Below are 112437 nucleotides of genomic sequence, written 5' to 3'. Positions count from 1 at the left end.
CCGTAGCGCGTGGGCGGGATCTTCGGGCGCGCATACAGCATGCCCTCGACCTGCGCATCGATGCCGTACACGGCCGTGCCATTGATTTTCGTGGGGATGTCCAGCGCTTGCACCTGCTGGCCGATCAGGCTGCGCTGCTGCGGTGTCTTCAGCACGATGGCCTGCAATTGCCCGGGCGTGTACTGGCGAGCCAGCTTGCCACGGCGCACGATTTCGCCATAGCTGATCGAACGCCCGCGGCCATGCACGACGCCGAGCCTGGCGTGGCAGGCGGACACGGGCACGCGCAGCAGACGCGCACCCTCTTCGACCAGCGCGAGGCGGCCGGCCGCGCCAGCGCGGCTGAGGGGGTCGAAATTCTGCCAGACGGACCAGCTGCCGCCCGTCACCATCAAGCCCCATTTCGGGTCCGTGTCCACGTAATGCAGGCGCACCTTGTTCCAGTCCGCTTCCAGTTCCTCGGCAACGATGCGCGCCAGGGCCGTGCCGATGTGCTGGCCCATTTCCGCCTTGGCGATGTTGACGGTGACGATGCCGTCGGGGCCAATCTGGAACCAGATGCCGGGATCGAACAAGGGCGCGCTGGCTTTGACCGGCGGCACGGGCGCCACCTTGCCGGCGGCCAATGAGCTGTCGGCGCGCAAGAAAGCCAGGGTAAAACCCGTGCCGGCGGCGGCGATCAGAAAACCGCGCCGTCCCAAAGAAGGGGGACGGGCAGCAGAATTTTCTTTCGGCAACTTAAACACCGGGCGCCTCCTGCATGCCGGCCGCCAGCTTGATCGCCTTGCGGATGCGCACATATGCCATGCAGCGGCACAGGTTGCCGCTCATCACGGCATCGATATTTGCATCCGTCGGCTGCGGATAGTCGCGCAGCAAGGTGGCCGCCTGCATGATCTGGCCCGACTGGCAATAGCCGCACTGGGGCGCCTGCGTGGCGACCCAGGCCCGCTGCAGGGGATGCGTGCCATCGGGCGAGAGGCCTTCGATGGTGGTGATGGCGCAACCGGTGACGGCGGCAATCGGCGTGATGCACGCGCGCATGGCGCGCCCATCCACATGCACGGTGCAGGCGCCGCACATGCCGATGCCGCAGCCAAACTTGGTGCCTTTCAGCTGGGCTTCGTCGCGCAGCACCCACAGCAGGGGTGTCTCGGCGTCGACCTCGGTGCCGAAGGGCTGGCCATTGACGATAATGTTATACATGAGTGTTATACATGAGTGTTATACATAAGCGTTACACATAAGAAACTTTCAAGAATTACTTGCCGGCACGCGTGCGCGCCACGGCCGCTTCCAGGTTCGTCCAGGCCGGCTGGTGACTGCGGCTACGACGCAGATAGGCGGCCAGCTGGGCCACGTCGTTGTCCGTCAGCGAGGCGGCAAAGCCGGGCATCAGCACGCCGGGCATGGCCTCATCCTTGGTCAAGCCGTGCAGTATCACCTGGATCAGGTTGGCGGGATCGGGCGCGCTGACGGCGCTGTTCAGGCTCAGCTCCGGACGCAGAGCCGCGGGCCGGCCATCGCTGTTCGAGTGGCACGACGCACAGGCGGCCACGTACAGGCTGGCGCCACGGTCGTTGTCGACCAGGCTGACGCGCTGCGAGCGCTGGATGCCGGCTTTCACCACGGTATCGGTATCGACCTGGCGTTGCTCGACTCCGGCCACGCCGGCAAAATACACGGACAGCGCGCGGATATCGCTATCGGGCGAAGCGCCCATGCCTTCGTGCACGACGGCTGACATGGGCCCGGCCGCCACGCCGTGCAAGGCCGTCGCCCCCGTGCGCAGGAAGGTATACAGTTCATCCTGCGTCCACGGCAGCGGTGCCGTGTTGGCGCTGGTCAGGGCCGGCGCGTACCAGTGATCGATGGCCGCGCCCAGATAGGATGAACCGGCAAGCTCGGCGCCCAGCGCATTGCGCGGCGTGTGGCAGGCCGCGCAATGCGCCAGTCCCTCGGCCAGGTAGCGGCCCCGGTTCCAGTCCAGGCCTTGCGCGGCATCCAGCTGAAAGCTTGCAGGCTTGAAAAACAGCATCTTCCAGCCCGCCTGCAAGGGGCGCAGGTTCAAGGGGAAAGGCACGCTATTGGCGGGCGCCGCCGCATACACGGCCGGGCGCGTCATGAAATACGCGTACAGGGCCGTCAGGTCGGCGTCCGAGACAAGGTTGAAATGGGTGTACGGAAAGACGGGATACAGGTGGGCGCCATCGCGGCCCACGCCTTCGCGCATGGCCCGCTGGAAGGCGGCCAGCGACCAGCGGCCAATGCCCGTTTGCCTGTCGGGCGTGATATTCGTCGCGTAGATCGTGCCGAACGGCGTGGCCAGGCCGTGGCCGCCCGCGTAATCGGCACCGCCCCTGGCCGTATGGCAGGCGGCGCAATTGCCCATGCCGGCCAGAATGCGGCCCTTTTCCACCACTTGCGGGGAAAACGCCGTGGCGGCAGGCGGATCGATGGGTGCCAGCGCGGGGCGCCAGTAATACAAGTAGGCGGCCAGCGCCGCGACGGCGAGCAATGCCAGCGACAGCAGCAGGCCGGTGAAGATTTTCTTGAGCAAAACAGGAACCAATGAAAAGTAAAGGCCAGGGTGAAAGCAAAGCAATAAAGCAAGGCGGCCAGCCGCCGGCCAACGGCGGCGGCGACAGGGCCACAGTGACAATCTTACCGCGATTGTGACTTGTTGTATGTACGCAATGGCACGCAGGCCGTGCCGCAGGCAGGCTGCGCCTTATAATCAGCGTTTCAGCACGCCGCCGCTCCCTTCATGCATACCGTTACCATCATCCTCATCCTCGTCCTGAGCGTCGTCCTGTGCGGCTTCATCGCCCGCTCGCGCTGGGTCAAGCTGCCGCTCCCCCTGATCCAGATCGCTGGCGGCACGGGATTGGCCCTGTTTGGCGTGCAAGTGCCGCTCGATCCCGATATTTTCTTCCTGCTCTTCATTCCGCCGCTGCTGTTTCTCGACGGCTGGCGCATACCCAAGGGCGCCTTCTTTTCCGATGCGCGCTCGATCCTAATGCTGGCCATCGGCCTGGTGCTGTTTACCGTGCTGGGCATGGGTTTCTTCATCGACTGGCTGATCCCCAGCGTGCCGCTGGCCGTGGCCTTCGCGCTGGGTGCCATCCTCTCGCCGACCGACCCCGTCGCCGTCTCGGCAATCGCGGCCGGCAATCCCATCCCGCCGCGCCTGATGCACATCCTCGAAGGCGAGTCCCTGCTGAACGACGCTTCAGGCCTGGTCTGCTTCACGTTTGCCGTGGGCGCCATGATGACGGGCGGCTTTTCCATCGGCGCCGCCTCGCTGAGTTTCCTGCAGGAAGCGGGCGGCGGCATCGTCATCGGACTGGCCATCTCCTGGGGCGTGGGCCTGGCAAATAAATGGCTGGTGAGCAAAGTCGGCGAAGAACCGGGCCTGCAAATCCTCATCAGCATCCTGATTCCGTTTGCCGCCTACCTGGGCGCCGAGCAAATCCACGGCTCGGGCATCCTGGCCGCCGCCACGGCGGGCGTGTCCATGCATTATGCCGACCTGATCGGCCGCCCGCTGGCCGCCACGCGCACCCAGCGCAAGGCCGTGTGGGATACCGTGCAACTGGTCTTGAATGGCGTGATCTTCGTCATGCTGGGCGCGCAGCTGCCCGCCACCGTTGCCGGCTTGCCCGCCGCGTCCATGGAAGTGGGCGCCGGCAGCGCCTGGAAGCTGCCCCTGTTCGTCATCGCGATCACGGTGGGACTGACCTTCATGCGCTTCATCTGGGTCTTCATTTCCATGAAACTGACCCTGTTCAAGCACCACAAGAAAATGCCGGGCGAATCGAAGGATGCGGCGCTGCTGGCGCGCCCCAGCCTGCGCCTGCTGCTGGTAGCGTCGTTTGCGGGCGTGCGCGGCGCGCTGACCCTGGCCGGCATCCTGACCCTGCCCTTGTTCTTGCCTGACGGCACGCGCTTTCCCGCGCGCGACCTGGTCATCTTCCTGGCCATGGGGGTGATTTTGCTATCGCTGCTGCTGGCCAGCGTCACCCTGCCCCTGCTGACCAAGGGCCTGGTGTTCGCGCCGCCCGCGCGCCGCTCGACGGAAGAGCGCAATGCCCGCGCCGCTGCCGCCGAAGCGGCCATCGCGCGGCTGGAAAAAGTCTGCGAAGGCATCGACAAGAATGACAAGCAGCAAGTCGTCACCGAGGCGGCCAACCGCCTGATCGAAGCCTACCGGCGCCGCCTCGCGTACGGCGAAAGCAGCAATGACGAGGCGACGCGCCTGCAGGAACTGGCCAAGGCCGAGCGCGCGCTGCGCCTGGAAGCGCTGAATGCGGAGCGCGATGAACTGTTCCGCCGCCGCATCTCGGGCGAACTCGACGACGCCATCCATTTGCGCCTGCTGCGCGAAATCGATTTGCTGGAAGCGACACTGGAAGAATAACAACACTCTGGCCCGCCGCGCCTGTGTCGATAAGCAATTCTCATGGCAAGGAATGCAAGTTTTCACATTCGTGTTTATAATGCAAGGTTGTATGGCGTAACGCCATGATTTACTTTCAGCATGGACTTCCGTAGAGTCTGTGCTGATGAGTAGCGATGTGAGTAGCCGTCCCGACCTGAATAAAGACACCTGACGCCGTGCCCTCTTCCCCATGCCACCGGCAGCGCACCGCGCTGCCCGCCCTGTTCGCCGCCGTGCTGCTGGCCTCGCTGTTCGCCTGCAGCGCGCTGGCGCCGTGCGCGGCGTGGGCGCAGACGGGCGCGGCGGCCGACGCCAGGCGGCCGGCCGAGGTGGCCCAGGTCCTGTTTGGCATCATCAGTTATGTGCGCTGGCCCGTGGCGCGCCCGGAAGTACGCGTCTGCATGCTCGGCGCGCCCCGCTATGGCGCGGCCATCGTCGACACCCCCGCCTCCAGCCTGGGACAGCGCATCCGCGTGAAAATCCCGGCGGCAGCAGCCGCGGCCGGCGAATGCGACGTCATTTACCTGGGCAGCCTGCCCGATGGCGAACGCGAGCATCTGCTGGCGCAGATCATTGGCAAACCGATTTTATCGGTCGCCGAACCTGGCACGTCCTGCATCGTGGGCACCATGTTCTGCCTGCGCCTCTCCGAGGCGCAGATCGGTTTTGACGTCAACCTCGACGCCATCGCCCGCAGCGGCCTGCGCGTGCATCCGAACGCCTTGCAAATTGCACGTCGCAAGGGACCGCCGCCATGAGGGCCAGCATGCCTCCCCAGTTGGCGCGCAAACCCCGCCCCACGCTCGACAGCGTGCTGCGGCGCGCCCACCTGAGCGTGTCGCTGATCGCCGTGCTGGCCGCCGGCCTGACCCTGACGGCCGTGGCGCTGCTGGCGCTGCGCGTGTATTCGGACCAGAACCTGCGCCTGGTGGCCCGTTCGATGAGCTACACGGTGGAGGGGGCCGTCGTCTTTGGCGACTCCATGGCCGCCAAAGAAGCGCTGGCCCTGATCGGCGTCAATGAAGATATCGATCAGGCGCAGGTGAGCAACATGGCCGGCAAGGTGCTGGCCCGCTGGGAACGGGGCGAACATGGCACGCGCTACTACATCGAACGCGCGCTGACGGGCTGGATGCTGCCCGATTCGCTGACCTTCCCCGTCACGCGCAATGAACAGGTTATCGGCAGCATCACGCTGGTGCCGCACAGCCGCAGCCTGCTACCCTTCCTGCTCAGCGGCCTCTCCTGCCTGCTGGCTTGCCTGGTGCTGAGCCTGGTCGTCGCCGTGCGCCTGTCGCGCCGCATGGAAACGGAGATCACGTCACCCCTGCGCCACCTGGCGGAAACGGCTCACCGCGTGCGGTGCGACCGTTCGTTCGAACTGCGCGTGCCGCCGGCCAATATTGCCGAACTAAACCAGATCAATGACGACTTCAACGCCCTGCTCGACGAACTGGAAGCGTGGCAAAGCCATCTACAGAAGGAAAACGCCTCGCTGTCGCACCGTGCCAACCACGACAGCCTGACGGGCCTGTCGAACCGCGCCTTCATGGAAGCGGAGCTGGAACGCGCCATCCTCGAAGCGCGGGTAGGCAATGGCAAGGTGGCCGTGCTGTTCCTCGACAGCGATCGTTTCAAATACATCAACGACACCTTCGGCCATGCCTCGGGCGACCGCGTGCTGGTGACGATCGCCGCGCGCATCAAGCAGCAATTGCGCGAAGGCGACCTGGTGGCGCGCCTGGGCGGCGACGAATTCGCCATCCTGCTCAAGCCGCTGCGCAACAGCAGCGATGCCATGCACATCGCCGACAACATCATCGCCGCCATGGCGCAAGCCATTGAACTGCCCACTGGCAACAGCATCGTCAGCTCGCTGACCATCGGCGTGGCCGTCTTCCCCGATCACGCCATCGATGCCGTCTCGCTGGTCGGCGCGGCGGACGAAGCCATGTACCGCGCCAAGCAGGTACAGCGCGGCACGCGCCAGGTAGCGCGCTTGCCGCAACCCCATACCCACCCCTGAATCAAGGAGCAACACCATGCAATTCATCTACAAGCAATTACGCCGCGGCTTCCTCGGTCTGTTCATGCTGGGCATGCTGGCCGCCTGCCAGAGCACGCCAGAGACAAAACCGCTGTTCAACGCCGAACAAGTCGCCACCTTGAAGGAGCAAGGCTTTAACCAGACCGACGAAGGCTGGGAACTGAGCTTTACCGACAAGCTGCTGTTCGACTTTGGCGCCTCCAGCCTGACGGCGCCGAGCCGGGCCGCCATCCAGAAAATCAGCGCCGCCCTGCTGAAAGTGGGCATCACGCACATGCGCGTGGAAGGCCATACGGACAATGAAGGCGCCGAAGTACTGAACAACAAGCTGTCGCTGGCGCGCGCCAACGTGGTGGCCGATGCGATGGGCGTGGCGGGCATTCCGCGCGGCAATATCGTCGTCAAGGGCCTGGGCATGAGCAAGCCCGTGGCCTCGAACGCCAGCAAGGCGGGCCAGGCGGAAAACCGCCGCGTCACCGTCATCGTCTCGGCGCCTTGAGCATGGGCGCGCCCGCCCTGCGCTGGGTCGTGATGGGCGTGTCCGGCTGCGGCAAGAGCGCCGTCGGCAGCCTGCTGGCCAGCGCGCTGGGCGTGCCGTATGTGGAAGGCGACGACGTGCATCCGCCGGAAAACGTGGCCAAGATGGCGGCCGGCGTGCCGCTCGACGATGCCGACCGGGCCGGCTGGCTGGCCGCACTGCGCGAGCGCATCGCCACGGCCCGCGCGCAAGCCAGCGGCCTTGTCGTCTCCTGCTCGGCCCTGAAACGCGCCTACCGCGACGTGCTGCGCGCAGGCGACCCGGCCCTGCGCTTTGTCCACCTGGACGGCCCGCGCGCCGTGCTGGAGCGCCGCATGCAACGCCCCGGCCATTTCATGCCGTCCAGCCTGCTCGACAGCCAGCTGGCCACCCTGCAGCCCCTGCAAGCGGACGAGGCCGGCATCGTACTCGATATCCGCCCGCCGCTGGCCGTGCTGGTCGAACAGATCCTGCAAGCGCCTTGACCGGCGCGCGGCTGGACAGCCTGCGGCCCCCTGTGTAGACTGGCGCGCACTTTCATGAGGGATTTTTATGACCACACCAACCACCAAACCAGCACCGGGCCCGGAATTCTGGGAACGCGCCGACCAGGTCATCGCCCTGGCCAATGAACAATGCATGCACAGCGGCGGCAATGAAGTGGCCACCTCGCTGCTGTACGCGGCTGCCCGCTTCAACGCCTTCCTCGTCGCCAGCAAGAGCAACGACGTGGCCAAGATGCAGGAAGAGAAGGAGGGCGCCGTGGCCTTCTTCACGGAACAGTACAAGCGCATGCTGACCGACAACTTCAACGACTACATCACCAACTTCGACAAGTACACGCAACCGTCGTCGGCCCCCAAGGCCTGATGACGGCGGTCAGCCTGGACAGCCACCGCGCCCGCGCCACGCACGCCGACAGCGTGCTTGACGGCGTAGTGCGCTATGCGCCAGTGCAATCGCTGTGGCTGGCAACCATGCTGGCTGGCGCCATTGTCGGCGCCCTGCTCGCCTTCAGCTGGACCGGCCTGCTGCTGTTTGTGACCGGCACGGCCATCGTCCTGCTGTGCGGCCATTCGCTGGGCAGCCACCGCAAACTGATCCACGACAGCTTTCATTGCCCGCAATGGCTGGAATACCTGCTGGTGTACCTGGGCGTGCTGGTGGGACTCAGCGGCCCGCTGGGCCTGCTGCGCCAGCACGAGCTGCGCGACTATGCCCAGCGCCTGCCTGGCTGTCACTCCTACCTGCGCCACGGCGCCAGTTTCTGGCGCGATGCTTGGTGGCAACTCCACTGCCGCTTGCAACTGGCCCACCCGCCGCACATCGCCATCGAGCCGCGCATCGCGCACGACCGCTTTTACCGTTTCCTGGAAGCAACGTGGATGCTGCAGCAACTGCCGTGGGCCCTGTTGTTCTTCGCCTGGGGCGGCTGGGGCCTGGTTTGCTGGGGCGTCTGCGCGCGTATCAGCGCCGGCGTGCTGGGTCACTGGCTGATCGGCTACTTCGCCCACAATCATGGGCAGATGCACTTTGAGGTCCATGGCGCCGCCGTGCAAGGGAGAAATATCCGCCTGGTCTCGCTGCTGACCATGGGCGAATGCTGGCACAACAACCATCACGCATATCCGGGTTCAGCCAAACTGGGCCTGCTGCCGGGCGAATGGGACCCGGGCTGGTGGGTACTGCTGCTCTTGCGGCGCATGGGCCTGGTGTCCGGCCTGCGCCTGCCGCAAGACCTGGCGCCGCGGCCGGAACTGCGCCGCCTTGATCGCGCTGGCGATCAGGCGTCGTCCCCACCGGCCAGGTAATTGTTCTTTACGCGCACATAGTGTTCAGCCGAATAGCGCAGGTAGGCGATCTCCGCTTCGGTTAACGGGCGCACCTTGGCGGCGGGCCGGCCCACGTACAGGTGGCCACTTTCCAGCACCTTGCCGGGCGATACCAGGCTGCCCGCGCCCAGCATCACGTGCTTTTCCACCACCACGTCATCCATGACGATGCTGCCCATGCCGATCAGGCATTCGTCGCCGATGGTGCAGCCGTGCAAGATCACGGAATGGCCGATGGTCACGTATTTGCCGATGGTCAAGGGTGAACCGTCGGGCTTGGCCGCATTCTTGTGCGACACATGGCCCATGGAAAAGTCCTGGATATTGCTGCCCTCGCCGATGACGATGCGGTTCACGTCACCGCGCAGCACGCTGTTGCACCAGATCGAGCAGTCGTCGCCGATCTGCACATCGCCGATCACTTGCGCCGTGTCATGCAGGTAGACGCGCTCGCCCAGGACGGGACGGGTATTCAGGTAGGAACTGACAGGCATCGTTTTCTCGCTTTTCATTAATAGTGAAAGTAAACAACAAGATTCACACCCAGCCGGCGGCCAGCGCAAAAATCGCCAGGCCATGCGCCAGGGACGCGCCCAGCAAGCCGGCACGGCAATATACCAGTCCCGCCACCACGCCTTCGATCACGGCAAATACGAGGATGGGCGCGCCCACCTGCGTGACGGTGGTGGCCAGGAAGGCGTGGCACAGGCCAAACAGCAAGCCCGATACCAGCGCCGCGTGCCAGGCTGGCAGCCAGGCGCGCGGTGCTGCTGCAGCAAGCCGCGGAACAGCAATTCCTCATAGCAGTTGGCCGCCAGTGCAAAGCCCAGCAGCAAGGGCAGCGCGGATGGGGAAACGGGCGCCAGGGACGGCAAGCCGGACAGGGCTTTCAAGCCCGTCGCCAGGGCGATGATCAGGGCGGCGCCCGCCACGCCCAGCAGCACGGACAGGGCCGGGTGCATGCCGAGCCAGCGGATCTGGCGGCGCGCCTCGCTTTCCAGCCAGCAGGTACTTGCTACCAGCCCCAGCGACACGGCCCCCAGCGCCAGCAAGACCAGCGGCGGCGCCGTGAAGCGCAAGCCGCCCGCCGCCACCTGCCAGTAGCCATGCGCCGTCATCGCATCGCGCGCCAGCACGAAAAACAGGATGTGCACGAGTACGCGCAGCAGCGGCACCGAGCGTGGCACGGTACGTGGCAACACCAGCAGCAAGACGGTGCAGACGAGGAAGGCAGGCGTGATCGCCAGCACATACTGCGCCAGGGAAGTGATCTCGGGCATCGTTCAGATCGTTCGATAACAGGGTGCCAATGGGCACGGGCGGCAGCAATTGTATGCGGCGGGCGGAAAAATGGGCAAGCTATCTGGCGATGCCGCTGTCAAGCCGCCTTGCGCCAGCCATGCATCAGCCCATGCGCCGCCAGTCCGGCAGCCAGCCCCCACAGGGCGCCGCCCACGCCCAGCAAGGTCACGTTCGCGGCCGTCGCCAGGAAGGTGATCAACGCCGTTTCACGCATGCGCACGTCCGCCATCGCCTGCGCCAGGCTGTTGCCGATGGCGCCCAGCAGGGCCAGGCCCGCCAGCGCCGTGATGAAGCTGCGCGGCAAGACCATGAACAGGCTGGCCAGGGTGACGCCGAAGACGCCCACCAGGATGTACAGCACGCCGCACGCCAGCCCCGCGACATAGCGCTTAGCCGGGTCCGTGTGCGCATCCTTGCCCGTGCAAATGGCGGCCGTGATGGCGGCCACATTGAAGGCGTGCGCGCCGAACGGCGCCATGAGCAGCGAACCGAGGCCCGTCACCGTCAAAATGGGATTGGCGCTGACGCCGTAACCGTCATTGCGCAGCACCAGCATGCCGGGCATGTATTGCCCCGTCAGCGTGATCAGGAACAGGGGCAGCGCCACGCCCAGCAGGGACGCTACGGAAAAGCGCGGCATCTCGAATACGGGCGCGGCCAGGGTCAGTTCGATGCCATGCGCATCGATGCGTCCCTGCGCCAGCAGCAGGGCCAGGCCGATCAGCATGATGCCCACCACGGCAAAGCGTGCCGTGAAACGGCGCAGCACGGCATACGACAACAGCAGCACCACCACCAGCACGGGATCGGCGCTGGCGCCGCCGAAGGCATTCACGCCAAACTGCAGCAAGATACCGGCCAGCAAGCCGGCGGCGATGCCGCCAGGAATCAGCCGCACCAGGCGCTCGAAGGCGCCCGACATGCCCAGCAGAATGAAGGCGAGCGCGGATACCATGTACGCGCCGATCACCTCCGCGTACGGCGTGTGCGGCATGACGGTGGCCAGGAAGGCCACACCGGGCGTCGACCAGGCCGTGATGATGGGCGCGCGGTAGCGGTAGCTGAGCCAGATGCCCGTCACGCCCACGCCGATGCTCAGCGACCAGACCCAGGACGCCGTCTGCGCGGCGCTGAGCTGGGCCAGCTGGGCCGCCTGGAACACCAGCACAAAGGTGCCGCCATAGTTGACGAGGACGGAAATGCAGGCCGCCATGGTGGGAGACGCCAGGTCGCGCCAGCGCGCTTGGCGCCTGTTGTCGATTACCGCCGAGGATGTGGAACTTGTCTGCATGCGTGTGCCCTTGCCTGAGGTTCAAAAAGGGCATCTTAGCGCTCACATGGACTGCTCAAGCAGGCCAATTTCCACACATTCAACAGACCACTTGAGCGTTCACCCTAGCGCGCGGGCCAGGCGGACGATGTCGCTGTCGATCTCGTGCGGCGTGAGCGCCGCAAAGCCCAGCAGCCAGCCACCGCGCGTCGGCGGCGTCGCATACAGCCGGCTCAGGCCCGGCAGCACGATGCCCGCCTGCGCCGCCAGCCGTACCGTTTCCAGCTCGTCCCTGCCCTCATGCAGCAAGCAAGGCATCTGCAAGCCGCCCGGCGGCAGCTGCGCCGTGACCACGTGCGGCAAGTGCCGCTGCACGGCCTGCGCCATCGCATCGCGGCGCACGGCGTAGACCTTGCGCATGGCGCGCACATGGGCCGCGAAATGGCCGTCGGCGATGAAACGGGCCAGTGTCAGCTGATCCAGTTGCGGCGTGTGACCATCGAGGATGCTGCGCGCATGCGTCATCGGTTTCACCAGCGCGGGCGGCAGCACCATGTAGCCGAGGCGCAGGCCCGGATACAGCGACTTGGCGAAGGTGCCCAGGTAAATCGTGCGCTGCTGCGTGTCTAGCCCCTGCACGCAAGCCGTTGGCAAGCCCGCATAGTGAAACTGGCTGTCGTAATCGTCCTCGATGATCCAACCCTGGCGCTCCGCAGCCCAGGCAGTCAGGGCCAGGCGACGCTCGAGCGCCAGGGTGGCGCCCATCGGGTATTGATGCGACGGCGTGACGTAAATCGTATTCGCCCCGCTGCGGTCCGCGCGCAAGTGCCCGATGCACAAGCCATCGGCATCGACGGGCACGGGCACAACCTGCAATTGCGCCATCTCGAAAGCCTTGCGGGCGCCAAAATAGCCGGGATCTTCCATCAAGATGGGGTCATGTGCGTCGGCCAGCACCTGCGCGCACAGGTACAGGGCCTGGCGCGTGCTGCTCAGCACCAGCACCCGGCCGGCCGTGGCCCGCGCGCCCCGCTCCAGGTTCACATAGTCGGCGATGGCTTGCCGCAAAGGCTCAGCCCCTTGCGGGTCGCCATGCAGCAGCACGCTGGCCCGGTGTTCGCCGGCCGCCTGGCGCCGCAAGCGCTCCCACACGTCGAGCGGAAAGGCGCGCGTTTCCGGCAAGCCCGTGGCAAACGCCTTCACGCTCTGCTGGTCGGCCACGCCGCCGCTGGCGAGGATGTGCGCGCCGCGCGCGCTGAGGGCCACCGGCTGCGCGGACAAGGGCGGCAGCGTGGTCGCAGGCTTGCCCAGCAAGCTCGCGCCGATCGACTCCGAAACAAAACTGCCCGATCCCGCCTGGCGTCGCAGATAGCCATCGAGACGCAGCTGCGCATACGCCATTTCCACCGTATCGCGCGACACGCCCAGCGATTGCGCCAGCGTGCGCGTGGCCGGCAGGCGCAGGCCGGGCGCCAGCACGCCATCGAGTATCAACTGGCGCAGCGCGCGCTGTACGCGCACGCGCAAGTCGAGCGCCGCCAGTTCAGGGGCTGCGATGCGGATTTTCAGGGTATCGAGTTCGAACTGCGGCGTCATGGCGCTTTCGGCGCGGCGCGAACGGCATCCACGGCAGCCATGCTGCTGGCCAGCGAAAAGCCGTGCTGCTGCAGCACCGCCACCAGCTGTTCGCCGGCGCAGCCGAGACGCAGGTTTTCCGCCACCCAGTCCTGCCAGGCGGCGCCGATCTCCGGCATGGCCTCGGGGGCCAAGGTGAGACCGAGTATGCATTTGGCCAGCAAGCCGTTGATGCGCTGCGTGTCGATCAGGTGCTGCACCACCGCATGGCCCGAATGGGGAAATGGGTGCAGGGTGCAGCGGCCGAACGCGGCCAGGCGCTGCGCGTGCATGGCGTCAAGGTTGACCGATTCGCTGGCGCTCGCACTGGCACTACTTCCCGCGCTGGCCACGTCCGGCCGCGTGCCGAACACCAGGTGCATCTGCGTATGTTCGGTCGCCCTGGTGCGGCACAGGGCCGCCAGGTCGTAATAGCCGGAGGGCGGCGGGTCTTGCGCAAGCGACTCCATCACGGGCAGCCAGCGCAGCTCATGGTACAAACGCGCCTGCTGCACGTCGAGGAAGGACAAGGGGCCAAAGGCGACGATCTTCTGCGCATCGAGCAGCAAGCCATACATGACGGCCGCGTACGCGCCCATGGACTGGCCGATGGTGGTGGTTTGACTGGGCGCCATGCTGCGCACCAGCTCGCGCAAGGCCTGCGCCGTTTCATCCACATGGCCACCCAGGCCCGCGATCTGGCGGTGATACCAGGCATTGCCGGAGTCGCGCACGAGGATTTTGTTCAGGTGCTGGCCGCTGGCCTGCTCCAGCTTTCTCAGGCGCCCGTAAAAATCGAAGGCGGGACGCGTGGTCCAGGAGACGAAGCCGAAGGCGATGACCAGCGGCGCACCGGGCACGATGCGGTCGACCAGCACGTCGTCGGCACTGGTGGCGACCAGTCGATTATCCAGCACTTGTGCTTGCAGCATCGGCCCGGCTCCCCGATAAAGGTTGATACAGCAGAAAGCATGAGTTTAATGCCAGGACTGGCAAAATGGAAACACTTGCCGCTGCGGTACGCCAGTACGCGAGGTAAAGCTGCTAGTCTGACGACTATTCACCCATGAACAGGAGCCTTCCATGCTGCATCGCCTGAAATACCTTCCTCTTGCCGCCGCCATCGCCATGGCCGGCGGCTGCGCTGCCACGTCCGACAGCGCCAAGCCAAACGCCAGCCTGGCGCCGCAGGCCAGCCTGACGAATACCTACTGGAAGCTGACGCAGCTCGATGGCGCCCCGGTGGTGATGGCGCCACAGCAGGAACGCGAAGTGCGCATCACCCTCACCGATGATGGCAAGGTCACCGGTTTTACGGGTTGCAACCGCGTCATGGGCGGCTACACGCTGGCAGGCACGGCCCTGCGCTTCACGCAGCTGGCCGGCACGCGCATGGCCTGCCCGCCGCCCCTGATGCAACTGGAAAGCGCCGTGCTGGCCAACTTGAACAGCGTGACGGGCTACCAGCTTGAGGGCGAGAAGCTGATCCTGCTCAAGGATGGCGCGCCCGTGGCCCGCTTTGAATCGGTCTACCTGTGAAATAAAAATCGACTGCCGTTACAATGGCTTCCAGCCTATCATCTGGAAGGAAGCCATGTCCGCACTGCCCTCGCCGCTGCAGCAGCCACCGTTATCGTCGACGCCGCCCCGGGCCGCAGGCCGCTACCGCGCCCTGCTGTTCGACATGGACGGCACCGTCATCAATTCCATTGCCGCCGCCGAACGCATCTGGGGCACCTGGGCGCAGCGCCAGGGCCTCGATGTAGCGGCCTTCCTGCCCACCATCCACGGCGCGCGCTCGGTCGACACCATCGCCAAACTTCGCTTGCCCGGCGTCGACGCGCAGCGCGAGTCGCAGGGCATCACGGATGCGGAAATCATCGATGTGGATGGGATTATTGAAATTGCGGGCGCGCTGCGCTTCCTGCAGTCGCTGCCGCCGGCGCAATGGGCCATCGTCACGTCGGCGCCGCGCGCGCTGGCCACGGCGCGCCTGAAGGCGGCCGGCATGCCCATTCCCGCCATCATGGTGACGGCGGAAGACGTCAAGGCGGGCAAGCCGAAACCCGATTGCTACCTGCTGGCGGCGGAAAAGCTGGGCGTGGCGCCTGCCGATTGCCTGGTCTTCGAAGATGCGTCGGTGGGCATCGAGGCGGGCGAAGCGGCTGGCGCGAAGATCATCGTCGTCACCGCCACGCATGCGCACCCGCTGGCCACGCGCCACCCCGCCATCGACAGCTACGAGAGCATCGTGGCGACGGTGGATAGCGACGGTTTCATCGTGCTGGCGCAGTCGGTTGCAGCACGCGCGACAAGATAGACTGTTCCAGCGCGGCGAAAGCCGCATGGCCGCGCTGACGGGGGCGCGGCAAATCCACCTGCACGTCCAGGGTAATCCGCCCATCCTCGATCAATAGCACGCGGTCGGCCAGGGCCACGGCTTCGGCCACGTCGTGCGTCACCAGCACGGCCGTGAAACCGCGCGCCAGCCACAACGACTCGATCAACTGCTGCATTTCGATGCGCGTCAGCGCGTCGAGCGCCCCCAAGGGCTCGTCAAGCAGCAGCAATTGCGGTTCGTGCACGAGGGCACGCGCCAGCGCCACGCGCTGCTTCTGGCCACCCGACAAGGCCGCCGGCCAGTCGTCCGCCCGCTCGGCCAGGCCCACCGTCCACAACGAGGCGGCCGCCGCGCCAACGGAGCGGGGCAAGCCCAGGGCCACGTTGTCGAGCACCGTCTTCCACGGCAGCAAACGCGATTCCTGGAACATGATGCGGATGTCGGGAGCGCCGATGCCGCTGCCGATGGCGACCTTGCCCTCGTCGACGCTTTCCAGGCCCGCGATGGAGCGCAGCAAGGTGCTTTTGCCGCAGCCGCTACGCCCCACGATGGCGACGAATTCGCCCGCTTCCAGCTGCAGGTCGACGTTTTTCAGCACGGGACGTTCGCCATAGGCCTTGCTCAATTGCGTCAATGCCAGCGGCACGCCACGGCGCGCCAAAGGGGCTTGCGGGGCGACCTTCGCCTGCGGCGGTGCGCCGGCCGGGTCGTACTGCACGAAGTGCGACAAAAAATCCGTTTCGATCTGGATGGGGGCGAGCAGCATGGTGTTCTTTCCTCATTTCGTCACTATCGGTAGACGGGATTCCAACGCAGGCAGTGGCGTTCCAGGCGGCGCGAGAACAGGTCGGCCAGCTTGCCCAGCAAGGCGTACAGCAAAATCCCCACCAGCACCACGTCCGTTTGCAGGAATTCGCGCGCATTCATGGTCATGTAGCCGATACCGGCCTGCGCCGAGATGGTTTCGGCGACGATCAACAGCACCCATACGAGTCCCAGCGAAAAGCGCACGCCCACCAGGATGGAGGGCATGGCGGCTGGCAGGATCACGTCGCGGTACAAAGGCCAGCCGGACAAGCCATAACTTTTCGCCATTTCGATCAGCCCCTGGTCAGCCGAACGGATGCCGTGGAAGGTGTTCAGGTAGACGGGAAAGAAGACGCCGACGGCCAGCAGAAACAGCTTGGCCGTCTCGTCGATGCCAAACCACAGGATCACCAGCGGGATCAGGGCCAGCGCGGGGATGTTGCGCACCATTTGCAGGGTCGTGTCGAGCAGGGTTTCCGCATGGCGGAAACTGCCCGTGAATAGCCCCAGCAGCAAACCCAGTCCCGCGCCAATGCCAAAACCGACCGTCGCGCGCCACAAACTCGTTTTCAGGTGCAGCCACAGCTCTCCCGACACGGCCAGGTGCCAGAAGGCTTTCGCCACGGCCCATGGCTCGGGCAGGATCCGGCTCGACAGCCAGCCCCACTGCGCCGCCAGCTGCCAGGCCAGCAGCAGCGCCACGGGCAGGGCCCAAGGCGCCAGCGCCTGACGCAGCGAAGGCCACGGCGCGGCGCTTGCCCGTTTTATGGAGCCGGCCGCCATCTCAGGCCGCCTTTTTCTGCGGCGCGGCCGGTACGATATTGCTGGCCATGACTTCGCCGAAGGGCCCCGTCAGTGACTGCTCACCCACGGCCTTGCCCTTGCCCAGCAGCGGGAACACCAGTTCGGCAAAGCGGTACGATTCTTCCAGATGCGGGTAGCCGGAGAAAATGAAGGTGTCGATGCCCAGGTCCGCGTATTCCTGCATGCGCGCTACCACGGTCGGGCCATCGCCGACCAGGGCCGTGCCCGCGCCGCCGCGCACCAGGCCCACGCCAGCCCAGAGGTTGGGCGACACTTCCAGCTTGTCGCGCCGCCCGCCATGCAGGGCCGCCATGCGCTGCTGGCCCACCGAATCCATCTTGCCGAAGGCCGCCTGCGCCTTGGCGATGATGTCGTCGTCCAGGTGGCTGATCAGTTCATCGGCCGCGCGCCAGGCAGCCTCATTCGTTTCGCGCACGATCACATGCAGGCGAATGCCGAAGCGCACCGTGCGGCCCCGCTTGGCGGCACGCGCGCGGATATCGGCGATCTTTTCCGCCACGGCGGCGGGCGGCTCGCCCCAGGTCAGGTACACGTCCATCTGCTCGGCCGCCAGTGCATGCGCAGGCTCCGACGAACCGCCGAAATACAGGGGCGGATACGGTTTCTGCACGGGCGGATACAGGGTTTTCGCGCCCTTCACCTGGATATGCTTGCCCTCGAAATCGTAGCCGGCCGCGCCGCCCTCGCCCGCCAGGGTGGCGCGCCACACCTTGATGAATTCATCGGAAATTTCATAGCGCTTGGCATGGTCGGCAAACAGGCCGTCCGCTTCCAGTTCGCCCTGGTCGCCGCCCGTGACGACGTTGATCAGCAGGCGCCCGTTCGACAGGCGGTCAAAGGTGGACGCCATGCGCACGGCCAGGCCAGGCGTGGACAGGCCGGGGCGCACGGCGACCAGGAATTTCAGCTTTTGCGTCACGCTGATCAGCGACGAGGCCACCACCCACGCGTCTTCGCAGGAGCGGCCCGTGGGCAGCAGCACGCCGTCATAGCCGAGCGTGTCGGCGGCCACGGCCACCTGGCGCAAATAATCGGCATCGACGGGGCGCGCGCCCTGCGACGTGCCCAGGTAGCGGCTGTCGCCGTGGGTAGGGATGAACCAGAAGACATTCAATGACATGATATTTGTTCCTTATTTTGCGCTGGTAGCCAGCTGGCGCGCCGGCAGCAGCGCATCCTTGACGACGATCGGTTTCGGAATCAGCTTCAGGCTGGAAAAGGCATCCGCCACCCTTTGCTGCGAAGCGATCACGTCGACGGAAACGGGCTTGACGCCATACGCATAGCGCGAGGCGGCCAGCGCCACCACATCCTTGCCCAGCCCAGTCTGCGCCGCCAGGATCGTCGCCACTTCGTCCGGGTTGTTGCGGCCCCAGTCATCAACCTTGGCCACTTCATCGAGCACGATGCGCAGGATCTCGGGATTTTTTTCCGCATACGTGCGCGAGGCCAGATAAAACTGGTAGTTCGCCACCAGGCCCTTGCCGTCGGCCAGCACGCGGGCGCCCAGTTGCTTCTCGGCGGCCGCCAGGAACGGGTCCCAGATGGCCCAGGCATCCACGCTGCCACGCTCGAAGGCGGCGCGCGCATCGGCCGGCGGCAGGAAGACGGGCTGGATGTCGGCATACGCGACACCGGCCTTTTCCAGCGCCTTCAATAACAGGTAATGCACGTTCGAGCCCTTGTTCAGGGCGACCTTCTTGCCCTTCAAGTCGGCCAGGGTGCGCAGGCCGGAACCCTTGGGCACGACGATGGCTTCGCTGGCCGGCGACGCCGGCTCATTGCCGACATACACCAGGTTCGCGCCGGCCGCCTGGGCGAAAATCGGCGGCGCCTCGCCCACGGTGCCGAAATCGATGCTGCCCACATTCAAGCCTTCCAGCAGCACGGGGCCTGCCGGGAACTCCGTCCATTTCACGCCCACACCCTGCTCGGCCAGGCGTTTTTCCAGCGTGCCGCGCCCTTTGAGCAGGGTCAGGGTGCCGTACTTCTGGTAGCCAATACGCACCTGCAGCTCCTCCTTGGCCTGCGCCTGCGCCGCAGCCGGCATGCCGGCCGCCATCACGCCAGCGGCGGCGGCAAACAGCAAGCCCAAAGTGGTACGGCGCGAGAGTCGTTGTGCTTGGCGGTGTGTCATGGCGGTTCCTTGGTCGGTAAATAATCAGGCGGCTTGATAGTGGGGAGCGTAAGGCTGGCCTTGCAACGAACGCACGGGTACGGAGATATCGCTTGACACGGGCGGGCGCTGTCCCTGCAGCACGAACAGGCCGGTAGACAGTTCCTCGATGCCGGCCTGCACGCGCGCGGCTATCGGCGCATCCAGGCTCAGGCCCCGTTCTTCGTGCCAGTCCAGCTGCTGCGCATTGGCGTAGATGCTGGTGAACACCTGCTTGGCGCCCAGCGCATGCAGCACGGGGCGCAGCGCATAGTCGAGCGCCAGGGTGTGGGCATGGCCGCCGCCCGTGGCCAGCGGCAGCACCAGCTTGCCGGCCAGGCCATCCTGCGGCAGCAAGTCGAGGAAGGCTTTCAGCAACCCTGTATACGAGGCCTTGTAGATGGGCGTGGCGATCACGATGGCGTCGGCGTCGGCCACGGCGCGCACGGCGCGGGCAATCGCCGCGTCGTCGTAGTCGGCCAGCAGCAGGGCGCGCGCCGGCAGGTCGCGCACATGCAGCTTGGCGTAGCTGTGGCCCTGCAGCGCCAGCTGCTCGCCGATGTGCAGCAGCAAACGGCTGGAACTCGATGGGAGTTGCGGGCTACCGCCCAATAACAAGATGCTCATGTGATTCCCGTCCCTGTACGTTGTCGGATTGGAGTTGCTCGGATGCTGGCAGCCTATCGCCATCAGCAGCCGTGTAAAACGAATGCTTTCGCGCTTCGATATGCGTTTTTTGACTATCCGGGCCTGACGCCCCGCAAGCGAAGGCGACGGTCCCCGCGCGGCTTTTTTTCGCATATCCATGCGCGGTTTTCTTCGTGTACGGCGCACGCCTGGCGGTGCAATATCGGCCTCATCGTCTTTCTGGAATGTCACTCATGTCTAGCGCTTTACTCCATGCCTCCCTTCCCCAGTCGCACGTGCCGGAACCCTTGCAGGACTCCATCCGCATCGCCACCTCGCTGGCCGCGCGCCTGGCCGAAACGGCGAATGCCCGCGACCGGGCCGGCGGCCACGCGGCCCGGGAACGCGAATGGCTGCGCGAATCGGGCTTGCTGACCTTGTCGATTCCCGTCGAATTCGGCGGCCAGGGCGCGTCCTGGCCCCTCGTGTACCAGGTGATCCGCATCCTGGCGCGCGCCGACAGCGCGCTGGCGCATGTCTTCGGCTTCCACCATTTGCAGCTGGCCGGCTTGCAGCTGTATGGCAGCGCGCAACAGCAGCGCCGCCTGCTCACCCTGACCGTCGACGAGGGCCTGTTCTGGGGCAATGCCTTGAATCCCCTCGACAAACGAGTCACGGCCATCGACAGCGATGACGGTTTCATCCTCGACGGCATCAAGAGCTTTTCTTCCGGCTCCGTCGGTTCCGACTGGCTGACCATCTCCGCCTGGCACGCGCCCACGCAGACGGCGCTGATCGCCGCCCTGCCCACGCGCCAGGATGGCATGACCGTGGAGGCGGACTGGGACGCCTTCGGCCAGCGCCAGACGGACAGCGGCAATGTGCATTTCCAGGCGGTAGCCCTGCCGCAGGACCTGGTGCTGCAGGCGCCCGCGCAGGCAGCCACGCCGCAAGCCACCGTGCGCTCGCAGATCGCGCAACTGATCATGGCGAATTTATATCTGGGCATCGCCGAAGGCGCGTTCGAGGCGGCGCGCCGCTACACGGACGAGCAGGCAAAAGCCTGGTTTGCCTCGGGCGTGGCCTATGCAACGGACGACCCTTTGCTCCAGCACCGCTACGGCCAGCTGTGGCTCTTGCTGCGCCCCGCGCAAGTGCTGGCCGACGCGGCGGCGCAGGACCTGGAAAAAGTGTTCCGCAAGGGCGCGCTGGTGACGGCGCGCGAACGGGGCTTGCTGGCCGTGGCCGTGGCCGAAGCCAAGTGCCTGGCGCACAAGGCGGGACTGGAAATCAGCAGCCAGATGTTCGAACTGACGGGTGCCCGCTCCACCTCGGCCCAATACGGCTTTGACCGCTACTGGCGCAACGTGCGCGTGCATACCCTGCACGACCCCATCGACTACAAGCTGCGCGACCTGGGGCGCTTTGCCTTGAATGGCACGCTGCCCGAGCCGACGGCTTACTCGTAATTCAACCACCAAGGAGCCAGCATGACCATCGCCCGCCGCAGCATCCTCCTCAGCGCCCTGAGCCTCGCCCTGGCCAGCAGCTTTGTCCACGCCAAGGACCCGAAAGACATCACCATCGGCACCAGCGCCGGACCGTACGCGGACCAGATCAAGCTGGGCATCAAGCCTATCCTGGAAAAGCAGGGCTACAAGGTCAAGCTGGTGGAATTCAATGACTACATCCAGCCAAACTTCGCGCTGGCCGAGGGTTCGCTGGATGCCAACGTGTTCCAGCACATCGTCTACCTGAAGAAATTCGCGCTGGAGCACAAACTGGCACTGACGGACCTGATCACGATACCCACGGCGCCGATCGCCATCTACAGCAAGAAGCACAAGACCCTGGACGACGTGAAGGAAGGCACGACGGTGGGCTTGCCAAACGATCCAACCAACCAGGCGCGCGCGCTGGTGCTGCTCGACCAGCTGGGCTGGATCAAGCTGCGCGCCAGCTTCGACCCCGTGCGCGCGTCGGAAAAGGATATCGCCGTCAACACGAAGAAGATCAAGCTGCTGCCGCTGGAAGCGGCGCAGCTGCCACGCTCCCTGGGCGACACCGACTACTCTTTCATCAACGGCAATTACGCGCTGGCGTCGGGGCTGAAACTGACGGACGCGCTGGTGGCCGAGAAAATCTCGCCCAACTACATCAATCTGGTGGCCGTGCGCACGGCGGACAAGGACAAGCAGTTCGCGAAAGACCTGGCGGCCGCCTACCGTTCGCGCGAATTCCTCGACATCACCAATAAACACTTTGCAGGCTATTCAAAACCCGATTACCAGCAAGCGTTGCAAACGGCCGCAAACTCGGTGACCAAATAAGCCATGGCAAAGACGATACGCTTCAACGCCTTCCAGATGAATACCGTTGGCCACCAGTCGCCGGGACTGTGGACGCATGCGCGCGACAGCAGCCACCGCTACACCGATCCTGCGCACTGGACGGAACTGGCGCGGCTGCTGGAAGCGGGCCTGTTCGACGCGGTATTCCTGGCCGACGTGCTGGGCGTGTATGACGTGTACCGGGGCAGCCTTGATGCGGCCCTGGAACACGGCGTGCAGGTGCCGCTGAACGACCCGCTGGCCCTCGTGCCCATCATGGCACAGGCGACCACGCACCTGGGTTTCGGCGTCACCTGCGCCCTCACCTACGAACACCCGTACACGTTCGCGCGGCGCATCTCCACCCTGGATCACTTGACGGGCGGGCGCATCGGCTGGAATATCGTCACCGGCTATCTCGATAGCGCGGCGCGCAACCTGGGCTTGAGCCAGCAACTGGGCCACGACGAGCGCTACGACCTGGCCGATGAATACCTCGACGTCGTCTACAAGCTGTGGGAAAAAAGCTGGGACGACGACGCCGTCGTCAACGACAAGGCGCGCGGCATCTACGCCGATCCGGCCCGCGTGCATCCGATCAACCATGCCGGGCGCCACTACCAGGTGCCCGGCATCCATTTGTGCGAACCATCGCCGCAGCGCACGCCCCTGCTTTACCAGGCGGGTACTTCGCCACGCGGCACGCGCTTTGCGGCACGCCACGCGGAAGCGACCTTTGTCAGTGGTCCCAGCAAGACAGTCGTCAAGCGCTACGCCGACGACTTGCGCGCCGCCGTGCGGCTGGCAGGACGCGATGGCGACGCGCTGCTGATCTACGCACAGGCGCTGGTCATCACGGGCGCCACGGAAGAAGAGGCGCGGGCCAAGCACGCCGACTACCTGCGCCACGTGAATATCGAGGCGGCGCTGGTGCTGCTGTCCGGCTGGACGGGTGTCGATTTCAGCCGCTATCCGCTCGACGCCACCATCGACTACATCGATTCCCCGGCCGGCCGCTCGGCGCTGGCCTCGTTCAGCCAGGCCGACCCGGACCGCCGCTGGACGGTGCGCGAGGCAGCCGAATACATCGGCCTGGGCGGACGCGGCCCCGTGCTGGTGGGCGATGCGCGCCAGGTGGCAGACCAGCTGGAAGCGTGGCTGGACGAGACGGGCATCGACGGTTTCAATCTGGCCTTCGCCGTGGCCCACGACAGCATGGCCGACGTGGTGGCCCACATCGTGCCGGAACTGCAGCGGCGCGGCCGCTACCGCACCCATTATGAGGAAGGCAGCTTGCGCCACAAGGTCTTCGGCCATGGCCCGCGCCTGCCCGCCGGTCACGCGGGGCGCCAGGTCAGCATCGCACCCGCGTCCATGCCCGGCGCTGAGTTGGCGGCCTGACGCGGCCAGTGACAAGCATTGCCATTCATGTTAGCTTGCCATGTTGAAAACAAACAGGCGGCTACGTGCATCTTCCTTTCCTTCCCGTTCTCGCCATCCTTGCCCTCAGCCACATCGCAGCTCACGCGGATACGCAGGCTGACACACCTGCCGACGCAGCGGTCGACACCAGCCAGTCCATCCACGTCAGCAGCATCCGCAACCCGGAACTCAAGTCCTACCGCGTGATGATCGCGGGCCTCGATGCCTTTGACGACCACCATGCACTGGCGCCCAGGGCACGCGAAGTGCGCTTCCAGCTGATTCCCGGCCCCGGCGCACCGGACAACGCCATGCAGGATCTGAGCTTGCGTATCGCCGGCAATGAAACCTCAATCGTCCTGTCCCTGGCCGCCGACGGCAGTTTTACGCTGCCGCGCAGCGCGCAAGCCGAGCGCGAAGACGCGGACCTGGTCACCAACAAGAAGAAGGACGCGTACCGCTGGCAAGCCAGCGTGCGCAGCGACGATGTACCGCCCGGCATGCGCCGCCTGGGCGACCTGCGCCTGCAATGCCAGGTCGGCATCGCCATTGCCAAGAAAGAGACGCCCTTCTGGCTACGTACCCTGGTCGCCACCAAGCTGCGCACCACCGACTGGTGCTCCGCCGTTGAACTCAAGATGAGCACGTACAGCGATCCGGCTATCGCCAGCGCCACCCTGCTCGATGGCGGGCGCCGCATCGCGCTGCAGGTGAAAAATGGCGGCACGTCCTTCCTGGCCCCCTTGGGCGATACCCGCTATGCGGACGATACCTTGATCGAACTGATCTACAAGGACACTGGCGCCGCGCCGCCCGCTTCCCTGTAACCGTTTGCGTCGCGCCCAGTTCCGTGTCAGCATACGCCACCTTGGCAACACGGATAAGGACTGCAATGCCCCTCACTCTGATACGCGCGCTGGCCCTGGCGCTGCTGCTGGCCAGCCCCGCCGCCCAGGCGCAGACACCGGGCTGCGACGTTTGCGCCACCTGGAATGCCGACCAGACGCCGTTCCGCATCTTCGGCAATGCCTATTATGTGGGCGTGAAAGGCCTCAGCTCCGTGCTGGTGACGTCGCCGCAGGGCCACGTGCTGATCGACGGCGGCTTGCCGGAATCGGCGCCAAAGATCATCGCCAATATTGGCGCCCTGGGCTTTCGCATCGAAGACGTGAAACTGATCCTCAATTCGCATGGCCATATCGACCATGCGGGCGGCCTGGCCGAGCTGCAGCGGCGCAGCAATGCGCTGGTGGCCGCCAGTCCGTCGGCCGCGCTGGACCTGGCGTCGGGCGAAGTGGGGCCGGACGACCCGCAATACCACGCGCTGCCCAAGTACCCGCCCGTCAAGGACATGCGCCTGGCGCGCGACGGCAGCCATTTCGACGTCGGTCCCATCAAGCTGACGGCGCATGCCACGCCGGGCCACACTCCCGGAGGCCTGAGCTGGACGTGGCTATCGTGCGACGGCCCCCGCTGCCTGAACATGGTGTACGCGGACAGCCTCAACGCCGTCTCGCGTCCCGGCTTCAAGTTCAGCGCCAGCAGCGAGTATCCGAACGCGCTGGCAGATTTGCGCCACAGCTTCGAGACCCTGGAAAAACTGCCTTGCGACGTGCTCATTTCGGCGCACCCGGAAGCATCGCAATTGTGGGAGCGGCTGGAAGCGGGCGTCACGGGCGGCAGCGAGGCCTTTGTCGATCCGCAGGCGTGCCGCGCCTACGTGGCGGCGGCGCGCACCTTGCTTGACGCGCGCCTGGAACAGGAAAAACAACCATGAACTTGTCAACCGTGCACGCTGGCTTGGCGCCAATCTGCTACGCTGGCGCCATTCATCTGAAGAAGGAAATGCCATGTTCAAACTCGCCAGACTGATTCCCCTCGCCGCCATCGTGGCCATCACCGCCGGCTGCGCGCAAACGCCCGTGCGCAGCGACGCTGCCGCCGCTGCGCCAGGCGCCACCTCGCCCGCCAAGCCGGCGCCCAAGCTGACACAGACGCAATGGAAGCTGAAGGAATTGAAGGGCAAGCAAGTGGTGCGCAAGGCGCCTGAGCAGCGCGAAGTGTCCCTGCTGCTGGCCGAAGGCCGCGCCAGTGGCCACAGCGGCTGCAACCAGATGATGGGCGGCTACACCAGCGATGGCGTCAGCACCCTGGCCTTCTCGCAGCTGGCCGGCACCATGATGATGTGCCAGCCGCAGGACATGGACCTGGAGCGCCTGCTTTTGACCACCCTGGGCGAAGTCAACGGCTACCGCTACGCCGACCAGGAATTGCTGCTGCTGAAGGATGGCGTACCTGTAGCCCGTTATGAAGCGCTGACGGTGAAGTAAAAGCCGCACTCCCGCGTTTCAAGAGTGCCTGAAAAACGTTCAAGGCAAGGCGCAGCGCCGCCATGGGCGTTTTCTCGGGCACTCTTAATCGTTGCGCATCTGCGCCTGCGATACATTGCTCTCTGGCGGCACGCTCTGCGTCAGCCACACATTCCCCCCGATGGTCGATCCCGCACCGATGGTGATGCGCCCCAGCACCGTTGCGCCCGCGTAAATCACCACGTCGTCCTCGACGATGGGGTGGCGTGGCGTGCCCTTGATCAGCGCGCCGGATGCATCGGCAGGAAAGCGCTTGGCGCCCAGGGTGACGGCCTGGTACAGGCGCACGCGCTGGCCGATGATGGCCGTCTCGCCGATCACCACGCCCGTGCCATGGTCGATGAAGAAGGACGCGCCGATGTGCGCGCCCGGATGAATGTCGATGCCCGTCAGGGTATGCGCGATGTCGGCGATCAGGCGCGCCAGGAACGGCGCGCCCAGCGCATGCAGGCGATGCGCCAGGCGGTGGTACAGGATGGCGATGGTGCCCGGATAGCACAGCATGATCTCGGCCACCGAGGTGGCGGCCGGGTCGCCCGCGTAGGCGGCCTGCACGTCCGACACCAGCAGCGCGCGGATGTCGGGCAGGCTGGCGGCAAAGGCGCGCGTGATGTCGCGCGCCTGCTGCGCCAACGCCGCATCGTCGCTGGCGGCATCTTGCTCCTCGCCGGCCGGTACGGAGAACAGCAAACCGCGCCGCACCTGCTCGCTGAGCCGGTTCAGGGTGGTGTTGAGCGTGTCGCCGACAAAATAGTCGATGCTTTCGTCCGTCAGGTTGGGCCGCCCGTAATGCGTGGGGAACAGGGCCGCCGACAGGCCGTTGACGATGGTGCTCAAGGCTGCACGCGACGGCAGTTCGCGCACCCTGCCGTTATGACGGATCTTGTGCTTGTCTTCGCGCGAGCTGCGCAAGGCCTGGATCACGGGCCCCAGGTTCCACTGGGCCGTGTCGTCGGCGGGCGCTGCGGGATCAATGCTGTGCATGGCGTATCACTTCCAAAAACGGCAAACAAGCCGGGTCGCCCTAGCTTAGCGGCCAGGCACCGCGATTCAAACGAAGAATTTCAAGGTTCCATATGCGAAAATCGCATATGGACGGCAAACAGCGCCGGCGCCAAACCCGATTCCAGGCACTAGCGTAAAATGAAGGACTAACAAAAACACTCTTCAACATGACTAAATTATTAACCTGGATTTTGGCGGGCCTGGCGATGGTCGGACCGCTTGCAATTGACACCTATCTGCCGTCTTTCCCCGCCATCGTGCACGATTTCAATGCCAGCCCCCTGCTGGTGCAGCAAACCCTGAGCTTTTTCCTGTTCACGTTCGCCTTCATGATGCTGTTTTACGGCACCCTGTCCGACTCGTTCGGCCGCCGTCCTGTGATTCTCGTCTCGCTGGTGCTGTATGTGATCGCCTCCGTGGGCGCCGCGCTGGCGCCGTCGCTGGGCTGGCTGCTGGCCTGGCGCGTGCTGCAGGGTCTGTCGGCCGGTGCCGGTTCCGTGATCGGCCGCGCCATCGTGCAAGACCGCTATTCGGGCGCCGCCGCGCAAAAAATCCTCTCGCACATCATGATGGTATTCGCGCTGGCGCCGGCCATCGCGCCCGTGCTGGGCGGCTGGCTACAGGTCGGCCTGGGCTGGCGGGCGATCTTCTGGTTCCTCACGGCCTTCGGCGTGCTGATGTTCATCGTCGTCTGGCGCGCGCTGCCCGAAAGCTTGCCGAAGGAGCAGCGTCACGCCTTCCACCTGGGCGACATCGCCGTCAATTACTGGAAAGTGCTGTGCCACCGCCAGTTCCTGCTGCTGTCGACGGCCATCGGCGCCGCCTTTGGCGGCTTCGCCCTGTACATCGGCTCGGCCGCCTACTTCATCATCAACATCCTGCATTTGCCGGAGACGGCATTCGCCTGGCTGTTCATCCCCTTAATTAGCGGCATGGTCTTCGGCTCGGCCCTGTCGGCGAAAATCGCCCACCGCTACAGCCAGCGCCAGATGATCTGGGCCGGCTTCATATTGATGCTCGTCGCCGCGCTGGCCAACATCGGCTACAACTATGTGTTTGCCGCCGAAGTGCCATGGGCCGTGCTGCCCTTGTTCTTTTACTCGTTCGCCCTGTCGATCGCCATGCCGCCGATGACCCTGATGGCCCTGAATCACTTCCCCAACAACAGCGGCCTGGCCTCGTCAATGCAATCGTTTATCCAAATGCTGCTGTTCGCGCTGGTGTCGGGCCTGGTGGCGCCGCTGCTGTTCGACAGCGCCTTGAATTTGGCGTATGGGGTGATGGCGGGATTACTGGTGAGTTTGCTGTGCTGGGTATTTGCGCAGGGTGGTTCAGCGGAAATCGCCGCGAAGTAAGGTCACGCATACCAAGCCAGCAAAACTCAGACCCGGCGGGTCCGACCCCAGCAGTCCTAATCCGACCTACGGCCAAGGTGCGGGGGTGACATCGACATATTGTGCCCCGCCCTGCTCCGGCTCTGCCACATCGCGCGCAGCTGGCTGGTTCAACGGCCCGGCCGGCGAACGCAAACTCAAAATCTCTTTGCGCGCCTCGACGAAGTCGGCGGAACTCAAGGGATGTTGCTGGTCCGGCCAGTGGCTGACAGCCCATTCCTGCAAGGATTCAAAGCGCCGCCACAGTTCGGCGATGAATTCGCGGCGCGCCTCTTCCTGTGCTTCCTCCTGCTGCGGCGCCTTCCCGGCGCCTTCCCCGATAGGTACTTGCATGGCTGCTCCCTGGCTGATCAATCATCATGCCAGACTACGCAGGGACCAGCCAGGCGTCTGTTCGCGAACGAACACAGGATTTATTCGGGCATCTTGCGGAAACCCACGGCCAGGCGGTTCCAGGTATTGATGGAGCCGATGGCCAGGGTGACGTTGACCATTTCCGCCGGCGTCAATTGCTCTGCCAGCGCCACATAGTCTTCGTCCGACGCATGATTTTGCGGCAGCAGGGTCAGCGCTTCCGTCCAGGCCAGCACGGCCCGCTCGCGCGGCGTGAAGAATGGCGTTTCGCGCCAGACGGACACGGCATGCAGGCGGCGTTCCGTTTCGCCCGCCTTGCGCGCGTCGCTCGTGTGCATGTCGACGCAAAAGGCGCAGCCATTGATTTGCGAGGCGCGCAGGCGGATCAGCTCGAGCAGCGAGTGTTCCACGCCCAGCTTGGCGATAGCCGCTTCCAGCGCATACATGGCCTTGACGGCGTCCGGCGAAGCTTGTGTAAAATCGAGTCGTTGCTGTGTCATGATGCATTCCTTGATGAAGTAGGGATGCAGCATTGTAGAAGCGCGACAACAGCGCGCGGCAGGCCAATCCTGCCGAAAAACGGCAGACCACCAACAGATACTCCATGGAATTACATATCCTGATCGATGGCACGCGCGACCTGGGCGGCCAGCTGTACCGCCAGCTCAGCGAAGCCATCCGCTCGGGCCGCCTGGCGGACGGCCAGCAATTGCCGCCCTCGCGCCTGCTGGCCAGCCAGTTGGGCCTGTCGCGCAAGACAGTCTCCGACGTGTATGAGAAGCTCGCTTATGAAAAGCTGCTGGTAGGAAAGGTCGGCGTGGGCAGCTTCGTGCAGACGCCGCATGCCTCGCCGCAGCGCCGCCACGCCAGCACGCCGCTGGCCAGCGCCGAGCGCATCGCCCGCTGGGAAGCGACTCCCACGCCCTTGCGCCGCGCCAGCCAGGAAACGCCCGCCCGCTACGCCTTCATCGGCGGGCGGGCCACGCCCGCGCACTTTCCGCAAGATGAATGGCGCGCCTGCATGCTGCACGCGCTGCGCCAGGGTGGCCAGGCGCGCGGCCGCTATGGCCCAGCGGAAGGCTTGCCCGCCTTGCGCGCGGCGATCGCCGGCCATGCCGCCTTCAGCCGCGGCATCCATTGCAGCGAGGAACAGGTGCTCGTCACCAGCGGCGCGCAGCAAGCCTTGCATCTGCTGGCGCTTACCCTGCTGGAGCCGGGCGACACGGTTGCCGTGGAAGAACCTGGCTACCCGGTAGCGCGCGCCGTATTCGCCAGCCAGGGTGCGCGCGTGGTGGGCGTCGACGTGGACGAGGATGGCCTCATCGTCGCGCAAATCCCCGACGGCACGCGCTTGATCTATGTCACGCCCGCGCATCAATTTCCGCTCGGCATGCCGATGAGCATGGCGCGCCGCCATGCCTTGCTGGAGCGGGCCCGGCAACTGGGGGCCATCATCATCGAGGATGATTACGACAGCGCCTTCCGCTACGAGGGGCGGCCAGAGGATGCGCTGCAAAGCATGGACCGCTACGGCGTCGTCGCGCACGTGGGCAGCTTTTCCAAGATCATGCTGCCGGAATTGCGGCTCGGCTATGTGGTGCTGCCAAAAACCATCGTGGCCGCCATGCAGACGGTGAAATACCTGAGCGATTGCCATACGGCCAGCCTGGGCCAGCATGCGCTGGCCAAGTTCATCGGCGATGGCCACTTGCTGCGCCATATCCGCCGCTGCCACGACATTTATGCGGGACGGCGCGAACGGCTGCAGCACTGGTTCAACGGTCCGTTGTCACCGTGGTTCCGTCTGGTGCCGGCGAGCGCCGGCTTCCACGTGGCGGCCCTGGCCCAGGCGCCGCTCGATATCGCTGACTTGCTGCGCCGGGCGCGCCTGGCCGACGTCAGCCTGTATGCGCTGGCCAGCTTTTACCATGGGCCCGCCCGCCATGAAGGCCTGTTCCTCGGCTATGGCGCCATCGACAGGCTCGATATCGATACGGCGCTGGCCCGTGTGCTGGCGATCCTGCAAGACATGGCTCTCCTGCCCTTCAGCGGGGCTGCCAGCCGGGTTGCCAACGATAGTGCCCCGTGATCGGATAACTGAATAAAATATTTTCCTCGCGCGCGCCCTCGCCGATGTTGTGGATGACGAGCGGCACGCCGCTCCACGACCGCTTGTCGCTGACGATGCCGATATGCGTGAGGTTGCGCGGCAGGCGCCAGGTGACGATGTCGCCCGCGCGATAAGCGTCCGCTTCCTTGGCTGGAGGCAGGCTGGTGCCGTGGCGGGCAAAAAACGTGCCCAGGTTCGGCACGCGGCGGTGGTCGATATTGCGGTCCGGCCCCTTCATCTGCCAGCGTCCCTGCTGCTGGTACACCTGCCACGCCTTGCGCATGTCTTCGTGCACCAGCACCTGCAAATCCTGCCCCAGCTGGCGGTAGGCGCGCACGACCACGTCCGTGCACACGCCCCGCTCGAGCGGCACATCGCCGCCCGGATAGGCCAGGCGTTCATAGCGCGGGTCGTACTGCAGGGTCACGCCCACCTGACTGCGGGCGGCGGCGACGAGGGCTTGCGGGGTGCCAGCAGCAGTTGCCGAGGCCAGCATGGGCGCCAGGACAAGCGCCAGGAGGGAGAGCAGTTTGATTGGCATCAACGTCGGTGGTCGGATGGAAATGCCAACTTTACCGCAGTGGCAGGGAAAACGTCGGACGCTAGGCGGCGGCCAGCTGCGCCAGGTGGGTGGGGAAATCCACGGCCGCGCCAGCCGCATTGATGGTCTCAAAGTAATCATGCCAGCCCGTGGCGGCGATACCGGCCAGCAAGGCGTCCAGTGCCGCCTCGTCCGGGAAGCGCCAGACGGCATAAAATTGCTGGACAGCTGCATGCAGCTTACCGCCATCGATGGCGCCCATGGCCAGCGCTTCGGCGCCGCTGCCCGACATGGCGGCCATGCCGGCACCCACCGTGTCGAAATACGCCTGGCGCGCAGCGCCATCGAGGGCCAGCCAGGCGGGTTTCGGGCTGTACAGTTCTAACAAGTAATGCATGCTTACTCCTTGGGTGAGGTATCGTCAGGCCAGCGAGCGCTGGGCCCGCTTGCAGATGCGTGCCGTGGCGGCATTGGGACTTTCCTGTAGCCATTGCGCGCACAGGCTGCGCACCCAGTCCGGCTGGCTCTTGGCCGCATCGTTGAGCCAGTTGGCCAGGGAATCTTGCACGTAGACGGCCGGGTCGGCGCGCAGGGGCTGCAGCAAGGGCAAGGCCAGTTGCGGCGTTTCTTTTAACTGGGCAATGTGCGCGCACCACACGCCGCGCGGGCGCAGCGCTTCGCAGGCAAAGCGGCGCAGGCGTTCCGACGCGTCCGCCGTCCACGGCGCCAGCAAGCTAATGGCCTCGTCAAGACTCGCCGCCAGATGGGGCCGCAGCGCCAGCCAGGCCCATTCGCGCACGCCGAAGTGCCCATCGTCGGCCAGCGGCCGCATGGCCGTAAGCTGTTGCGGCAAGGTCGCTCCCGTCTGGGCGGCGATGGCAAAGCAGGCCCAGCCCCGCACCGTGTCGGATACATGGCCTTGCAATTGCGCCAGGTCAACATTGGCCTCCAGCAGCAATTCTGCAGCCAGCGCCATGCGCCGGGTGATGCCGGTTGCGGCCTGCGCGCGCATCCGGTCCAGGCGGGCGGCGCCGATGTCGGGTACGGCCGCGGCCAGCAGCTGGGCGAAATCGATAGCCAGCCCTTCTGTCAGGGTGGCGCTGGCAACGCTGCCCCCGTTCAGCAGGGACAGGCGCGCCGGCGTCACGTCAGCGATGCCACCGCTCATGGCGCACCCCGGTCCGTCTTGCGCCAGGCTTTTTCCAGCAGCGCACTCAATAACTGCATCTCGTCCGCTGTGAAATCGGCAAACAGGCTGGCGATCCATTGCGCGTGCTCATCGACCAGGGTGGCGGCGGCAGCTTCTCCCTTGGCGCTCAGGCGCACCAGCAGCTTGCGCCGATCGAACTGATCCGCGTGGCGCGCCAGGAAACCGTCGCGTTCCAGGCCGTCGAGCAAGCCCGTGATGGTACCGCGCGTCACGCCGGCCCGCTCGGCCAGTGCGTGCGGCGAGAGCCCCTCGGGCACGTCGCGCAGCAGGGACAGCAAGACGAACTTGCCTTCCGACAAGCCATGCCGGCCCAGGCGTGTGGCGCAATCGCCATCGATGGCGGACGCCAGGCCCAGCACTTCAAAGCACAGGCGCAGGCGCCCGATGGATGTCGGCATGTCCCCGAGCGCGCGGCGCTGCACGTCACCCAGCAAGGCAGTGTATTTTTGTTCGAGTTTTATCATATGGCGCAATATAATATGGAGCCATACTAAATGTCAAATGAAAAAACTCAAGAGCTTTCCTGGGTGTCTAGAGTCGCGCCTTTTCCCTCGCCCACGCGACGATGGCATTGGCATCGATGGCGCCCGGCTGGCGCGCCACTTCCATGCCCTTGCGAAACAGGGCCAGGGTGGGAATGCTGCGGATATTGAAACGGCTGCCCAGGTCCGGAGACGCTTCCGTATTCACCTTGACGACGCGGAACGCCGGCTCCAGGGTCTTGGCGGCTTGCACATAGAATGGCGCCATGCTGCGGCACGGGCCACACCAGGGCGCCCAGAAGTCCACCAGCACGGGAATGTCGCTGCGTTCGATATGCTTGAGGAAACGGGCGCTGGCCAGGTCCACGGGCTGGCCCATGAATAAATCCTTCTGGCACTTGCCGCAGGTAGGCTGCTCGCTGAGGCGGGCGTGCGGCAGGCGGTTGACGGCGTCGCAATGGGGGCAAACGATGTGCAGGGAGTCTGGCGTGGTCGAGGTCATGGCATTCCTGGGAAACGTAGCGTAAAGTTATCGGACATTTTACGGTGTATCGTGCAGCCCCGTCGGCACGCCAGCGGCACTTTTGCACGTAGTCAACTATAGTGTGCTGGAGCGGCGCGCACATTGCCAAGCCGGCCGAGGAAAAAAAATGCCTGATGTCGCAGAAAACATGGATCTGAGCACCGCCCCCGTCCACGCAAAACTGGATGCCGCCCTGGCCTTGCAGCGGGCCGCCTATCTGGCCCACCCCGTTCCCTCGCTTGCCGAGCGCAGGCGCGACCTGCAAACCTTGCAGCGCTTTATCCGCGACCATAAAGTAGCGCTCTGCGAGGCGATCAGTGCCGACTATGGCAACCGCTCCCGGCACGAAACCTTGCTGGCGGAAATCTTTCCCGCCATCGACGGCATAAGCCATGTCTTGAAACAGTTGAAAAAATGGCTGCGGCCGCAGCGCCGTGGCGTGGACTGGCGTAATTTCCCGGGTGCCAGCAACCGCGTGATTCCCCAGCCGCTGGGTGTGGTGGGCGTCATCGTGCCGTGGAATTTCCCCGTCAACCTGAGCCTGGTGCCGTTGACTTACATCTTCGCCGCCGGCAACCGCGCCATGGTCAAAATGAGCGAAAATTCGCGCCACCTGGCGCGGCTGCTGATCGACACCATGCCCGCCTACTTTCCACCGGAAAAATTGCAGTTTTTTGAAGAGACAGGCGGCGTGGGCATAGCTTTTTCACAACTACCGTTCGACCACCTGCTGTTTACGGGTTCCGGCCAGACGGGCCGCGCCGTCATGGCGGCAGCTGCGCGCAATCTGTGTCCGGTGACCCTGGAGCTGGGCGGCAAGGCGCCGGCCATCGTCTGCGCCGATTTCGACGTGCGCACGGCAGCCGAGCGCATCCTGTTCGTCAAGTACCTGAACGCGGGGCAAATCTGCACCAGCGTCGACCACGCCTGGCTGCCCGAGGCCAGCATCGCCGCCTTCGTCGAACATGCGCGCCAGATCGTGCCCGCGCGCTACCCGCGGCTGGACACGCCCGATTACACCTCCATCATCGACGAGGCCGCCTTTGAGCGCCTGCTGCTGGCGCTCGACGAAGCACGGGAACGGGGCGCGCAAGTGATTTCGCTGTTGCCGGGACCGGCCTACGACCGCGCCACGCGCAAGATCGCGCCGCATATCGTGCTCGATGCGCCCGAGGACAGCCTGCTGCTGACGCGCGAAATCTTCGGCCCCATCCTGCCGCTGCGCGGCTATACGGACCTTGAAACCGTGATCGACAGCATCAACGCGGGACCGCGCCCGCTGGCCATCTATCCGTTCAGCAAGCAGAAAGACACTGTGCAGCTGCTGCTTGACCGCGTGATGTCGGGCGGCGTGTCTGTCAACGACGCCCTGTTCCATGTGGGCCAGCACGATTTGCCCTTCGGCGGCGTGGGCGAGTCCGGCATGGGCCACTACCACGGCGTGGAAGGTTTTCATACCTTCAGCAAGCTGCGGCCCGTGTTTTACCAGGCCCGTTTCAGCGCTCTGACACTGCTGCGGCCGCCGTATGGCAAGCTGGCCAGCCGCGTGCTGGCCTTCCTGACGCGTTGATGCCTTACAGGAACAGCGAGGCGGCGATGGCCCACATGACGAGGGCGATGATACCGTCAAGCACGCGCCAGGCCATGGGTTTGGCAAACACGGGCGCCAGGTAACGGGCGCCAAAGCCCAGCAGGAAGAACCACAGGGCCGAAGCCATGATGGCGCCGCCCGCAAAGTAGAAGCGTCCCGCGCCTTCATGCTGCCCGCCGATCGAGCCGAGCAGGATGACCGTGTCGAGGAAAGCGTGCGGGTTCAGCAGGCTGAACGCCAGCGCCGCGCCGATCACGGCCCAGTAACCTTCAGGTGCCTTGGCGGCCGACACCGTCAAGGCCGTTGGGCGCCAGGCCGACTTGGCCGCACGCAAGCCATACGCAATCAAGAAGGTGGCGCCGCCAGCCTTGGCCCACAGCAGGAAATCAGGATTGTCGGCAATAAACGTGCCCATGCCGGCCACGCCAGCCGTGATGAGGATGGCATCGCACAGCAGGCACACCAGAATGCAGGTGAGCACATAATGGCGCTTCAAACCCTGCTTGAGCAAGAATGCGTTTTGCGTGCCGATGGCCACGATCAGGCTCGCTCCGAGCCCCATGCCTTTCAAGAAAATTGCGCCGTCCATATTGCTTCCTTTCCATTGCTTTCCATCACGCGCACGGCCGCCCACGCTCTGCCGGCAACGGCAAAGTCATCAGTGGTAGGTGGAGGGTGTAGCGGAACCAGGAGGACCGCGCGGCAGAGTGGAGTTGTTACCCTATTTCAACAGTGTAAAGAAAAAGTAAATATAAGTATAATGAATGATTCTAACCATATATAAGAGAATCTTATGCGCGTCGTCGATTACCGTGGATTGGCCGCCCTCGACGCCGTGATCGGCCTGGGCAGCTTTGAAAAGGCCGCGCAAGCGCTGGCGATCAGCCAGCCGGCCGTGTCGCAGCGCATCCGCACCCTGGAAAACCTGGAAGGCACCTTGTTGATCATCCGCAGCCACCCGCCCCTGCCCACGGAAGCGGGCCAGCGCCTGATCGCCCACTACCGGCAAGTCAAGCTGCTGGAAGCGGCGCTCGACGCCCAGCCGGGACCCACCACGCAATTGCCGGAACTGGCCATTGCCGTCAACGCCGACAGCGCCGCCACCTGGATCCCGGAAGCGCTGGGGCCGCTACTATCGCCGCCGTCGTGTCTGCTCGATATCCGCCTCGACGACCAGGATCACACCCTGAGCCAGCTGCGCGAAGGGCGCGTGTTTGCCTGCGTCACCAGCGCCAACGACCTGGTGGCCGGCACCACGGCCACGCCGCTGGGCGGCATGCGCTACTTGTGCGTGGCCTCGCCCGCGTTCGCGCAGCAATGGTTTCCCCATGGTTTTACGGTGGAAGCCGTCAGCCAGGCACCGGCCATCACGTTTGGCAGCAAGGATGCCCTGCACGAGCGCTATCTGCAGCACCGCCTCGGTTACACGGGCCGCTATCCGCACCATGTGCTCGGTTCGGCGCGCGACTTCGTGCGCTTCATCGAAGCGGGCTATGCCTATGGCATGGTGCCCCTGCTGCAGGCGGAAACGGCGCTGGCCGCCGGCAGGCTGGTCGATGTGGCCGCCGGTCAGGCGCTCGACGTACCCCTGACCTGGCATGCCTGGGATATCCAGACCCCGCTCACGCGCACCTTGTCGGACGCCGTCATCGCCACGGCGCGCAAATGGCTGTTGCAGGATTGATTGACGCATGCAACATTTATCTATGCTAGACAGCAACTTTCCCATGTGCACCCTGCCCTGCCTGGCCTACACTGCAAGCATCAACCATCACCATCAGGAACCAGCATGACGATCCTGCGCACCACCATGCTCGGTTTGCTGGCAGCCATTCCGCTCGCTGCCGGCCTGGCCGCCTGCTCGCCCTTGATGGCCATCAATGCCTTGTCGTCCGGCAGCGCCTCGCAAGTGACGCGGGGCCTGGCCTACGGCCCCCTGCCACGGCAAAAACTTGATGTGTATGCCCCAAAATTCCGTACGGGGCCCGTGCCCGTGGTGGTGTTCTTTTATGGCGGCAACTGGACGACGGGCGAGCGCGCCGACTATGCCTTCGTTGGCCACGCGCTCGCTGCGCGCGGCTACCTGGCCGTGATCGTCGACTACCGGCTGTATCCGGATGTGCACTACCCAGAGATTTTGCAGGATGCGGCCCGCGCCGTAGCCTGGGCCGCGATGGAGTCCGGCCGCCATGGCGGCGACCCCGCCCGCTTGTTCGTGATGGGCCATAGCGCCGGCGCCTACAATGCGGCGATGGTGGCGCTCGACGCCAGCCTGCTGGCGCGCCACGGCATGCGCCCGCACGACTTGCGCGGCTGGATAGGCTTGGCCGGTCCGTATGATTTCCTGCCGATCGAAAATACCACCACCCGGCCCGTCTTCTTTTACCCGGACACGCCCGCGTCCTCGCAGCCTATCCATCACGTGACTGCCGAAGCCCCGCCCGCCCTGCTGATCGCCCCCCTGCCAGGACGGGACAAACTGGTCAATCCGCAACGCAACACGGGCGGCCTGGCCATGGCCTTGCGGGCACACCAACGGCCGGTGACGGAAACGTATTTCGACAAGGTCAGCCATACCACCTTGCTCGCCTCGCTGGCCAGCCCCTTGCGCATGCTGGCTCCCACGCTGGACGTCGTGAGCGCCTTTATCGACGCCAATAGCGGCACGGGCAATGCGAGCACGCCGCAAGGCACGCGCATGCAGGAAAGCCCGGCCACCCGGCAACGTCCTGCAACGGAGAAAAGTCCTGCAATGGCGCCGAGCGCCGCCACGCAAGCTGCCGCAGCACGCCCCGCCACCCACGACAATACGCCCGCCCCCTGAAGGACGGGCGCTCTGCCCGGACCACTACGCACGATGCTGCGCCAGCCAAGCGCATCGCAAGGCTCGGCCCTCGCGATGCGGATTCAGCTGCCATTCAGGCCCCAGCAGCGGCCTGCTTATTCTTTACGGCTGGCGCTGCTGCTTTTGCTTTGTGCGGAGCCCGCTTGCGATGCGCTGCCGCTGGCGGAGCTTTCGCTGCCGGCCGACTGCTGACTACCCTGCTGGCCGACGCTTTGCAGGCTTTGGCCGTCACGGCTTTGCGCACCGCGCTGCTGCTCGCGGTTGGCGCCGTTTTGATGGTTGGCCTGGAATGGTTCGGCGATGCGCTGCATGGCTTCCTGCTGCTTGCGCACGTTTTTCTGCGTTTCTTCCGAAGCCGTGCGGGCCACTTCTTCGGCCAGGGCCTTGGCAGTACGGCTCGTTTCATTCACATGCCGCTCTGCCACATTGGCCAGTTCGACCTGCGTATCGGCTGCCAGGCGCGATACCTGTTCCTGGTATTTGCGCAGTTGCTCGGCGGCTGGCTGGCCCGCTACGGCAGCCACCTGGAACACATCTTCAGCGCGCTCGAGCGTCAGCAGGTTCTGGCTGGTGACAGTGGTTTCTTCCAGCAAGCCTTGCGCCAGCTGCATGTTCAGGTCATTGAAGTGCTGCACCGACTGGAACAAGGACTTCGACAGACCATTGAAAAAAGCCAGTTGCGCTTCCAGGTGGTTTTTGACGGCAGGGGTAACACTACGGGAATATGGATACATGGAATTCCTCATTAAATAGCGGTTGGGTAGACACAAGGCGACACCACCGGCTGTCGAACGGTGAAGCAGACGACCGGGCTACGCCACGAAACGCGAAAAACATATCCGATTGGTGGAGAGATGCTTTGCAACGCGAGTCCCAAGGCTACGTGAGCACTGCAGGAGAGGGATGATCTGGATCAAAGGTATGCCAGGCAGCGCAGAAAGTTTTGGCTGGACGGCTTGCCCTTGGCAAGCGTCAGTGACGGGAAGGGAAATCTGTGCCAGGCACGTTCAACGAACAGCCCCCGTGCCCGGCATAACAGGCTTGTAACCATGGCTACGCAGCGAGGCTTCCAGCCAGCGGTTGCCATACCAGCCACGCGCCAGCAGGTAACTGAGCTCCGTGGCGGCCATCAGCAGCATCATCGGGCCGACGCGCAGTTCGGTGGCCAGATGGCTGCCAAACCACAGGCACGCATCCATTGCCAGCATGAGCAGCAACAGCCACCAGCGGCGCTTGGCCACGGCCCAGAACGAGCCCAAAAACAGGGCCGGCCAGGAAAAACCCGCTTTCACGTAGGCATAGCGGCCGGCATCGTCGGCAAACAGGGTGGCGCTACGCTTCATGCTGCTCTCTTCAGGTAAGGAACGGTGTCAAGGCTCGGGATGGTGGCAGACGGCTTCGACATTGTGACCGTCCGGGCCCAGCACGAAGGCGCCGTAGTAATTCGGGTGATACATGGCGCGGATGCCTGGGGCGCCGTTATCCTTGCCGCCCGCTTCCAGCGCGGCTTGGTAAAACGCGTCCACCTGGGCACGGTTATCTGCCCTGAAAGCGAGATGCATGCCGGCATGCGGCGTGCCGCCCACGCCGAACCAGAAATCGGGCTTGCCATCCTTGCCCAAGCCGACCCAGCCCTGCTCTTCCATCGCCACCGACACGCCCAGCGGCGCCAGGGCGGCCGAAAAGAAAGCCTTGCTGGCCTGTGCGTCGCTGACATTCAAACCGATGTGATCAAGAATCATGGTGGCGCCCCTTGGAAGGTATGAAAAATAAAAAAAGGAAGCGCAGTATGCTCCAACATTGCTTTTTTCGCAAGCAAAGCTACAGATCCGGCGCGTAGCGGGCGACCATCTTCTCCTGTGTTTCCTGCGGCCCGCTGCCGCCCGTCTGGTCCTGGATCATCTGGCCCATCGTCGGCAAGATGCAGCGTTCGACCTAGGCCGCGCTGTCCCACAGGCGCGAACGCATGAGGGCCTTGGCACAATGCAGATACGCCTCTGCCACGCGCAGACGCATGACCAGGCGCGGCGGGTTGCGCTCGCCGGCAAAGTGCGCCAGCAGCGCCGGATCGTCGCTGAGACTGGCCTCGCCATTCACACGCAGGGTTTCATCGACGCCGGGGATCATGAACAGCAGCCCCGCCCTGCCCGTCTCGGCAATATTGCTAAAACTGTCGAGGCGGTTATTGCCCCTGGCATCGGGCAGCAGCAAGGTATGGGCATCGAGCACCTGCACGAAACCGGGCGCGCCGCCGCGCGGTGAGGCGTCGAGCTGGCCGCCAGCCCCGCCCGTGGCCAACACGACGAACGGCGACAGGCCGATGAACGCCATGCAATGCGGGTCGAGACGGTCGAGCTGCTTGCTCAGCGCCCGCCCCTGCGCGGGCGGATAATGCGCGCGCAGTTGCTCTATGAAATCGATGCGCATGGGGCCGGCGCCTAGCGCAGGTTGCCCGTATGGCCCAGCGAATAGCGGCCCGGCTGCGGCCACACGGTGAGGCCATGCGGTTCCTGGCCGACTTTCACCTTGGACACGTCGCCGCTGTTCGTATCGATGCGGTACACCACATCGTCGAAGCGGCCGGACAGCCACAGGTACTTGCCATCGGCGGATACATTTCCCATGTCGGGGCTGCCGCCGCCGGGAATCGGCCACTGCGACACCACTTTTTCCGTGGCGAAATCGATCACGCTGACGCTGCCCTTGCCGTTGCGCTTGCCGTGAATGCGGTGCGTGCCGCGGTTGGCCACATACAATTTCTTGCCATCGCGACTCGGGTACAAGCCGTGCGCGCCCACGCCCGTCTGGATGAAGCCGATTTCCTTCAGGGTGGCGCCATCGACGATGTGCACGCCGTCGGCATCCATGTCGGCGATATAGAATTTCTTGCCATCCGGCGAGATGCGTATGTCTTGCGGCATGCCCTTCTTGACGCTGCAGATTTCATTCGCCGGACCGCCCACGGGAGCGGACTCGGCAAAGCGCTTGGCCGGCATCTGCAATTTCAGGTAGCCGTCGACCTTGCGCCCCACCAGGTCGATCTTGGCGATGGTGCCGTCAAACTCGCAGGTGAACACGGCGTAGCGGCCGTCATTGGAGAAATCCGCATGGTTGATGCCGCCGCACTGGGGCGTGTCGATCGAATACTGCACGGCCATGGTCTTAGGATCGCGGAAATCGAGGCGGTGGCGCGCTTCCGCCACGACGATGGCTGACTTGCCGTCCGGCGTGTAATACATATTGTAGGGATCATCGACGGGCACTTCCTTGCCCGGCTTGCCGCTCAAAGGGTCGATCGGCGTCAGACTGCCCTTGTCCGTGCGCTCGGCATTGTTCGCCACCCACAGGGTGCGCAAGTCCCACGACGGCACCACGTGCTGCGGCCCGCTGCCGACCTTGAACTTGTCGACCACTTTCAGGCTTTCCTGGTCGATCACATAGACATCGTTCGAGCGCAGGTTGGGTACATAGACGCGGCGCAAGTGATCCTTGACGACGGGGCTCATATTGCTGCTGGCGATGCTGCCGTACACGTTTTTCGGGTCCACCAGCGGCGGCATGCCCGGCAGCGGGGAATAGGCGGCGGCCGGCGCTGCGGCGGCAGGAGCTGGCGTGCTGGCGCCGATGACCTGGCTGGCCACGCCCAGGCCGGCCAGAGCGGCAGCCAGGGCAGACAAGGTGACGATGGTGCGTCGTTGAGATTTTTTCATGTGTTTTCGCGTCTTTTCGTTGCAAAAGCCGGAAGTTCAGCACTTCCAGCCGGATATCGAATCAGTCGTAGTATTTACTTGCGTTGCAGCAGTTGCTTGATGGCGGCCACCGAGGTGTCCACCTGCAGCTTGATACCCACCTGGCCCAGCTCAGCCGTGGCGCGCGTGGCGTCGCCGCGCACGCCGTCGGCCACGCCCGGCTTGGGTCCATGGGCCATGGCCTCGCTACGCACCAGCGACGGGTCCGTCGCCAACATCAGCGCCGCGTCTGCCAAGCCCGCGTGCAGGCCGATCTCGGCGCTGCTGTGGCCGCGCTTTTGCAGCTCGGCAATATAGGCCGTTTGCGTGATGTCATAGTAGTCGAGCAAGGCATAGGCACGCGCATCTTTAGCGGCGGAAGCTTTTCCCCAAGCTCGATTGAGCTTGTTGGCCACGTTCTGCTCGTTCTTCTGATAACCGCCATGGTCGCCGAGGAAAATGATGTCGCGGAAACCATGCTGGCGCAGGCTGGCGGCCGCCCCTTCCAGCACGGCTTCGAAGGCGGCAGGCGGAATCGAGATCGTGCCGGCAAAACGCATGTGGCCGGCCGGTGGCGAAATCGCGCCTTCCGGCACGTAGGGAACGACGGGCGCGACGATGGTATTGCCCAGCTTTTGCGCGATCTGGCGCGCCAGCAGGCCGGCGCGCACATTGTGCTTGCCCAACGCGATATACGGCCCGCTCTGCTCGACGCCGCCGATCGGCACCAGCACGGTGGTGGCGCCATGGTCGATACGGTTGCGCAGCTCCGTGCTGGTCAGCTCTTCCAGCATGACGCTGCTGCTGGCAGGCGTGGCCGCCAAGGCGGACGCCGCAGGAATCAGGCAGAACAGGGTCAGGGCAAACAGGGAGCCGAATGACTTGGACAGAATGGAGGGCGCGCGCGGCGCCAGAGGTACATTCGGCAGGGGGAACTGCAGAGTCATAAGCAAACATCTTTCCAAGGTCAAAGCGTGACGCCGTGCCCGGCCTTGCCAGGCAAGCTGGCTGCCACGCAGGAATTGTATTCCATCATGACGGGAACGGCACGTTAATTTGCTACGGTGCTTTGCAAGGAATTGACGAGGGGAAACTATCTATCAGGCTATTGTCGCGTTAACTCCACCCACCTCGCCATCATGGAGAGTCACGTTGCGTTTCTCGGCATAGGCCTTGAGTGAGCGCATCGTTCGGGGAAGCCCTTGCCGAACTTGCTTGGCAACACCTGGCCCGAACAGAAAGGCAAGCGCTCCAGTGAACCACACGCGGTGAACGACTTCCGATCCGCCATCCACGACGGAAACTTTGTGCTCGAAATGGATGCGGAACAAAGGAATGTAGCCCTCGACGGTGAACGAGCGGTCTGCCGAGCGCTCAGTGATCAGCATCGGAATACCCATCCCCTTGCTGGGCACTATCCTGCCCTGCGTTCCAACCGCGAATGGTCCATTGAGCCGGGCTTGCTTTGTATCAGGATCCCACAGGTGCCATCGGTCGACCTCGCTCCATATCTGGTCGATGACCGTAGGCGGCACTGCAATGAGTATGCTTTCTTCGATATGCGTCAATTGGGTAACTCCCTATCATTTTGATGAAGTAATTGAGCTTTCTATCCGGCGCCGTGCAGCGTCTGGATATTGGTCAGCGGCATAGCATTCATCATGCAGTATCGCATGATAATTGCGCCAAGCAAAAGATACTCCGCTAGCCGAAACAAACACCGCGGCTGTTCCTTTGCATCGACAAAAATAGACTTGCCGGGATTGGAGGATACACTGTAGTTTATCAGTCATATCAATATAATTGAATTCCGGCGGTACTTGTCGCAGACAAAGTCAAGCCATGATGGCAGACCTGTTTGGAACCAGGCTCAAGGGGTCTGGCAGTAAGCTGGCAGCAAACAGGGGCACACTTGGCAACACAAGTAAATACCATCCTGAAAACGTTAGCCAGGTTCGAGCACAAGCTGCTGGTCGTCATGGCCTTGAGCGTATTAGATTTTGAGAAACTATGAACGCAACACATTGGCGGGTTCAGGAGCTGAAGCATCACTCAGCGGATATCGTTTGGCTTAATGCCGAGGGTGCTCGCCGTGCATATGATGTAGTGGGCCTTCATGACTCGAAGACGCATCTCGGCTTGGACGTTAACACCGTTGGCTCAATCGAGCGGCTCGAATTCGGCAATGATGCGGCCATCGCGACCAAGTGGTTACGTGCGCGTGCACCGGGAATTCAGCAGGTCGTAGTTGTGTTTGGAGAAAACGACTGTTTCTTATGCAGCAGCGTGTTCCTGGTCGAAAACTGGTCGGATATCTTTATCCCTTCGCGTGACGACGCGATGGTCTATTCGAACGACACGCCTCTTATCCTGTTTTATTGCCATGAGAATGAATTCGAGGTGGGGCAGCGAATAGTCTCTGATTAAAGGCCGATTTCGGCCAAAAGCGGCCCTTTATTCCAGTCCGTGTGAAACGTAAGGTCACCAATGGAACGAGTTCCAGGCATATTGACAGCGCCGAAGGAATTAGACGAGCTGCAGGAAATCGCCCGAGTGGCGACTAGTACTGCGCTCGACGGATACGAACCAATGCCTGAGGAGTGGGCGAAAAATCTAACGCTTGGAACGTTTTTCGATGGTGACGACGGAATTTTTGAGCTATACATCGCAGCAGAAAAGCCAGCTGACGCGGTGGTAATCAGTACTGCACGGGTCAACCGAAAATCGAGAAATGTCGTGGCCACAATCTCAAATCTCACGGAGCGAAAGCGAAGCTAGTCTCTTAGTTGCTGAGGAATGGCTGCTATGGGGCGCAAGCGGACGGAGCCTATTAGCGCTCTGAATCGCCGACAGTAGCTTAGACTCTCCTGATCCATAGCTCTTGAGTGATGAAAAACCGATGGATCGTGTTATGGGCCTGGGTGTCCTGCCAGGCGCTGGGGATGCGATCTCGTAGCTGCCTGGTCCAACGGCGAGATCGGGTCCGACCTGCCTATCCCCCTGCCCTGCATAGTCTTTCGCCACGCGCAAGCAACAGTTGGCCTTCCCTCGCCATAACGGACGGCGAAGATGGCATATCCGACCGAGTCAGCAGCAGAGCGCCTGCTTCTGCGCGCTATAAGTTACCGACGATTGGTGCGTGATTACGGGCAGCGCATTGACGTATCAGAAACATGCTTTACTTGGCAATGGGTTCGCTGCTACTGCATCGCCTACATTTCCGCCAAGTTATAAACTGTCTCTAAGACCGCGATTTTCAGCGCGGAAATTTATACCGTACCAGCAGCGTAGGTCCCTTGCCGCCGGGTGGCGTCAGCAGTATCTCGTCACCCGGCTGCATCTCTTCGTACATCACCGTGCAACAGGTCGGCATCGAATGGCCGCGCGCCGGATAAACGCCAACGTCGGTGTGCAGGGTCGCAGCGCGCACGTCCACGCTGGTCTCGCCGGCCTTTCCTGCTTCTTGCAGCAGTTTGCGCAGTGCGGTGACGAAGTCCCCTTTGCTGAGCCTGGCAGGGGCCTGGTTTGCTTGCGGGCGAGCGGTTGCGTCGTTTTTCATGGCAGTTTCTTTCAGTGTACACATTCCCGCCACTATATCATTCGCCCCTGGCGGCATCACGCCAAAATAGACGCTAGCCCGGGCCGCTTTATGAATCGCCGCCAGTAGCTTAGACTCCCCTGATCCATAGTTCCTGAAAGATGAAAAACCGATGGATCGTGTCAGGACCTGGGTGTTCTGCCAGGCACCTGGTGTGCGATCTCGCAGCTGCCTGATCCAACGACGAGGTCGGGTCTGACCTGTCTATCCCTCCTGCCCTGCTGAGTGTCCTGCCGCGCTCAAGCAAAAGCTGCTTGAGTGTCAGTGGGTTCCGCATTACCAGCTCGGGCAACTTTACTTCCCGCTTCACAGCGGCAGAACATCAACGCTCCCACAGAAGACAGCGCCACCACCAAAACCCCGGCGTACCGGGGCCGTCACAAAGTTTAAGCGCGTGCGCTGCGGCCAGGCAGCGCCAGGCGCCGGCTGGCGGCGGTTGAAACCGGGGCCGGCAAGCCGCCCGCCACCTTCAACACTTTCCCCTGGGCGTCGCCACGCAAGCGGAACACGGCCACCACGTCGACCAGTTCCACGGCGCGGTCTTGCAGCGAGGAAGCTGCAGCAGCAGCCTCTTCCACCAGGGCCGCGTTTTGCTGGGTGACCTGGTCCATCTGGGAAATGGCCTGGTTCACTTGTTCGATGCCGGCGCTTTGCTCGTGGCTGGCGTTGGCGATGTCGCCCATGATATCCGTCACGCGCAAGATGCTGGCGACGATTTCTTCCATCGTCGCGCCCGCCTGGTCAACCAGCGCGCTGCCCGTATTGACCTTGTCGACGGAATCCTCGATCAAACCCTTGATTTCCTTGGCCGCCGCCGCCGAGCGCTGCGCCAGGTTGCGCACCTCGGTGGCCACCACGGCAAAGCCACGGCCCTGCTCGCCCGCGCGGGCCGCTTCGACGGCCGCGTTCAGCGCCAAAATATTGGTTTGGAAGGCAATGCCGTCGATCACGCCGATAATGTCGGCGATCTTCTTCGCCGACTCGTTGATCGAACCCATCGTGCCCACCACTTGCGCCACCACGGCGCCACCCTTCCGGGCCACGTCCGAGGCGGACACGGCCAGCGAGTTCGCCTGGCGCGCATTGTCCGTATTCTGGCGCACGGCCGAGGTCAGCTCTTCCAGGCTGGACGCCGTTTCTTCCAGCGACGACGCTTGCTGCTCCGTGCGCACGGACAGGTCCGCGTTGCCGGCGGAAATCTGCGCGGCCGCCACGCTGACGGTATCGGCCGAGGCGCGCACGGTGGCGATCACGCCGACGATGCGTTCGAGGAATTTATTGAAGGCGGTCGCCGTGCGGCCCACTTCATCCATGCGTTCGACGGGCATGGCGGCGGACAGGTCCAGCGAGGCGCTGACGCGCTCCAGCGTATGTTCGATATTGCCCAGGCCGCCGCTGATGGTGCGGTAGATATGCCAGGCCAGCGCGCCCGTCAGCAGCACGGCCACGCCCAGCACGGCCAGCATGGTGTTGAACGCCGTGTCGTAGGCGACCAGGCTCTCAGCCTTCACATCATCGACCAGCTTGTTATTGTAGGCGATATGGTCATCCATGCTCTTTTTCGCGGCCGCGGCCGTGATGGCCAATGGCGTACCGGCCAGCAAGGTGGCGCGCACGCCATCCATGTCGCCCGCGTAGGCGGCGGCAAAGAACGGCGCCAGCGCGCGGCGATAGGCTTCCATTGCGGCCTGGTCGGCGTCGAGCATCTTGCTGTCCGTCGCGTCGTACAGGCGCTCGGCGCGGTAGGTGGCGATGACCTTGTCGAAATTCGTGTTGGCATCGGCCACGGCTTTGTCCAGCGCCGTCTTGTCGGCCAAATTCGAGAACACGGACAGGCGGTAGCCGGCCAGGCGCGAGTCGGCCAGGAAACCCTTGGCCGCATTCAAACCCTGGATGCTGGGAATGATGCGGTTTTGCACGGTGTCGAAGCGCTCCTGGGCGCGCTGCAGCTGGATGGCGCCGCCGGCGCCCAGCAATAGCAGGGCCAGCAAGGCGATGGTGAGGGTCAGAATTAATTGCTTGGTGATATTCATGGTGTTTCGCAGTAAAAAGAGTGGCCTGGCAAGGCCAGGCAGGATAAGTAGCTGCCGATCAGGTGGCCGGGGATAGCTTGCCGGCGGCGTCAGGCCGCCAGCGGGGAGGCGTCAGGCGCGCGGCGCAGCAAGTCGCCATGCTGGCGACAAAACGCCAGGCCCGCCTTGTGGCCCACGTCGAACAGCAGCTGCATGTTCGAGCTGGACCAGTCCAGGGTGTCGGGCCAGTGCTGCTCCGGGATGCCGCCCATCAGGTCGAGCTTGAGCAAACGCCGCTTGGGCTGGCCCGTGCGCGCGTCCGTGTTGTGCTCAAGCTCGAACAGGCGCAGCTCGCTTTTGGAAATTTTCACCAGCGGCGTGATGATGGAGCGCACCCAGGCGTCGTACAGGTTGCGCGGCTTGCGCAGCAAACGCTCGTCGCCCAGGATATCGAGGATGACCAGGGTATCGGCGTCATGGTGCTCGCCCTTGCCTTCGATAAACGGGTCGAAATTGAGCGTATCGAGCGCCGCGCCTTCGATGTAGTCGTCGCCCGCGATGGTCGTGGGTGCGTACAGGAAGGGAAATGACAGGGCCGCACGCACATGGATAGCTTCGATCTCGTGCTTGCCCCAGATTTGCATACGATGCTCGCTGAGGTTGTAGGCATTGATATAGAAATCGGGGCGCATGCGCGCCACGCCGGAGAAATCCACGGCTTTTTCCAGGAAGGGCAAGTGCGCGCACAGGCCCAGGCTTTTCGCCGACAGGTCCGATGGCGACAGCGACGACACCATCAGCTTGCCCCAGTCAGACCAGGCCGTGGGCACGCCCGCAAACGTTTGCTGGAACGCCTGAAAAAAAGGATTGTTGGCCGGCGGCTGGAAGGCGTCGCGAAAGGTGCTCGCATGCATGCCCGGCTTCTGGAACACCTTGTAGTTGATCGGAATCATCTTGTAGATGCTGTCGGCCACACCCGTGTCAGCCCAGCTTTGCAAGGCCTGGCGCGGCGTGGCTTCATGCGGTGTCGTGTAAAGCAAGCCCATCAACACGCCGGCGCCGGAGGCGGAAATGACGTCGAACTCGATGCCCTCGTCGAGGAAAGCGGCCAGGGCACCGGCGATCAAGGTGGAATTTGGTGCGCCGCCACCCAGCAGCAGACCCGTTTTACGGGCCGGTTTCGCTGTCACGGCTGGCGGCGGATTCGGCGGCGTCATCATCACTGTCTTCATGCACACTCCCTGAACGGAACGGGGTTACCACCCGTTAATTGTTGGTTACTACACGCTTAGTGCGCCTAATCCTGCACATGTTCCCGCAACCTTTACGCCGATACAATGTTGCAGAAACAGATATGAAATTAACATAAATAAATTCCTTATGGCAATTTCCATAACGCATGACCGGTATTCAGGAAGGCCATAAGTTGATGCCGTGCGGCATGGCGTGGTGCGGCGCAGCAAATTTAAATCCGGTGCGGTTAGGAATAATCTCTTGGTGGTAGGAATATTCCGCAACCAGCCGCCAGTGCGGCGGCCAGGGAGATCAGCGCAGCGAGGCTGGGTCGGGAAGGGGCGAGGAAAAGTGCAGGTGGGTACACAAATGGTCAACAAAGACGCGAATTTTAGGCGACAAATGGCGGCTCGATGGCCACAGCACCCAGAACTTGCTCGAGTACAGCAGGTAGTCGGCCAGCACGGCTTGCAGTTCGCCGCGCGCGATGGCGTCGCGCACGATAAAGTCGGGCAGGTAAGCGAGGCCCACGCCCTGCGTGGCGGCGCCGATCAGCGCTTCGATATTGTTGCAGGTCAAGGCCGTCGGCAAGCGTAGCTCGCCGCCGCTGTCGCCCTCGGCGCGTTGCAGCGCCCATTCCTGCAACTTGCCCGTGGTGGGGAATTTATAGCGCACGCAGGCGTGCCCTTCCAGCGCGCGCGGCGTGGCCGGCACGCCATGGCGGGCGAAATACGCGGGAGAGCCCACGATGGCAAAAGCAAACGGCCCCAGTTCGCGCGCCATCAGCCGCGAATCGGTCAAAGTGCCGCTGCGCACGGCCACGTCGACGCCTTCGGCCACCACGTCGACCAGGCGGTCATTGAAATCGAGGTCGAGCTCGATCTCCGGGTACAGGCGCGTAAAGTCCGCCAGCAGGGGCAGGATGATGCGGTAGCCGATCACGGGCAGGCTGACCTTGAGCTTGCCGCGTGGCGCCTCGGCCAGGTGCGACAGTTCCGCCTCGGCATCACCGAGGTCGGCCAGGATGCGCTGGCAGCGCTCGTAAAACAGCGCGCCCTCGTTGCTCAGGCTGATGCGCCGCGTACTGCGGTTGAGCAGGCGCACGCCCAGCTTTTCTTCCAGCCGCGCCACGCTCTTGCCCACGGCCGAGGCCGACACCCCGAGCAAGCGCGCGGCCGCCACATAACTGGAAGTTTCCGCCGCGCGCACGAAGGCGGCGATGCCGTTCAAATTATCCATTACACCTTAATTAGGGAATATTTGTCCGCTATGAGCGGATTTTCAGCTACTTTTTCATCTATTGCGTCCATATTATCATCAGATTCCCTCTTTCTGGAATCATTCCCATGGATACGAATCACCGTATGAAGCCTGCCTCCCCGGCCCGGCGCGCCTTCGTGCTGGCCGCCGTCTGCCTGGCCGCGCTGTGCATGCCGCTCAGTTTTACGGGCCCCGCCATCGCCATTCCCGCCATTGCCGCCGACCTGCACGGCACGCCGCTGGCGCTGGCGTGGATCACGAATGCCTTCATGCTCAGCTTTGGCGGTTGCCTGATGGCGGCCGGCGCGCTGGCCGACCGCTACGGCCGCAAGCGCGTGTTCTTGCTGGGCATGGGTGTGTTTTCCGCCGCCGCGCTGGCCTTGGCGGCCGCACCCGCCATCCTGTGGCTCGATATGCTGCGCGCCGTCCAGGGCCTGGGTTGCGCCATGGCCCTGTCGAGCGGACTGGCGGCCCTGGCACAGGAATTCGACGGCCCGGCCCGCGCGCGCGCCTTCAGCCTGATCGGCACGGCTTTCGGCGTGGGCCTGGCCTTCGGCCCCTTCCTGGCAGGCACATTGATCACCCACACGGGCTGGCGCGCTATTTTTGTCGCCACGGCCGCAGCCGGCCTGGCCGCCCTGCTGGCCGCCGCGCGCGCCATGCGCGAATCGCGCGACCCGCAGGCGCAAGGCGTGGACTGGCCCGGTGCCCTGACGTTTACGGGCGCCCTCACCTTGTTCACCTATGGCTTGCTGCAGGCGCCCGACAGCGGCTGGGGCAGCGCCGCCAGCCTGGGCCTGCTCAGTGGCGCGGCATTGCTGCTGGCTGCTTTCATCCGCGTGGAGCGGCGCGCCGCGCGGCCCATGCTCGATTTATCGCTGTTCCGTCTGCCTGCCTTTGCCGGCGTGCAACTGCTGGCGGCCGCACCCGCGTTTTCCTTTGTCGTGCTGCTGGTGCTGCTGCCGGCCCGCTTCATCGGCATCGAAGGCTACAGCGCGCTGGAGGCGGGACGCATGATGATTGTCCTGTCGGCGCCCATGCTGGTGCTGCCGATCCTGGCCGGCATGGCGGCGCAACGCATTGCCCCCGCGCACATTTGCGCCAGCGGCCTGCTGCTGGCGGTTGGCGGCTTGCTGTGGCTCTCCACCTGCGCGCCGGGACAGTCGCCCGCCAGTTTACTGGGACCGCTGCTGCTGATCGGCTGCGGCATCAGCCTGCCCTGGGGCTTGATGGATGGCCTGGCCATCAGCGTCGTGCCCGTCGAGCGGGCCGGCATGGCGGCCGGCATTTTCAACACGACGCGCGTGGCGGGCGAAGGCCTGGCGCTGGCTATCGTCAGCGCGCTGCTGGGCACGCTTACTGTCACTGCGCTGGGCGGCGCTGGCATTGCTGGCATCGGCGCGGAACAGGCGGCGCACGCCGGCCCGTTCCTGGCGCTGGGCCAGCTGCGCCAGGCGGCTACCCTCCTGCCGCAGGCGGGCGCCGCCGAGCTGGCGCAAGCGTATGGCACGGCCTTCCGCCACTTGCTGTATGTGCTGGCCAGCATTACGACTGCCTCGGCCCTGCTGATCCTGGCCTTCCTGCGTCATCCGGCCGCTGCGGCAACGGACACGGCCACCCTGCCCGCTTGCAAGACGCAAAACTAAGCCGCCCACTTACCCGTAACGCCTATCCCCTCCCGCCCGCAACATCCGGCGGCGGCGCACGCGTCGCCACCCATCCTGATGTTTCTCCGCAACACCTAAAAAATTTCCAAGAATAAAACTAGTTTACTGATCAAAGCGCTTTGAACTATACTCAAAGCGCTTTGAAACATAGTTAAAGCGCTTTGGTTGCACAAAGTGATGCGCGCCAACCCCACACCTATAAAAACACTGGAGACACAATGAACAAATTTTTCTTGAAAGCGTTGCCAGCGGCAGTGCTGATGGCCTTGAGCGCGTCGGCCCAGGCTGCCCTGCCGATCGACTTCGGCGGCTACATCCGCTCGGGCTTCGGCACCAGCAGCGAAGGCGGCAAGGAAGCGTGTTTCGGCCTGGCCGGCGCCTCGTCCAAGTATCGTCTGGGCAATGAGTGCGAAACCTATGGCGAGCTGAAATTCGGCGGCGAAGCCTTCAAGGCAGCCAACGGCACCACCTTCCGCATCAATACCCTGGTAGCGTTCTCCGTCAACCAGAACCAGGACTGGGAGCAATCGGACCCGTCGTGGCGCGAAATGAACGTGGTGGCCGACAAGATCGGTACGGGCGCCTTCGCCGAAGCGCGCGCCTGGGTCGGCAAGCGCTATTACGACCGCCAGGACGTGCACATCACCGATTACTACTTCTGGAATAACAGCGGCCCCGGCGCCGGCCTGGAAAACATCGACCTGGGCGCCGCCAAGCTGGCCTACGCCATCGTGCGCACGGCCGATGACGGCGACAGCAAGCGCATGGGTCTGTCCCATGACCTGCGTTTCTCCGGCATCAAGGTCAACCCGGATGGCGAACTGACGCTGGGCTTGCAATTCAATCAGAAACGCAACGCGCAAGGCGCCGCCCCCATCGCCAGTGGCCATTTGCTGACCATCATGCATACGCAAGGCAATCTGCTGGGTGGCTTCAACAAGGTGGCCTTACAGTACGGCAAAGGTAGCGCCGCCAACACGGGCGGCTTCAGCCTGGGCGCCAACAAAGATGACAAGGTCGTGCGCCTGACGGAACAGATCATGATCCAGCCCAAAGGCGCCTGGTCGGGCATGGGCACCTTCGTCTATGAAGACAAGGAAACGGCAGGCGTCAGCAGCAAATGGACGTCGATCGGCGCGCGCCCCGTCTACCACTTTACGGACAACTACAGCCTGGCGGTGGAACTGGGCCACGACATCGTCAAGCCGGAAGGCGGCGAAAGCCGCAACCTGACCAAGCTGACCTTCGCGCCGCAACTGTCGGCCGGCAACAGCTTCTGGTCGCGCCCCGTGCTGCGCGCCTTCTACACCTACGCCAAATGGGACAAGGCAGCCCAGTCGGCCGCCGCCGCGGAATCGGCACTGTCGTCGACGGGCGTGTTCGGTGGCAAGACCAATGGCAGCTCCGTCGGCTTCCAGGTGGAAAGCTGGTGGTAATCGCAGGCCGCTAGAACTTTGGCAAGCGTCCATGGACGCTTGCCACAGGCAGCAACACCGCCCGCTATCCAAGGGGCATGCCTTATCCGGATCCACCATTTCGCCGCTGCACGCGATGGCCGGCAGCTTCAATGTAGTGATTCAGCAGTATCCTCTTTTAGCGCGGGCGCCCCTGGGTTTGCCCGCGTATTTTTTTGGGCGCTGCCGCCGCTTGTCATGACCCTGATCATTCCGGCATTTATCAGATAAACTACCCCTAATCGCATTGCACTGCACCGTTCCCGCCCACCGGCAGGACGCCGGCAGCGGCAAGACCCACCCAGGATAGACCCCGACTGCAGCATTCATGAACCTCAAAAATCTCGCCAAAACGCTAGGAATATCCGAAACCACCGTCAGCCGCGCCTTGAATGGCTATCCGGAAGTGAGTGAACGCACGCGCGAACGGGTGCTGGCCGCCGCGCAGGCGGCCGGCTACCGCCCCAATCCCATGGCGCGCAGCCTGGCCGTGGGGCGCACGAATATCGTCGGCATCATCTATCCGCTGATGCCGAACGACCTGGCCGACCCCATGTTCATCGAAATCGTGGGCGGCATGTCGGAAGCGCTGGAAGCGCAGCAGATGGACATGATGATCGCGCCCGCTTCGGCCACCAATGAATTCCACACTTATGAACGCATGGTCAAGGGGCGCCGCATCGATGGCTTGATCGTCGGGCGCACAAAACCGTTCGACGAGCGCATCGCCTACCTGGCACAGCAGGGCATGCCCTTTGTCGCGCATGGCCGCACGCAGCTGAACCAGCCACACGCCTGGTTCGACTACGACAACGAGGCGGGCATGCGCCTGGCCGTCGAGCGCCTGGCGCAGCTGGGCCACCAGCGCATCGGCCTGATCAGCGCCACGCCGGACCTGAACTTCGTGCGCCAGCGCGTCGAGAGTTTCCAGCACGCCATGCAGGCGGGCGGCCTCGCCGTCGATCCGGACAACCTGGTCGACAACGCACACGATCGCCGCGCCGGCTACCAGGCCATGCAGCGGCTGCTGGCCCGCTCGCCCCGCCCCACCGCCGTCATCGTCGACAACCACATGTCGGGCGTGGGCGCCGTGCGCGCCCTGCTCGACGCGGGCATCGCCATCGGTAGCGAAATGTCGCTGATCGTCTGGGGCGTGATGGAAGATTCCCTGGCCGGCCACAACGTCACCACCGTCGTCCAGCCCGACCCGCGCGGCGCCGGCGCGAAGATGATCCACATGCTGCTGGCCCTGATGGATGGCACGCTCGTCACCGACTTGCAGGAACTGTGGCCGTGCGAACTGTTGCCGGGCGAGTCGGCGGGACCCGTAATACACGCCTGATTTACCCCTAGAGCAAACTACTGGGGTCAGTCACTGCGTGATCGGAATGGGTCCCACTGGGACCTATTCCCCCGGCGGGTCTGACCCCGGCCCTCCCACCTTCCCGTCCTGAATCACCCTCATAAAAAAATCGTATGTCTGGCGCGTGTATCGCTTTACTTTTCAAAGCGCTTTGAACTATACTCATTTCACACCCAAAGCGCTTTGAATTTTAAAATAAGACGTTAGCCTACCAACCAGCAGCGCTGCCCTGATAGCCAAGGCTACAGGCAACTTTTAAGAAATCATTCATGCCGACCATCCAGAACAATCTCGCCCACCTGCCCGCCGACTGGTGGCGCAGCGCCGTCATCTACCAGGTTTATCCACGCAGCTTCCTCGACAGCAATGGCGACGGCATCGGCGACTTGCCCGGCATTACCTCCAAGCTCGCATACATCGCCGCCCTGGGCGCCGACATCGTCTGGATCTCGCCCTTCTTCACGTCGCCGATGAAAGACTTCGGCTACGACGTGGCCGACTTCTGCGATGTCGACCCCATGTTCGGCAGCCTGGCCGATTTCGACCGCCTGGTGGCGCGCGCCCATGAACTGGGCTTGAAAGTGATGATCGACCAGGTGTTGTCGCACTCGTCCGACATCCACCCATGGTTCGTGGAAAGCCGCTCCAGCCGCGACAATGCCAAGGCCGACTGGTATGTGTGGGCCGACCAGAAACCGGATGGCACGGCGCCGAATAACTGGCTGTCCGTGTTCGGCGGTTCCGCCTGGCAATGGGAGCCGCGCCGCGGCCAGTACTACCTGCACGATTTCCTCGCCAGCCAGCCCGACCTGAATTTCCACAATCCGGCCGTACAGCAGGCGCAGCTGGACAATTTGCGTTTCTGGCTGGAACGGGGCGTCGACGGCTTCCGCTTCGATTCCTGCAACTTCCCGTATCACGACCAGTTGCTGCGCGACAATCCGCCGGCCGCGCAGCGCGATGCGAGCAGCGTGTCGGCCATCAATCCGTACGGCATGCAGGCGCACGTGTACGACAAGACGCAGCCGGAAAACATCGCCTACCTGCAACGCGTGCGCGCCGTACTCGATGAATACCAGGCCATTTCCATCGGCGAAGTGGGCGACGACAATGCGCTGGCCACCATGGCCGCCTACACGGGCGCCGACAAGCTGCACATGGCTTACAGTTTCAACTTGCTGACGGCGGAATTTTCGGCCGCGCACATCCGCACGCAGGTGGAAGAGTTCGAGGCCCAAGTGGCCGACGGCTGGGCTTCCTGGTCCGTGGGCAACCACGACAGCGTGCGCGTCATGACGCGCTGGGGCGGCGAGAACCCGTCACCGTCCTTGGCCAAGGTCGTGCTGGCCGTGCAGGCGGCGCTGAAAGGCACGCCGTGCCTGTACCAGGGCGACGAGCTGGCCCTGACGGAAGCGGACATTCCTTTCGAGGCACTGCAAGACCCGTACGGCATCCCGTTCTGGCCCCAGTTCAAGGGCCGCGACGGCTGCCGCACGCCGATGCCGTGGGTGGCCGATGCGCCGCACGGCGGCTTCAGCGACACCACACCGTGGTTGCCCGTGCCGCCCGAACACCTGCAGCGGGCCGTTGACGTAGAAGAGCGCGACGCCGCCTCGGCTTTGATGTTTGCGCAGAACATCCTCGCCTGGCGCCGCACCTTGCCGCAATTGCTGCGCGGCGACATCGTTTTCTTCGATGCGCCGGAACCCGTGCTGGCCCTGCGCCGCGACTTGCCAGGCCAAGCATCCGTGCTGGCCGCCTTCAACCTGGGCACGGAAGCGGTCACATTCGCCTGGCCAGACGCGGCACCAGCAGCCGACTTGGCCGGTCACGGCTTGCCGGGCGACAAGCAAGGCAGCCAGATCAGCCTGCCCCCGCATGGCGGCTGGTTCGGCACCTTGGCGTAAATCGCAGGCTTTGGCGGCCATGCCGCCAATTACAATAACGAGCCCCGCGCATCAGCGGGGCCAAATTGAGAGAACGAGGACGACATGGCAGGACTGAAATTAGCAGGGTTGAAGAAGGCATATGGCGACGTGCAAACCCTGCACGGCATCGACCTGGAGATCGCCGATGGCGAATTCATGGTCTTCGTGGGCCCATCCGGTTGCGGCAAGTCCACCTTGCTGCGCAGCATCTGCGGCCTGGAAGAAATCAGCGGCGGCGACCTGTTCATCGGCAAGACACGCATGAACGACGTGCCACCCGCCAAACGGGGCATCGCCATGGTGTTCCAGAGCTACGCCCTGTACCCGCACATGAGCGTGGCGCAAAACATGGCGTTTGGCCTGAAACTGGCCGGACAGAGCCGTGTGCAGATTGCCGACGCCGTACAGCGCGCCGCGCAAATCCTGCGCATCGAACCTTTGCTGGAACGCAAACCCAAGGATTTGTCGGGCGGCCAGCGCCAGCGCGTGGCCATCGGCCGCGCCATCGTGCGCAAGCCGGACGTTTTCCTGTTCGACGAACCGCTGTCGAACCTCGACGCCTCCCTGCGCGTGCAGATGCGCATCGAACTGGCGAATTTGCACCGCGAATTGCGCTCGACCATGATTTACGTCACGCATGACCAGGTCGAAGCGATGACCCTGGCCGACCGCATCGTCGTGCTCAACGCGGGCCGCATCGAACAGGTGGGCGCGCCCCTGGAACTGTACCACCACCCCGCCAACCTGTTCGTGGCCGGCTTCCTCGGTTCGCCCCGTATGAACTTCCTCAAAGGCAAGATCCACAGCTACGCCGACGGCGTGGCCACCATCGCCACGAATGCGGGCGGCATGCTGCAGGCCGCACTCCAGCAGCCGCTGGCCAGCGGCACCCCCGTCACCGTCGGCGCGCGCCCCGAACACGTGCAAGCGTGCGCGCCCGGCGCCACTGCCGCCATCACGGCCAGCGTGCGGGCGGTGGAAAAACTGGGCGACATCAGCTATCTGTATGTGCAGGTACCGGGCGGCGACGAGCCGCTGGTGGTGCGCGCCGATGCCGATACGGACTGGGCCATTGGCCAGAGCGTGGCGCTGCAGGTGGCACCCGCCCGCGTCCACGTGTTCGACGAGCACGGCCAGACCCGTACCTGAACCCCGGCTTTAAGGGGCCAGGCGCTACAGGCGCCGCCTGGCCTGGTTGTATCGTTTCAGCCTTGATACTTAACATAAAAAAAGACACTGGAGATTGACATGTCCTTCACACACCCGAAACGCAGCTTCATCAAAACCACCCTGATCGCCGCCGCCCTGGCCGGCATCGGCAACCTGGCCGCTGTCAGCATGGCAAACGCGGCCGAAGCAGGCACCCTCTTGATCTGGATCAATGGCGACAAGGGCTACAAGGGCCTGGCCAAGGTCGGCGAGGAATTCACCAAGAAGACGGGCATCAAGGTCGTCGTCGAGCACCCGGAAGATGCGCCGAACAAATTCCAGCAGGCAGCCGCCGCCGGCAAAGGCCCGGACATCTGGATCTGGCCGCATGACCGCATCGGCACCTGGATCGATGCCGGCTTGCTGCAACCATTGACGCCAAGCAAGGAAGCGCGCGCCGCCATCCTGCCGCTGGCGTGGAACGCCTTCACGGTGGGCGGCAAGACCTGGGGCTACCCGATGTCCATCGAAGCCGTCGCCCTCGTCTACAACAAGGACCTGGTGCCGAACCCGCCAAAAACCTTCGAGGAAATCGCCGCGCTGGACAAAAAACTGTCTGCGCAAGGCAAGAAAGCCATCCTGTGGGATTACACGAATACCTATTTCACCTGGCCTTTGCTGGGCGCGGGCGGCGGCTTCCCGTTTGAAGTCAAGTCCGATGGCCGCTACGATGCGGCGAAAACTGGCGTGAACAATGCCGGTTCGCAAGCGGGCGTGAATGCACTGATGACCTTGATCAACAGCGGCGCCATGCCGAAGGGCGCCGGCTACGCGGAAATGGAAGCGGGCTTCAACCAGGGCAAGATCGCCATGATGATCAACGGCCCATGGTCGTGGGACAACGCGCGCAAATCGAAGATCAATTTCGGCGTGGCAACGATCCCTACCGTCGCGGGCAAGACGGCCACCCCATTCGTGGGCGTACTGGGCGCGATGATTTCGAAAGCCAGCCCGAACAAGGACCTGGCCACGGAATTCCTGGAAAACCAGATGCTGCAGATCAATGGCCTGAAAACCATCAACGCCGACGTCCCGCTGGGCACGCCAGCGAACAAGGTGCTGTTCGCGGAATTGAAAGCCAACCCGAACATCCAGGCGACGATGGAAAGCGCCCAAGCGGGCCGCCCGATGCCGAACAATCCGGAAATGGGCCGCTTCTGGTCGTCGATGCAATCGGCGCTGGAAAACATCACGCAAGGCCGCCAGACGACCAAGGATGGCCTGGACGCGGCGGCGAAGCGGATCACGACGGCGAATTAAGAGATTATCGTTGGCTTGGTTGATGCTTTCAACATGAATCAACCCTAAACCCCAAACGACATCCGGGGTCGGACCCTCAGGGTCCGACCCCGGCCGTTCAACGGGTTCAGCCATCAACACGCCAACATCGTTCCCGCACCATCCTTACAGCGCTTCATTTTCACAGGTATCCCATCGTGCGCAAGTTTATCGGCCCTACGGTATTGACCATCAGCATGGCGCTGGGTCTGTATCTGCTCTTCATGTTGTACATTTCCGGCCAGACCATGCTGGCCGCCGTTTTCCTCGGCTTGCTGACCTTGACGACGTTTGTCTTCACGTCGCCGCGCGCCTATGCCTACCGTTATCTGTTTCCCGGCATCACTGCAGTGATCGTCTTCGTGCTGCTGCCGATGGTGTACACGGTGTCGATCGGCTTTACCAATTTCAGTTCGCGCAACCTGCTCACCTACGAGCGGGCCACGCAATACTTGCTCGACGAGACGCAGCGCGTGGAAAGCGCCGGCTATGCCATGACCGTGCATGCCGACAACAAGGAATACCGCTTGCGCCTGGAAAGCCCGGACACGGGTGAAGTGCTGCTGACGCAGCCGCTGGCCCTCAAGCGCGCCGTGCCCCTGAACGTGGAAGTGGCGCCGGCTGACCCCGTGCAGGCGCCCGTGCTGGCCCCGCCGCTGCCCATCAAGGACATCATCGCCCTGCAAAAGGATTTGAAGCTGCTCACCCTCGTGCTGCCGAACAAGATCGAGCTACGCATGGTGGGCTTGCGTGAATTCGGCCCCGTCGCGCATGTCTACAAACAATTGCCCGACCAAACCCTGAAGAAAATCGCCACGGGCGAACTGGTCAAACCGAACTTCAAGACGGGCTTTTATGAAATGCCGGATGGCACGAAACTGGAGCCGGGTTTCAAGGTCAATGTCGGTTTCGCCAACTTCGTGAAGATTTTCTCCGATGAAGCATTCCGCGGCCCCTTCCTGCGCATTTTCGTCTGGACCATCGTCTTCGCCCTGATCAGCGTGGCCACCACGACGGGCCTGGGCATGGTGCTGGCCGTGCTGCTGAACTGGGATGCGCTGCGCTTCCGCGGCCTGTACCGCACCCTGCTGTTCCTGCCGTACGCCGTACCGGGCTTCATTTCCATCCTCGTCTTCAAGGGCTTGTTCAATAACAACTTTGGCGAAATCAACCTGGTGCTCGACGCCCTGTTCGGTATCAAGCCCGCCTGGTTCTCGGACACCACCCTGGCCAAGGCCATGATCCTGATCGTCAACACCTGGCTCGGTTATCCCTACATGATGGTAGTGTGCATGGGCTTGATCAAGGCGATTCCGTCGGACCTGTACGAAGCCTCGGCCCTGGCCGGCGCGGGACCGCTGACGAATTTCTTCAAGATCACCCTGCCGTTGATCATCAAGCCGCTCACGCCGCTGATGGTGGCCAGCCTTGGTTTCAATTTCAACAATTTTGTACTGATCAGCTTGCTGACGGGCGGGCGTCCCGATTTCCTCGACACGACGCTGCCTGCCGGCACGACGGACTTGCTGGTGTCCTATACCTACCGCATCGCGTTCGAGGATTCGGGCCAGAACTTTGGCCTGGCCGCCGCCATCTCGACCCTGATCTTCTTCCTCGTGGCCGCGATTTCGCTGGTCAACATGCGCCTGACGCGCATGAACAAAGCATAAAGGACAGCATATGGCTATCGTTGTCGACCGTTCCAACCGCTGGCGCATCCTGGCGGCCCACGTCGCCGTGATCGCGCTGATCGCGCTGGTGATGTTTCCCTTCCTGATGATCTTGTCGATCTCCCTGCGTCCTGGCAATTTCGCCTCGGGCAGTTTGATACCGCCCGAGATCAGCTTCGAGCACTGGCGCTTGGCGCTGGGCATGTCTTACCAGGCACCCAACGGCACCCTGGTCGAGCCGGACTTCCCCGTGCTGCTGTGGCTATGGAATTCCATCAAGGTGGCCAGCATGAGCGCCACCGTCACCGTGCTGCTGTCAACCACCTGCGCGTATGCGTTTGCGCGCATGCAGTTCCGCTTCAAATCGCAAACCCTGTCCGCGCTGATGCTGCTGCAGATGTTCCCCGCCGTGCTGGCCCTGGTGGCCATCTACGCCATCTTCGATGTGCTGGGCAGCTACGTGCCGTGGCTGGGCATCGACCACCACGGCAGCCTGGTGCTGGCCTACACGGGCGGCATCGCCCTGCATATCTGGACCATCAAGGGCTATTATCAAACCATCCCCGTCGAGATCGAGGAGGCGGCCAAGGTCGACGGCGCCACGCAATGGCAGGCATTCATCTACGTGCTGCTGCCGATGACGGTGCCCATCCTGATGGTGGTGTTTTTGCTGTCGTTCATCGGCGCCATCATCGAGTACCCGATCGCCTCCGTGCTGCTGCATGAACAGAACAACCTGACCCTGGCCGTCGGTTCGAAACTGTTCCTGTACGAGCAAAAATACCTGTGGGGCGACTTCGCCGCGGCGGCCATTCTGTCCGGCTTGCCCATCACGGCCGTATTCCTGCTGGCGCAAAAGTGGATGATCTCCGGCCTGACGGCTGGCGGCGTGAAGGGCTGACCATGCGCCGCGCCCTGACTACGCTGGCCGCCCTGCTCTTGAGCGCTTCGGCGCAGGCAGGGAGCAAGGTTTCAGAAAAATTCTCCGACAACCCCATCGTCTACTTTGCCGTGACGGACCGTTACGCCAACGGCAATCCCGGCAACGACCACAGTTATGGCCGCACCGCCGACCCGGCAGGCGGCGATGTCGGCAGCTTTCACGGCGGCGACATCGCCGGCATCACGCAACAGCTGAAGGCCGGCTATTTTCGAGAACTGGGCGTCAACGCCTTGTGGATCACGGCGCCGTACGAGCAGATACACGGCTGGGTAGTGGGCGGCAAGCAGCAATTCCAGCACTACGCCTACCACGGCTATTGGGCGCTCGACTACACCACCATGGATGCGAACATGGGCACGCGCGACGAGCTGCGCGAGATGATAGACACGGCCCACGCGCAAGGCATCCGCGTGCTGTTCGACGTGGTACTGAACCACCCTGGTTACGCGGACTTGCGCACCCTGTCCGAATACAAGGTGCCCGTGCTGTGGCCGGGCCACGAGAAGGCCGGCTTGCGTGATTATCACAGCTTCATCGACTACAACAACTTCGAGTTCAAGCAGTGGTGGGGCCCGGACTGGGTGCGCGCGGGCTTGCCCGGCTATCCCGACGGCGGCAAGGACGACTTCACGATGCAACTGGCGTATTTGCCCGACTTCCGCACGGAAAGCGGCAAAGCCGTGGGCTTGCCGCCGATTTTGCAGCGCAAGGCCGACACCCTCGCCGTCACCCTGCCCGACACCAGCGTGCGCGGCTACCTGGTCCACTGGCTGGCCGACTGGGTGCGCGAATTCGGCGTCGACGGTTTCAGGGCCGACACCGTCAAGCACGTGGAGCCGGCCAGCTGGCTGGCCCTGCGAGCGGCCGCCACCGACGCACTGAAAGACTGGAAGGCGAGCCACCCGCAGCAAAAGATTGACGACGCACCATTCTGGATGACGGGCGAAGCGTGGGGCCACGGCCCCGAGCGCAGCGGCTGGTTTGATGCCGGTTTCGATTCGATGATCAATTTCGACTTTCAAAACCGCGCGGCCGGCGACTGGAAAAGCATCGACGGCGTGTACCGCCAGTATGCGACTATGCTGGGCAAACGCATTGGCAATGCACCCCGCTACGACATCCTGTCGTACATCTCCTCGCACGACACCAGCCTGTTCCCGCGCGAGCGGCTGAAACATGGCTTGTCCGCCCTGCTGCTGGCGCCGGGCGGCGTGCAGCTGTTCTATGGCGATGAAAGCGCGCGCCCACCTGGCGCGGCGCCCATCGGCGATGAACAGCAAGCCACACGCTCCGACATGAACTGGAGCACGATGGATGGCGCCACCCTCGCGCATGCGCGCAAGCTGGGCCAGTTCCGCTTGCGCCACCCTGCCCTGGCACGCGGCGAGCATCGCTTGATCGATGAAAAACCGTATGCGTTCGCCCGCGTGATGAATGGCGACGCCGTCATCGCCGTGCCCGAAGCGCAAGGCGCGCTCGCACTGAAGGTGCACGGCGTCTTCGCCGACGGCACTCCACTGCGTGACACCTACACCAATCAAACCTACATCGTCAAAGATGGCGCCGTCGCGGTGAATGCGGCCGGCACCGTCCTGCTGGAGAAAGCTGCACCATGAGTACCTATGACATTCTAGTGGTCGGCGGCGCCGGCATCGACACCATCGTGCGCGTCCCTTCCCTGCAATTGCCCATGGCCGATTCGCTGCACGTGCCGCCCATCCGCGACTACGTGGCGCACACGGGCAATGGCGTGGCGCTGGGCTGCCATGCGCTGGGCTTGCGCTGCAAGTTCATCGACTTCATCGGCGACGATACGCAAGGCGCGGCCATCCTGCAGCGCTATAAAGATGCAAGCCTCGACTTTTCACACCTCGTCGAGCCCTCTGGCACGCGGCGCAGCGTCAACCTGGTCGACCCGCAAGGGCGCCGGCTGTCGCTGTACGACGGCCGCCACCCGGAAGACGTGCGCATGCCAGCCGCCTTTTACCTGCCCTACCTGGGGCCGGCGCGCCACGCGCACTTTTCCATCATGGGCTGGGTGGCCGAGCTGTTTGACGATGCGCTGGTGTGCGGCACCACGGTGTCGACCGATTTGCACGACTGGGATGGCGTCAACCCGCACCACCGGGTCTTTGCACTGCGCGCCGACCTGGTCTTCCTGAGCACGGCCGCGCTGGGCGAACGCACGGAGTCCGTCATGCGCGCGACTGTTTCGGACGGCCGCGCGCAAGCCGTGGTCGCCATGGCCGGCGCGGATGGCGCGTATGTGCTGGAACGGGGCAGCGCGTCCGTGCGCCACTATCCGTGCGCGCCGCTGGACTTGCCCGTGGTGGACACGAATGGCGCGGGCGACTCCTTCGTCGCCGCCTTTTTGCACGCCTGGCTGGGTGGTGCACGCCTGGACGAAACCATGCGCCGTGGCGCCATCGCCGGGGCATTCGCCTGCGCACAGCACGGCACGCACGAACGGTTTATCGGGCTGGCACAGCTGCATGACTTATATCAAGACAGCACTAGCTTATGACTTAATATTCTATCAAGCGTAACTGCCTGGCAAGTGGCGCATGGCACAATGGCTGCGGATTTCACCACCGCATACCATTCGAACCGGAGACCACATGAGAATCGAAACCCTGGCCGTGCACGCCGGCTATACCCCCGACCCGACCACCAAGGCCGCCGCCGTCCCCATCTATCAGACGGTGGCCTACGCCTTCGACAATGCCCAGCATGGCGCCGACCTGTTCGACCTGAAAGTGGCCGGCAATATTTACACGCGCATCATGAACCCCACGCAGGACGTGCTGGAAAAGCGCGTCGCGGCGCTGGAAGGCGGCGTGGCCGCGCTGGCCGTGGCGTCGGGCATGGCGGCGATCACCTACGCGATCCAGACGATTGCCGAAGCGGGCGACAATTTCATCTCCGCCAGCCAGCTGTATGGCGGCACCTACAACCTGTTTGCCCACACCCTGCCGCAGATCGGCATCGAAGTGCGCTTCGCCGATGCGTGCCAGCCCGAGACCTTCGCCACCCTGATCGATGCGCGCACCAAGGCCATTTTCTGCGAATCGATCGGCAACCCGCTGGGCAATGTGACGGACGTGGCGAAACTGGCCGAAATCGCGCACGCGCACGGCATCCCGCTGATCGTCGATAACACGGTGCCCAGCCCATACCTGTTCCGCCCCATCGAGCATGGCGCCGACATCGTCGTCCATTCGCTGACCAAATACCTGGGCGGCCACGGCACTACCGTGGGCGGCGCCATCGTCGACAGCGGCAAGTTTCCATGGGCCGAACACAAGGAACGCTTCAAGCGCCTGAATGAACCGGACGTGTCGTATCATGGCGTCGTCTACACGGAAGCGTTCGGCCCCGCCGCCTTCATCGGCCGCGCTAGAGTCGTCCCGCTGCGCAACATGGGCGCGGCGATTTCGCCATTGAGCGCCTTCCAGCTGATCCAGGGCATCGAGACCCTGGCCCTGCGCATGGACCGCATCTGCGACAACACCCTGGCCCTGGCCAAACACCTGAAGCAGCATCCGAAAGTCGCCTGGGTCAATTACGCGGGCCTGGAAGACCACCCGGATCACGCGCTGGTGAAAAAATACATGAATGGCCGCGCCTCGGGCATTTTGTCGTTCGGCCTGAAGCTGGCCGCCGGTGCGAATGTCACGGACCCGCGCGCGGCTGGCGCCCGCGTGCTCGACGCCCTGCAGCTGTTCACGCGCCTGGTCAACATCGGCGACGCCAAGTCGCTGGCCACCCACCCGGCGTCCACCACGCACCGCCAGCTCAATCCCGAAGAACTGGCCAAGGCGGGCGTGTCCGAAGACATGCTGCGCCTGTCCGTGGGCATCGAGCATATCGACGACTTGCGCGAAGACCTGGAACAGGCCTTGAACGCGGCCTGATGCAAGCTGAAATCAGGCTGAAATCAGCCTGAAAACCTGTCCCGGCACATGCATGCCTACCCTGCCGGGATAGGCTCCTGCATGCCGTAAAGCGAAGCCGGCGTTCACGCAGAGCGCCAGCGGCGCTTCTGTCATCCTCACCATGGTTGCACTGGATAGCCCCCAGGTCCAGCCCAGAGCCTCTTTATCTCCGCCCCCTCCCCCTGATGCCACGCCCATGCCACGGCGACTTCTTCGCTGTTCCTGCCGGGTTTGATGATCGGCGAACGTCCGTGCGCCAGGCAAGTGGCGAGCAACTGGCCTATGCACCGCTGCTCATGGCCGATATTGTCGTGTTGCGAAACGAACCAAAACGAACAAAAAAGAAGAATTATATGTTGTTAAATTTTCCAACGTGCGTAGAATAAAGAAAAAAATGTGCGTTATTCTTCACTTCAGCGCATTTTTCTTCCTTTTCGCATGAACGCTTGGATGCGCCAATGCCAGGGCAGGCAGGCGCATGGTAGCGACTGCGTGGCTGGATGAAAAAACACCCTGAAACCATGCACTTTTTGTAGCCCATAGCGGCCTATCACCACCTCCAGGATCATGATGCAATCGACAAACAAGCAGCTGGCGCAACAGGACTGTGATCTTTTAATCGTCGGCGGCGGCATCAACGGCGTCGGTATCGCGCGCGATGCGGCAGGCCGCGGTTTGCGCGTCATCCTGTGCGAGCAGCACGACCTGGCCCAGCACACGTCCTCGGCCAGCACAAAACTGATACACGGCGGCCTGCGTTATCTTGAGTATTACGAATTCAAGCTGGTGCGCAAGGCCTTGCAGGAACGCGAATTGCTGTTGCGCACTGCACCGCACATCATGTGGCCGCTGCGATTCGTCATGCCTCACGATGCCGGACAACGGCCGGCCTGGATGATCCGTGCCGGACTGTTCCTGTATGACCATCTGGCGCGACGCGCTTTCCTGCCGGCCTCGGAAGGCGTGTCGCTGCGCCAGCACGTGGCGGGCGGACCGCTGAAAGGCGATTTTCGCAAGGGCTTCGTGTACTCTGACGGCTGGGTGGACGATGCGCGACTGGTGGTGCTCAATGCGCTGGACGCCAGCGAACGTGGCGCCAACATTCTGACCCGCACCCGCTGCGCGGCGGTACGGCAGGAAGGCCAGGGCTGGCATGCCACGCTGGACAGCGAGCAGCATGGCCGCATCGAGGTGAGTGCGCGCGCCATCGTGAACGCCGCCGGCCCCTGGACCGCGCAATTCGCCAACGCCGCCTCGGGCGTGAGCAATACGCACGGGCTGCGGCTGGTCAAGGGCAGCCACATCATCGTGCCGCGCCTGTTCGATCATCCTTACGCCTATATTTTCCAGAACCAGGACAAACGCATCATCTTCGCGATTCCCTATCAGGACGAATTCACCCTGATCGGCACCACCGACCTGGAATACACCGGCGAACCCGGCAAGGTGAAGATCAGCGACGGCGAAGTGAGCTATCTGTGCGAGGTGGCCAACCGCTATTTCACCAAACAGATTGCACCGAGCGACGTGGTCTGGACTTATTCCGGGGTACGACCGCTGCTCGACGACAGCGCGCAAAACGCCTCGGCGGTGACGCGCGACTACCTTCTCGAATGCGCCCCGAACACCGCCCCCTTCCTCAATATCTGGGGCGGCAAGATCACCACTTACCGGAAACTGTCGGAAGAAGCGCTGGCCATGCTGCAGCCGCGCCTGGGCGGCGATGCGCCGGACTGGACCGCCTCGGCACCATTGCCGGGCGGCGACTTGCAGCAAGCGGGCGCGCTGGTTGACAGCATCGACTTCGAGCGCTTTGCACAACAACTGCACGCCCAGTACCCATGGCTGCCGGGCAAACTGGCGCAACGTTATGCGCGCTGTTACGGCACCCGCGCCAGGCGCATGCTCGGTACGGCAAACAATATGACGGATCTGGGCGAGGAGCTGACACCCGGCGTATACGAACAGGAGGCGCGCTATCTGTTCGAGGTGGAATGGGCGCGCAGCGCCGAAGACATCCTTTGGCGCAGAACCAAATGCGGCCTGTACTGCCAGCCACGGCATGTGGCGCGTCTGGAGCAATGGTTCAAACAGATGTCGATGCCTGAAATGATAACTTGAAAAAATAAGCCGGAGAGCCAGGCAGCTTTGCCTTGCCTGGGCCATCCCCATGGACACGGGATGACAGTTTTACCGAGTGACCGGCGCGGCAAAAACCGGCAAAAAAATCAACTACAGACGGAGAGAAGACATGCAGAAGATGGCGATGAAGGACCAATACATTCTTGCGCTCGATCAGGGAACGACAAGCTCGCGCGCAGTGTTGTTTGATCGGGCCGGCAACATCGTCTCGGTAGCACAAAAGGAATTCCCGCAAATATATCCGCAGCCGGGTTGGGTCGAGCATGACCCACAGGATATCTGGTCGACGCAGGCCGGCGTCGCCGCCGAAGCCGTCACGCACGCGGGATTGAATGGCGCATCGATTGCCGCCATCGGCATCACCAACCAGCGTGAAACCACCATCGTCTGGGACCGCGAGACGGGCCGGCCGGTGTACAACGCCATCGTCTGGCAAGACCGCCGCACGGCCGATTTCTGCGATGAGCTGAAAGGCCGCGGCCTCGAAGCCATCGTGCGGGAAAAAACCGGCTTACCAATCGATTCGTATTTCTCCGCAACCAAGATCCGCTGGATACTCGACAATGTTCCAGGAGCGCGCGAACGCGCCAACCAGGGCAAGCTCGCCTTCGGCACTGTCGACAGCTGGCTGGTCTGGAATTTCACGCAGCAAGGACTGCACGTCACCGATGTCACTAACGCCTCGCGCACCATGCTGTTCAACATCCACACGCTGGAATGGGACGACGAGTTGCTGGCCATGATGGATATCCCGCGCAGCATGCTGCCTGAAGTGCATCCTTCTTCGGCCGTCTACGGCACCACCAAAACCACCTTGTTCGCCTCCGCCGTGCCGTTGGCTGGCATCGCCGGCGACCAGCATGCGGCGCTGTTCGGCCAGATGTGCACCAAGCCAGGCATGGTCAAGAACACATACGGCACAGGTTGCTTCCTGGTGATGAACACGGGCGACAAACCGATTGAATCGAAGAACAACCTCGTCACCACGATCGCCTGGCAGATCGGCGAACAGGTCAACTACGCGCTCGAAGGCAGCATTTTCATCGGCGGCGCGGTCGTGCAATGGCTGCGCGACGGGCTCGGCATCATCAAGAGCGCCGCTGAAATCGAGGCGCTGGCGCGCTCTGTGCCGCATGGCGACGGCGTCTATCTGGTGCCGGCCTTCGCCGGACTCGGCGCACCGCATTGGAATCCGCGTGCCCGCGGCACGCTGTTCGGCGTGACGCGCGGCACCACCTCGGCCCACATCGCACGCGCCGCGCTCGACAGCATCGCCTACCAGTCGCAGGATGTATTGAAGGCCATGGAAGCCGACTTGGGCGGCAAGATCACCGAATTGCGCGTCGACGGCGGCGCGGTGGCAAACGATTTGTTGATGCAGTTCCAATCGGACCTGCTCGGCGTCGACGTGGTGCGCCCGCAAATCACCGAAACGACGGCCCTGGGTGCGGCGTATCTGGCCGGCCTGGCGGTCGGCTACTGGAAGGATGTCAGCGACATACAGGACCAATGGAAACTGGACCGCCGTTTCACGCCGGCGCTCGACGCGAGCACAGTGAAGGCCCACATACAGGGATGGCAGCGTGCGGTCAACGCCAGCAAAGCCTGGGCCGATGCGGTCTGATCCGCCAGGCGCCCATCCCCCACACTTCACTGGAAGCTTCACATGAATCCTTTATTCGCCGAATTCATCGGCACCACTTTGCTCGTCCTGCTGGGCAATGGCGTGGTCGCCAACGTCATCTTGCAAAAAACCAAGGGCCACAACAGCGGCCTGGTCGTGATTGCCATCGGCTGGGCAATGGCGGTCTTTGTCGCCGTGCTGTGTACCGCCGCCGCCAGCGGCGGCCACCTCAATCCGGTAGTGACCGTGGCACTGGCGGTGGTCGGGAAATTCCCTTGGGCAAATGTTCCCGCCTATGTCGCCATGCAGATGCTCGGTGGCATGATGGGGGCATTTCTGGTATGGGTGATTTACTACAAGCACTTCGAGGCCACCCCCGATGGCGACACCAAACTGGCGGTCTTTTGCACCGGCCCGGCGATCCGGGGCACCTTCGGCAGCCTGGCCGCCGAAATGATCGCTACCTTCGTTCTCGTGTTTGCCGTGTTGAACATGGCGGCGCCAAGCTTCGGACTGGGCGCCGTGAGTGCCTTGCCCGTCGCCCTGCTGGTACTGGGCATCGGCGTGTCGCTCGGCGGCACCACCGGTTACGCGATGAGCCCGGCACGTGACTTCGGTCCGCGCATCATGCACGCGATCCTGCCCATCCCGGGCAAGCGCGACAGCGATTGGCGCTATGCCTGGGTGCCGGTCATCGGCCCGCTGCTGGGCGCCGTCCTGGCGGCACTGCTGTACAACAATTATAAGTTCTAGGTGCAATCCCACTACTCCCCCCGCGTCTGCCGCACAGGGCCGTCTTGCCAGGCAGGACGGATGACAACGCCACGGCCAGAGCGGCGTGGAGTAGACACTTTCACAGGAGAACCACACGGCAGCAAAAAAAATCTTGTTTTTGACGGGCGATTTTGCAGAAGATTATGAAATGATGGTGCCGTTCCAGGCATTGCAGATGGTCGGCCACACGGTGCACGCCGTCTGCCCAGGCAAGAAGAGCGGCGACAAGATCAAGACCGCCATTCACGACTTCGCGGGGACCAGACCTATACCGAAAAGCCGGGGCACCTGTTTGCGCTCAAGCCCTGGCGCCGCACGGAGGGGAAGACATGCCATAATCGGCGGCATGTCTTCCCCTCCTACCTCCCCTGAACAGCCGGTATCCGGTCAGTTCCGCGCCGAATATGCACGGCGCATGAATGCCGTGCTTGACCATATCGACCGCCACCTGGATACGCCGCTGGACCTGGCGCAGCTGGCCGACGTCGCGCATTTTTCGCGTTTCCACTTTCATCGCGTGTTCGCCGCCTGGATGGGCGAGACGCTGGGCGACTATGCGCGCCGCCGGCGCCTGGAAACGGCCGCCCTGCGGCTGGCCGTGCGCGCCGACGAAACGATACTGGACATCGCGCTGGCGACGGGTTTCGGTTCCGGCGAAGCGTTTGCGCGCGCCTTCAAGCTGAAATTCGGCTGCACGCCGACAGCCTGGCGCGCAGGCGTCGCCGCGAAAAACGCCGCCATGCTCGCGGCCATGCGCCTGCGCCGGCAAGATAGCAATCCGGATCAGGCCATGCGCAATGCCGATCAGGCAAAGCCGCCGAACTTCCAGCACCATGGGCACTCCAATCCACGTCATAGAGAGAGTCCCATGCAAGTTACCATCCTCGACCTGCCGCCCGCCACCGTGGCGTGCCAGCGCCATATCGGCCCTTACGGCCCCGCCATCGGCGCCTTCTGGCGCGACACCGTCGCGCCATGGATGCAATCGCACGGCCTGGGCGACGCGACCTGCTACGGCATCGGCCATGACGATCCCAGCATCACGCCGCCAGGCAAATGCCGCTACGACGCCTGCGTCGCCGTTCCCGATGGTTTTCAGGCAGGTGGCCGGGCCAGCATCACCACCTTGCCGGGCGGGCGCTATGCAGTGGCACAGTTCAAGGGACCATCCAGCGCCATCGCCGACGCATGGACGCGCATGACGCGCGAATGGCTGCCGGCCAGCGGCCTGCAATGGGATGAGCGCCCCTGCTTCGAGCGCTTTTCCGCCGCCACGGCGCTGGACCCGGCCACCGGCGAATTCTCTTGCAACATCTGCATCCCTGTGCGGCCGCTGTAACAACAGCGTAGCTCGGATTAGCGCGTGAGCGCGTAATTCGACCTACGTTCATCGCGCTGCCGCCAGCACTTGGGCCACCTGCCTGACCCTCCCGGCCACCGTGCCGGACACATGGATAAAAGCGATCCCCCGCCGCGCCAATTCGACCTGGTACCACGCATGCTGGCGCGCGCGGAAATCCCCGTCGCGGCGCGTGCCATCCTGGATGAAGGGGAAGTCGGGCGCGCACAGCAGCACCAGGTCGTAACGGTGCTCGGCCAGCTGCGCCAGTTCTTGCTCGGCCTTGCCGAACATCTCGACACAGTAAAAATAGGTGGTCAGGGGCGAGGTATCGCAAAACAGCCAGCGCTGCACGGCCATGGCGGCTTGCGCTTCGCGGCGCAGCTGCTCGCGGCCAATCTTGAGCAGATCGTCATAATGTAATACGCCATCCTGGCTTTCCCATAGCTCGCGGCCATATTCGGCCACCCAGCCGGTATCGAAATGCGCTGCCAGCGCGGCGGCCAGGGTGGTCTTTCCGCTCGATTCGCCACCCAGCACGCACACGCGCGTGACGAAATGGGCACGCACCTGGGGCGACAGGAAGGCGCTGTGCGCCTGCGGATCGTGCCTCACCTGGGTGCCGGACACGGGCACCGCAATTCTCGCCTGGTCCACGCTGACGTGCGCCACCGCGCCCCCCGCGTAATGCTGCGCCAGCACCCGCGCAAAGCCAGGGCCATAGTCTTCGCTGCTGAACACGGCATCGACGGGCAGCGCCAGCACCGTCCAGCACAGCCAGCCCATGAAGTGGCGATGCTCATCGCCCTCGTCGTCGTTGTGCGGCAGCGAACGCGCAGGCACGCCACGCGCCACGCACAGGGCGGCCAGGCGGGCATCGTCCAGCACCACGATTTGCGCCTGCGGAAATTGCGCGCGTAGCCACCCTTCCCGGCGCGCCGGTTCCAGGCCGGGAAATTCAGGCCTGGTGTAGCTGACCACCAGCAGTTCTTCGCAAGCCTCCTGCGCACGATAGAGCAACAATTCATGGCCCTTGTGCAGCGGGCAAAATTTGCCGACCACCAGGCCGCGCTTATAAAGATTCATGCTGCCGCTTCCTGCAAATCCGAGGTGTATTGAATGATCTTGTCTTCCGCCAGCAAGGTCTCGACCGTGATGTCGCCGAAAAAAGGCGCAAGCAAGGCGCGCGCCCGGTCAGCCTGCGGCATGGCGCCCGGCGCCAGGCGCAGCACGACGCCGCCATCGCCCTGCTGGTGCACGCCAAACAAGGCGATGGCCAGCGGCTTCAAGGCATGCGTGATGTCGATATTGTTGATCCATTCGCCATTGACCGTCCTGTAACGCAAGGGGCTGCGGCCGGCCAGGCCCACCAGCACGGGGCCGTGCGGGCCATGCGCCAGCGAGGCGTAATCGCCCGTGCGGTAGCGCACCAGGGGCAGGCAAAAATTGAAGCCGCCCGTCACCGTGATTTCGCCGCGTGCGCCATCCGGCACGGGCTGGCCGCCGGCGTCGAGGATTTCCACGTACAGCCGGTGCTGCAGCAGTACGTGGCCACCTGCCTGTTCGTCGTAGACGGCGACCGGCCCCACTTCATTGAGCGAATAGATGTCGAGCACGGGACAGCCATAGCGTTGTTCCAGGCGCGCGCGCATGCCGGGCAACAGCATCATCGAGACGGACAGCAGCGCGGCCGGCTTGTGCCTCATGGGCAGGGTCAGCAACTCGGCAAACGAGATGGGGTCGCCCGCGATCAGCTCGGGCGCCATGGCGTCCAGGTAGCGCGCGCGGTCGTCCGGGTCGCGCCAGTCGTCCGGATGCAGATTGATCTTCGCCAGGCCCGATTCGTGCATCGTGGGCGTGACGGAGACATAGGTGAAGCAGCGGCGCTGATGCCCCAGCAGCATCACGCCCACCTGGCCCGCGCCGTGCCGCAGGGTGACGCCGAAGCGGCACAGCGCGCGCTTGTGGTAGGCCAGGTAGCGCCCCGCCACCAGCGGGTGCGAAGCGATCAGCAGCGGGTGGCCCGTGGTGCCCGTGGTCTGGAAGTTGATCATGCGCGCCAGGTCCGCATCGTCGGGCACGAAGGCGGCGATATCGTGCGCCAGTTCGGCGCGGCTGATGGGCGTTGCATCGATGAGACGCGCCGGTGGCGAACCGCAGGCGCGATAGTACGGCACCGCGGCATAAGTCGCCCTGAGAAAATCCGGCAGCCAGGATGGCGGCGCGACGGCGCTCCAGCCGATCGCCGCATCCATCACTTCCTGCTCATAGGCGCGCAAGGCCGCCACTTCCGCCGCCTGCAGTTTGTTGCCGCTGCGGTTGCGGTACTGGGGAGCTGCGGGATGGCTGCGCAGTTTTTCCAGCATGCGCGCGCCCGCCTGCGTCAGGGTGGGACAGTAATCGCGGTCCGATTCCCAGGCGCCGTCCGGAAGATTGACGTCCACGCTCATTCGCGCGACCACTTGTCGGCCGATTCCTCGGCCGCCTTCTTCGCCAGCGCCTCGCGGATTTCCCGTGCGCGCTGTTCGGCCAGCCGGCTCGCCTCAAGCAGGCGGCGGCGCTCCGTGCCGCTGATGGCGGACAATCTATCCGTGGCCTGCGCCACGCTTTCGTCGCGCGGCCGGAAACCCAGACGCGCCAGCACGATGCGCGCCAGTTCCTCGCGCCGCTCGGGATCTTGCGTAAACTGGTGGGCCGGCGTGGCGGCGGCCAGTTCGCGCGCCGCCTCGCCCAGTACCTGCAGCAGATCATGCTGCGGCAACTGCTGCCCGGTAAACCAGTCGTCGGCGAGCAGCCAGCACAGGATCATGGCCAGCGCCAGCCGGTTGCGGTCCGCCTTCACTTGCGCGCCGATAAAACCCTGCAGGGACGCGGCCGGCGCACGCGCGCCGTGCAGCAGCAGGACGTCGTTGACCAGCGCGGCAACCGCCACGGCCTGCGCATTGGCGACGCCGTCGATGCGGGGCTCGGCGAGGAATTCGACGGGCGTGTCGGCCAGGCGATGGGTCAGGGTTTCGAGGTGGGGACCAGGAGTGTGCATATCATGATTGTATATAGTGGCGCCGGCTGAACGCCCGCGCAAAGTCCAGCAAGTCCTCGTAGCGCTCGACGGCGTGGATATCCCAGCCCTGTTCGCGGCGCGCTCGTTTTAAATCGTCATAGGTTTGCTGCAGCCACTTATGGGCCGCCGCGCCATCCCAGTCGCGCTCCAGGTTCAGGGCCATGGTACCGCCCGCGCCGCCCTGCACCATCGCCTTGGAGGAAATATCCCAGCCGCTGTTACCCAGTTCATCATTGTCGAACATGGTGGTGATGCCATCGTCGGAAATCATCAGGATGTGCACGGGCCGTTCGCGCCTGGCCGCATACGTCTGGCGCAGGCGGTGAATGGGGAAGCAGGTGCCGCCGCCAAAAAATTCCGTCAGCACGCCCAGGATCAGGTCTTCATCGCGCACGAAACCTGGCGTCTGCATCACCTCATTCTTGCCGCTCCACAGGGTCACCTGCACTTTCGCGCCCGCGCGCAGGGCGGACAAGGCGATGACGGCGCCAGCCAGGGTCAGGAACGAGGTGTGCGCCTGCGGGTTCGGCATGGAGCCGGAACTGTCCACATACATGTCCAGGTCGACGGGCACGGCGTCGATGGCGCGCGCCGGTTCGCGGCCATACACGCGGCGCACGGTGGTCACGCCGGGCACGGGGCGCGGCGACTGCATCACGGACTGCAGCCAGTCGATGTCTGCCAAAGGATCGCCGATTTCCCATGGTTCCAGCCCTTCCATCTGCGGCTCCTGCGATTCGGGCGCGGGACGCGAGGGAAATGCCACCAGGTGTGGCAAGGCCCGTTCGCGGTAGTAGCGGATGGCGATTTCATGGTCGCTCAAGTCCACGCCCGAGGCCCTCAAAATATCGCCCAGCTCGAACGGTTCGCGCAGTTGGCCGCCAGCCGCCCTGGCCGGCACCTCGGCTTGCGGCTCTTCGCCATCGAGGCCCGAGATGCGCTTGTCATGCACCGGATGGATGGCGCCGCCCTCCTCGTCATCCTCGATCTGCTGCGCGCCATACGTCTGACAACCACGGGCGGCGTCGCGCGTGTCCTGCAGATAGCGGCTGGGGTCAAGACTGTCACCCAGGGCATCCGTGTCTTCCACCAGATAAGGCAGCAGCAAGGTGGCGAAGCGGCCCGCCGCCAGCATCCAGTCATTCGCATACACGCGGATCAGGCGCGCGCCCAGCCAGGCGTCCGTATCCAGGCGCTCGTCGGCCTGGCCGCCGCCCAGCTCGCCCTTCTCCAGCTGCCACAGGTTTTCATAGATGCGCATGTACAAGGTCCACACGCCGCCGCTGCTTTTAGCGTCAGCTTGCGCCGTGCGTCCCTGCTGCAACTTGCGGTAGATGTCGGCCATGCGCAGATTCGCCTGGCGCTGCAAGCGGTCGTTGATGAACAGGTCCGTGTACAGGTTGGCCACCATGGGCGCGTGCTGCTCCAGGGTGGGCAAGGCGCGGCGCATGCGCGCCAGCAGGCGGAACTGATCGCTGGCGCTGCCCGGCGCGAGGATGTGGTGGCCGATTTCATGCGCGAGCACTTCCAGCGCATAGTCGTCCAGGCCCAGCTCCGTCACCAGCGGCAAATCGACCACGACGCTCGGGTCCAGCAGGCGGATCATGGCGAAGCTGCCGGACAAGCCCTGCTTGCTGGCCTCGACGTGGCTGGCGCACAGGCTCGGGTCGCGCAGGCGCGTAAATTTGCTCCACACGGCCAGGGCCTCGGGCCAGGCAGCGCGCCAGGCGTCGATCAGCGCGGTGTCGGCATCCTTCTTCATGCAAGCGGTAGCAAGCGGATCGCATGCGTCCAGGGTGATGTGATGGCCAGCGTATGCGCATTGGCGGCGATGGCGATGTCGCCTGCCGGCACATCGAGCACGATACTGCGCGCGCCGATATGCACGGTCGCCCCATCGAGGCGCACAGCCGACGGCAGCTCGTTTGGCGCCTGCTCGAACTCCTGCGCCGTGGCGCCATGCAGCACGGCGCCGTAGGCGTCGGCCACCAGCAGATAATGGCGTTCGGCGCTGCGCACAGCAAAGCCGCAACCGTCCGCCGTGGCGCGTACTTGCGGCGGCGTGCCGAAATCGCCACCCAGGCCGGTGAAGCTGCCGAACTCCCTGCCATCGGCATTGCCGCGCCACGGATTCGCCAGCAACTGCGCATGCACCTGCGGCCAGTGCGCACCTGGCTCGCCAAAGGCGGCCAGCGCCAGCGCTTGTGGCAAGGTGTCGGCGGCGGCCAGCGCGCCCTGGCGGAAATGCGCCACGCCGGCACGCCAGGCCAGCACCTGGCCCACGGCGCGCAGCTGCGCGACGCTGCCGACTTGCGGCGCCACGGCGGCCAGCTCCTGCTGCCACTGCGCGGGACGCGCTCCCGCCACGGTGCAAAGGTGGATGGCGGCGTTGCTCAGCATACCCAGCACATCGAGGGGCGCCGTCGCCAGCAGCGGCGCAAATAATGGCGCCAGTTCGCGCCAGACGGTATTGAGGAAGGGATTTTTCGCGGCCGGACCGGCCAGGCCATGGCCTACCAGTTCCAGGGCCATGTCGTAGGCGGCCAGGGTGACACTGCCCACGCGCTCGGGCGCAGCGGCGGCCACGGCCGCCACCAGCGGATCGACGCTGTCGTGCAAAAAGGCGCCAAAGGCGGCCATGTCGAGCGCGGGGAAGCGCCGGCGCGCTTCCAGTGCGCGCGCATTGAACTGGGCGCGGCCGCTGGCGAGTATCGTGGCGAAGGCAGAAGAAATCATCGCGGCCTGTCAATCGCTGTGCGAAAAGTGCAGCAGATAGCGCTCATCCCCGGACTCGAAGGCGATCTCGTCCCAGTGGATCGCGTACCAGAAACCAGCGGGCGGCGTCATCGTCACGGCGTGCAAGGAAAACCCGCCTAGCGCGTCGTCGAGCGACTCCAGGAAAGCGGCCACCAGTTGCGCGCGGAAGCGCCCCGGAGGCGCCGCCTGCATGTGCCGCGACGAGAAAAACCAGCGCTGGCACACCTGCTCCAGGTGCGCGCGCCCGCATGGCGCCGCATTGACGTGCCACAGGGCTGCCGGCAAGTCGCGTGCGGGTTCGATGACGTTCAAGGCATAATTTTCGACGCGCAAGCCCCGCGCCGTGGCGAGGTCCGGCGCGTCGGGCAGGCGCTGCAACTCGTAGCTCGCGCACAGGTCGCTCGCCTCGCCATTGAGCAAAGCCAGCGCTTCCAGGAAGCCTAGACAATGAAGAACGCTCATTGCGAACGCAGCCAGCTGCGGTAATTGGTGTAACGCTGGTGCAGGTATTTCAATTTCAGCAGGTCGTCATACAGGGGACCGTACAGCTTGCGCCCTTTGGTGCGTTCGCCGATCAGCTTTTCGATGCGGTTCAGGCGCGCCAGGGTCTCGCGCTCGCTGACGCCATCGAGGCCCAGGTCGAATTCAGCCGACAGTACGCCGACGGGATCATCTCGGTCCAGGTCCAGGCGGTTGAATTCATCGTTCGACAGGTCGAACAGCCGACGCAGCCAACCCAGCCTGTCGCTGCGGTAGGCGGCGTTTTCCGGCAGCGCGAAAAAGGGCGCGTCCGGGTCCGGCTGCAGCTTGTTGTGCAAGACGAAGGGCAGCACCTGGCGCAAGTCTTCCAGCTCCACCTCGCCGTTGCCGCGAAAATACGCCATGGCCTTGGCGTAGATCAGCAGCGCCATCAGGGTGCGCACGGAGATGCCATTCAAGGTCTGGCAACCGAGGTCCTTCAGGCGGTCGCGCCCATTGTCGGCCGCCTGCGCGGCGCCCCGGTCGGCGCCCGCCAGGCGGGCCGTATCCTTGGTCATGTATTCGAACTGGCCGCCGGCCGTCTCGAACAGCTCGAACTGGCTGGCAAAGAATTCCAGGCGGCGCCGCACGGCGTCGGGTATGGCCACCTGGCGGATGGATGCGCCGATCTGGTCCACCTCCCCTTCCGTGAAGATGATCTCGGGCGGCACCAGCTCTTCGGGGTGCACGTTTTCTTCCACACGCAGCAGCAGTTCGTTCAGGAAGCGCGGATTGAAAGCTAGCGCCTGCACCGTCACGTCGACCCGGTCGCGCAGCGCTTCGATCACCTGATACGTGCCGCCGCCCTGGTCGTCGTTGGCCGTCAGATACCAGGCCGCTTCCGGGCATTCGTAAATGTGGTTCAGCACTTCCGCGTAATTGTCGCCCATGACGGTGAGCAGCGCGCTTTGCGTGCGCGTGGGGATGCGGTTGTATTCATCGACGATTTTCACGCGCATGCCCAGCCAGGCGCGCCAGGCGATGCGGATCTCGTCCATGCTTTGCGCGTTCACCAGATCAAACGGCAGCGGATTGCCGAGCAAGTCGGCCACCGTCATCTGCGGGTGGCCATGCTGCATGGCGCGTTTGACTTCCTTGACGGTCGACCCGGCCAGCACGCCCATCAACAGGGCGCTGGCCGTCTTGCCCCGCCCCGGCCCGCCAACGAACAGGCATTTGCGGCGCGTGGCGAACGTCAGCAGCGGCAGCAGGATGAAACTGGAATAGCTTTGCGCCGACGGCAAATTCAGGGTGCGGCGGCTGTCGCCCACGGCATACGTCTGCGACGGGCCATCGTTGTATTCGATATCGTAATGGGGGCTGATGATGGCGTGATTGACGATCCAGAAGTAGGCCTGGCGCAGCTTTTCATCGAAAGGCCGCGCTTGCACCTCGCCTTCTGCTCCCAGCGCGATGGGTCCCTGGTACAAATCCGCCACGTCGAACTGCCGCGCGGCAGGCGCCGCTTTGGGCTTGGTGGGGGCTTGGGACAAACGCTGGAACAGGTTGAAGGGGGGCATGGTGCTGGATATAGGCGGCGTGACAGAAACGAAATTATTGCACAATGCGTCAACAGGCACTTGTTCGGATGGAAAGTATGTCGTGGTCAGCAAGCCATCCGAGTGGCAATAAACGCCGCTTGCTGCTCCGCCAGTGCCGTCAAGCTGGCCACTGCCGGATAATCGCCCGCCTCCAGTGCATCCGGCACCATCTGCTGAGTGAAGCTCCAGGCCACCGCAATGCTGATACCGGCAACACTCAGACAGTCCGGTGCTTCTTCTCGCACAGACACTTCCAACTGCCGCCAAGCCCCTTGCAGTTGCACCTGAACACGGTCCAGCCACGCCTGGTGCTGTTTTTCCTGGGGACGCAAGCGTCGTTCATACACGATCTGCACCGTTTTCTCACAGGCCGCCAGCGCAAAACCTGTCTGGCACAGCGCATGCAAGCGTGCCGGGCTTGACCCCGGCATGATGCGGGGCGCCCCTGCTGCAAGTTCATCCAGATAAACAAGTATCAAAGTGGAGTCCATCAACACTTGCCCATCATCGGTAATCAGGGTCGGCGCCTTCACGGCCGGATTGATTTTTCTAAAGATGTCAAAGTCAGAAAAAACCGAGAGCGGCTGGTGTTCGTATGGCAGGCCCAGCACTTTCAGGCAAATAGCGACACGCCTGACGTAGGGAGAATCGAGCATTCCGATCAATACCATGATTTATATCCTTCCAATATCATTAACAAAATCAATCACTTGGGCAGCGACAGGCAATGGCGCATCCTCCATCAGGAAATGCCCGGCCTCTTCGTAAAGGTGCAGCGTGGCACCGCGAATATCGCGCTGCAAGCGCCGTGCATAGGCCACTGCCTGCCACTCGTCTTCCATGCCCCATAAAATCTGCACCGGCAAGTCGAGCTGCGGTAATTTTTCGGCAAAGTCCCTGGTATAAGATGCGTCATAGTGAGCCACCTGATGCTGGTAAAAAGACGGTTGTCCCACCACGCCGCACAGCGGTTCCAGATAACGCTGCAGCGTCTCGCCCTGCATCCTGTCCTTGTGAAAAACGGCCATGCCGAGCTGGCGCAACATCGCACTGCGGTGTGCACTTGCCGGCATCAGCGCACACTGTGCGTAATCATCGCGCATGTGCTTCCAGGTGGGCGACGGCCAGGAGTCATAGCTGGGAATATCCGCAATGGTCAGGCTGAGCAAGCGCGTGGCATGTTCAAAAGCCAGCCGCAGCGAGATAGCCCCGCCGATATCGTGGCCGAACAGATGGGCCTTGGGCAATTGCCAGTGGTCGAGCAGCGCGGCCAGCACCGTCACCTGCGCGGCCACGGAGGTATCGCCGCGAACGGGGCGCTCGGAGGCGCCAAAACCCAGCAGATCATACAAATGCACCTGGAACCCGGCACCGACAAATACCGGCACCAGTTCCCGCCAGATGACACTGTGCGCTGGAGTGCCATGCACCAATACCAACGGCGTGCCAGCGCCATGGATGCCCGTCGCAATGCGGTAGCCGTTGATCAGGATGTGGCCGTTCAGCAATGGCTCGTGAATAGTCATCATGTGTCCTCATTTTCAATTACTGCAGACTATCGCTTGACTGATAATGACACAAGTGACATTATTTTCACCTTGCTTGCAACTTTTGTCATACATCAAATGCCTATGCGCCTTTCTGTCGATGCCCTCCGTGTATTCAGAACGGTAGTGCAAATTGGCAATATGAGTCATGCCGCATCTTTGCTCAATCTCAGCCAGTCTGCGGTGAGCTGGAAAATCAAGCGGCTTGAGCAGCAACTGGCGTGTCCGTTGCTGGCGCGCAGCGGCAAGCTGTTCGCCCCCACTGAAAAGGGCGCCGTGCTGCTGCAGCATGCGGTAAAAATTCTTGATGCGCACGATGACGCCGTAGCCTATTTTTCGCCATCTGCGATGAGAGGCCGGCTGCGCATAGGAGTGACGGAACAGATTTCACTGGCTGAAGTTTGCGCGGTCCTCTCGCTGTTTTCGCATCACCACCCAAAAGTGGACGTGCAACTCATCATTGAACAGAGCCACCTTCTGCGCCAGCACTTTATCGACGGCGATCTGGATATCATCTTGCACCAGGATTTTGCCGACATGGCGTCCCCCTCTGACAGGCTGTTATGGCAGGAAAAGTTACACTGGTGCAACGCCACAGCAGAGCAGAGCCTGGCCGGAGAACCCGTCAAATTGATCACCTATGGTGCGCAGTGCTTTTATCGCCGACTGGCCGAGGAAAAGCTGGGCGAAGTCGGCATGGCCTGGAGCGTGAGCCTGGAGTGCCCTTCGATCGCAGGTATGCTGACTGCCATCGCCAGCGGGCTGGGGGTGGGGATCATGAATGAACGTAATCTCGGCAATACCGTACGGCGGCATGCGGCGCTGGAACATATTGCCCCGCTCCCCCGTGTCGCCAGCCTGATGCGGGCAAGCGAAAAGCATCCTGATCCGGCGCGTGATGTTTTCTGCAAAATGCTGATGGCAGCATTCCAAAAAACGGCATGAAAGCAGGGGCGTCTTGCGCCGGCGCCCTGAGAGCCATCAAACGCGATGGGTAAGCGGAACCGGCGCAAATGGAAGCGCTACGCCATGCGCCAGCGCCGCCACCCCAGCGCCAGGCACAGCACCAGCAAGCCCAGCAAGCCAGCCACCTCATGGCGTATTTCGTATATCGACGCCCCCATCTGGTTGAGCGCGACAAAACCCTGGATGCCGGCCGTGGATGGCAGCAGCCAGCGCAGCCACTGCAGCACGACGGGCATGGACGAGACGGGCCAGGTCAGGCCCGCCAGGAACAGCACGGGCATCGAGGTGGCGATCATCAGCTGCGTGCCCCGTTCGCGCGTGCGGAACAGCATGCCCAGCAGCATGCCAAAGGCCGCTTCCGCCAGGGAAAACAACACCAGCAGCAAGAGCATGCCGCCGAAGTTGCCGCCACGGGGGTAATCCTGGAACCAGAAGACAAAGCCGAAGAAATAGCAGCAGTTGAGGAAAGCGACACAGGCAAACGCCAGCAGCATGCCCGCATAGCCGCCGACCGTGCGCCGGCCCGCCAGGGGAAAGCTCTTGCGCTGATACCAGGTGCCGAACAGCATGGTCATGCCGATCAACAAGGTTTGCTGCACGATCAGAGTGGCCACGCCCGGCACGACATAGGCGCCATAGCCTTCCTTGACGTTAAACAGGGGCACGGCGTCGAAGGCGATGGGCGAGCGCTGTTGGTTGGCCTGGATGACGGACGGTGTTCCCGCGCCCAAACGCTTGAGCTCAATACCGGCCGACACGGTGCCTACCACTTCGGCCAGGCCGTTCAAGGCCACCTTGTTGAGCATCAAATACAAGCCATTGCCCGCCACTTGCGCATGGGCGGCGCGGCCGGCCAGCAGGTCCGTCTGCAAGCCGTCGGGGAGGATCAATACGCCCATGACCTTGTCGCGCCACAGCAAATCTTGCGCGACGGGCAAGTCCGGCGTGACGGCCACGACCTGCAATGAAGGATGGGCCATGGCAAAGCGCGTCAGCTGGCGCGACATGGCGCTACGATCCTGATCGACGACCGCCACGGGCACGCGCTGGACGATTTCCGTCGAGTACGGCAAAGGATAAAAGAAGGAATAGATGATGCCGCCGATGAACAGCAAGGTCAGCGCGCCCTTGTCTGTCAGCATGGCGCGCCAGGTAGCGAAAAAGGCGGACCAGCAGCTGTTCATGCGCGCCCCCAGGCGGCCGGCGCATTCGCGCGGCGCGCCAGCAGGAATACGCCCACGGCGCCGCAGCCGATGGCAAATCCAGCCAGTATCAGCATTTCCTGTACGCCATAGCGCCACGGAGCGCCGGCCAGCCAGTATTTCGTTTGCAGCTGCAGATAATGCGTGAGCGGCAATGCTTCCGCCCAGGCGCGCGCCGGCGCCGGCATGGCCATCAAGGGAAAGGCCTGTCCCGCAAAGGCAAAGGCCGGCGCCGTAATGAAGGCGGCGCCCGACAGGGCCAACCGCAGGGACAGGGTGGCGGCTATCAGCAAGGTGGCCAGGCCGCAGTAGGCCAGCACCAGCAGCAGCATGCTCAGCAGCAAGGCCGGCAGGCTGCCCGCCACGGCCCAGCCTCGCGCCAGGCTGAAGAACAGCAAATACAGCAGCGCCAGCGCGCAATAGGCGATGAGGGGAAACAGCAGCTTGGCGCCGACGGCGCGCAGCCAGCTGCCTTTGGCCGAGGCCAGCCATTGCGGCACCGTGCCATCGCGCAACTCGCGTCCAATACTCGTGACGACGGCGACGACGATGAAAATCTGCAGCATGGCCGGCATCAGGGCCAAGGTTAAAAACGCTTCATAGCTGACGTTGTCGTTATACAGGCTGTTCAAGGTCGTGCGTATCGGTTCGAACTGGGCCGCCGCCTGCACGCCCGACATGCCCTTTTTCACGCGCGCCGTCATCTCGATGCCGGCCGACAAGGTCGTGCTGACCGTGCGCACGTCGCGCAGCAAGGCGCCCGCGTGCGAGGAAAACTGCGCGTTGTACAGCCATTGCACGGTGGCTTGCCGGCCACCCAGCAGTTTCTGTGCAAAATCGTTCGGAATGACCAGATAGCCAAACGCCGTGCGCTCGCGCAGCCGGTGCAGGGCTTCGTCGCTGGACGCCACCTTGGCCGCCACCTCGATGCCAGGTGAGGCGTCGAGCCAGCGCGTGAGCTGGCGCGACAAGGTGGAGTTATCGTTATCGATGACGACGATGGGCAAGTCGCGCGCGATGCCGGCCGAAAAAATCAGCCACAACATGCCGCACAGCACGACAGGAATCCAGCTGAGCATGCCGAAGTCCCAGAAATCGCCGCGCAAGCGCCGCCATTCGCGCGCCAGCGCTGAAACCGCCTCTTTATCCGCTTCGCTCATCGGCTATCAGAGCGCTGGAAACACGACCGACATGCCCGGACGCAAGCCCTCGACCTTGATGGCGGGGCGCAAGCGGATTTCAAACGTGCGCAAGTCCGTGCCGCCCGGACGGGCCGCGCGCCACGTGGCGAAATCCGGCAGCACGGCCACGGAGCTGACCTTGAAGCTGAGCTGCTGTTTCAGCGCCGGCACATTCGCCGTATGCGTGCTGCCCATGCTGAACGCCGCCATTTCATCTTCGCGCACCTGCAGCACGGCCCAGGCGTCATCGAGGTTCACCAGGGTAATCACGGGAAAACCTTGCGGCGCCAGTTCGCCCGGCTGTATCTGGATCTTGCTGACCTGGCCCGCCACCGGCGCGGCGATCTTGGTTTCCGCCAGGGCAATCTGCGCTTCCGTCAACACGGCGCCCACCTGGCGCGCCTGGGCGGCCGCAGCCGTCTTGTCTTCGGGACGGGCGCCCTTTTGCGCCATGTCATATTGCGCGCGGGCCGCTTGCGCCAGCTGGTCGGCGGCGCGCCATTGCGCTTGCGCCTCGTCACGTTTCTGCTGGGCGATCACGCCTTGCTCGAACATGTTGTTGACGCGGGTATACGTGGTTTTGGCGATGGTCGCCCCCGTTTGCGCCCGCTCCCAGTTGGCTTTGGCTGCACGGACTTCCTCCGGACGCGCACCGGCTTGCGCCTTTTTCGCCACGGCATCGGCTGCCTGCGTGGCGGCCGTCGCTTGCGCGATCTTCGCGTCCACTTCCGGACTCGTCAGCTGGAACAGCAGCTCGCCTTTCGGCACCGTCTGGCCCAGCTTGACGTACAGCTCGCCCACCCTGCCCGGCACTTTCGACGACACATTGACTTCCTGCGCATCCATCTGTCCCTGCAAGGGCAGGCGCTGTGGCTGGAACGCCTGGTACAGGCCCCAGCCCACGAAGGCCAGAACAATGACAGCGGCGCCGATGGCCAATGGTTTTTTGGAGGTACTCATTATTATTTGTCCACAGGTAATTGGATGTCGGCCGCTGCCGCCAGGCTGCCCAGGCGCTGCGTCTCGCCCGTCGCTTCCAGCAATTGCGCCAGCCCCATCACATAGTTATAAGCCGTCTGCGCGCGCTGCGTTTCCACCTTGGCCAGGTTCAGGCGCGCGTCGACCACTTCCAGCGACGTCACTTGCCCTTGTTGGAAGGCCACTGTTTGCAAGCGGATATTCTCGCGCGCCAGCTCCACCGACGAGGCCGTGGACAAGTACTGGATGCGGGCATTTTCCAGCGCGCGCCAGTTCTTTTCGATCAAGGTGGGAATGTCGCGCTCGGCCTGGCGCGCCACCACTTCCACCCGCTCCTGGTCGAGCTTGGCGGCGGCGATCATCTTGCCCGTATTGATGCGGTGCACGAGCGGCACGGACACGACCAGGCCGATGGCCCAGTTCGAGCGCACGAGCTTTTCGCTGCCGCGATTCAAATTGTAGTTACCGATGGCAAACACGGTGGGCGCGTATTCCTTGCCGTGCAGCTTCAAGGCTTGCTCGGCCTGCACGCGCTTGCTATCGATCTTTTTCCAGTTCGCATTTTCGCGCATGCCCGTGCTGATGAACGATTGCAAGGTGCCGACCGGCAAACTGTTGACGAACAGCGGCGTGCTGGGGCGCACTTGCGTATTGACGGCAAGCAAACGGTCTAGCGCCACTTGCGCGATTTCCTCATCGCTGCGTGCCTGCGCTTCCTCGCTGCGGGCGCTGTCCAGGGCCACGTCGGCGCGCAGGCGTTCGGCGCGAGAAATCAGGCCGCCCTTTTCCAGTTTGGCCGCGTCACGCTGATGCTGCGTCACGCCGGCCGTCACTTCGGCCCGCACGGCCACCACTCTTTTCGCCAGCAGCAACTGGAAATAGCGCTGCGCCACCAGGGTGGCCAGTTGCTCTTCCGCTTCCGTGCGCTCGGCCTGAGCAGCCAGGGTCAGGCTGGAAGCGAGGCCCTTGACGGCGTCCAGGCGCCCGCCCGTGTAGATGGGCCACATGCCCAGCAAGCCGAACGAGGTCAGATCCGTCACCACCTCGCGGTTCAGGGAATTGGGAATATGTGGCGTGGGCAAGCCGGGAATCGGCGGCAGCACCGATTCGATGCCGCCCACCACGCCGGACAGGCCGCTGGTATCGATACTCAAATCCGTCGACAAACGGCCGCGAAACGCCGTCAAGTCCACCGAAGGGCCATCGATATTCGACAAGGCTTCCGCCTTCAGTGTCTTTGCGCGCACGTCGAGCGCCGCGCCCTGCACGGCGCCCGAGGCCATTGCCGCTTGCTGCAGCGCTTCGTTAAAGCTCAGCGGTTCCGCCAGGGCGGGCATGGCCGCGCCCAGCGCGCTCGCCAGCAATAATGATAAGTGTCCTTGCAATCTGCCCATGTAGCGTCCAGTCAATGAATGAGGGGAAAGCACGGGGTTGCCATGTTTATACTTTCACAATAGCAATTATATCTACAGATGTCTATTCCAGCCTGCACTATTGCTTACGGAAGCTGACACGCAAAAACGGGCGCCTCTTGCGGGGCGCCCGTTTTACGCACAGTAAGCGGCTACCAACTTACTTCTTGGCTTTTTTAGCGCCCTTTTCCTTTTCCTTTTCAAACACGGCAAAGAACTCGGACGCCATGTTGCGGATGGCGCGGCCGATGTTGGCGTAGTCGTATTCATTCAGGTTGGCCAGCGACACGCGGCCGGACGGGTGCGTCGTGCCGAAGCCGCGGCCCGGCAACAGGATGACGCCCGTTTCCTCGGCCAGGCGGAACAGCGCTTCGTTCGGTTTCAGTTTTTTCAGCAGCCACTGCGAAAACTCCACGCCATGCATTTGCGCGGCCAGGGACTCCATGTCCAGCAGGTGGTAGTAACGCACGGAATTGGCGTCGTGCACCATCGGCAAGCCCAGCTCGCGGTACAGCGCCTCCTTGCGGCGCAGCACGATGCGCTTCATCGATTGCTTGTACTTTTGCTCTTCATCCATCAGCGAGAACAGGGAGAACAAGGTCATCTGCGCCTGCACGGGCGTGGACAGGCCAGCCGTGTGGTTCAGCGCCACCGTGCGGCTGTCGGCCACCAGGCGGTCGATGAATTTCAGCTCGCGCGGCTCGGTGGTGATGGAGTGATAGCGCGCATCGAGCTGCTTCTTGATGGTTTCCGGCAACTTGGCAATCTTGTCGTCGAGCACATTGTTTTCATGCGTGGCCACCACGCCCATGCGCCAGCCCGTCGCACCGAAGTATTTCGAGAACGAATACACGAGGATGGTGTTGAACGGGCAAATGGCGAACAGCGAGACGAAATTGTCCGCAAAGGTGCCATACACGTCATCGGTGAGGATGATCAGGTCGGGGCGCTTCTTGATGATCTTGGCGATATACTCCAGGGTTTCATCGTCGATCTTGACGGACGGCGGATTGCTGGGATTGACGAGGAAGAAGGCTTTCACTTTCGGATCGAGCAGCTTGTCCAGCTCCTTCTTGGTGAATTGCCAGTTGTTCGATTGCGGCGCATCGATGTGCACGGTGTTCAGCTTGTAGTCGTTCAGCTGGGGAATTTCGATGTACGGCGTAAAGATCGGCATGCCCAGGGCGATCGTGTCGCCTTCCTGGATGATGTGGTTCGATTTCAGGCTGGCGAACAGATACGTCATGGCCGCCGTGCCGCCTTCGACGGCGTACATGTCGAAGTTGCCGACGAATGGATGGTCGCCGATCATTTCGCGGTGGATATACTGGCCGACGATTTTCTCGGACAGGCGCAGCATGCGGTCCGGCACGGGATAGTTGCAGCCGAGGATGGCTTCGCACATCTCATAGAGGAAGTCGCCCGCGCTCAAGCCCAACTGATCGCGCACATACGACACGGCTGCCTCGATGAAATGCACGCCGGGGTTGCCTTCGTGCTTGCGCACGAAGATTTCAAAACGCGCCTCGATGCCGTCGCGCGTGGGGAAGCCGCCCACGTCGTCCATGTAGACATAGGAACGCTCCGCTTCCGTCATGGCGAACTGGCCGAACTGGAAGAAACCGTGGCGTGGCGTGGTCGCCAGGAAATTCGGGTTGCCGCGGCCCGCATTGAGCATCAGGCGGTTGCTTTGCTTGGCCGTCTGGATCAGCGCATCCTTCAATTCGAAGGGGCTCAACAGGGCGAGTTTGCTTGGGTTACTGAAATCCATTTTTGCTACTCCTTATAGAATCACAATGTTCGGGTTCTTGCAAAGGTTCTTGCAAATACATGCAGACTCAGACGAAGGCCACAATCAGCGGCCCCAGCAAGGTCAGGAAAACGTTGGCCAAGGCATATGTGATGGCAAACGGTACGGTGGGAATCGAGTTTTGCGCCGCGTTCAGCACTTCGCCGAACGCGGGGTTGGCACTGCGCGAGCCGGACAAGGCGCCCGCGAAGATGGCCACGTTGTCATAACGCAAGATGTAGCGGCCGATCAGCATGGTCAAAATCATCGGCAGGATGGTCACCACCACGCCCACGCCAAACAGGGTCAGGCCATGTTCGCGCACGGTTTGCACGGCTTGCAGGCCGGACGTGAGACCGACGACGGCAACGAAGCCGGCCAGGCCCAGGTCTTTCAGGATTTGCACGGCGCCGCTGGGCATGTAGCCGAAGGTCTGGCGCTTGGCGCGGAACCAGCCGAATACCAGGCCCGACAGCAGCACGCCGCCGCCGCTGCCCAGGGTCAGAGGAATCGAGCCGATGCGCGCCACCAGCAAGCCCACCAGCAAACCGACGACGAGACCGGCACCCATGTAGACGAAGTCCGTCTTGGCGCTTGGCACGATCATGTAGCCCACTTCGGCCGCCACGCGCTTGACGTCCTGCTCGGCGCCATAAATGGTCACCACGTCGCCCGTCTGCACGACGGTTTCCGATTGCATGGGCAAGATCTTGCCCATGCGGCTCAGCTGCACGACAAAGATGCCGTGGCGCACGCCCGGCGCCGTCGCGTTGCGGATTTCGCCCACCGTTTTGTTGTGGTAAGCCTTGTTGGTCAGCACCATGTCGCGGCGCTGCATCACCAGTTCCATGCCTTCGACGGCAAGCAATTCCTTGCCCAGCTGGGAAGAGACGCTGAGCATGGCTTCGCGCCGGCCCACCAGCAGCACGACATCGTCGGCCGCCAGCACCAGGTCCGGGCTGACGTCGATGATCTGGCCATTGCGCTTGACGCGCTCGATGGTGATGGCCGTGTTCGGATGGGCACTTTCGATGTCCGCCACGGAGCGCCCGGCGCCCGGGCCCACGTCGTAAATGCGGCCGATCAGGTCAGGCGCGGCCGGCGTCTGACCCGGTCCCAGCACCTGCACGCCCGCCTGCAGCGCCGTTTCCGCCTTGATCGCATCTTCGCGGATGGTGCGGCCCATGAGCTTTGGCAAGATATTGACGCAGACGATGATGGCGCCAAACGAGCCGAACACATACGTCACGGCATAGCCGACGGCCACGTTGCCCTGCAAGCGCGCCACCTCGTCAGCCGCCAGGCCCAGCTTGGTGATCGCGTCGCCCGCCGTGCCGATGATGGCCGACTGCGTCAAGCCGCCCGCCGCCACGCCGGCCGCCAGGCCCTTGTCCAGGCCAAAGACCTTGGCCATGATGACCACCGTCAGCAGCGCCGTCACGGCCAGCACCACGGCCAGGATGATTTCGCGCACCGACTGGCGGCCCAGGGAATTGAAGAACTGTGGTCCGCTTTCATAGCCAACCGCGTAAATGAACAGGGCGAACAGCACCGACTTGACGCCGGGATCGATGGCGACGCCTACCTGGCTGACGAGTACCGCCACCAGGAGTGAACCGGCGACCCCGCCCAGCTGAAACGAGCCGAACTTGATCTTTCCGATGTAGTAACCCACTGCCAGGGAGAGAAACAAGGCAATTTCAGGCGACTTCTTGAATAACTCATGCAACCATTCCATACAGACCGCCTTTCGTGTTGAAGGAATTCTTTACTACGTCCGTCCTCGCGGGCGGCTTACGCATGCACCGACCCGGCCAGGGCCACGATGAGCGGTCCCAGCAGAGGCAGCACCACGTTCGAGATGGCATACGTAATCGTGTACCCCAGCAGGGGTGTCGAGTTGCCGGCCGCGTTCTGCACGGCCGACAGGGCCGGCGTGCTGCACTGCTGGCCGGCGATGGCGCCCAGCAACACGGGCGCTTCCAGCTTGAGGAAAAAGTGGCCTACCAGTAAAGAGAGCGAGGCGGGAATGACGGCGATCAAGATGCCCATCAGCGGCAGCGACAGCCCGTATTGGCGGATCAAATCGATCGCCTGCGGTCCCGACGCCAGGCCCACGCAGGCGATGAAGGTGGCCAGGCCGATATCCTTCATCATGTCGAGCGCGCTGGGATGAATACCCGGCATGCCCGGCTTTCTCGCCTGGTACCAGCCGAACACCAGGCCCGTCAGCAAGGCGCCGCCGCCCGTGCCCAGCGAAAAGGGAATACCGCCCAGCTTGGCGGTAAAGCCGCCGATATACACACCGAGCACGATGCCGATGCTGGCGTAGACGATGTTGCTGCGCTCGCCCGTAGGCACGCGCTTGCCGATGGCGGCCAGCGCCGTGTTCAGCTCGCGCCCTTCCATCGTGCCATACAGGCGCAGCACGTCGTCGCGCTGCAAGGCCAAGTCCGGCAGGGGCGGCATGCTGTGCTCGCCACGGACGACGGCCGCCACATGCACGCCGGAAGGCAAGGCCAGCTGGCGCAGGGGCTGGCCCACCAGAGCCGCCTGCTGCAGCACCACTTCGACGGCGGAAACGGCCATGTTCAAGCCCGTCGTGTCGGCAAATTCCTCGCCCAGGATGGCTTCGGCCGCCACCAGCGCGGGCCGGTGGCCGATCACCAGCACTTCGTCGTTGTTGCGCAGGCGCAGTTCTAGTTCCAAAGGCAATACCTTGCCGTGCCGGCGCACGCGTGTGATGCTGGCGCGGCCCGCGAAAATATGCTGCAAGGCATCGAGGCGGCGTCCCGCGCCGCGGCTGATGCGGTAGGCGCGACCCACCATGTCCGGCGTGGCCTGCACCCCGTCGCCATCGGTCTGCGCGCCGCCCATTTTTTCCCACAGCTTGTCCGCTTCCTCACGCAGGTTGACGCGCAGCAACAGCGGAAAAATCTGGCTGGTGACGATGACGATGGCGATCAGGCCGAAGATGTAGGTGATCGAATAGGCGGTGACCACGTTGGCTTGCAGCTCGGCGATGCGGGCGGCCGGCAGCGCCAGCTTGGAAATGGCGTCCGTGGCCGTGCCGACGACGGCCGATTCGGTCGCTGCGCCCGCCATCATGCCGGCCGCCGTGCCCTGGTCCAGGCCCAGGAAACGCGTGGCCAGCAGCACCAGTGTCAGCACCACCACCACTTCGATCAGGCACAGCAGCCCTAAGCGCAAGCCCTTGGCATTCAGGTTGGCAAAAAACTGGGGACCGCCCGCATAGCCGAGGGCAAAGATGAACAGCATGAAGAAGACATTCTTGACGCTGGCGTCCAGGGTGATGCCCAGCTGGCCGATCAGCAGCGCGGCGATCAAGGTGCCGCACACGCCACCGAGCTGGATGGGGCCGAAGCGTATCTGCCCTACTGCATAGCCGAGCGCCAGTGCCAGGAACAAGGCCAATTCCGGAACCTGGTGCAATACCGACGCGATCGAATCGAGCATGAGCAAACCTTCGAAAAGAGACGGTTGGTTACCCGTTCTCGGGCTGGCAGGCGCTGGCGGTTGAACGGGCGTACAGGGTCCCGGCAGCACCAGCCCTGAAGGCCCGTGCCGGGGAAATGTTGTTACGAGGAATCATATTCGGTGAAAATTTTACAAGTGTCAACAGCTGTTCTGTTGAACTCGCCTTGCGTTTCATCAAACATCCTGCGCACGATTGAAACGGTTGTTTGACACCAATCAACAAAACTACTAGTACTGACTTGGACGATACCAAAGTGCCTTGCGCGCCAGCGGCGTCTCCTCCGGCACGTCAGGATTGGCCAGCTCCAGCACATGGCGTTGGGACAGCTTCAGACCATCCGCGAGACGGCCGAAATGCTGCTGAAACAGCTGCGCGAAACTGCCATCGGCGAGCATGCTTTCCAGTCCGATTTCAATGTGGCGTGCCAGTTCCGGCCGGTGCCTGCCGACAAAAAAATACAGCGCGGCCGGGTAGCGGATGACCAGGTGGGCATCGAGCGCCAGCGGCAATTGCGCATGGCTGGCCAGCTCGCTTTGCGCCTCGATCACGGAACGGGGAAAGTAATCGATGCGCCCTGCTGCCAGTTGCTGGAACAGGCCTTCGTAGGTGCTCGATGTATCGAGGCGCAAGCCATTCGCTTGCAGGATGGCGGAGTCGGGCCAGTCGCGCATCTGGCCGGCAGACAGCCGCGCCAGGGCGGCGATGCTGCGCACGGCGCGCAGCAACTGCGGCTGGCGCGCCTGGATCAGGGCCACGCGCCAGCCGATCAGGCCACGGTCGATGGGGATGCGCACCGGCAGCAATTGCGTTTCGCGCGCGCGGCTCGTCATGGCCCACACGACATCGACGCTACCCGACGCCATGGCGATTTCCTGCATGGCGCGCGTCTGCACCATGCGCAGTTCGGAACGGCGCAATGCATATGCCTGACCCGAACGCGCCAGCGCCAGTTGCAGCAAAGCCGTCACGTAGCCTTGCTGCGGATCATTGAATGCCTGATGGCGCGGATACACGAGCGGCAGCGGCGTGCCGGCGGCAGCGCCAAACGGCCACAGGCCGGCAAGCATGAGCAGGGGGCGGCGTTGCATGGCCCCTCCTTTCCAGCGCTTTCATCAGCGTTCTTATCAGAATGACAGTATCGCGCAGCACGCCACGCTTGTCGACTGGAATAAGGAAACTGTGTATAAAACAACAGCAGTTCCAGACTGCCCCAGAGAGAGTGAATTAATCCAGATCAATAAAACCGCAAATAGAAAATAAATCTTGCGTGCTGCTCTGGACGGCATGCGCGCCCCTCGCCTACGCTGTTTTTTTATTTGAAAAACAAGAGGAACCCATGCAGACAGCGCGCTTGAATATTATTGGAATGGATCACGAAGGCTGCGCCGACAGGTTGACGGGCGCGCTCGAAGCCGTCACGGGCGTGGCCACCGTGTGCGTCTCGCTGGCGCGCCACGGCGCCACGGTGCAATTTGACGAACGGCTGGCCACGCAGGAGCGCCTGCTGGCGGCCGTCAACAACGCCGGTTTCATGGGCGAGTCCTCCGATGAGGAGCAACTGCCGTCATGCAGCGGCGCCTGCGGCCACTGCCGCCACTGAACGCCTGCTCCAGCCCTTCTCCGCTCAGCCTTCCCGCGCGCCCCGGTCGCGCAGATGCGCCAGCACGCGGCGCGGTCCCAGCGCCTGCAGGTCGAACGGCGGCAGCTCGATGGCGTCGAGCGTATTCTTGAACAGCAGACCCAGCTCCGTATCGCCTTCCAGGCTCAAACGACGGCTGAAGAACAGCGTGTCCGGATCTTCCTGGCGCCGCGCCAGCAGCATCAGGTCATGCACGCTGGCGGCGATGCACAGGTCCGGCACGTCCACATAGCGCTCGGCCACAAACACCGTGCCCTGCCACTCGAAATCGAAGGCGATGCCCGCATCGAGCAAGCGCAGGCGCAGGCGGCGCCCCTCCAGGCTGCGCCGCACATCGTCGGGCAATTGCGGCGCCAGCAGGCGGTTCAGGCCTTGCACGAATAGCCAGGAGGCGGGATACGGCGGCAGCTTGGACAGCAATTCGGCCAACGGTTCGGGCAGCCGGTACGACATGGCGGGCTTGGCCGGGATGGGCAATCTTTCCAGTTGATCTTGCATGGTGCTTCCTTTCGATGCGTTCAATGAGCGGCGTGCTGTTCCATGCCGGGCTGGCCGTGCCAGTAGCCGTCGCAGGCGCCGGCCGGCTGGCAGGCCGCCAGCTGGGCCTGAGCGCCAACGCCGCTGACCTGGCCGCGGCGGGCGCGGTCGAAGATGGCGATGACTTGTTCCGTATGCATGGCCTGCGGGCTGATGCGCGCCACCGCCACGCCCATGTCGCGCATGGCGTCGAGTTCGCGCACCAGGTTGTAGACCAGGGCCGACTGCGTCTGCGTGCCATTCAGTACCAGGAACGGCACTTCGTCGCGCGTGCGCAGCAGCAGGCCGTCCGGCTCTTCCAGGCAGCTGTAGCCGCAGTCGTCCTTCGGCAGGTTGCGGTTGCGCGCCGTGAAGCAGCGCGCGGAAAACGCCAGCGGCATGCGGCCATAGGCGAACACTTCCGTCTCCAGCCCTTCCGGTTTCTGGCGCTGCATCTCGGCCAGCGCTGCCTGCCCCATTTCCAGCGGCATCACCCAGCGCCGCGCACCCAGGCGCGCCAGCAGTTGCAGGCTGGGGCCATTGAACAGGTTCAGGTGGGGGCCGGCGACAAAGGGCGCGCCCTTTTCCATGCAGTGCACGGCGCCCATGTCGTTGGCCTCGACCGTATAGCGGCCATTGCCCGTGATGCGGCGCAGGGTCGCCAATTCGGCGCCCGCCTCGATCAGCGCCTGCGTCGACAGCACCACTTCCTTGCCGGCGGCGACCAGCATGTCGGCGATATCGAGCCAGTCGGCCAGGCGCAACTCATGCCGGCGCGAGCACACGGTTTCGCCCAGATACACGATATCGACGGCGGTGCCGGCGATCTGCTGGTAAAACTCGAAGACAGTGGCGCGCGGCCAGTAGTACAGCAGAGGACCCAAAGATAGTTTTAACATGCCTTTTCCAGTATTTTTTTAAGTTACAAAAACGTAGCAAGCGGCTCGCGGCGAGGCCGAGAAGCGCAGCTGTGCTAGAGCACGGGGCCGCCGAGGTAGCGAGCATCGCAGGCCGCGCCCCGGGACGCGCAGCAGGTTTTGCTATTTCCAGGAGCGGTGGTAGGCACCGAGCGTGTGCTGCTGGCCTTCGGCCAGCTTGTCCATGGCCGCCATCCAGCCCGGTTTGACGGCGTAACGCGGATTGCCTTCGCGGCAGGCGTCGATCGCTTCGCGCCACACGCGCGTGACCTGCGCCACGTAGGCGGGACTGCGCTGGCGCCCTTCGATTTTCACGGCACGCACGCCCATGGCGATCAGTTGCGGCAGCAACGCCAGGGTATTCAGGCTGGCCGGCTCCTCGATGGCGTAATACTCTTCGTCATTGACTTCAAAACGCCCCTTGCACAGGGTGGGATAGCTGGCGTTTTCGCCGGGCGCGTAGCGGTCGATCAGCACGCCGTTCAGGCGCGACTCCAGACCGTTCGGCGTTTCCAGCCAGCGCACGGCCTTGGCCGGCGAGCACACGCCGTGGGTGTTCGGCGCCTCGCCCGTCGCATACGACGACAGCGCGCAGCGCCCTTCGACCATCACGCACAGGCTGCCGAAACCGAACACTTCGATCTCGACTTCCGTCTTGGCTATCAATTGCTCCACCTGCGCCATCGACAGCACGCGCGGCAGCACGGCGCGGGCGATGCCGAAGTGCTCGTGATAGAAGTTGATGGCTTCATAATTCGTGGCCGAGCCCTGCACGGACAGGTGCAGGCGCAGCTGCGGCTGGTGCTGGGCCGCGTAGGCCATCAGGCCCGGATCGGCCACGATCATGGCGTCGATGCCCGCCGCGGCGGCGCGGTCGATGGCGCTGCGCCACACGGCCCAATTGTGCGGCTGCGGATAGGTGTTCAGCGCCAGCAGCACCTTGCGTCCGTACTGGTGGGCATAGCGCACGCCCTCAGCGATGGCCTTCTCGTCAAAATTGAGGCCGGCGAAATTGCGCGCATTGGTGGCGTCGCGAAAGCCCAGGTAAACGGTGTCGGCGCCATTGTCGACGGCCGCTTTCAGGGCAGGCAGGCTGCCAGCGGGGCATACCAGTTCCAGCGGTCCGGCCACGCGAGTGGCGGTAGTTGATTCAAGCATCATGATGTTCACAGTCCTGTATCGGCTCAGGGTGCAGACTATAGCCCCGCCCATGCTGCCCAGTCGTTGACGCAGGTGAAGGAATGCATGCATGGCTGGCGCACCTTCAACTTGCTTGACCTGGCTGTAAAATGCCATCTTTCCTCCTGTCTCATTGCCCACCATGACCCGCAAACCGCTGCTGATTTTCCTTTTGACCCTGTTCCTCACCGCGCTGCAAGTGCAGTGGGCCGGCCCGGCCGATGGCTATGACGCGGGGACCATCTCCGTGCTGTCGCCGGAAGTGCTGGGCGCCTATCCGGGCGTGCTGCTGCTGTTCCTGCTGGCCGTGTTCGCGCGCCGCCAACTGCCGCTGCTGCGTCAGGCCGCCATCTGCACGGGCCTGCTGGCCCTGTACTGGCTGCTGGCGAACTACGCCACCTTCGATGCGCGCGTGGCCAGCTGGAGCACCTATTCGCCGCTGGAAATCTGGGCCCACGTGCTGCCCGCCTCCGTCGCCAGCATCGCCGCCTGCAGCGCCGCGTTCTTTTGCGCGAGCTGGCTGATCCTGCGCGAAACGCGCTGGAACAAAACCGGCTGAGGTGTATTTTTCACCTGGATCAAGGATACGCGAATCGCTTGCACGCCACCTTTGACTGCACTACATTTAGTAGATAACCTTCATAAAAACACCGCATGTTGTGTTTATTGGAGGTTTCATGACGACGAATGCAGTTTCCCCCACACGCGGCCAGGTCGATGTTGCCGCGTCCATCAATGAATACCTGGAACGGCGCGACTGGCGCGTGAACGCCAACGCCAACCAGGGATATTCCCTGGGTGGCCTGATCCTCAATGTCTCGGGCAAGGTCATCGCCAATTACTGGCTGGACCAGGTCTATCCACCGGAAGTGGGCGCGGCGCACCGCGAAGCGGCGCTGCACATCCACGACCTCGACATGCTGGCCGGCTATTGCGCCGGCTGGTCGCTGCGCACGCTGTTGCATGAAGGCTTGAATGGCGTGCCGGGCAAGATCGAATCGGGTCCGCCGAAACACATGTCGAGCGCCATCGGCCAGATCGTCAATTTCCTCGGCACCCTGCAAAACGAGTGGGCCGGCGCGCAGGCGTTCAGCTCCTTCGACACCTACATGGCGCCCTACATCCGCAAGGACAGCCTGCGCTACGAAGACGTGCGCCAGTACATGCAGGAGCTGATCTTCAACCTCAACGTGCCATCGCGCTGGGGCACGCAGACACCGTTCACCAACCTCACTTTCGACTGGGTCTGCCCGGACGACCTGCGCGAGCAGATTCCCGTCATCGCCGGCCAGGAGATGGACTTCAGCTATGGCGAGCTGCAGGCGGAGATGGACATGATCAACCGCGCGTATATCGAGATCATGATGGCGGGCGACGCCAAGGGCCGCGTCTTCACCTTCCCCATTCCCACCTATAACATCACCGAGGATTTCGACTGGCATAGCGAAAATGCGGAACGCCTGTTCGAGATGACAGCCCGCTACGGCCTGCCCTACTTCCAGAATTTCATCAATTCAGAACTCAAGCCGAACATGATCCGCTCCATGTGCTGCCGCTTGCAACTGGACTTGCGCGAACTGCTGAAACGGGGCAATGGCCTGTTCGGTTCCGCCGAGCAGACGGGTTCCCTGGGCGTGGTCACCATCAACTGCGCGCGCCTGGGCCACCTATGGCGCGGCGACGAAGCAGCGCTGCTGGCCGACCTGGACCGCCTGCTGGAACTGGGCAAAATCAGCCTGGAAATCAAGCGCCACACCATCGAGGAACTGATGCAGCAAGGCCTGTTTCCCTACACGAAGCGCTACCTGGGCACCCTGCGCAATCACTTTTCCACCCTGGGGGTGAATGGCATCAACGAGATGATCCGCAATTTCAGTGGCGACGCGTATGACATCACGGCGCCGGAAGGCCATGCGTTGGCCGTGCGCCTGCTCGACCACGTGCGCGCCCGCATGGTGGCATTCCAGGAAGAGACGGGCCACATGTACAACCTGGAAGCGACACCGGCCGAGGGCACCACCTACCGCTTCGCCCGCGAAGACCGCAAGCGCTATCCGGCCATCCTGCAAGCCGGCACGGTCGACAATCCGTATTACACGAACTCGTCGCAACTGCCCGTCGGCCACACGGACGACCCGTTCGAGGCGCTGGAATTGCAGGACGCGCTGCAGCGCAAGTACACGGGCGGCACGGTGCTGCACCTGTACATGACGGAAGCGCTGTCGGACGCCAACGCCTGCCGCGAACTGGTGAAACGCGCGCTGAGCCGCTTTTCCCTGCCCTACATCACGGTCACGCCCACGTTTTCCATCTGTCCGCGCCACGGCTACCTGGCCGGAAAACACGAATTCTGTCCCACCTGCGACGCGGAACTGATCGCCCGCAAGCAAGCCCACCCTGTTCCATCACTTGAGGAAACACCATGAATGCACGTCCCGACTTCACTCCCGCCATCACCCTACTCGACACCGAACGCCAGCGCTGCGAAATCTGGACCCGCGTGATGGGTTATCACCGCCCTGTCGCCTCGTTCAACATCGGCAAGCAGGGCGAATTCCACGAGCGCCAGTACTTTACGGAAGCGAGCGCCCGGGTTGGCCAGCCCGCCTGCCATGGCAGCTGATTTGAAAGTGGGCGGCCTCACGCCCTTTTCCGCCACCGACTACCCGGGCAAACTGGCGGCCGTGGTGTTCGTGCAGGGCTGCCCCTGGCGTTGCGGCTATTGCCACAATCCGCACTTGCAGGCGCGCACGCCGGAAGGCGCCATGCCCTGGCAGGACGTCTTGACCTGGCTGCGCCGCCGCGTGGGCCTGGTCGACGCCGTCGTCTTCAGCGGCGGCGAAGCCTGCATGGACCCGGCGCTGGCGCGCGCCATGCGCGATGTCAAGGCGCTGGGTTTCGGCATCGGCCTGCATACGGCCTGCATCTATCCGCAGCGCCTGCAGGAAGTGCTGCCCCTGGTCGATTGGGTGGGCTTCGACATCAAGGCGCCGTTTGCCGACTATCGTCTTGTGACCCGCGTGGCCGGCAGCGGCGATCCGGCACGCGCCTGCCTGGACGCCATCCTCGCCAGCGGCGTCGCTTACGAGTGCCGCACCACCACCCACCCGGATCTGCTGCCGGACGAGCAGTTGCTGGCCCTGGCCACCACCCTGGCCGCGAAAGGCGTCGACAACTACGTGCTGCAGCAGTTCCGGGCCGAAGGCTGCGCGGATGCGGCGCTGGCCGGCCGCCCCCTGCACGGCTATCCGGCGGCGCACACTTTGACGCAAATCGGCGCCATGTTTCCCCGTTTTACATTCCGTAATCATGGCAGCTGAACTTGCAGCCACATAATTGCTGAAAACCCCGCAAAATTCCCCGTTCTGCAACGCTGAAATGTCTTGCGTACTGTAATGTATCAACTGTGCTGCGCACCGTGCGCAGCCCGTCAGACTCCTCACACCGCACTACAGATAAGCGTCATCCATGAACGATTTCACCGCAGTCAGCCCAGGCACCCCGTCCATCCACGCCGACATCCTGTACGGCCCGCCGCGACCGGATCTGCTGCGCGAGGAAGTGCTGGCCGACCTGCTGGAGGCAACCGCCCGCCGCTGCCCGCAGCAAATCGCCCTGATCGATGGCGAGCGCCGCATCAGCTACGCCGAACTCGATGCGCAGGCTGGCCTGGCCGCATCGCGCCTGGTGGCCGCCGGCGTCAAGCCCGGCGACATCGTGGGCCTGTGGCTGCCGCGCGGCGCCCATCTGCTGCTGATGCAGGCGGCGATAGCCAAGGCGGGCGCCGCCTGGCTGCCCGTCGATGAAGACACGCCCGTGGAACGCCTGCAAGTGTGCCTGGATGACGCCAATGGCGCTGGCGTCATCAGCTGCGCGCAGTTTGCGCCGCGCCTGTTTGATGCCGGCGTCAAGCGTCCCGTGTGGACGGCAGAAAGCCTGCTGGCCCCCGCCGCGCCGGGCGAACACCTGCCCGCGCGCGGCGCCGTGCTGCCCGAACACCCCGCCTATGTGATCTACACCTCCGGCTCCACGGGCAAGCCCAAGGGCATCCTGATCAATCAACGCAGCATTTGCCACTTCCTGCGCAGCGAAAACGCCGTGCTGGAAGTCACGCAAGCGGACACCGTCTACCAGGGCTTTTCCGTCGCCTTCGACATGTCGTTCGAGGAAATCTGGATCGCCTACCTGGTGGGCGCCACCCTGTGGCTGGGACCCAAGGATATCTCGGGCGACCCGGAAGCCTTGCCGCGCGCGCTGGCCGAAAACAAGGTCACCGTTCTCCACGCAGTGCCTACCTTGCTGGCCCTGTTCGCCGAGGAAGTACCGAGCCTGCGCCTGATCAACCTGGGCGGTGAGATGTGCCCGGAGTCCCTGGTCGAGCGCTGGTCTCGCCCGGGCCGCGCCATGTTCAACACCTATGGCCCCACGGAAGCGACCGTGTCGTGCAGCCTGGCGCGCCTGCGGCCCGGTGAACCTGTGACCATCGGCACGCCGCTGCCCAACTATGGCTTGCTGGTGCTGCAGGTGGCCGAGCCGGGTGAAAACCGTCCCTTGACCCTGCTGGCGCGCGGCGAAACGGGTGAGCTGTGCATCATCGGCCCCGGCCTGGCGGAAGGCTACCTGGGCCGGCCCGACCTGACGGTGGAAAAATTCCTGCCCAATCCATGGGCGACAAGCGAGGATGGCGCACGGCTGTACCGCACGGGCGACCTGGCGCGCATCGATGCCGACGGCCAGGTGCTGTGCCTGGGCCGCGCCGACGATCAAGTGAAAATTCGCGGCTTCCGCGTGGAACTGGGCGAGATCGAAGCCGTGCTGGCGCAGCAGGCGGGCGTGGGCACGGCGGCGGTATTGCTGCGCAAGGATGATGGCATCGACCAGCTGGTGGCCTACATCGTCGGCAGCGACGAGGCGCCCGACGATGCCCTGGCGGCGAAAACGCTGCGCGCGGCCCTGAACCTGCATTTGCCGCCGTATATGGTGCCGGGCCGTTTTGAATTGCTGCCGCTGATGCCGCGCCTGACGTCCGGCAAGATCGACCGGAAAGCCTTGAAAGCCATGCCACTGTCCGCGCCACCGGCGGGCGAGGCGGGTGAATCGGACGTGCCGGAAACGCCGGCCGAAGCGGCCTTGTTCGCGGCCCTGGCCAAGCTGTTCCCCGGCCAGGCGATTTCGCGCCAGCTCGATTTCTTCAGCGACCTCGGTGGCCACTCCTTCCTGGCCGCGCGCCTGGCGTCCGCCCTGCGCGCCGATCCGGCCTATGCCCACATGACGGTGCGCGACATTTACCAGAACCGGCAAATCGGCAAGATCGCCGCCGTACTGAACGAGGCGCCCGCGCTGGCCACGCCGGAAGCGGAATGGACGCCGCCGTCCGCCATGAAGCGCTGGATCTGCGGCGCGGCGCAGGCGGCGGCCGTGCCGGGCCTCGTCACCCTGCGCATGGCACAGTGGATGGCGCCCTTCTTCACGTATCACTTCTTCACGGGCGACACGGGAGATACCGTGCCGCGCGCCATTGCCGCCTCCATCGGCGTGTTCCTGCTGGCGACCCTGGCCGAATTTGCCATTGCGATTGCCGGCAAGTGGCTGATTGCCGGGCGTTTGAAGCCGGGCAGCTATCCGCTGTGGGGTGTCACCTATTACCGCTGGTGGCTGGCCGACCGCCTGGTCGAATCGGCGCCCGCCTACCTGCTCAGCGGCTCGTCGCTGAATAGCTGGTGGCTGCGCGCGCTGGGCGCGAAAGTGGGCAAGGAAGTCGTCATCGGCTCGATGACCCTGCGCGTGCCCGACCTGCTGTCCATCGGCGACAACGTCAGCGTGGGCAATGCCGTCAACTTTGAAAACGCCCGGGTCGAACGGGGCCGTTTGCTGCTGGGACAGATCAGCATCGGCGACGATGCCTGCATCAGCTCTTACGCTATCCTGGAAGGCAATACCAGCGTAGGCGCTTTCGGCCACCTGGAAGGCCAGTCGGCGCTGGCCGACGGCGTGGCCGTGCCGGCGGGCAGGGTCTGGACCGGTTCGCCCGCACGCGATGTCAAAGCCTATGACCCGGCCAGCCAACCGCCCCGCCCCGCCGTCTCGCGCCTGCGCCTGACGGGCGAAACCCTATTCTTCTGCTTTGGCATGGTCCTCATCGCCGTGCTGTTCTTCATGCCCGTCTTCCCCAGCTTCGTGCTGATCGACTGGTTCGACGAGCGCGAAATGATGCCGTGGCTGCAGGGCCGCGACGTGACGACCCAGCTGGCCCGCTACTTCCTGCTGGCCTTCCCCGCCAGCGCCGTGCTGATCGTGCTGACCGCCCTGCTGTCGGCCGCCATCCGCTGGGGCGCGCTGCCCCGCTTGAAGCCGGGCAGCTCGCCCGTGCACAGCAATATCTATTGCGCCAAGTGGCTGGTCAGCCATATCCAGGAATCGAGCCTGAACGTGTTGCACGGCATCTACGCCACCGTGTACGCACCCTACTGGTACCGCCTGCTGGGCGCCAAGGTGGGCAAGGGCGCCGAGATTTCCACGGCGCTGGGCGTGGTACCCGACATGCTGACCCTGGGCGACGACACCTTCATCGCCGATGCCGTCATGCTGGGCGATGAGCAGATCGACGGCGGCTGGATGACCATGCGCCCCACCGTCATCTCGCACCGCAGCTTTGTCGGCAATGGCAGCTACATCCCGGACGGCACCGTGCTGCCCGAGCACGTGCTGATCGGCGTGCACACGCATGCGCCGCGCAATGAACAGATGCACAGCGGCGATACCTGGCTGGGCTCTCCTCCCATGCACCTGCCCGCGCGCGAACAGGTCAGCGGCTTTGCCGAGCACCTGACCTTCAAGCCGTCCTTGCTGCGCCGCCTGGGCCGCAGCCTGATCGAAGCCTTCCGCATCGTCGCGCCGCACGCGGTGGTGATCGCCGTCGGCTACACCCTGGTGCTGGACGTGATGCCGATCGCGGGCGCCGGGCGCTGGGGCGAAGTGGTGGGCGACCTGGCCATTGCCGGCCTGGCCTACGGCATCGGCAACTTCCTCGTCGTCGTGCTGTTCAAATGGCTGCTACTGGGACGCTACCGCAAGCACGCGGCGCCCATGTGGACACCGTTCGTGTGGATTTCGGAAGGCGTGACCAACCTGTACGAAGGCATCGCCGTACCCAACTTCATGCGCTACCTGCGCGGCACGCCATGGCTGCCGCTCGCCTTCCGCCTGTTCGGCTGCAAGATCGGTCGCGGCGTCTACATGGATACCACCGACATCACGGAATTCGACTGCGTGCACATCGGCGACTATAGCGAATTGAACGCGCTGACCTGCCCGCAGACGCATTTGTTCGAAGACCGCGTGATGAAGATCGACCACGTGGACATCGGCCAGCGCGTCTACATGGGCCCGCGCAGCTCCGTGCTGTACAGCGCCAAGGTGGGCGACAATGCGCGCCTGGGGCCCTTGACCCTGGTGATGAAGGGCGAACACATCCCCGCCGGCAGCAACTGGGCGGGCTGCCCGGCGGCGCCGCTGCGCAGCTGATCGCATCTGATGAATCGTACGGTGCTCTGGTCGGGGGATGGCGTGCTGGTGATCGGCGTCGCCGCCGTGCTGCCGCGCGCCGAAGCCCGCCTGCGCATCCGCGCCGCCGTGCGCGAAGCGGCGGCCCGGTGGCTGAAGTTAAATATCGAGACGATTTCGCTGGAATCAAAGCCGGGCTCCCCTCCCCGTTTGCTGCTGGCAGGACGCGCGGCGGGCCTGTCGTTCAGCCACGAGGAAGGACTGTCGCTGGCCGCCATCGGCCTGCATGGCGCCGTCGGCGTCGACGTCATGCGCGTGCGGGACGTTCCCGACTGGTTCATTCTGGCGCGCGACTATCTGGGGCCGCAGGCGGCCGGTGAACTGAGCGTTTGCCCCGATGCACAGCGCCCGACGCTGCTGGCGCAAGCGTGGACGGCGCGCGAAGCGGCGCTCAAGTGCGCGGGCTTGCCGCTGGCGGAGTGGAACGGGGTGGCACCGGCTTGCCGCTTGCACGCCTTGGCCTTGCCTGCGCCGCATGTGGCGACCCTGGCATATTAATCTTCCTTGCCTTTGCCGCTACGGCTACCGCCGATCTGGACGAAAATCAGTTTTACGATAATACTGACGAGCAATCCCAGCACCCCGATCAATTCCAGCATGGTCTTTCCTTTGCAGTGACAGCAGACCAGGCCACTGTAACGCGAACACCGGGGCCAGGCTAATATCAAATCAGGCAGTCACCGATCTCGAAAAGGCATACGATTGATTTCCATCAGACAGTTCCGCTATTTTGTCGAAGTCGTCGATGCAGGCAGCTATTCGCGCGCAGCGGAAAAGCTGTATATCGCGCAGTCGGCCCTGAGCCGGCAAATCAAGGAACTGGAAACCGAAGTACAGGCCCTGCTGCTGACGCGCGACGCGCGCCATATCGAACTCACGCCGGCCGGACAGGTCTTTTATGAACGGGCCAGGCGCATCCTCGAAGACATCGAGGAAACCGTGCGCCAGACGCGACACGTGGGACAAGGGGCGCAAGGCATCATCCGCCTGCTGCATTCGAGCTCCGTGACCCTCACGCCCGCCATCGGCGCCGTGCTGAACCGCCTGCTGGCGCAGTTCCCCGGCGTTTCGCTCGATGTGTCGAAAGGCTCGTCGGAAAACCAGGCGGCTGACATCGAGGAAGGCCGCGCCGACCTGGGCCTGGTGCGCCTGCCCACCTTGCGCAAGCATGCCAATATCGTCGTGCGCGAGCTGTACGGGGAAAAGCTGGTGGTAGCCGTGTCGTCGGCGTCGCCGCTGGCCGCGCTGCAGCGCACGACGATAGCCGCCCTGCGCGACGAAGCCTTCGTCTCGATTCCGCACAAGGACCGGGGAGGCCTCAGCTACCTTGTGGCGGGCCTGTGCCTGGCGCAGGGCTACTTCCCGAAGGCGGCGCGTGCCCTGTCGCGCAAGACCTCGCAGCTGAACCTGATCGAGGCCAACATGGGCATCGCCATCGTCCCCGACAGCATGCGCCTGGTGGCGCCGCCCGGCGTGCGTTTTATTATGCTGCCGGACGAAGAGTCGCATTCCGTCGTCGGCCTGATCTCGCCGCGCGCGGCCAGCGGCATGGTGGCCGCATTTACGGAAGCGTTCGTGCGCGAGATGAACGCGTTGGCAACGACGGATTAACCTTCCGCATACAGCGCCGCATCCACGTCGCGCACGGCCGCCATCAGCAGGGCCAGCTTCATGACATCGAGCTTGCCATCGGTGCGCACGCGCGAGCACAGATCGATGCCGTAGGGGCGCACCTGGCGCAGGGCCTCCATCACGTTGTTTGCATCCAGCCCGCCGGCCAGGAACACGGGACGCGAGCTGGTGCGCACGAAGCGCGCGCTGACGGACCAGTCATGCGTGCGGCCCGTGCCGCCCAGTTCCGGAACCAACGCGCCGGGACGGCCGGAATCGAGCAGGAAAGCATGCACATGGGGCGCGTAGGCGGGAATCAGTTCCAGCGCCTGCGGCCCTGCCACGTGGATCACTTGCACACGCCGCACGTGCGGCAGCAAGCGCGCCAGCTGCGCCACTTCGCCGGGGTCGATATGGCCGACGATCTGCACGGTGGACGGCTGCGTGGCGCGCACGTGTTCGGCGATGCGTTGCGCCGTCGTCTCGGCGGTCAGCAGGAACGTGGCGACGGGGGGCGGCGTCCAGGCGGCAATCTGCGCGATGCGCGCGTCGGGAATCGGGCCGGGGCCGGACGGCATGGCGGCCACCAGGCCCAGCGCGTCGGCGCCGGCGGCAATGGCCAGTTGCGCTTCGTCGATGGAAGCGATGCAGCAGATCTTGATACGGGTTCTCATGGCCTTGCGTACTCAATCGGGATGATCAACATTACAACACAGGGTAGCATGCACGCCAAGACACGCGGTCAAGGCCGCGCACGATTGTGTGCCAGAATGGCTGCATTGCCCACATCCAGAGGAATCCATGGCCGACTACAAAAACCCCAGCTACGTGGCCCGCTCCATGCACCCGCGTTTTGATGAACTGACCTCGCCCGGCGAAGCCGTGCCGTATTCGGGCATCTACCGCTGCGACGGCTGCGCGCACGAGATCGTATCGACGGAAGGCCACGTCATGCCGCCGCAAAACCACCATCAGCACAGCAGCGAGCAAGGTGCTATCCGCTGGCGCCTGATCGTCAGTCCGCGCTGATTGACACGCATCAGGTGGCGGACGATACTTGATTTATCCGGCATCGCCATTGGAACGTCACTGGAACACCAGCATGCGCATCATCGATTTTGAAGTCCGCAAGGCGTGCCCGCCGCAGTTGTGCGATTGCGAACGCGAGCGCCTGCTCGACGATCCGCAGGCGGACGTTTCCATCCTGCGCCTGAACCTGACGGAAGAAAAGCACCTGCTGGCACACATCGAGAGCATCGCCACGCATGCGCAGCTGCAAAAGCTGCAGCTGCTGCTGAAGAAAAACCTGGGCGTGGAATTGCAGATCGCGCCGGGCAACGGCGAAGTGCGCACCGTGCGCGGCTTCCAGATCCGCCTGCTGGAGCGACCCGGCCTGTGCCGCAAGACGCGCGCCGCCATTCCGGCCGCCGTGCGCCGCTGCCTGGCCGCGCATCCCGGGATCGCGTTTGCGATATTGAATGAAAACGATTTGCTGGGTGGAGTTTAGACGCTGGCGCGGATGGGAATGACTTTCCCCTTCGCCGCGCGCGCGCGCAATTGTCCGCAGCCGCCCTCCACATCCTGCCCGGCCGAATCGCGCAATTTGGTCAGCACGCCGCGCTCGTGCAGGGCGGCGGCAATGGCGCGCGCCTTTTCCCAGCTGGGGCGCCGGAACGGCAAGTCGTCGATGGTGTTGTAGGGGATCATATTGAGCACGGCGTACTTGCCCTTCAGGAGTTCCACGATGCCATCCATCTCGTCGTCGCCATCATTGACGCCGTCCATCAAGGTCCATTGATACTGCACCGGATAGCTGGTGAGGCGCGCATACGCTTCGCCGAACTCCACCAGTGCGCGCGGCGACAGCTTTGGCGCGCGCGGCAGCAGCTGTTCGCGCAAGTCCGCCTTGGTGGTGTGCAGGGACAGGGCCAGCGCCGGCTTGACCCTTCCCAGCGGCAGGCGCTCGAAGGCGCGCGGGTCGCCCACGGTGGAAAACACGAGGTTCTTGTGGCCGATATTGCCCTCGGTGCCCAGCAGCTCGATCGCTTCCATCACATTGTTCAGGTTATGCGCCGGTTCGCCCATGCCCATGAAGACGACTTTTTTCACGGGGCGCAAGGTGCGCGCCAGTACCACCTGGGCGATAATCTCGCCGCTGGTGACTTGCCGGATCAAGCCGTCGCGGCCCGTCATGCAGAACTGGCAGCCCACAGCGCAACCGACCTGGCTCGATACGCACAGGCCGTCGCGCGGCAGCAGCACGCTTTCCACCGTCTGGCCGTCATGCAGTCCCACCAGCAGGCGCGCGGAACCGTCCGCGCCAGGATGGCTACTGAGCAATTTCAGCATGCCCTGCAATTCGAGGTCGAGCGCAGGCAGGGCCTCGCGCACGGGCAGCGGCAAAAAGTCTTCGGCGCGGCGACGGCCCTGGTCGTGCGGCTGCGCCTGTATCCAGTCGCGCAACACGCGCTGTTCGTGCAAAGGCTTGGCGCCCAGGGCGCGCAGGCGCTGGCGGAGATGATCGATTTGCATGGCGTCGGAATAAAGAACGGCGCGCCGGCAGGAATGCGGGGCGCGCCGCGAATGGCAAGGAAAAAGCTTAGACTTTTTTCACGAATTCGGTTTTCAGGCTCATGGAGCCGAAACCGTCGATCTTGCAGTCGATATCGTGGTCGCTGTCGACCAGGCGGATATTCTTGACCTTGGTACCCATCTTGACGACACCGCCGCCGCCCTTCAATTTCAAGTCCTTGATGACGCTGACCGTGTCGCCATCCTGCAGGATATTGCCGGCCGAATCGCGGTACACGCGGGCGCCCTCTTCCGCTGATTCACCAGCCGTGGCCGACCATTCATGCGCGCATTCAGGGCAGACCAACTGGCTGCCGTCTTCGTACGTGAATTCGGACTTGCATTGCGGGCATGGTGGTAATGTGCTCATTTTTTCTCTGTCTGGTGAACAGCACGTGCTGTAAAAGCCGACAGTATACTGCCTACGCCCCGCATCAGCGGGCTTTTTTCGCCATCATTATCAAGGACGGTGAATAATCTCGATGGTGCTGTGGACAATTTCCTCGTGTATGCCGATGCGCGCGCGCAGCTCCGCGCCTGTCAGCGAGGCGTCGCGGCTGACGACGGACAAGGCGCACGAATACAGCTGCTTGCCCACCCGCCACACGTGCAGGTCGACGATGCGCGGCGTGTCGCCGGCACTTTCCACTTCCACCGCCTCGCGGATTTCGTCCACCACGGGATGGTCCATCTCGCGGTCCAGCAAGACCTTGCCCGTCTCCTGCATCAGTCTTTTCGCCCACAGCGCCACCAGCGCGGCACCGACGATACCCATCACGGGATCGAGCCAGCGCCAGCCGTACAGCCAGGCGCCGCCCAGCGCAACGATGGCCAGCACGGATGTGGCGGCGTCGGCCAGCACGTGGATGTACGCAGCCTTCATGTTCAGATCTTCGCCATGGCCATGATCATGATCATGCTGATCGTGATGCTCGTGGCCATGGTGATGCTCGTGGTCGTGGTGTCCGCCGAGGATCAGCGCGCACACGAGGTTGACAGCCAAGCCGAAGGCCGCCACCGCCATCGCCTGCGGATAGTGGATGGGCTGCGGCGACAACAGGCGCTCGACGGAAGCGGCCACCATCAACACGGCCACGCCCAGCAGCAGGATGGCGCTGGTGTAGCCGGCCAGCACCTCGATCTTCCACGTGCCGAAGGCAAAGCGGGGGTCGCGCGCATAGCGGCGCGCCGCCGCGTACGCAAACGCGGCCAGGCCGATGGCCAGCGCGTGCGAACTCATATGCCAGCCATCGGCCAGCAGGGCCATGGAGTTGTACCACCAGCCGGCGACGATTTCCAGCAGCATGGTGGCCAGGGTAATCCACATGACGATGCGCGCGCGGCGTTCCGCCTTGTCGCTGGCCCCGCCAAAGACGTGTTCGTGCTGCCAGGCGGACAGGTCTTCCTCGATATGTTGCAGTTTCATGCTGGTCTCTCCGACGGATTATTTGAGGTAGGTGCGCAGGATGGCAGCGATGTCGTCGGCCCCCCTGGTACGCTCGTCGCTGGCCAGGTCGGGACTGGCCACGTGCTCGCGCAAGTGCTCTTCGATCACTTCGGCCATCAGGCCATTCACGGCGCCGCGCACGGCGGCGATCAGTTGCAGCACCTCGCCGCAGTCGCGACCCTCTTCCAGGCCCCGCTCCAGGCCTTCCACCTGCCCGCGGATGCGCTTCACGCGATTGAGCAGCTTGGTCTTGTTATGCGTTGTGTGTCCCATGATTCCACCCAGATAAATACTATAGGGGGGTATACTATCAGAGAGAACCGGGCGGGGTGATATTTTGCAGCTTGCTGGCCAGCGAAGCATCGGACAATTCGCCCAGATGCGTATCGACCAGGCGCCCCTGCGCGTCATAAAACAGGGTGGTGGGCAGGGCCGAGGAACCGGCCGCCCTACCTAACGCCGCCTCGCTGTCGAGCACCACATTGCGCAGGGTCACGCCGCTCCTGTCCAGGAAAGCGCTGGCGGCCGCCGCATCCTCGCGCTGGTTCGCATACACGAAAACGATATCGGCGCGCGCCTGCTGCGACGCCGCCAGCACGGGCATCTCGCGCCGGCATGGCGGGCACCAGCTGGCCCACAGGTTGACCACCATCGGCTTGCCGCCGGCCAGCGCCGCCAGGGTCGTCGGTGCGCCGTCGAGCGCATGCAAGGCCACGGCTGGCAAGGCCGCCGGCTTGTCATACGCCAGCCCCATCCCTGCGCTCAACACACCCCAGGCCAGCGCGCCAGACACCGCGCTGATGGTCAGGGGACGGCGCATGGCCGCCATGGCGGGACGCCGACAGCGCCACGCAGCGATGGCCAGCGCAGCAGCGATGCCGGCAGGCGCCATGAAGCCGCCATCGCGGATATTCAGGATGGACCAGGGCGCAGCCAAGGGGACGCTGAAATACTGCTCATGCCAACGCAGAACGAAAGCCAGGCGCGCCGCCAGCAGGCCGGCGATCAGCAGGTCGGAAACGAGAGGGCCGGCATCCGGTAGTTGGCGGTAGCGCCGCAGCCACCACGCCACGCCGTAGGCGACGCACAGGGAAACAAACAGCAGGACGAGGCCCGTGGGCAGGGCCAGGGGGCCGATTTGCAGGGACAGCATGGGCGCTTTCAGGGGCGTTGAATGGACGGCCATTCTGCCCCATGCGGATTAAGCCAGCGTTAAGAAGCAGCCAGCGCTTCCCTGCGCACGAAGTGCATGGCTTGCGGCTGGTCCACCAGCACGCACTGCTTGCCCGTGCGCTTGCAATGGTCATGCACGCGCCAGTAGGCATCGTGGCTGACGCAGCCCGTCTGGCAAATCACCAGGTCGGCCGCCACCAGGCCCGCTTCCAGCGCCGCCGCATCATCGGCGCCATCGTCGCCGCCCGTGTGGTGCAGGAAGCGCCCGCCGGCCTGCTCGATGGCCTGCTGCGCTACGTTGGCGCCGCCCGCGCCCTGGCCCGGCTCCAGGTTTGAATAGTTGCCCACATATAGCACGGCTTTTTCACGTACGTCAGCCTGCAGGGCTGGCACGGGCAGCCATTGCAGGCGCAGCAATTCGCGCATCAGGTCCTGCACACGCTCACCGAGCCACTCGACCTTGCGGGCCAGCCTGGCACGCGTCGGCAAGCCAGGCACGCTGGCCGCCAGTTCGGCCAATTCATCGCGCGCCAGCGCCAGCTTCGTATCGCGGATCACGACTTGCGCCCGCGCGCGCATCAATTCCGACTCCAGCTGCGCGATGCGGGCCGCCTGTGCAGCCAGTTGCGCACTGCAGCGCGCCTGCGCGCGGCCATACTCGCCCATCAGCACGCGGTGCTCGTGCGCGATGTTATCCTCGATGTCGTACGAATTGCCCATTCCACCCTCCTCCACTGCGTGCGGCGCGCTGGCGCCTGCCCATCGTCCACCCCGTTGATTTGCATTATAAATGAGAATTATTATTATTTATCTATGCGCGTGCACGGTGTAGGGGTATAGGCGCCGCCGTGCTCGCATCAGGCGGGGGCTGGCAGGACTGCATGCGCCGCCATAAGTCATCCTGCACCTTGCGCACCAGCGCCATGCCGCCAGGCCCCTTGTAGCCCGGCAACTTGTTCGGCCAGGCCATGTCGACGAATAACTGGCGCTGCGGATCGATCAGCAGCGACTGGCCCACATAATTACCGGTGATCTCGCTCTTGTTGACGATCGACAGACGCGCGCCGCCCTCCACCGCCCGCTCTTCGAGCGCGACGCCGCTACGTTCAGCCACGTCGCGCAGCCCGCGCTCGCGCCACAGCGCCTGCTCCTGGAATTGCGCCGCGGGTGGACGCTCCAGCTTGACCACGGCTACCACTGGACCATCGATACCCGCCTGCAAGGAAAACCCCATGCGCTCCTGCAAGGCGATCGCGTATGCCGCATCCTTCACTGCAAGCTGGTAGCTGCCCGGGCCATCGTAGAACAGCAGGCCCGCCTGGTGATAGCCAGGCTGCACGCATTGTCCGTACTCATATACCAGCACGTCCAGGAACGGTGGGGCTGCCATGGCGGGCGAGAGGGCGGCGCATAGCGCTGCGGCTGCGGCGGCGCGCTTTTTTGTGGTCATGTGGTTTTCATGTTGAGATGGAGGTTGGCGAGGGCATGGTGCAAATGTCCAGGACTGCACTGTACAGCAAGGACGACTGCGCACGACTGGAGGGGCCTCGTGTGCGCTGGCCGCTGCGCGCAGCGCGGCAGAATGGCGATTCGGAGAGGGTTGGGCCGGCACGGCCCAACCCTTCAAATCCCACCGTTCCGTCCAGATGTCCAGTCCTAAAATAGGTTGACAGTATTTATTGCTGTTAGAACGCCCGATGCACCGCATCGGGCGTTTTGTATTGCAGGGCCATATGCGGCCGTTCCTGGTTGTATATCCGCACCGATTGCGCCACCATTTTGCTCGCCTGTTTCAGGTCTGCAGGTCGATTCAGCAGGAACTCGCCTTTCAGAATGCCGTTGATACGTTCGGCCAGCGCATTCTGATAACAGTCGTAGCCATCTGTCATGGAGCAAATCAGTCCGTGACGACGATGAATTTCCTGATAGTAAGTCGAGCAATACTGGATGCCCCTGTCTGAATGATGGATCAGCGGCGTCTTGCGCTGTCGCGCTCGCAGGGCCATTTTCAGGGCCTCGCTGACTTCCTCGGTTTGCAGGCTCGCGTGCACGTGGTAGCCCACGATTTTGCGCGAGTATGCATCCGTCACCAGGCTCAGATAGACGAATTTGCCGGCAGTCGGGAGATACGTAATATCCGCTACCCACACCTGCTCCGGCTGCGTGGCAAGCACTTGTCCCGGTCCCTCCTTGAGCAGGTTGGGATGGCGCCGGAAGCGGTGATGGCTGTTCGTGGTCTTGTGATAGGCCCGCTGTGG

General features: G+C 63.8%; 109 protein-coding genes and 2 pseudogenes (1 of these 111 only partly in view). 48 read left to right on the top strand and 63 right to left on the bottom strand.

All coding sequences use genetic code 11. The annotated features are described in order from the left end of the window. The 3 genes in view from ACQ4WP_RS06640 to ACQ4WP_RS06630 are tightly spaced (at most 55 nt apart) and all read right to left on the bottom strand, a layout consistent with a single transcriptional unit that may run on beyond the window. Nucleotides 1–746 carry the beginning of a xanthine dehydrogenase family protein molybdopterin-binding subunit gene (locus tag ACQ4WP_RS06640; protein WP_436519241.1) on the bottom strand. Its footprint begins 1573 nt before the window's first position, so only the first 746 of its 2319 coding nucleotides appear in the window; its start codon is at nt 744–746; its stop codon lies off the left edge, out of view. Beyond that, nucleotides 739–1206, bottom strand: a complete 468-nt coding sequence (locus ACQ4WP_RS06635; protein ID WP_436519240.1) for a (2Fe-2S)-binding protein — start codon at nt 1204–1206, stop codon at nt 739–741. The genes ACQ4WP_RS06640 and ACQ4WP_RS06635 overlap by 8 nt, the downstream gene beginning before the upstream one ends. A 55-nt stretch (nt 1207–1261) precedes the next feature. Further along, entirely contained in the window at nt 1262–2560 is a 1299-nt protein-coding gene (locus ACQ4WP_RS06630) for a cytochrome c (RefSeq protein WP_436519239.1), read from the bottom strand. A gap of 207 nt (nt 2561–2767) precedes the next feature. On the opposite strand from ACQ4WP_RS06630, the gene ACQ4WP_RS06625 reads away from it, so the two are divergent. From ACQ4WP_RS06625 to ACQ4WP_RS06595, 7 genes are all read left to right on the top strand, one after another. Continuing rightward, nucleotides 2768–4420, top strand: a complete 1653-nt coding sequence (locus ACQ4WP_RS06625; protein ID WP_436519238.1) for a Na+/H+ antiporter — start codon at nt 2768–2770, stop codon at nt 4418–4420. A gap of 197 nt (nt 4421–4617) precedes the next feature. Continuing rightward, nucleotides 4618–5199, top strand: coding sequence for a regulatory sequestration protein YfiR (yfiR, locus tag ACQ4WP_RS06620; protein WP_436519237.1), 582 nt, complete (start codon nt 4618–4620; stop codon nt 5197–5199). 8 nt (nt 5200–5207) lie between these two features. Then, nucleotides 5208–6467, top strand: a complete 1260-nt coding sequence (dgcN, locus tag ACQ4WP_RS06615; protein ID WP_436519236.1) for a diguanylate cyclase DgcN/YfiN — start codon at nt 5208–5210, stop codon at nt 6465–6467. Nucleotides 6468–6483: 16 nt separating this feature from the next. After that, nucleotides 6484–6987: an outer membrane lipoprotein YfiB gene (gene yfiB / locus ACQ4WP_RS06610; RefSeq protein ID WP_436519235.1), complete on the top strand. Its 504-nt coding sequence runs from the start codon at nt 6484–6486 to the stop codon at nt 6985–6987. Nucleotides 6988–6989: 2 nt separating this feature from the next. After that, the gene (locus ACQ4WP_RS06605) at nt 6990–7490 is read left to right on the top strand and encodes a gluconokinase (protein WP_436519234.1); all 501 of its coding nucleotides are present in this window, start codon (nt 6990–6992) and stop codon (nt 7488–7490) included. Nucleotides 7491–7557: 67 nt separating this feature from the next. After that, nucleotides 7558–7875 (top strand): DUF3144 domain-containing protein, encoded by a 318-nt coding sequence (locus tag ACQ4WP_RS06600; RefSeq protein WP_436519233.1) that lies wholly within the window; start codon nt 7558–7560, stop codon nt 7873–7875. Further along, the gene (locus ACQ4WP_RS06595; RefSeq protein ID WP_436519232.1) at nt 7875–8816 is read left to right on the top strand and encodes an acyl-CoA desaturase; all 942 of its coding nucleotides are present in this window, start codon (nt 7875–7877) and stop codon (nt 8814–8816) included. Before ACQ4WP_RS06600 ends, ACQ4WP_RS06595 begins: the two co-directional genes overlap by 1 nt. Here ACQ4WP_RS06595 and ACQ4WP_RS06590 read toward each other — a convergent pair. The 6 genes from ACQ4WP_RS06590 to ACQ4WP_RS06565 all read right to left on the bottom strand — a co-directional run bounded on the left by ACQ4WP_RS06590 (nt 8789) and on the right by ACQ4WP_RS06565 (nt 13955). Beyond that, nucleotides 8789–9331, bottom strand: a complete 543-nt coding sequence (locus ACQ4WP_RS06590) for a gamma carbonic anhydrase family protein (protein ID WP_131377165.1) — start codon at nt 9329–9331, stop codon at nt 8789–8791. The genes ACQ4WP_RS06595 and ACQ4WP_RS06590 overlap by 28 nt on opposite strands. 43 nt (nt 9332–9374) lie before the next feature. Beyond that, a complete protein-coding gene (locus ACQ4WP_RS06585; protein ID WP_436519231.1) occupies nt 9375–9557 on the bottom strand; it encodes a hypothetical protein in 183 nt (60 codons plus the stop codon). Beyond that, nucleotides 9479–10117: a hypothetical protein gene (locus tag ACQ4WP_RS06580; protein WP_436519230.1), complete on the bottom strand. Its 639-nt coding sequence runs from the start codon at nt 10115–10117 to the stop codon at nt 9479–9481. The genes ACQ4WP_RS06585 and ACQ4WP_RS06580 overlap by 79 nt, the downstream gene beginning before the upstream one ends. Nucleotides 10118–10215: 98 nt before the next feature. Beyond that, nucleotides 10216–11352, bottom strand: a complete 1137-nt coding sequence (locus ACQ4WP_RS06575) for a benzoate/H(+) symporter BenE family transporter (protein ID WP_436519385.1) — start codon at nt 11350–11352, stop codon at nt 10216–10218. A gap of 177 nt (nt 11353–11529) precedes the next feature. Further along, nucleotides 11530–13005, bottom strand: coding sequence for a MocR-like pyridoxine biosynthesis transcription factor PdxR (gene pdxR / locus ACQ4WP_RS06570; RefSeq protein WP_436519229.1), 1476 nt, complete (start codon nt 13003–13005; stop codon nt 11530–11532). Then, on the bottom strand, nt 13002–13955 hold the full coding sequence (locus tag ACQ4WP_RS06565; protein ID WP_436519228.1) for a hypothetical protein: 954 nt from the start codon (nt 13953–13955) through the stop codon (nt 13002–13004). Before ACQ4WP_RS06565 ends, pdxR (ACQ4WP_RS06570) begins: the two co-directional genes overlap by 4 nt. A 151-nt stretch (nt 13956–14106) precedes the next feature. Here ACQ4WP_RS06565 and ACQ4WP_RS06560 point away from each other — a divergent pair, with 151 nt between their 5' ends. Continuing rightward, complete coding sequence (locus tag ACQ4WP_RS06560) at nt 14107–14562, top strand: META domain-containing protein (RefSeq protein ID WP_436519227.1); 456 nt, start codon at nt 14107–14109, stop codon at nt 14560–14562. A gap of 55 nt (nt 14563–14617) precedes the next feature. After that, nucleotides 14618–15343, top strand: a complete 726-nt coding sequence (locus ACQ4WP_RS06555) for an HAD-IA family hydrolase (RefSeq protein ID WP_436519226.1) — start codon at nt 14618–14620, stop codon at nt 15341–15343. Here the strand turns inward: ACQ4WP_RS06555 and ACQ4WP_RS06550 are convergent. From ACQ4WP_RS06550 to ssuE, 5 genes are read right to left on the bottom strand one after another with little or no spacing between them, the layout of a single operon-like run. Next, on the bottom strand, nt 15300–16130 hold the full coding sequence (locus tag ACQ4WP_RS06550; protein ID WP_436519225.1) for an ATP-binding cassette domain-containing protein: 831 nt from the start codon (nt 16128–16130) through the stop codon (nt 15300–15302). The two genes, ACQ4WP_RS06555 and ACQ4WP_RS06550, sit on opposite strands and share 44 nt — an antisense overlap. A 23-nt stretch (nt 16131–16153) precedes the next feature. Beyond that, nucleotides 16154–16954 (bottom strand): aliphatic sulfonate ABC transporter permease SsuC, encoded by an 801-nt coding sequence (ssuC, locus tag ACQ4WP_RS06545; protein WP_436519224.1) that lies wholly within the window; start codon nt 16952–16954, stop codon nt 16154–16156. A gap of 1 nt (nt 16955) precedes the next feature. Then, entirely contained in the window at nt 16956–18116 is a 1161-nt protein-coding gene (gene ssuD / locus ACQ4WP_RS06540) for an FMNH2-dependent alkanesulfonate monooxygenase (protein ID WP_436519223.1), read from the bottom strand. Nucleotides 18117–18128: 12 nt separating this feature from the next. Further along, on the bottom strand, nt 18129–19133 hold the full coding sequence (locus ACQ4WP_RS06535) for a sulfonate ABC transporter substrate-binding protein (RefSeq protein ID WP_436519222.1): 1005 nt from the start codon (nt 19131–19133) through the stop codon (nt 18129–18131). Nucleotides 19134–19157: 24 nt separating this feature from the next. Then, complete coding sequence (ssuE, locus tag ACQ4WP_RS06530; RefSeq protein WP_436519221.1) at nt 19158–19778, bottom strand: NADPH-dependent FMN reductase; 621 nt, start codon at nt 19776–19778, stop codon at nt 19158–19160. 254 nt (nt 19779–20032) lie between these two features. Here ssuE and ACQ4WP_RS06525 point away from each other — a divergent pair, with 254 nt between their 5' ends. From ACQ4WP_RS06525 to ACQ4WP_RS06500, 6 genes are all read left to right on the top strand, one after another. After that, nucleotides 20033–21247: an acyl-CoA dehydrogenase family protein gene (locus tag ACQ4WP_RS06525; RefSeq protein ID WP_436519220.1), complete on the top strand. Its 1215-nt coding sequence runs from the start codon at nt 20033–20035 to the stop codon at nt 21245–21247. Nucleotides 21248–21268: 21 nt separating this feature from the next. Then, the gene (locus ACQ4WP_RS06520) at nt 21269–22108 is read left to right on the top strand and encodes a MetQ/NlpA family ABC transporter substrate-binding protein (RefSeq protein WP_436519219.1); all 840 of its coding nucleotides are present in this window, start codon (nt 21269–21271) and stop codon (nt 22106–22108) included. Between the two features lie 3 nt (nt 22109–22111). Next, nucleotides 22112–23509 carry an LLM class flavin-dependent oxidoreductase gene (locus tag ACQ4WP_RS06515; RefSeq protein ID WP_436519218.1) on the top strand — a complete coding sequence of 466 codons (1398 nt, stop codon included), beginning with the start codon at nt 22112–22114 and terminating at the stop codon, nt 23507–23509. Between the two features lie 65 nt (nt 23510–23574). Then, nucleotides 23575–24357, top strand: a complete 783-nt coding sequence (locus tag ACQ4WP_RS06510; protein WP_436519217.1) for a hypothetical protein — start codon at nt 23575–23577, stop codon at nt 24355–24357. Between the two features lie 65 nt (nt 24358–24422). Continuing rightward, entirely contained in the window at nt 24423–25307 is an 885-nt protein-coding gene (bla, locus tag ACQ4WP_RS06505; RefSeq protein ID WP_436519216.1) for a subclass B3 metallo-beta-lactamase, read from the top strand. A gap of 73 nt (nt 25308–25380) precedes the next feature. Next, a complete protein-coding gene (locus ACQ4WP_RS06500; protein WP_436519215.1) occupies nt 25381–25860 on the top strand; it encodes an META domain-containing protein in 480 nt (159 codons plus the stop codon). An 84-nt stretch (nt 25861–25944) separates the two neighbouring features. On the opposite strand, the gene epsC is transcribed toward ACQ4WP_RS06500, so the two are convergent. After that, nucleotides 25945–26883 carry a serine O-acetyltransferase EpsC gene (gene epsC, locus ACQ4WP_RS06495; protein WP_436519214.1) on the bottom strand — a complete coding sequence of 313 codons (939 nt, stop codon included), beginning with the start codon at nt 26881–26883 and terminating at the stop codon, nt 25945–25947. 188 nt (nt 26884–27071) lie between these two features. Here epsC and ACQ4WP_RS06490 point away from each other — a divergent pair, with 188 nt between their 5' ends. Further along, the gene (locus ACQ4WP_RS06490) at nt 27072–28259 is read left to right on the top strand and encodes a multidrug effflux MFS transporter (RefSeq protein ID WP_436519213.1); all 1188 of its coding nucleotides are present in this window, start codon (nt 27072–27074) and stop codon (nt 28257–28259) included. 66 nt (nt 28260–28325) lie between these two features. Here the strand turns inward: ACQ4WP_RS06490 and ACQ4WP_RS06485 are convergent, their stop codons facing one another. After that, nucleotides 28326–28631 carry a hypothetical protein gene (locus tag ACQ4WP_RS06485; protein ID WP_436519212.1) on the bottom strand — a complete coding sequence of 102 codons (306 nt, stop codon included), beginning with the start codon at nt 28629–28631 and terminating at the stop codon, nt 28326–28328. An 80-nt stretch (nt 28632–28711) separates the two neighbouring features. Further along, nucleotides 28712–29152, bottom strand: coding sequence for a carboxymuconolactone decarboxylase family protein (locus ACQ4WP_RS06480; protein WP_436519211.1), 441 nt, complete (start codon nt 29150–29152; stop codon nt 28712–28714). A 104-nt stretch (nt 29153–29256) separates the two neighbouring features. On the opposite strand from ACQ4WP_RS06480, the gene pdxR (ACQ4WP_RS06475) reads away from it, so the two are divergent. Then, nucleotides 29257–30741 carry a MocR-like pyridoxine biosynthesis transcription factor PdxR gene (gene pdxR, locus ACQ4WP_RS06475; RefSeq protein WP_436519210.1) on the top strand — a complete coding sequence of 495 codons (1485 nt, stop codon included), beginning with the start codon at nt 29257–29259 and terminating at the stop codon, nt 30739–30741. On the opposite strand, the gene ACQ4WP_RS06470 is transcribed toward pdxR (ACQ4WP_RS06475), so the two are convergent. The 5 genes from ACQ4WP_RS06470 to trxC form a co-directional block, all read right to left on the bottom strand. Continuing rightward, nucleotides 30698–31303 (bottom strand): DUF1287 domain-containing protein, encoded by a 606-nt coding sequence (locus ACQ4WP_RS06470; RefSeq protein ID WP_436519209.1) that lies wholly within the window; start codon nt 31301–31303, stop codon nt 30698–30700. The two genes, pdxR (ACQ4WP_RS06475) and ACQ4WP_RS06470, sit on opposite strands and share 44 nt — an antisense overlap. Nucleotides 31304–31364: 61 nt before the next feature. Beyond that, nucleotides 31365–31700, bottom strand: a complete 336-nt coding sequence (locus ACQ4WP_RS06465; RefSeq protein ID WP_436519208.1) for a DUF6616 family protein — start codon at nt 31698–31700, stop codon at nt 31365–31367. A gap of 24 nt (nt 31701–31724) precedes the next feature. Further along, on the bottom strand, nt 31725–32471 hold the full coding sequence (locus tag ACQ4WP_RS06460) for a DNA alkylation repair protein (protein ID WP_436519207.1): 747 nt from the start codon (nt 32469–32471) through the stop codon (nt 31725–31727). Continuing rightward, the gene (locus ACQ4WP_RS06455; RefSeq protein WP_436519384.1) at nt 32468–32974 is read right to left on the bottom strand and encodes a MarR family winged helix-turn-helix transcriptional regulator; all 507 of its coding nucleotides are present in this window, start codon (nt 32972–32974) and stop codon (nt 32468–32470) included. Before ACQ4WP_RS06455 ends, ACQ4WP_RS06460 begins: the two co-directional genes overlap by 4 nt. Nucleotides 32975–33044: 70 nt before the next feature. After that, on the bottom strand, nt 33045–33497 hold the full coding sequence (gene trxC / locus ACQ4WP_RS06450; protein WP_436519206.1) for a thioredoxin TrxC: 453 nt from the start codon (nt 33495–33497) through the stop codon (nt 33045–33047). Nucleotides 33498–33645: 148 nt separating this feature from the next. Here trxC and ACQ4WP_RS06445 point away from each other — a divergent pair, with 148 nt between their 5' ends. Then, complete coding sequence (locus tag ACQ4WP_RS06445; RefSeq protein ID WP_436519205.1) at nt 33646–35088, top strand: coniferyl aldehyde dehydrogenase; 1443 nt, start codon at nt 33646–33648, stop codon at nt 35086–35088. A gap of 4 nt (nt 35089–35092) precedes the next feature. On the opposite strand, the gene ACQ4WP_RS06440 is transcribed toward ACQ4WP_RS06445, so the two are convergent. Next, nucleotides 35093–35698 (bottom strand): LysE/ArgO family amino acid transporter, encoded by a 606-nt coding sequence (locus ACQ4WP_RS06440; protein ID WP_436519204.1) that lies wholly within the window; start codon nt 35696–35698, stop codon nt 35093–35095. Nucleotides 35699–35902: 204 nt separating this feature from the next. Here ACQ4WP_RS06440 and ACQ4WP_RS06435 point away from each other — a divergent pair, with 204 nt between their 5' ends. Both ACQ4WP_RS06435 and ACQ4WP_RS06430 read left to right on the top strand, forming a co-directional pair. Further along, nucleotides 35903–36793 (top strand): LysR family transcriptional regulator ArgP, encoded by an 891-nt coding sequence (locus tag ACQ4WP_RS06435; RefSeq protein ID WP_099379669.1) that lies wholly within the window; start codon nt 35903–35905, stop codon nt 36791–36793. 105 nt (nt 36794–36898) lie between these two features. Next, nucleotides 36899–37933 (top strand): alpha/beta hydrolase, encoded by a 1035-nt coding sequence (locus ACQ4WP_RS06430; protein ID WP_436519203.1) that lies wholly within the window; start codon nt 36899–36901, stop codon nt 37931–37933. Nucleotides 37934–38049: 116 nt separating this feature from the next. On the opposite strand, the gene phaP is transcribed toward ACQ4WP_RS06430, so the two are convergent. From phaP to ACQ4WP_RS06395, 7 genes and pseudogenes are all read right to left on the bottom strand, one after another. Beyond that, nucleotides 38050–38688 (bottom strand): TIGR01841 family phasin, encoded by a 639-nt coding sequence (gene phaP / locus ACQ4WP_RS06425; protein ID WP_436519202.1) that lies wholly within the window; start codon nt 38686–38688, stop codon nt 38050–38052. Between the two features lie 273 nt (nt 38689–38961). Further along, a complete protein-coding gene (locus ACQ4WP_RS06420; protein ID WP_436519201.1) occupies nt 38962–39297 on the bottom strand; it encodes a hypothetical protein in 336 nt (111 codons plus the stop codon). Between the two features lie 27 nt (nt 39298–39324). Continuing rightward, on the bottom strand, nt 39325–39696 hold the full coding sequence (locus ACQ4WP_RS06415; protein WP_436519200.1) for a VOC family protein: 372 nt from the start codon (nt 39694–39696) through the stop codon (nt 39325–39327). A gap of 79 nt (nt 39697–39775) precedes the next feature. After that, nucleotides 39776–40381 (bottom strand): annotated as a pseudogene (locus tag ACQ4WP_RS06410) (pyridoxamine 5'-phosphate oxidase family protein). Nucleotides 40382–40392: 11 nt separating this feature from the next. Then, nucleotides 40393–41664, bottom strand: a complete 1272-nt coding sequence (locus ACQ4WP_RS06405; protein WP_436519199.1) for a YncE family protein — start codon at nt 41662–41664, stop codon at nt 40393–40395. Between the two features lie 74 nt (nt 41665–41738). Further along, the gene (locus ACQ4WP_RS06400; RefSeq protein ID WP_436519198.1) at nt 41739–42629 is read right to left on the bottom strand and encodes a creatininase family protein; all 891 of its coding nucleotides are present in this window, start codon (nt 42627–42629) and stop codon (nt 41739–41741) included. Nucleotides 42630–42782: 153 nt separating this feature from the next. Then, nucleotides 42783–43250 carry an SRPBCC family protein gene (locus ACQ4WP_RS06395; RefSeq protein WP_436519197.1) on the bottom strand — a complete coding sequence of 156 codons (468 nt, stop codon included), beginning with the start codon at nt 43248–43250 and terminating at the stop codon, nt 42783–42785. A 442-nt stretch (nt 43251–43692) separates the two neighbouring features. On the opposite strand from ACQ4WP_RS06395, the gene ACQ4WP_RS06390 reads away from it, so the two are divergent. Further along, on the top strand, nt 43693–44109 hold the full coding sequence (locus tag ACQ4WP_RS06390) for a hypothetical protein (RefSeq protein WP_436519196.1): 417 nt from the start codon (nt 43693–43695) through the stop codon (nt 44107–44109). An 829-nt stretch (nt 44110–44938) separates the two neighbouring features. Here the strand turns inward: ACQ4WP_RS06390 and ACQ4WP_RS06385 are convergent. The 4 genes from ACQ4WP_RS06385 to ACQ4WP_RS06370 all read right to left on the bottom strand — a co-directional run bounded on the left by ACQ4WP_RS06385 (nt 44939) and on the right by ACQ4WP_RS06370 (nt 49764). Then, on the bottom strand, nt 44939–45241 hold the full coding sequence (locus tag ACQ4WP_RS06385; RefSeq protein WP_436519195.1) for an HNH endonuclease: 303 nt from the start codon (nt 45239–45241) through the stop codon (nt 44939–44941). 425 nt (nt 45242–45666) lie between these two features. After that, on the bottom strand, nt 45667–47313 hold the full coding sequence (locus ACQ4WP_RS06380; protein ID WP_436519194.1) for a methyl-accepting chemotaxis protein: 1647 nt from the start codon (nt 47311–47313) through the stop codon (nt 45667–45669). Nucleotides 47314–47402: 89 nt separating this feature from the next. Next, nucleotides 47403–48524 (bottom strand): patatin-like phospholipase family protein, encoded by a 1122-nt coding sequence (locus ACQ4WP_RS06375; protein WP_436519193.1) that lies wholly within the window; start codon nt 48522–48524, stop codon nt 47403–47405. Between the two features lie 313 nt (nt 48525–48837). Further along, nucleotides 48838–49764 carry a LysR family transcriptional regulator gene (locus ACQ4WP_RS06370; protein ID WP_436519192.1) on the bottom strand — a complete coding sequence of 309 codons (927 nt, stop codon included), beginning with the start codon at nt 49762–49764 and terminating at the stop codon, nt 48838–48840. 125 nt (nt 49765–49889) lie between these two features. Here ACQ4WP_RS06370 and ACQ4WP_RS06365 point away from each other — a divergent pair, with 125 nt between their 5' ends. From ACQ4WP_RS06365 to ACQ4WP_RS06290, 16 genes and pseudogenes are all read left to right on the top strand, one after another. Further along, nucleotides 49890–51431 (top strand): MFS transporter, encoded by a 1542-nt coding sequence (locus tag ACQ4WP_RS06365; RefSeq protein WP_436519191.1) that lies wholly within the window; start codon nt 49890–49892, stop codon nt 51429–51431. Nucleotides 51432–51670: 239 nt separating this feature from the next. Then, entirely contained in the window at nt 51671–52888 is a 1218-nt protein-coding gene (locus ACQ4WP_RS06360) for a maltoporin (protein ID WP_436519190.1), read from the top strand. Between the two features lie 346 nt (nt 52889–53234). Then, on the top strand, nt 53235–54248 hold the full coding sequence (locus ACQ4WP_RS06355) for a substrate-binding domain-containing protein (RefSeq protein WP_436519189.1): 1014 nt from the start codon (nt 53235–53237) through the stop codon (nt 54246–54248). 290 nt (nt 54249–54538) lie between these two features. Continuing rightward, nucleotides 54539–56176 carry an alpha-amylase family glycosyl hydrolase gene (locus ACQ4WP_RS06350; RefSeq protein ID WP_436519188.1) on the top strand — a complete coding sequence of 546 codons (1638 nt, stop codon included), beginning with the start codon at nt 54539–54541 and terminating at the stop codon, nt 56174–56176. Between the two features lie 84 nt (nt 56177–56260). Continuing rightward, nucleotides 56261–57346 (top strand): ABC transporter ATP-binding protein, encoded by a 1086-nt coding sequence (locus ACQ4WP_RS06345; RefSeq protein ID WP_436519187.1) that lies wholly within the window; start codon nt 56261–56263, stop codon nt 57344–57346. 99 nt (nt 57347–57445) lie between these two features. Further along, entirely contained in the window at nt 57446–58666 is a 1221-nt protein-coding gene (gene malE, locus ACQ4WP_RS06340; protein ID WP_436519186.1) for a maltose/maltodextrin ABC transporter substrate-binding protein MalE, read from the top strand. Between the two features lie 176 nt (nt 58667–58842). Beyond that, a complete protein-coding gene (gene malF, locus ACQ4WP_RS06335) occupies nt 58843–60354 on the top strand; it encodes a maltose ABC transporter permease MalF (RefSeq protein WP_436519185.1) in 1512 nt (503 codons plus the stop codon). Nucleotides 60355–60364: 10 nt separating this feature from the next. Next, nucleotides 60365–61255, top strand: coding sequence for a maltose ABC transporter permease MalG (malG, locus tag ACQ4WP_RS06330; RefSeq protein WP_353657849.1), 891 nt, complete (start codon nt 60365–60367; stop codon nt 61253–61255). Further along, nucleotides 61213–62913, top strand: coding sequence for an alpha-amylase family glycosyl hydrolase (locus tag ACQ4WP_RS06325; protein WP_436519184.1), 1701 nt, complete (start codon nt 61213–61215; stop codon nt 62911–62913). Before malG ends, ACQ4WP_RS06325 begins: the two co-directional genes overlap by 43 nt. Further along, a complete protein-coding gene (locus ACQ4WP_RS06320) occupies nt 62910–63821 on the top strand; it encodes a carbohydrate kinase family protein (RefSeq protein WP_436519183.1) in 912 nt (303 codons plus the stop codon). The genes ACQ4WP_RS06325 and ACQ4WP_RS06320 overlap by 4 nt, the downstream gene beginning before the upstream one ends. Before the next feature lie 94 nt (nt 63822–63915). Then, nucleotides 63916–65211 (top strand): O-acetylhomoserine aminocarboxypropyltransferase/cysteine synthase family protein, encoded by a 1296-nt coding sequence (locus ACQ4WP_RS06315; protein WP_436519182.1) that lies wholly within the window; start codon nt 63916–63918, stop codon nt 65209–65211. A gap of 588 nt (nt 65212–65799) precedes the next feature. Beyond that, nucleotides 65800–67353, top strand: a complete 1554-nt coding sequence (gene glpD / locus ACQ4WP_RS06310) for a glycerol-3-phosphate dehydrogenase (protein WP_436519181.1) — start codon at nt 65800–65802, stop codon at nt 67351–67353. 145 nt (nt 67354–67498) lie between these two features. Then, nucleotides 67499–68998 carry a glycerol kinase GlpK gene (glpK, locus tag ACQ4WP_RS06305; RefSeq protein ID WP_436519383.1) on the top strand — a complete coding sequence of 500 codons (1500 nt, stop codon included), beginning with the start codon at nt 67499–67501 and terminating at the stop codon, nt 68996–68998. Between the two features lie 42 nt (nt 68999–69040). Further along, entirely contained in the window at nt 69041–69751 is a 711-nt protein-coding gene (locus ACQ4WP_RS06300) for an MIP/aquaporin family protein (RefSeq protein ID WP_436519180.1), read from the top strand. A 169-nt stretch (nt 69752–69920) separates the two neighbouring features. After that, nucleotides 69921–70072 (top strand): annotated as a pseudogene (locus ACQ4WP_RS06295) (protease); the annotation flags it as partial. Between the two features lie 46 nt (nt 70073–70118). Further along, complete coding sequence (locus ACQ4WP_RS06290; RefSeq protein ID WP_436519179.1) at nt 70119–71111, top strand: AraC family transcriptional regulator; 993 nt, start codon at nt 70119–70121, stop codon at nt 71109–71111. A gap of 48 nt (nt 71112–71159) precedes the next feature. On the opposite strand, the gene ACQ4WP_RS06285 is transcribed toward ACQ4WP_RS06290, so the two are convergent. The 9 genes from ACQ4WP_RS06285 to ACQ4WP_RS06245 all read right to left on the bottom strand — a co-directional run bounded on the left by ACQ4WP_RS06285 (nt 71160) and on the right by ACQ4WP_RS06245 (nt 80518). Next, complete coding sequence (locus tag ACQ4WP_RS06285) at nt 71160–72197, bottom strand: AAA family ATPase (RefSeq protein ID WP_436519178.1); 1038 nt, start codon at nt 72195–72197, stop codon at nt 71160–71162. Next, nucleotides 72194–73561 (bottom strand): capsule biosynthesis protein CapK, encoded by a 1368-nt coding sequence (locus tag ACQ4WP_RS06280; protein WP_436519177.1) that lies wholly within the window; start codon nt 73559–73561, stop codon nt 72194–72196. The genes ACQ4WP_RS06285 and ACQ4WP_RS06280 overlap by 4 nt, the downstream gene beginning before the upstream one ends. Then, nucleotides 73558–74151, bottom strand: coding sequence for a hypothetical protein (locus ACQ4WP_RS06275; RefSeq protein WP_436519176.1), 594 nt, complete (start codon nt 74149–74151; stop codon nt 73558–73560). Before ACQ4WP_RS06275 ends, ACQ4WP_RS06280 begins: the two co-directional genes overlap by 4 nt. 1 nt (nt 74152) lies before the next feature. After that, complete coding sequence (locus ACQ4WP_RS06270; protein ID WP_436519175.1) at nt 74153–75934, bottom strand: VWA domain-containing protein; 1782 nt, start codon at nt 75932–75934, stop codon at nt 74153–74155. Next, the gene (locus ACQ4WP_RS06265; RefSeq protein WP_436519174.1) at nt 75931–76908 is read right to left on the bottom strand and encodes a hypothetical protein; all 978 of its coding nucleotides are present in this window, start codon (nt 76906–76908) and stop codon (nt 75931–75933) included. Before ACQ4WP_RS06265 ends, ACQ4WP_RS06270 begins: the two co-directional genes overlap by 4 nt. A 9-nt stretch (nt 76909–76917) precedes the next feature. After that, the gene (locus tag ACQ4WP_RS06260) at nt 76918–77391 is read right to left on the bottom strand and encodes a hypothetical protein (RefSeq protein WP_436519173.1); all 474 of its coding nucleotides are present in this window, start codon (nt 77389–77391) and stop codon (nt 76918–76920) included. Further along, nucleotides 77388–78968, bottom strand: a complete 1581-nt coding sequence (locus ACQ4WP_RS06255; protein ID WP_436519172.1) for an AAA family ATPase — start codon at nt 78966–78968, stop codon at nt 77388–77390. The genes ACQ4WP_RS06260 and ACQ4WP_RS06255 overlap by 4 nt, the downstream gene beginning before the upstream one ends. An 86-nt stretch (nt 78969–79054) precedes the next feature. Then, entirely contained in the window at nt 79055–79660 is a 606-nt protein-coding gene (locus tag ACQ4WP_RS06250) for a glutathione S-transferase (RefSeq protein WP_436519171.1), read from the bottom strand. Between the two features lie 3 nt (nt 79661–79663). After that, the gene (locus tag ACQ4WP_RS06245) at nt 79664–80518 is read right to left on the bottom strand and encodes an alpha/beta fold hydrolase (protein WP_436519170.1); all 855 of its coding nucleotides are present in this window, start codon (nt 80516–80518) and stop codon (nt 79664–79666) included. On the opposite strand from ACQ4WP_RS06245, the gene ACQ4WP_RS06240 reads away from it, so the two are divergent. Beyond that, complete coding sequence (locus ACQ4WP_RS06240) at nt 80504–81481, top strand: LysR family transcriptional regulator (RefSeq protein ID WP_436519169.1); 978 nt, start codon at nt 80504–80506, stop codon at nt 81479–81481. The two genes, ACQ4WP_RS06245 and ACQ4WP_RS06240, sit on opposite strands and share 15 nt — an antisense overlap. A gap of 77 nt (nt 81482–81558) precedes the next feature. Here the strand turns inward: ACQ4WP_RS06240 and ACQ4WP_RS06235 are convergent, their stop codons facing one another. The 8 genes from ACQ4WP_RS06235 to ACQ4WP_RS06200 form a co-directional block, all read right to left on the bottom strand. Next, nucleotides 81559–82686 carry an ABC transporter permease gene (locus ACQ4WP_RS06235; RefSeq protein ID WP_436519168.1) on the bottom strand — a complete coding sequence of 376 codons (1128 nt, stop codon included), beginning with the start codon at nt 82684–82686 and terminating at the stop codon, nt 81559–81561. Then, nucleotides 82683–83864 (bottom strand): ABC transporter permease, encoded by a 1182-nt coding sequence (locus tag ACQ4WP_RS06230; protein WP_436519167.1) that lies wholly within the window; start codon nt 83862–83864, stop codon nt 82683–82685. The genes ACQ4WP_RS06235 and ACQ4WP_RS06230 overlap by 4 nt, the downstream gene beginning before the upstream one ends. A 6-nt stretch (nt 83865–83870) precedes the next feature. Beyond that, nucleotides 83871–84845 (bottom strand): HlyD family secretion protein, encoded by a 975-nt coding sequence (locus ACQ4WP_RS06225; protein ID WP_436519166.1) that lies wholly within the window; start codon nt 84843–84845, stop codon nt 83871–83873. 2 nt (nt 84846–84847) lie between these two features. Next, entirely contained in the window at nt 84848–86257 is a 1410-nt protein-coding gene (locus ACQ4WP_RS06220) for a TolC family protein (protein ID WP_436519165.1), read from the bottom strand. A gap of 178 nt (nt 86258–86435) precedes the next feature. Further along, entirely contained in the window at nt 86436–88046 is a 1611-nt protein-coding gene (locus tag ACQ4WP_RS06215) for a bifunctional aspartate transaminase/aspartate 4-decarboxylase (protein WP_436519164.1), read from the bottom strand. Between the two features lie 67 nt (nt 88047–88113). Continuing rightward, a complete protein-coding gene (aspT, locus tag ACQ4WP_RS06210) occupies nt 88114–89802 on the bottom strand; it encodes an aspartate-alanine antiporter (protein WP_436519163.1) in 1689 nt (562 codons plus the stop codon). Nucleotides 89803–89858: 56 nt separating this feature from the next. Then, nucleotides 89859–91541, bottom strand: a complete 1683-nt coding sequence (aspT, locus tag ACQ4WP_RS06205; RefSeq protein WP_436519162.1) for an aspartate-alanine antiporter — start codon at nt 91539–91541, stop codon at nt 89859–89861. 249 nt (nt 91542–91790) lie between these two features. Next, complete coding sequence (locus tag ACQ4WP_RS06200; RefSeq protein WP_436519161.1) at nt 91791–92651, bottom strand: substrate-binding periplasmic protein; 861 nt, start codon at nt 92649–92651, stop codon at nt 91791–91793. A gap of 248 nt (nt 92652–92899) precedes the next feature. Between ACQ4WP_RS06200 and ACQ4WP_RS06195 the strand changes: the two genes are divergently transcribed. Then, entirely contained in the window at nt 92900–93163 is a 264-nt protein-coding gene (locus tag ACQ4WP_RS06195; protein WP_436519160.1) for a heavy-metal-associated domain-containing protein, read from the top strand. A gap of 24 nt (nt 93164–93187) precedes the next feature. Here the strand turns inward: ACQ4WP_RS06195 and ubiT are convergent, their stop codons facing one another. The 3 genes from ubiT to ubiU form a co-directional block, all read right to left on the bottom strand. Further along, on the bottom strand, nt 93188–93700 hold the full coding sequence (gene ubiT, locus ACQ4WP_RS06190) for a ubiquinone anaerobic biosynthesis accessory factor UbiT (RefSeq protein ID WP_436519159.1): 513 nt from the start codon (nt 93698–93700) through the stop codon (nt 93188–93190). A 20-nt stretch (nt 93701–93720) separates the two neighbouring features. Next, nucleotides 93721–94617, bottom strand: coding sequence for a ubiquinone anaerobic biosynthesis protein UbiV (gene ubiV / locus ACQ4WP_RS06185; protein ID WP_436519158.1), 897 nt, complete (start codon nt 94615–94617; stop codon nt 93721–93723). Nucleotides 94618–94758: 141 nt separating this feature from the next. Next, a complete protein-coding gene (gene ubiU, locus ACQ4WP_RS06180; protein WP_436519157.1) occupies nt 94759–95796 on the bottom strand; it encodes a ubiquinone anaerobic biosynthesis protein UbiU in 1038 nt (345 codons plus the stop codon). Between the two features lie 160 nt (nt 95797–95956). On the opposite strand from ubiU, the gene ACQ4WP_RS06175 reads away from it, so the two are divergent. The 7 genes from ACQ4WP_RS06175 (at nt 95957) to ACQ4WP_RS06145 (ending at nt 104988) form a co-directional block, all read left to right on the top strand. Then, nucleotides 95957–96373, top strand: coding sequence for a hypothetical protein (locus ACQ4WP_RS06175; protein WP_436519156.1), 417 nt, complete (start codon nt 95957–95959; stop codon nt 96371–96373). A gap of 118 nt (nt 96374–96491) precedes the next feature. Further along, nucleotides 96492–98240, top strand: a complete 1749-nt coding sequence (locus ACQ4WP_RS06170) for a ribonucleoside triphosphate reductase (RefSeq protein WP_436519155.1) — start codon at nt 96492–96494, stop codon at nt 98238–98240. Continuing rightward, nucleotides 98237–98437: an anaerobic ribonucleoside-triphosphate reductase gene (nrdD, locus tag ACQ4WP_RS06165; RefSeq protein ID WP_436512675.1), complete on the top strand. Its 201-nt coding sequence runs from the start codon at nt 98237–98239 to the stop codon at nt 98435–98437. Before ACQ4WP_RS06170 ends, nrdD begins: the two co-directional genes overlap by 4 nt. Next, on the top strand, nt 98427–99134 hold the full coding sequence (locus ACQ4WP_RS06160; protein ID WP_436519154.1) for an anaerobic ribonucleoside-triphosphate reductase activating protein: 708 nt from the start codon (nt 98427–98429) through the stop codon (nt 99132–99134). Before nrdD ends, ACQ4WP_RS06160 begins: the two co-directional genes overlap by 11 nt. Before the next feature lie 148 nt (nt 99135–99282). Next, nucleotides 99283–103338, top strand: a complete 4056-nt coding sequence (locus tag ACQ4WP_RS06155) for a Pls/PosA family non-ribosomal peptide synthetase (RefSeq protein ID WP_436519153.1) — start codon at nt 99283–99285, stop codon at nt 103336–103338. A 9-nt stretch (nt 103339–103347) separates the two neighbouring features. Further along, a complete protein-coding gene (locus ACQ4WP_RS06150) occupies nt 103348–103875 on the top strand; it encodes a 4'-phosphopantetheinyl transferase family protein (protein WP_436519152.1) in 528 nt (175 codons plus the stop codon). Nucleotides 103876–104079: 204 nt separating this feature from the next. After that, nucleotides 104080–104988 (top strand): LysR family transcriptional regulator, encoded by a 909-nt coding sequence (locus ACQ4WP_RS06145; protein ID WP_436519151.1) that lies wholly within the window; start codon nt 104080–104082, stop codon nt 104986–104988. Here the strand turns inward: ACQ4WP_RS06145 and ACQ4WP_RS06140 are convergent. Further along, complete coding sequence (locus tag ACQ4WP_RS06140) at nt 104985–105662, bottom strand: phosphoribosylanthranilate isomerase (RefSeq protein WP_436519150.1); 678 nt, start codon at nt 105660–105662, stop codon at nt 104985–104987. The two genes, ACQ4WP_RS06145 and ACQ4WP_RS06140, sit on opposite strands and share 4 nt — an antisense overlap. 127 nt (nt 105663–105789) lie before the next feature. On the opposite strand from ACQ4WP_RS06140, the gene ACQ4WP_RS06135 reads away from it, so the two are divergent. Both ACQ4WP_RS06135 and ACQ4WP_RS06130 read left to right on the top strand, forming a co-directional pair. Then, nucleotides 105790–106017, top strand: a complete 228-nt coding sequence (locus tag ACQ4WP_RS06135; RefSeq protein WP_070218305.1) for a hypothetical protein — start codon at nt 105790–105792, stop codon at nt 106015–106017. 73 nt (nt 106018–106090) lie between these two features. Further along, entirely contained in the window at nt 106091–106495 is a 405-nt protein-coding gene (locus ACQ4WP_RS06130; protein ID WP_436519149.1) for a hypothetical protein, read from the top strand. On the opposite strand, the gene ACQ4WP_RS06125 is transcribed toward ACQ4WP_RS06130, so the two are convergent. The 8 genes from ACQ4WP_RS06125 to ACQ4WP_RS06090 all read right to left on the bottom strand — a co-directional run. Next, nucleotides 106492–107520, bottom strand: coding sequence for an RNA methyltransferase (locus ACQ4WP_RS06125; protein ID WP_436519148.1), 1029 nt, complete (start codon nt 107518–107520; stop codon nt 106492–106494). The genes ACQ4WP_RS06130 and ACQ4WP_RS06125 overlap by 4 nt on opposite strands. 67 nt (nt 107521–107587) lie before the next feature. Beyond that, nucleotides 107588–107929, bottom strand: a complete 342-nt coding sequence (locus tag ACQ4WP_RS06120) for a zinc ribbon domain-containing protein YjdM (protein WP_436519147.1) — start codon at nt 107927–107929, stop codon at nt 107588–107590. A gap of 90 nt (nt 107930–108019) precedes the next feature. Continuing rightward, complete coding sequence (gene dmeF / locus ACQ4WP_RS06115) at nt 108020–108985, bottom strand: CDF family Co(II)/Ni(II) efflux transporter DmeF (protein WP_436519146.1); 966 nt, start codon at nt 108983–108985, stop codon at nt 108020–108022. Nucleotides 108986–109003: 18 nt separating this feature from the next. After that, the gene (locus ACQ4WP_RS06110) at nt 109004–109279 is read right to left on the bottom strand and encodes a metal/formaldehyde-sensitive transcriptional repressor (protein WP_436519145.1); all 276 of its coding nucleotides are present in this window, start codon (nt 109277–109279) and stop codon (nt 109004–109006) included. A 37-nt stretch (nt 109280–109316) separates the two neighbouring features. Beyond that, nucleotides 109317–110159, bottom strand: a complete 843-nt coding sequence (locus ACQ4WP_RS06105) for a TlpA family protein disulfide reductase (protein ID WP_436519144.1) — start codon at nt 110157–110159, stop codon at nt 109317–109319. A gap of 59 nt (nt 110160–110218) precedes the next feature. Beyond that, nucleotides 110219–110758 (bottom strand): DUF2325 domain-containing protein, encoded by a 540-nt coding sequence (locus tag ACQ4WP_RS06100; protein WP_436519382.1) that lies wholly within the window; start codon nt 110756–110758, stop codon nt 110219–110221. Between the two features lie 232 nt (nt 110759–110990). Continuing rightward, complete coding sequence (locus tag ACQ4WP_RS06095) at nt 110991–111629, bottom strand: hypothetical protein (protein ID WP_436519143.1); 639 nt, start codon at nt 111627–111629, stop codon at nt 110991–110993. Between the two features lie 235 nt (nt 111630–111864). Further along, nucleotides 111865–112437: IS3 family transposase (locus ACQ4WP_RS06090; protein WP_436519142.1), on the bottom strand; the 573-nt coding region annotated here is incomplete at its 5' end.

Source organism: Janthinobacterium lyxosi (assembly GCF_051380665.1).
Lineage (GTDB): Bacteria > Pseudomonadota > Gammaproteobacteria > Burkholderiales > Burkholderiaceae_D > Janthinobacterium.
Note: the sequence above shows the minus strand (reverse complement) of the source record. Positions and strands in the feature narration are given on the sequence as shown.

What these genes read in the sequence shown, in the direction of transcription:
- ACQ4WP_RS06635 (WP_436519240.1), bottom strand. Translation starts at nt 1,206, where the DNA reads ATGTATAACATTATCGTCAATGGCCAGCCCTTCGGCACCGAGGTCGAC.
- ACQ4WP_RS06625 (WP_436519238.1), top strand. Translation starts at nt 2,768, where the DNA reads ATGCATACCGTTACCATCATCCTCATCCTCGTCCTGAGCGTCGTCCTG.
- dgcN (WP_436519236.1), top strand. Translation starts at nt 5,208, where the DNA reads ATGCCTCCCCAGTTGGCGCGCAAACCCCGCCCCACGCTCGACAGCGTG.
- yfiB (WP_436519235.1), top strand. Translation starts at nt 6,484, where the DNA reads ATGCAATTCATCTACAAGCAATTACGCCGCGGCTTCCTCGGTCTGTTC.
- ACQ4WP_RS06605 (WP_436519234.1), top strand. Translation starts at nt 6,990, where the DNA reads ATGGGCGCGCCCGCCCTGCGCTGGGTCGTGATGGGCGTGTCCGGCTGC.
- ACQ4WP_RS06600 (WP_436519233.1), top strand. Translation starts at nt 7,558, where the DNA reads ATGACCACACCAACCACCAAACCAGCACCGGGCCCGGAATTCTGGGAA.
- ACQ4WP_RS06595 (WP_436519232.1), top strand. Translation starts at nt 7,875, where the DNA reads ATGACGGCGGTCAGCCTGGACAGCCACCGCGCCCGCGCCACGCACGCC.
- ACQ4WP_RS06590 (WP_131377165.1), bottom strand. Translation starts at nt 9,331, where the DNA reads ATGCCTGTCAGTTCCTACCTGAATACCCGTCCCGTCCTGGGCGAGCGC.
- ACQ4WP_RS06580 (WP_436519230.1), bottom strand. Translation starts at nt 10,117, where the DNA reads ATGCCCGAGATCACTTCCCTGGCGCAGTATGTGCTGGCGATCACGCCT.
- ACQ4WP_RS06575 (WP_436519385.1), bottom strand. Translation starts at nt 11,352, where the DNA reads ATGGCGGCCTGCATTTCCGTCCTCGTCAACTATGGCGGCACCTTTGTG.
- pdxR (WP_436519229.1), bottom strand. Translation starts at nt 13,005, where the DNA reads ATGACGCCGCAGTTCGAACTCGATACCCTGAAAATCCGCATCGCAGCC.
- ACQ4WP_RS06565 (WP_436519228.1), bottom strand. Translation starts at nt 13,955, where the DNA reads ATGCTGCAAGCACAAGTGCTGGATAATCGACTGGTCGCCACCAGTGCC.
- ACQ4WP_RS06560 (WP_436519227.1), top strand. Translation starts at nt 14,107, where the DNA reads ATGCTGCATCGCCTGAAATACCTTCCTCTTGCCGCCGCCATCGCCATG.
- ACQ4WP_RS06555 (WP_436519226.1), top strand. Translation starts at nt 14,618, where the DNA reads ATGTCCGCACTGCCCTCGCCGCTGCAGCAGCCACCGTTATCGTCGACG.
- ACQ4WP_RS06550 (WP_436519225.1), bottom strand. Translation starts at nt 16,130, where the DNA reads ATGCTGCTCGCCCCCATCCAGATCGAAACGGATTTTTTGTCGCACTTC.
- ssuC (WP_436519224.1), bottom strand. Translation starts at nt 16,954, where the DNA reads ATGGCGGCCGGCTCCATAAAACGGGCAAGCGCCGCGCCGTGGCCTTCG.
- ssuD (WP_436519223.1), bottom strand. Translation starts at nt 18,116, where the DNA reads ATGTCATTGAATGTCTTCTGGTTCATCCCTACCCACGGCGACAGCCGC.
- ACQ4WP_RS06535 (WP_436519222.1), bottom strand. Translation starts at nt 19,133, where the DNA reads ATGACACACCGCCAAGCACAACGACTCTCGCGCCGTACCACTTTGGGC.
- ssuE (WP_436519221.1), bottom strand. Translation starts at nt 19,778, where the DNA reads ATGAGCATCTTGTTATTGGGCGGTAGCCCGCAACTCCCATCGAGTTCC.
- ACQ4WP_RS06525 (WP_436519220.1), top strand. Translation starts at nt 20,033, where the DNA reads ATGTCTAGCGCTTTACTCCATGCCTCCCTTCCCCAGTCGCACGTGCCG.
- ACQ4WP_RS06520 (WP_436519219.1), top strand. Translation starts at nt 21,269, where the DNA reads ATGACCATCGCCCGCCGCAGCATCCTCCTCAGCGCCCTGAGCCTCGCC.
- ACQ4WP_RS06515 (WP_436519218.1), top strand. Translation starts at nt 22,112, where the DNA reads ATGGCAAAGACGATACGCTTCAACGCCTTCCAGATGAATACCGTTGGC.
- bla (WP_436519216.1), top strand. Translation starts at nt 24,423, where the DNA reads ATGCCCCTCACTCTGATACGCGCGCTGGCCCTGGCGCTGCTGCTGGCC.
- ACQ4WP_RS06500 (WP_436519215.1), top strand. Translation starts at nt 25,381, where the DNA reads ATGTTCAAACTCGCCAGACTGATTCCCCTCGCCGCCATCGTGGCCATC.
- epsC (WP_436519214.1), bottom strand. Translation starts at nt 26,883, where the DNA reads ATGCACAGCATTGATCCCGCAGCGCCCGCCGACGACACGGCCCAGTGG.
- ACQ4WP_RS06490 (WP_436519213.1), top strand. Translation starts at nt 27,072, where the DNA reads ATGACTAAATTATTAACCTGGATTTTGGCGGGCCTGGCGATGGTCGGA.
- ACQ4WP_RS06485 (WP_436519212.1), bottom strand. Translation starts at nt 28,631, where the DNA reads ATGCAAGTACCTATCGGGGAAGGCGCCGGGAAGGCGCCGCAGCAGGAG.
- ACQ4WP_RS06480 (WP_436519211.1), bottom strand. Translation starts at nt 29,152, where the DNA reads ATGACACAGCAACGACTCGATTTTACACAAGCTTCGCCGGACGCCGTC.
- pdxR (WP_436519210.1), top strand. Translation starts at nt 29,257, where the DNA reads ATGGAATTACATATCCTGATCGATGGCACGCGCGACCTGGGCGGCCAG.
- ACQ4WP_RS06470 (WP_436519209.1), bottom strand. Translation starts at nt 31,303, where the DNA reads ATGCCAATCAAACTGCTCTCCCTCCTGGCGCTTGTCCTGGCGCCCATG.
- ACQ4WP_RS06465 (WP_436519208.1), bottom strand. Translation starts at nt 31,700, where the DNA reads ATGCATTACTTGTTAGAACTGTACAGCCCGAAACCCGCCTGGCTGGCC.
- ACQ4WP_RS06460 (WP_436519207.1), bottom strand. Translation starts at nt 32,471, where the DNA reads ATGAGCGGTGGCATCGCTGACGTGACGCCGGCGCGCCTGTCCCTGCTG.
- trxC (WP_436519206.1), bottom strand. Translation starts at nt 33,497, where the DNA reads ATGACCTCGACCACGCCAGACTCCCTGCACATCGTTTGCCCCCATTGC.
- ACQ4WP_RS06445 (WP_436519205.1), top strand. Translation starts at nt 33,646, where the DNA reads ATGCCTGATGTCGCAGAAAACATGGATCTGAGCACCGCCCCCGTCCAC.
- ACQ4WP_RS06440 (WP_436519204.1), bottom strand. Translation starts at nt 35,698, where the DNA reads ATGGACGGCGCAATTTTCTTGAAAGGCATGGGGCTCGGAGCGAGCCTG.
- ACQ4WP_RS06435 (WP_099379669.1), top strand. Translation starts at nt 35,903, where the DNA reads ATGCGCGTCGTCGATTACCGTGGATTGGCCGCCCTCGACGCCGTGATC.
- ACQ4WP_RS06430 (WP_436519203.1), top strand. Translation starts at nt 36,899, where the DNA reads ATGACGATCCTGCGCACCACCATGCTCGGTTTGCTGGCAGCCATTCCG.
- phaP (WP_436519202.1), bottom strand. Translation starts at nt 38,688, where the DNA reads ATGTATCCATATTCCCGTAGTGTTACCCCTGCCGTCAAAAACCACCTG.
- ACQ4WP_RS06420 (WP_436519201.1), bottom strand. Translation starts at nt 39,297, where the DNA reads ATGAAGCGTAGCGCCACCCTGTTTGCCGACGATGCCGGCCGCTATGCC.
- ACQ4WP_RS06415 (WP_436519200.1), bottom strand. Translation starts at nt 39,696, where the DNA reads ATGATTCTTGATCACATCGGTTTGAATGTCAGCGACGCACAGGCCAGC.
- ACQ4WP_RS06405 (WP_436519199.1), bottom strand. Translation starts at nt 41,664, where the DNA reads ATGAAAAAATCTCAACGACGCACCATCGTCACCTTGTCTGCCCTGGCT.
- ACQ4WP_RS06400 (WP_436519198.1), bottom strand. Translation starts at nt 42,629, where the DNA reads ATGACTCTGCAGTTCCCCCTGCCGAATGTACCTCTGGCGCCGCGCGCG.
- ACQ4WP_RS06390 (WP_436519196.1), top strand. Translation starts at nt 43,693, where the DNA reads ATGAACGCAACACATTGGCGGGTTCAGGAGCTGAAGCATCACTCAGCG.
- ACQ4WP_RS06385 (WP_436519195.1), bottom strand. Translation starts at nt 45,241, where the DNA reads ATGAAAAACGACGCAACCGCTCGCCCGCAAGCAAACCAGGCCCCTGCC.
- ACQ4WP_RS06380 (WP_436519194.1), bottom strand. Translation starts at nt 47,313, where the DNA reads ATGAATATCACCAAGCAATTAATTCTGACCCTCACCATCGCCTTGCTG.
- ACQ4WP_RS06375 (WP_436519193.1), bottom strand. Translation starts at nt 48,524, where the DNA reads ATGAAGACAGTGATGATGACGCCGCCGAATCCGCCGCCAGCCGTGACA.
- ACQ4WP_RS06370 (WP_436519192.1), bottom strand. Translation starts at nt 49,764, where the DNA reads ATGGATAATTTGAACGGCATCGCCGCCTTCGTGCGCGCGGCGGAAACT.
- ACQ4WP_RS06365 (WP_436519191.1), top strand. Translation starts at nt 49,890, where the DNA reads ATGAAGCCTGCCTCCCCGGCCCGGCGCGCCTTCGTGCTGGCCGCCGTC.
- ACQ4WP_RS06360 (WP_436519190.1), top strand. Translation starts at nt 51,671, where the DNA reads ATGAACAAATTTTTCTTGAAAGCGTTGCCAGCGGCAGTGCTGATGGCC.
- ACQ4WP_RS06355 (WP_436519189.1), top strand. Translation starts at nt 53,235, where the DNA reads ATGAACCTCAAAAATCTCGCCAAAACGCTAGGAATATCCGAAACCACC.
- ACQ4WP_RS06350 (WP_436519188.1), top strand. Translation starts at nt 54,539, where the DNA reads ATGCCGACCATCCAGAACAATCTCGCCCACCTGCCCGCCGACTGGTGG.
- ACQ4WP_RS06345 (WP_436519187.1), top strand. Translation starts at nt 56,261, where the DNA reads ATGGCAGGACTGAAATTAGCAGGGTTGAAGAAGGCATATGGCGACGTG.
- malE (WP_436519186.1), top strand. Translation starts at nt 57,446, where the DNA reads ATGTCCTTCACACACCCGAAACGCAGCTTCATCAAAACCACCCTGATC.
- malG (WP_353657849.1), top strand. Translation starts at nt 60,365, where the DNA reads ATGGCTATCGTTGTCGACCGTTCCAACCGCTGGCGCATCCTGGCGGCC.
- ACQ4WP_RS06320 (WP_436519183.1), top strand. Translation starts at nt 62,910, where the DNA reads ATGAGTACCTATGACATTCTAGTGGTCGGCGGCGCCGGCATCGACACC.
- ACQ4WP_RS06315 (WP_436519182.1), top strand. Translation starts at nt 63,916, where the DNA reads ATGAGAATCGAAACCCTGGCCGTGCACGCCGGCTATACCCCCGACCCG.
- glpD (WP_436519181.1), top strand. Translation starts at nt 65,800, where the DNA reads ATGATGCAATCGACAAACAAGCAGCTGGCGCAACAGGACTGTGATCTT.
- glpK (WP_436519383.1), top strand. Translation starts at nt 67,499, where the DNA reads ATGAAGGACCAATACATTCTTGCGCTCGATCAGGGAACGACAAGCTCG.
- ACQ4WP_RS06300 (WP_436519180.1), top strand. Translation starts at nt 69,041, where the DNA reads ATGAATCCTTTATTCGCCGAATTCATCGGCACCACTTTGCTCGTCCTG.
- ACQ4WP_RS06290 (WP_436519179.1), top strand. Translation starts at nt 70,119, where the DNA reads ATGTCTTCCCCTCCTACCTCCCCTGAACAGCCGGTATCCGGTCAGTTC.
- ACQ4WP_RS06285 (WP_436519178.1), bottom strand. Translation starts at nt 72,197, where the DNA reads ATGAATCTTTATAAGCGCGGCCTGGTGGTCGGCAAATTTTGCCCGCTG.
- ACQ4WP_RS06280 (WP_436519177.1), bottom strand. Translation starts at nt 73,561, where the DNA reads ATGAGCGTGGACGTCAATCTTCCGGACGGCGCCTGGGAATCGGACCGC.
- ACQ4WP_RS06275 (WP_436519176.1), bottom strand. Translation starts at nt 74,151, where the DNA reads ATGCACACTCCTGGTCCCCACCTCGAAACCCTGACCCATCGCCTGGCC.
- ACQ4WP_RS06270 (WP_436519175.1), bottom strand. Translation starts at nt 75,934, where the DNA reads ATGAAGAAGGATGCCGACACCGCGCTGATCGACGCCTGGCGCGCTGCC.
- ACQ4WP_RS06265 (WP_436519174.1), bottom strand. Translation starts at nt 76,908, where the DNA reads ATGATTTCTTCTGCCTTCGCCACGATACTCGCCAGCGGCCGCGCCCAG.
- ACQ4WP_RS06260 (WP_436519173.1), bottom strand. Translation starts at nt 77,391, where the DNA reads ATGAGCGTTCTTCATTGTCTAGGCTTCCTGGAAGCGCTGGCTTTGCTC.
- ACQ4WP_RS06255 (WP_436519172.1), bottom strand. Translation starts at nt 78,968, where the DNA reads ATGCCCCCCTTCAACCTGTTCCAGCGTTTGTCCCAAGCCCCCACCAAG.
- ACQ4WP_RS06250 (WP_436519171.1), bottom strand. Translation starts at nt 79,660, where the DNA reads ATGGTATTGATCGGAATGCTCGATTCTCCCTACGTCAGGCGTGTCGCT.
- ACQ4WP_RS06245 (WP_436519170.1), bottom strand. Translation starts at nt 80,518, where the DNA reads ATGATGACTATTCACGAGCCATTGCTGAACGGCCACATCCTGATCAAC.
- ACQ4WP_RS06235 (WP_436519168.1), bottom strand. Translation starts at nt 82,686, where the DNA reads ATGAACAGCTGCTGGTCCGCCTTTTTCGCTACCTGGCGCGCCATGCTG.
- ACQ4WP_RS06230 (WP_436519167.1), bottom strand. Translation starts at nt 83,864, where the DNA reads ATGAGCGAAGCGGATAAAGAGGCGGTTTCAGCGCTGGCGCGCGAATGG.
- ACQ4WP_RS06225 (WP_436519166.1), bottom strand. Translation starts at nt 84,845, where the DNA reads ATGAGTACCTCCAAAAAACCATTGGCCATCGGCGCCGCTGTCATTGTT.
- ACQ4WP_RS06220 (WP_436519165.1), bottom strand. Translation starts at nt 86,257, where the DNA reads ATGGGCAGATTGCAAGGACACTTATCATTATTGCTGGCGAGCGCGCTG.
- ACQ4WP_RS06215 (WP_436519164.1), bottom strand. Translation starts at nt 88,046, where the DNA reads ATGGATTTCAGTAACCCAAGCAAACTCGCCCTGTTGAGCCCCTTCGAA.
- aspT (WP_436519163.1), bottom strand. Translation starts at nt 89,802, where the DNA reads ATGGAATGGTTGCATGAGTTATTCAAGAAGTCGCCTGAAATTGCCTTG.
- aspT (WP_436519162.1), bottom strand. Translation starts at nt 91,541, where the DNA reads ATGCTCGATTCGATCGCGTCGGTATTGCACCAGGTTCCGGAATTGGCC.
- ACQ4WP_RS06200 (WP_436519161.1), bottom strand. Translation starts at nt 92,651, where the DNA reads ATGCAACGCCGCCCCCTGCTCATGCTTGCCGGCCTGTGGCCGTTTGGC.
- ACQ4WP_RS06195 (WP_436519160.1), top strand. Translation starts at nt 92,900, where the DNA reads ATGCAGACAGCGCGCTTGAATATTATTGGAATGGATCACGAAGGCTGC.
- ubiT (WP_436519159.1), bottom strand. Translation starts at nt 93,700, where the DNA reads ATGCAAGATCAACTGGAAAGATTGCCCATCCCGGCCAAGCCCGCCATG.
- ubiV (WP_436519158.1), bottom strand. Translation starts at nt 94,617, where the DNA reads ATGTTAAAACTATCTTTGGGTCCTCTGCTGTACTACTGGCCGCGCGCC.
- ubiU (WP_436519157.1), bottom strand. Translation starts at nt 95,796, where the DNA reads ATGATGCTTGAATCAACTACCGCCACTCGCGTGGCCGGACCGCTGGAA.
- ACQ4WP_RS06175 (WP_436519156.1), top strand. Translation starts at nt 95,957, where the DNA reads ATGACCCGCAAACCGCTGCTGATTTTCCTTTTGACCCTGTTCCTCACC.
- ACQ4WP_RS06170 (WP_436519155.1), top strand. Translation starts at nt 96,492, where the DNA reads ATGACGACGAATGCAGTTTCCCCCACACGCGGCCAGGTCGATGTTGCC.
- nrdD (WP_436512675.1), top strand. Translation starts at nt 98,237, where the DNA reads ATGAATGCACGTCCCGACTTCACTCCCGCCATCACCCTACTCGACACC.
- ACQ4WP_RS06160 (WP_436519154.1), top strand. Translation starts at nt 98,427, where the DNA reads ATGGCAGCTGATTTGAAAGTGGGCGGCCTCACGCCCTTTTCCGCCACC.
- ACQ4WP_RS06155 (WP_436519153.1), top strand. Translation starts at nt 99,283, where the DNA reads ATGAACGATTTCACCGCAGTCAGCCCAGGCACCCCGTCCATCCACGCC.
- ACQ4WP_RS06150 (WP_436519152.1), top strand. Translation starts at nt 103,348, where the DNA reads ATGAATCGTACGGTGCTCTGGTCGGGGGATGGCGTGCTGGTGATCGGC.
- ACQ4WP_RS06140 (WP_436519150.1), bottom strand. Translation starts at nt 105,662, where the DNA reads ATGAGAACCCGTATCAAGATCTGCTGCATCGCTTCCATCGACGAAGCG.
- ACQ4WP_RS06135 (WP_070218305.1), top strand. Translation starts at nt 105,790, where the DNA reads ATGGCCGACTACAAAAACCCCAGCTACGTGGCCCGCTCCATGCACCCG.
- ACQ4WP_RS06130 (WP_436519149.1), top strand. Translation starts at nt 106,091, where the DNA reads ATGCGCATCATCGATTTTGAAGTCCGCAAGGCGTGCCCGCCGCAGTTG.
- ACQ4WP_RS06125 (WP_436519148.1), bottom strand. Translation starts at nt 107,520, where the DNA reads ATGCAAATCGATCATCTCCGCCAGCGCCTGCGCGCCCTGGGCGCCAAG.
- ACQ4WP_RS06120 (WP_436519147.1), bottom strand. Translation starts at nt 107,929, where the DNA reads ATGAGCACATTACCACCATGCCCGCAATGCAAGTCCGAATTCACGTAC.
- dmeF (WP_436519146.1), bottom strand. Translation starts at nt 108,985, where the DNA reads ATGAAACTGCAACATATCGAGGAAGACCTGTCCGCCTGGCAGCACGAA.
- ACQ4WP_RS06110 (WP_436519145.1), bottom strand. Translation starts at nt 109,279, where the DNA reads ATGGGACACACAACGCATAACAAGACCAAGCTGCTCAATCGCGTGAAG.
- ACQ4WP_RS06105 (WP_436519144.1), bottom strand. Translation starts at nt 110,159, where the DNA reads ATGCTGTCCCTGCAAATCGGCCCCCTGGCCCTGCCCACGGGCCTCGTC.
- ACQ4WP_RS06100 (WP_436519382.1), bottom strand. Translation starts at nt 110,758, where the DNA reads ATGCGCGCGCGGGCGCAAGTCGTGATCCGCGATACGAAGCTGGCGCTG.
- ACQ4WP_RS06095 (WP_436519143.1), bottom strand. Translation starts at nt 111,629, where the DNA reads ATGACCACAAAAAAGCGCGCCGCCGCAGCCGCAGCGCTATGCGCCGCC.